Origin of the sequence: Vibrio sp. CDRSL-10 TSBA (assembly GCA_039696685.1) — a bacterium.
Taxonomy (GTDB): Bacteria; Pseudomonadota; Gammaproteobacteria; order Enterobacterales; family Vibrionaceae; genus Vibrio.
On the sequence record CP155566.1, the window covers coordinates 2,941,248 to 3,056,590 of the forward strand.

The 115,343-nt window shown below is 51.2% G+C and carries 70 protein-coding genes, 4 tRNA genes, 4 rRNA genes, 1 other RNA gene and 38 pseudogenes (1 of these 117 only partly in view); 57 read left to right on the top strand and 60 right to left on the bottom strand.

Features of this window, described 5'->3' with window-relative positions; translation table 11 throughout:
• Positions 1-441: 441 nt before the first annotated feature.
• A pseudogene (gene nadB / locus ABDK09_21315) lies at positions 442-2,056 on the top strand (L-aspartate oxidase).
• A gap of 22 nt (positions 2,057-2,078) precedes the next feature.
• Here the strand turns inward: nadB and ABDK09_21320 are convergent.
• Complete coding sequence (locus tag ABDK09_21320) at positions 2,079-2,471, bottom strand: hypothetical protein (protein XAW89287.1); 393 nt, start codon at positions 2,469-2,471, stop codon at positions 2,079-2,081.
• Complete coding sequence (locus ABDK09_21325) at positions 2,440-2,700, bottom strand: succinate dehydrogenase assembly factor 2 (protein ID XAW89288.1); 261 nt, start codon at positions 2,698-2,700, stop codon at positions 2,440-2,442. Before ABDK09_21325 ends, ABDK09_21320 begins: the two co-directional genes overlap by 32 nt.
• 251 nt (positions 2,701-2,951) lie before the next feature.
• Here ABDK09_21325 and ygfZ point away from each other — a divergent pair, with 251 nt between their 5' ends.
• From ygfZ to ABDK09_21340, 3 genes are all read left to right on the top strand, one after another.
• A complete protein-coding gene (gene ygfZ / locus ABDK09_21330) occupies positions 2,952-3,923 on the top strand; it encodes a tRNA-modifying protein YgfZ (protein ID XAW89289.1) in 972 nt (323 codons plus the stop codon).
• Positions 3,916-4,392, top strand: a complete 477-nt coding sequence (locus ABDK09_21335; protein ID XAW90796.1) for a YbaK/EbsC family protein — start codon at positions 3,916-3,918, stop codon at positions 4,390-4,392. Before ygfZ ends, ABDK09_21335 begins: the two co-directional genes overlap by 8 nt.
• Positions 4,393-4,955: 563 nt before the next feature.
• Positions 4,956-5,162, top strand: coding sequence for a DUF1107 domain-containing protein (locus tag ABDK09_21340; protein XAW89290.1), 207 nt, complete (start codon positions 4,956-4,958; stop codon positions 5,160-5,162).
• Positions 5,163-5,230: 68 nt separating this feature from the next.
• On the opposite strand, the pseudogene ABDK09_21345 reads toward ABDK09_21340, so the two are convergent.
• From ABDK09_21345 to ABDK09_21355, 3 genes and pseudogenes are all read right to left on the bottom strand, one after another.
• Positions 5,231-6,458: pseudogene (locus ABDK09_21345) on the bottom strand (FAD-dependent 2-octaprenylphenol hydroxylase).
• A 15-nt stretch (positions 6,459-6,473) separates the two neighbouring features.
• On the bottom strand, positions 6,474-7,664 hold the full coding sequence (gene ubiH / locus ABDK09_21350) for a 2-octaprenyl-6-methoxyphenyl hydroxylase (protein XAW89291.1): 1,191 nt from the start codon (positions 7,662-7,664) through the stop codon (positions 6,474-6,476).
• A 5-nt stretch (positions 7,665-7,669) separates the two neighbouring features.
• A pseudogene (locus ABDK09_21355) lies at positions 7,670-8,246 on the bottom strand (YecA family protein).
• A gap of 240 nt (positions 8,247-8,486) precedes the next feature.
• On the opposite strand from ABDK09_21355, the gene ABDK09_21360 reads away from it, so the two are divergent.
• The 5 genes and pseudogenes from ABDK09_21360 (at position 8,487) to serA (ending at position 11,975) form a co-directional block, all read left to right on the top strand.
• The gene (locus ABDK09_21360; GenBank protein XAW89292.1) at positions 8,487-8,795 is read left to right on the top strand and encodes a cell division protein ZapA; all 309 of its coding nucleotides are present in this window, start codon (positions 8,487-8,489) and stop codon (positions 8,793-8,795) included.
• 18 nt (positions 8,796-8,813) lie between these two features.
• Positions 8,814-8,997, top strand: a non-coding RNA gene (ssrS, locus tag ABDK09_21365) — 6S RNA.
• Positions 8,998-9,000: 3 nt separating this feature from the next.
• A pseudogene (locus ABDK09_21370) lies at positions 9,001-9,592 on the top strand (5-formyltetrahydrofolate cyclo-ligase).
• Positions 9,593-9,711: 119 nt separating this feature from the next.
• A complete protein-coding gene (gene rpiA / locus ABDK09_21375; protein XAW89293.1) occupies positions 9,712-10,368 on the top strand; it encodes a ribose-5-phosphate isomerase RpiA in 657 nt (218 codons plus the stop codon).
• Positions 10,369-10,744: 376 nt separating this feature from the next.
• Positions 10,745-11,975, top strand: a pseudogene (serA, locus tag ABDK09_21380) (phosphoglycerate dehydrogenase).
• Between the two features lie 128 nt (positions 11,976-12,103).
• Here the strand turns inward: serA and ilvN are convergent.
• From ilvN to ABDK09_21410, 6 genes and pseudogenes are all read right to left on the bottom strand, one after another.
• Positions 12,104-12,598 (bottom strand): acetolactate synthase small subunit, encoded by a 495-nt coding sequence (gene ilvN, locus ABDK09_21385; GenBank protein XAW89294.1) that lies wholly within the window; start codon positions 12,596-12,598, stop codon positions 12,104-12,106.
• A 1-nt stretch (position 12,599) separates the two neighbouring features.
• Positions 12,600-14,322: pseudogene (locus ABDK09_21390) on the bottom strand (acetolactate synthase 3 large subunit).
• 422 nt (positions 14,323-14,744) lie between these two features.
• Positions 14,745-16,553, bottom strand: a complete 1,809-nt coding sequence (locus ABDK09_21395; protein ID XAW89295.1) for a long-chain fatty acid--CoA ligase — start codon at positions 16,551-16,553, stop codon at positions 14,745-14,747.
• Between the two features lie 175 nt (positions 16,554-16,728).
• Positions 16,729-17,686: pseudogene (leuO, locus tag ABDK09_21400) on the bottom strand (transcriptional regulator LeuO).
• A 360-nt stretch (positions 17,687-18,046) separates the two neighbouring features.
• Positions 18,047-19,094: pseudogene (locus ABDK09_21405) on the bottom strand (MJ1255/VC2487 family glycosyltransferase).
• Positions 19,091-19,624, bottom strand: coding sequence for a phosphatase PAP2 family protein (locus tag ABDK09_21410; protein XAW89296.1), 534 nt, complete (start codon positions 19,622-19,624; stop codon positions 19,091-19,093). The pseudogene ABDK09_21405 and the gene ABDK09_21410 overlap by 4 nt, the downstream one beginning before the upstream one ends.
• A gap of 534 nt (positions 19,625-20,158) precedes the next feature.
• Here ABDK09_21410 and leuA point away from each other — a divergent pair.
• The 6 genes and pseudogenes from leuA (at position 20,159) to ABDK09_21440 (ending at position 27,266) form a co-directional block, all read left to right on the top strand.
• Positions 20,159-21,710, top strand: a pseudogene (leuA, locus tag ABDK09_21415) (2-isopropylmalate synthase).
• 60 nt (positions 21,711-21,770) lie between these two features.
• Positions 21,771-22,862 (top strand): 3-isopropylmalate dehydrogenase, encoded by a 1,092-nt coding sequence (gene leuB / locus ABDK09_21420; protein XAW89297.1) that lies wholly within the window; start codon positions 21,771-21,773, stop codon positions 22,860-22,862.
• A 74-nt stretch (positions 22,863-22,936) separates the two neighbouring features.
• Positions 22,937-24,344, top strand: a pseudogene (gene leuC, locus ABDK09_21425) (3-isopropylmalate dehydratase large subunit).
• Positions 24,345-24,362: 18 nt separating this feature from the next.
• Positions 24,363-24,966, top strand: a pseudogene (gene leuD / locus ABDK09_21430) (3-isopropylmalate dehydratase small subunit).
• Positions 24,967-25,116: 150 nt separating this feature from the next.
• The gene (locus ABDK09_21435) at positions 25,117-25,905 is read left to right on the top strand and encodes a DUF547 domain-containing protein (protein ID XAW89298.1); all 789 of its coding nucleotides are present in this window, start codon (positions 25,117-25,119) and stop codon (positions 25,903-25,905) included.
• Positions 25,906-26,238: 333 nt separating this feature from the next.
• Positions 26,239-27,266, top strand: a pseudogene (locus ABDK09_21440) (IS630 family transposase).
• A 312-nt stretch (positions 27,267-27,578) separates the two neighbouring features.
• Here the strand turns inward: ABDK09_21440 and rrf (ABDK09_21445) are convergent.
• The 10 genes and pseudogenes from rrf (ABDK09_21445) to ABDK09_21490 all read right to left on the bottom strand — a co-directional run bounded on the left by rrf (ABDK09_21445) (position 27,579) and on the right by ABDK09_21490 (position 37,123).
• Positions 27,579-27,694 (bottom strand): 5S ribosomal RNA (rrf, locus tag ABDK09_21445).
• 34 nt (positions 27,695-27,728) lie between these two features.
• Positions 27,729-27,804 (bottom strand) — tRNA-Thr (locus tag ABDK09_21450).
• A gap of 60 nt (positions 27,805-27,864) precedes the next feature.
• Positions 27,865-27,980: ribosomal RNA gene (gene rrf / locus ABDK09_21455) — 5S ribosomal RNA — on the bottom strand.
• 125 nt (positions 27,981-28,105) lie between these two features.
• Positions 28,106-30,995: ribosomal RNA gene (locus ABDK09_21460) — 23S ribosomal RNA — on the bottom strand.
• A gap of 301 nt (positions 30,996-31,296) precedes the next feature.
• A tRNA-Ala gene (locus ABDK09_21465) sits at positions 31,297-31,372 on the bottom strand.
• 42 nt (positions 31,373-31,414) lie between these two features.
• Positions 31,415-31,491 (bottom strand) — tRNA-Ile (locus ABDK09_21470).
• Positions 31,492-31,557: 66 nt separating this feature from the next.
• Positions 31,558-33,110: ribosomal RNA gene (locus ABDK09_21475) — 16S ribosomal RNA — on the bottom strand.
• Together the 16S, 23S and 5S rRNA genes with 3 tRNA genes alongside form the textbook arrangement of a ribosomal RNA operon.
• A gap of 516 nt (positions 33,111-33,626) precedes the next feature.
• Complete coding sequence (locus tag ABDK09_21480; protein ID XAW89299.1) at positions 33,627-34,886, bottom strand: HD-GYP domain-containing protein; 1,260 nt, start codon at positions 34,884-34,886, stop codon at positions 33,627-33,629.
• A gap of 131 nt (positions 34,887-35,017) precedes the next feature.
• Positions 35,018-35,423: pseudogene (locus ABDK09_21485) on the bottom strand (VOC family protein).
• A gap of 131 nt (positions 35,424-35,554) precedes the next feature.
• Positions 35,555-37,123, bottom strand: coding sequence for a sensor domain-containing diguanylate cyclase (locus ABDK09_21490; GenBank protein XAW89300.1), 1,569 nt, complete (start codon positions 37,121-37,123; stop codon positions 35,555-35,557).
• A gap of 242 nt (positions 37,124-37,365) precedes the next feature.
• On the opposite strand from ABDK09_21490, the gene ABDK09_21495 reads away from it, so the two are divergent.
• From ABDK09_21495 to ABDK09_21505, 3 genes are all read left to right on the top strand, one after another.
• The gene (locus ABDK09_21495) at positions 37,366-38,286 is read left to right on the top strand and encodes a homocysteine S-methyltransferase family protein (protein ID XAW89301.1); all 921 of its coding nucleotides are present in this window, start codon (positions 37,366-37,368) and stop codon (positions 38,284-38,286) included.
• Between the two features lie 394 nt (positions 38,287-38,680).
• A complete protein-coding gene (locus ABDK09_21500) occupies positions 38,681-38,875 on the top strand; it encodes a hypothetical protein (GenBank protein ID XAW89302.1) in 195 nt (64 codons plus the stop codon).
• A gap of 4 nt (positions 38,876-38,879) precedes the next feature.
• Positions 38,880-39,110, top strand: coding sequence for a hypothetical protein (locus tag ABDK09_21505; protein ID XAW89303.1), 231 nt, complete (start codon positions 38,880-38,882; stop codon positions 39,108-39,110).
• A gap of 632 nt (positions 39,111-39,742) precedes the next feature.
• Here the strand turns inward: ABDK09_21505 and ABDK09_21510 are convergent.
• The 3 genes from ABDK09_21510 to ABDK09_21520 all read right to left on the bottom strand — a co-directional run bounded on the left by ABDK09_21510 (position 39,743) and on the right by ABDK09_21520 (position 41,347).
• A tRNA-Leu gene (locus ABDK09_21510) sits at positions 39,743-39,827 on the bottom strand.
• A 148-nt stretch (positions 39,828-39,975) separates the two neighbouring features.
• Entirely contained in the window at positions 39,976-40,527 is a 552-nt protein-coding gene (locus ABDK09_21515; GenBank protein ID XAW90797.1) for a GGDEF domain-containing protein, read from the bottom strand.
• Positions 40,528-40,540: 13 nt separating this feature from the next.
• On the bottom strand, positions 40,541-41,347 hold the full coding sequence (locus ABDK09_21520) for a hypothetical protein (protein ID XAW89304.1): 807 nt from the start codon (positions 41,345-41,347) through the stop codon (positions 40,541-40,543).
• Between the two features lie 267 nt (positions 41,348-41,614).
• Here ABDK09_21520 and ABDK09_21525 point away from each other — a divergent pair, with 267 nt between their 5' ends.
• On the top strand, positions 41,615-42,088 hold the full coding sequence (locus tag ABDK09_21525) for an RDD family protein (protein ID XAW89305.1): 474 nt from the start codon (positions 41,615-41,617) through the stop codon (positions 42,086-42,088).
• 81 nt (positions 42,089-42,169) lie between these two features.
• Here the strand turns inward: ABDK09_21525 and lptG are convergent.
• Positions 42,170-43,241: pseudogene (lptG, locus tag ABDK09_21530) on the bottom strand (LPS export ABC transporter permease LptG).
• Positions 43,242-43,244: 3 nt separating this feature from the next.
• A complete protein-coding gene (lptF, locus tag ABDK09_21535) occupies positions 43,245-44,351 on the bottom strand; it encodes an LPS export ABC transporter permease LptF (protein XAW89306.1) in 1,107 nt (368 codons plus the stop codon).
• Between the two features lie 191 nt (positions 44,352-44,542).
• On the opposite strand from lptF, the gene pepA reads away from it, so the two are divergent.
• The 3 genes and pseudogenes from pepA (at position 44,543) to ABDK09_21550 (ending at position 49,588) form a co-directional block, all read left to right on the top strand.
• Complete coding sequence (gene pepA / locus ABDK09_21540) at positions 44,543-46,051, top strand: leucyl aminopeptidase (protein ID XAW89307.1); 1,509 nt, start codon at positions 44,543-44,545, stop codon at positions 46,049-46,051.
• Positions 46,052-46,183: 132 nt separating this feature from the next.
• Entirely contained in the window at positions 46,184-46,633 is a 450-nt protein-coding gene (locus ABDK09_21545; protein XAW89308.1) for a DNA polymerase III subunit chi, read from the top strand.
• A 92-nt stretch (positions 46,634-46,725) separates the two neighbouring features.
• Positions 46,726-49,588: pseudogene (locus ABDK09_21550) on the top strand (valine--tRNA ligase).
• Between the two features lie 106 nt (positions 49,589-49,694).
• Here ABDK09_21550 and ABDK09_21555 read toward each other — a convergent pair.
• Together ABDK09_21555 and rluA are read right to left on the bottom strand one after the other, a co-directional pair.
• Positions 49,695-50,657 (bottom strand): D-2-hydroxyacid dehydrogenase, encoded by a 963-nt coding sequence (locus ABDK09_21555; GenBank protein ID XAW89309.1) that lies wholly within the window; start codon positions 50,655-50,657, stop codon positions 49,695-49,697.
• A 31-nt stretch (positions 50,658-50,688) separates the two neighbouring features.
• Positions 50,689-51,427: pseudogene (gene rluA / locus ABDK09_21560) on the bottom strand (bifunctional tRNA pseudouridine(32) synthase/23S rRNA pseudouridine(746) synthase RluA).
• Positions 51,428-51,723: 296 nt separating this feature from the next.
• On the opposite strand from rluA, the gene ABDK09_21565 reads away from it, so the two are divergent.
• Complete coding sequence (locus ABDK09_21565; GenBank protein ID XAW89310.1) at positions 51,724-52,998, top strand: Nramp family divalent metal transporter; 1,275 nt, start codon at positions 51,724-51,726, stop codon at positions 52,996-52,998.
• 93 nt (positions 52,999-53,091) lie between these two features.
• Here the strand turns inward: ABDK09_21565 and rapA are convergent.
• Positions 53,092-56,002, bottom strand: a pseudogene (rapA, locus tag ABDK09_21570) (RNA polymerase-associated protein RapA).
• 466 nt (positions 56,003-56,468) lie between these two features.
• Between rapA and ABDK09_21575 the strand changes: the two are divergent.
• From ABDK09_21575 to ABDK09_21595, 5 genes and pseudogenes are all read left to right on the top strand, one after another.
• Positions 56,469-57,846: pseudogene (locus tag ABDK09_21575) on the top strand (PhoH family protein).
• A gap of 116 nt (positions 57,847-57,962) precedes the next feature.
• Positions 57,963-58,968, top strand: a pseudogene (locus ABDK09_21580) (ornithine carbamoyltransferase).
• A gap of 698 nt (positions 58,969-59,666) precedes the next feature.
• Complete coding sequence (gene pyrB / locus ABDK09_21585; protein XAW89311.1) at positions 59,667-60,587, top strand: aspartate carbamoyltransferase; 921 nt, start codon at positions 59,667-59,669, stop codon at positions 60,585-60,587.
• 22 nt (positions 60,588-60,609) lie between these two features.
• Positions 60,610-61,077, top strand: coding sequence for an aspartate carbamoyltransferase regulatory subunit (gene pyrI, locus ABDK09_21590; protein XAW89312.1), 468 nt, complete (start codon positions 60,610-60,612; stop codon positions 61,075-61,077).
• A 128-nt stretch (positions 61,078-61,205) separates the two neighbouring features.
• Positions 61,206-61,595: a RidA family protein gene (locus tag ABDK09_21595; protein XAW89313.1), complete on the top strand. Its 390-nt coding sequence runs from the start codon at positions 61,206-61,208 to the stop codon at positions 61,593-61,595.
• A 204-nt stretch (positions 61,596-61,799) separates the two neighbouring features.
• Here ABDK09_21595 and ABDK09_21600 read toward each other — a convergent pair whose 3' ends face one another.
• The 8 genes and pseudogenes from ABDK09_21600 to mlaF all read right to left on the bottom strand — a co-directional run bounded on the left by ABDK09_21600 (position 61,800) and on the right by mlaF (position 67,203).
• Positions 61,800-62,543: a 1-acylglycerol-3-phosphate O-acyltransferase gene (locus ABDK09_21600; protein XAW89314.1), complete on the bottom strand. Its 744-nt coding sequence runs from the start codon at positions 62,541-62,543 to the stop codon at positions 61,800-61,802.
• 72 nt (positions 62,544-62,615) lie between these two features.
• The gene (gene murA / locus ABDK09_21605; protein ID XAW89315.1) at positions 62,616-63,881 is read right to left on the bottom strand and encodes a UDP-N-acetylglucosamine 1-carboxyvinyltransferase; all 1,266 of its coding nucleotides are present in this window, start codon (positions 63,879-63,881) and stop codon (positions 62,616-62,618) included.
• Between the two features lie 9 nt (positions 63,882-63,890).
• Positions 63,891-64,145: a BolA family iron metabolism protein IbaG gene (ibaG, locus tag ABDK09_21610; GenBank protein XAW89316.1), complete on the bottom strand. Its 255-nt coding sequence runs from the start codon at positions 64,143-64,145 to the stop codon at positions 63,891-63,893.
• Positions 64,138-64,467: a lipid asymmetry maintenance protein MlaB gene (locus tag ABDK09_21615; protein XAW89317.1), complete on the bottom strand. Its 330-nt coding sequence runs from the start codon at positions 64,465-64,467 to the stop codon at positions 64,138-64,140. Before ABDK09_21615 ends, ibaG begins: the two co-directional genes overlap by 8 nt.
• Positions 64,464-65,105: a phospholipid-binding protein MlaC gene (gene mlaC, locus ABDK09_21620; GenBank protein XAW90798.1), complete on the bottom strand. Its 642-nt coding sequence runs from the start codon at positions 65,103-65,105 to the stop codon at positions 64,464-64,466. The genes ABDK09_21615 and mlaC overlap by 4 nt, the downstream gene beginning before the upstream one ends.
• A gap of 21 nt (positions 65,106-65,126) precedes the next feature.
• On the bottom strand, positions 65,127-65,615 hold the full coding sequence (gene mlaD / locus ABDK09_21625; protein XAW89318.1) for an outer membrane lipid asymmetry maintenance protein MlaD: 489 nt from the start codon (positions 65,613-65,615) through the stop codon (positions 65,127-65,129).
• A gap of 2 nt (positions 65,616-65,617) precedes the next feature.
• A pseudogene (gene mlaE, locus ABDK09_21630) lies at positions 65,618-66,410 on the bottom strand (lipid asymmetry maintenance ABC transporter permease subunit MlaE).
• Positions 66,400-67,203, bottom strand: a complete 804-nt coding sequence (gene mlaF, locus ABDK09_21635; protein XAW89319.1) for a phospholipid ABC transporter ATP-binding protein MlaF — start codon at positions 67,201-67,203, stop codon at positions 66,400-66,402. The pseudogene mlaE and the gene mlaF overlap by 11 nt, the downstream one beginning before the upstream one ends.
• Positions 67,204-67,546: 343 nt before the next feature.
• Here mlaF and ABDK09_21640 point away from each other — a divergent pair, with 343 nt between their 5' ends.
• The 12 genes and pseudogenes from ABDK09_21640 to mgtE all read left to right on the top strand — a co-directional run bounded on the left by ABDK09_21640 (position 67,547) and on the right by mgtE (position 76,856).
• Positions 67,547-68,512 carry a calcium/sodium antiporter gene (locus ABDK09_21640; GenBank protein XAW89320.1) on the top strand — a complete coding sequence of 322 codons (966 nt, stop codon included), beginning with the start codon at positions 67,547-67,549 and terminating at the stop codon, positions 68,510-68,512.
• Positions 68,513-68,524: 12 nt separating this feature from the next.
• Positions 68,525-69,500, top strand: a pseudogene (kdsD, locus tag ABDK09_21645) (arabinose-5-phosphate isomerase KdsD).
• On the top strand, positions 69,500-70,057 hold the full coding sequence (kdsC, locus tag ABDK09_21650; protein ID XAW89321.1) for a 3-deoxy-manno-octulosonate-8-phosphatase KdsC: 558 nt from the start codon (positions 69,500-69,502) through the stop codon (positions 70,055-70,057). The pseudogene kdsD and the gene kdsC overlap by 1 nt, the downstream one beginning before the upstream one ends.
• Positions 70,054-70,618, top strand: a pseudogene (gene lptC / locus ABDK09_21655) (LPS export ABC transporter periplasmic protein LptC). Before kdsC ends, lptC begins: the two are co-directional and overlap by 4 nt.
• Complete coding sequence (gene lptA / locus ABDK09_21660; protein ID XAW89322.1) at positions 70,599-71,090, top strand: lipopolysaccharide transport periplasmic protein LptA; 492 nt, start codon at positions 70,599-70,601, stop codon at positions 71,088-71,090. Before lptC ends, lptA begins: the two are co-directional and overlap by 20 nt.
• An 8-nt stretch (positions 71,091-71,098) precedes the next feature.
• Complete coding sequence (lptB, locus tag ABDK09_21665) at positions 71,099-71,824, top strand: LPS export ABC transporter ATP-binding protein (protein XAW89323.1); 726 nt, start codon at positions 71,099-71,101, stop codon at positions 71,822-71,824.
• Between the two features lie 50 nt (positions 71,825-71,874).
• On the top strand, positions 71,875-73,353 hold the full coding sequence (locus ABDK09_21670; protein XAW89324.1) for an RNA polymerase factor sigma-54: 1,479 nt from the start codon (positions 71,875-71,877) through the stop codon (positions 73,351-73,353).
• Between the two features lie 23 nt (positions 73,354-73,376).
• Positions 73,377-73,664: a ribosome hibernation promoting factor gene (hpf, locus tag ABDK09_21675; protein XAW89325.1), complete on the top strand. Its 288-nt coding sequence runs from the start codon at positions 73,377-73,379 to the stop codon at positions 73,662-73,664.
• A 1-nt stretch (position 73,665) separates the two neighbouring features.
• On the top strand, positions 73,666-74,118 hold the full coding sequence (gene ptsN, locus ABDK09_21680) for a PTS IIA-like nitrogen regulatory protein PtsN (GenBank protein XAW89326.1): 453 nt from the start codon (positions 73,666-73,668) through the stop codon (positions 74,116-74,118).
• An 8-nt stretch (positions 74,119-74,126) separates the two neighbouring features.
• Complete coding sequence (gene rapZ, locus ABDK09_21685) at positions 74,127-74,987, top strand: RNase adapter RapZ (protein XAW89327.1); 861 nt, start codon at positions 74,127-74,129, stop codon at positions 74,985-74,987.
• Positions 74,988-74,996: 9 nt separating this feature from the next.
• Complete coding sequence (locus ABDK09_21690) at positions 74,997-75,275, top strand: HPr family phosphocarrier protein (GenBank protein XAW89328.1); 279 nt, start codon at positions 74,997-74,999, stop codon at positions 75,273-75,275.
• Between the two features lie 221 nt (positions 75,276-75,496).
• Positions 75,497-76,856, top strand: a pseudogene (gene mgtE, locus ABDK09_21695) (magnesium transporter).
• 106 nt (positions 76,857-76,962) lie between these two features.
• Here mgtE and pmbA read toward each other — a convergent pair.
• On the bottom strand, positions 76,963-78,306 hold the full coding sequence (gene pmbA / locus ABDK09_21700; GenBank protein ID XAW89329.1) for a metalloprotease PmbA: 1,344 nt from the start codon (positions 78,304-78,306) through the stop codon (positions 76,963-76,965).
• Between the two features lie 109 nt (positions 78,307-78,415).
• Between pmbA and yjgA the strand changes: the two genes are divergently transcribed.
• Positions 78,416-78,943, top strand: coding sequence for a ribosome biogenesis factor YjgA (gene yjgA / locus ABDK09_21705; protein XAW89330.1), 528 nt, complete (start codon positions 78,416-78,418; stop codon positions 78,941-78,943).
• A gap of 71 nt (positions 78,944-79,014) precedes the next feature.
• On the opposite strand, the pseudogene thiQ reads toward yjgA, so the two are convergent.
• From thiQ to mpl, 5 genes and pseudogenes are all read right to left on the bottom strand, one after another.
• Positions 79,015-79,729 (bottom strand): annotated as a pseudogene (gene thiQ / locus ABDK09_21710) (thiamine ABC transporter ATP-binding protein).
• The gene (gene thiP, locus ABDK09_21715) at positions 79,713-81,332 is read right to left on the bottom strand and encodes a thiamine/thiamine pyrophosphate ABC transporter permease ThiP (protein ID XAW89331.1); all 1,620 of its coding nucleotides are present in this window, start codon (positions 81,330-81,332) and stop codon (positions 79,713-79,715) included. The pseudogene thiQ and the gene thiP overlap by 17 nt, the downstream one beginning before the upstream one ends.
• A 4-nt stretch (positions 81,333-81,336) precedes the next feature.
• Entirely contained in the window at positions 81,337-82,329 is a 993-nt protein-coding gene (gene thiB, locus ABDK09_21720; protein ID XAW89332.1) for a thiamine ABC transporter substrate binding subunit, read from the bottom strand.
• Positions 82,330-82,626: 297 nt separating this feature from the next.
• A pseudogene (locus ABDK09_21725) lies at positions 82,627-83,254 on the bottom strand (flavin prenyltransferase UbiX).
• 41 nt (positions 83,255-83,295) lie between these two features.
• Positions 83,296-84,667 (bottom strand): annotated as a pseudogene (gene mpl, locus ABDK09_21730) (UDP-N-acetylmuramate:L-alanyl-gamma-D-glutamyl-meso-diaminopimelate ligase).
• A 254-nt stretch (positions 84,668-84,921) separates the two neighbouring features.
• Between mpl and fbp the strand changes: the two are divergent.
• Both fbp and ppa read left to right on the top strand, forming a co-directional pair.
• Positions 84,922-85,933 (top strand): annotated as a pseudogene (gene fbp, locus ABDK09_21735) (class 1 fructose-bisphosphatase).
• 241 nt (positions 85,934-86,174) lie between these two features.
• Positions 86,175-86,705, top strand: coding sequence for an inorganic diphosphatase (gene ppa / locus ABDK09_21740; GenBank protein XAW89333.1), 531 nt, complete (start codon positions 86,175-86,177; stop codon positions 86,703-86,705).
• Between the two features lie 52 nt (positions 86,706-86,757).
• Here the strand turns inward: ppa and ABDK09_21745 are convergent, their stop codons facing one another.
• The 3 genes and pseudogenes from ABDK09_21745 to ABDK09_21755 all read right to left on the bottom strand — a co-directional run bounded on the left by ABDK09_21745 (position 86,758) and on the right by ABDK09_21755 (position 92,617).
• Complete coding sequence (locus tag ABDK09_21745) at positions 86,758-87,105, bottom strand: gamma-glutamylcyclotransferase (protein XAW89334.1); 348 nt, start codon at positions 87,103-87,105, stop codon at positions 86,758-86,760.
• Positions 87,106-87,144: 39 nt separating this feature from the next.
• Positions 87,145-90,905, bottom strand: a pseudogene (locus ABDK09_21750) (translocation/assembly module TamB domain-containing protein).
• Complete coding sequence (locus tag ABDK09_21755) at positions 90,902-92,617, bottom strand: autotransporter assembly complex family protein (GenBank protein ID XAW89335.1); 1,716 nt, start codon at positions 92,615-92,617, stop codon at positions 90,902-90,904. The pseudogene ABDK09_21750 and the gene ABDK09_21755 overlap by 4 nt, the downstream one beginning before the upstream one ends.
• Before the next feature lie 176 nt (positions 92,618-92,793).
• On the opposite strand from ABDK09_21755, the gene msrA reads away from it, so the two are divergent.
• From msrA to ABDK09_21795, 8 genes and pseudogenes are all read left to right on the top strand, one after another.
• Positions 92,794-93,432: a peptide-methionine (S)-S-oxide reductase MsrA gene (gene msrA, locus ABDK09_21760; protein XAW89336.1), complete on the top strand. Its 639-nt coding sequence runs from the start codon at positions 92,794-92,796 to the stop codon at positions 93,430-93,432.
• A 115-nt stretch (positions 93,433-93,547) separates the two neighbouring features.
• Positions 93,548-94,100: pseudogene (locus tag ABDK09_21765) on the top strand (YtfJ family protein).
• Between the two features lie 72 nt (positions 94,101-94,172).
• The gene (locus ABDK09_21770) at positions 94,173-94,487 is read left to right on the top strand and encodes a DUF2607 family protein (GenBank protein ID XAW89337.1); all 315 of its coding nucleotides are present in this window, start codon (positions 94,173-94,175) and stop codon (positions 94,485-94,487) included.
• An 88-nt stretch (positions 94,488-94,575) separates the two neighbouring features.
• Positions 94,576-95,196: a DUF2796 domain-containing protein gene (locus ABDK09_21775; protein ID XAW89338.1), complete on the top strand. Its 621-nt coding sequence runs from the start codon at positions 94,576-94,578 to the stop codon at positions 95,194-95,196.
• 51 nt (positions 95,197-95,247) lie between these two features.
• Positions 95,248-95,965 (top strand): annotated as a pseudogene (locus ABDK09_21780) (ABC transporter ATP-binding protein).
• The gene (locus ABDK09_21785; protein ID XAW89339.1) at positions 95,962-97,221 is read left to right on the top strand and encodes an ABC transporter permease; all 1,260 of its coding nucleotides are present in this window, start codon (positions 95,962-95,964) and stop codon (positions 97,219-97,221) included. The pseudogene ABDK09_21780 and the gene ABDK09_21785 overlap by 4 nt, the downstream one beginning before the upstream one ends.
• 156 nt (positions 97,222-97,377) lie before the next feature.
• Positions 97,378-97,806 (top strand): annotated as a pseudogene (locus tag ABDK09_21790) (DUF3299 domain-containing protein).
• A 444-nt stretch (positions 97,807-98,250) separates the two neighbouring features.
• Positions 98,251-99,148, top strand: a pseudogene (locus ABDK09_21795) (TIGR03899 family protein).
• A gap of 112 nt (positions 99,149-99,260) precedes the next feature.
• Here ABDK09_21795 and cysC read toward each other — a convergent pair.
• The 5 genes and pseudogenes from cysC to cobA form a co-directional block, all read right to left on the bottom strand.
• Positions 99,261-99,881 carry an adenylyl-sulfate kinase gene (cysC, locus tag ABDK09_21800; protein ID XAW89340.1) on the bottom strand — a complete coding sequence of 207 codons (621 nt, stop codon included), beginning with the start codon at positions 99,879-99,881 and terminating at the stop codon, positions 99,261-99,263.
• Between the two features lie 33 nt (positions 99,882-99,914).
• Positions 99,915-101,640 (bottom strand): annotated as a pseudogene (locus ABDK09_21805) (SLC13 family permease).
• 46 nt (positions 101,641-101,686) lie between these two features.
• Positions 101,687-103,114 (bottom strand): sulfate adenylyltransferase subunit CysN, encoded by a 1,428-nt coding sequence (gene cysN, locus ABDK09_21810; GenBank protein ID XAW89341.1) that lies wholly within the window; start codon positions 103,112-103,114, stop codon positions 101,687-101,689.
• Positions 103,115-103,131: 17 nt separating this feature from the next.
• Positions 103,132-104,041: pseudogene (gene cysD, locus ABDK09_21815) on the bottom strand (sulfate adenylyltransferase subunit CysD).
• 71 nt (positions 104,042-104,112) lie between these two features.
• A pseudogene (cobA, locus tag ABDK09_21820) lies at positions 104,113-104,892 on the bottom strand (uroporphyrinogen-III C-methyltransferase).
• Between the two features lie 545 nt (positions 104,893-105,437).
• Between cobA and ABDK09_21825 the strand changes: the two are divergent.
• Together ABDK09_21825 and ABDK09_21830 are read left to right on the top strand one after the other, a co-directional pair.
• A complete protein-coding gene (locus ABDK09_21825; protein ID XAW89342.1) occupies positions 105,438-105,575 on the top strand; it encodes a hypothetical protein in 138 nt (45 codons plus the stop codon).
• A complete protein-coding gene (locus tag ABDK09_21830) occupies positions 105,532-106,038 on the top strand; it encodes a Crp/Fnr family transcriptional regulator (GenBank protein ID XAW89343.1) in 507 nt (168 codons plus the stop codon). Before ABDK09_21825 ends, ABDK09_21830 begins: the two co-directional genes overlap by 44 nt.
• Here ABDK09_21830 and dbpA read toward each other — a convergent pair.
• Complete coding sequence (gene dbpA / locus ABDK09_21835; protein XAW89344.1) at positions 106,031-107,413, bottom strand: ATP-dependent RNA helicase DbpA; 1,383 nt, start codon at positions 107,411-107,413, stop codon at positions 106,031-106,033. The two genes, ABDK09_21830 and dbpA, sit on opposite strands and share 8 nt — an antisense overlap.
• A gap of 170 nt (positions 107,414-107,583) precedes the next feature.
• On the opposite strand from dbpA, the gene ABDK09_21840 reads away from it, so the two are divergent.
• Both ABDK09_21840 and ABDK09_21845 read left to right on the top strand, forming a co-directional pair.
• Entirely contained in the window at positions 107,584-108,036 is a 453-nt protein-coding gene (locus ABDK09_21840; GenBank protein ID XAW89345.1) for a GNAT family N-acetyltransferase, read from the top strand.
• A pseudogene (locus ABDK09_21845) lies at positions 108,033-108,959 on the top strand (DMT family transporter). Before ABDK09_21840 ends, ABDK09_21845 begins: the two are co-directional and overlap by 4 nt.
• On the opposite strand, the gene ABDK09_21850 reads toward ABDK09_21845, so the two are convergent.
• A complete protein-coding gene (locus ABDK09_21850) occupies positions 108,885-109,487 on the bottom strand; it encodes a LysM-like peptidoglycan-binding domain-containing protein (GenBank protein XAW90799.1) in 603 nt (200 codons plus the stop codon). The pseudogene ABDK09_21845 and the gene ABDK09_21850 sit on opposite strands and share 75 nt — an antisense overlap.
• 231 nt (positions 109,488-109,718) lie before the next feature.
• Between ABDK09_21850 and ABDK09_21855 the strand changes: the two genes are divergently transcribed.
• Both ABDK09_21855 and ABDK09_21860 read left to right on the top strand, forming a co-directional pair.
• Positions 109,719-110,339, top strand: a complete 621-nt coding sequence (locus tag ABDK09_21855) for an FKBP-type peptidyl-prolyl cis-trans isomerase (protein ID XAW89346.1) — start codon at positions 109,719-109,721, stop codon at positions 110,337-110,339.
• A gap of 104 nt (positions 110,340-110,443) precedes the next feature.
• Positions 110,444-110,950 (top strand): DUF2780 domain-containing protein, encoded by a 507-nt coding sequence (locus ABDK09_21860; protein ID XAW89347.1) that lies wholly within the window; start codon positions 110,444-110,446, stop codon positions 110,948-110,950.
• Positions 110,951-111,047: 97 nt separating this feature from the next.
• On the opposite strand, the gene rplQ is transcribed toward ABDK09_21860, so the two are convergent.
• From rplQ to secY, 7 genes and pseudogenes are all read right to left on the bottom strand, one after another.
• On the bottom strand, positions 111,048-111,434 hold the full coding sequence (gene rplQ, locus ABDK09_21865; protein XAW89348.1) for a 50S ribosomal protein L17: 387 nt from the start codon (positions 111,432-111,434) through the stop codon (positions 111,048-111,050).
• A 26-nt stretch (positions 111,435-111,460) separates the two neighbouring features.
• Positions 111,461-112,454, bottom strand: a pseudogene (gene rpoA, locus ABDK09_21870) (DNA-directed RNA polymerase subunit alpha).
• A gap of 24 nt (positions 112,455-112,478) precedes the next feature.
• Positions 112,479-113,099, bottom strand: a complete 621-nt coding sequence (gene rpsD, locus ABDK09_21875; protein XAW89349.1) for a 30S ribosomal protein S4 — start codon at positions 113,097-113,099, stop codon at positions 112,479-112,481.
• A gap of 27 nt (positions 113,100-113,126) precedes the next feature.
• Positions 113,127-113,517: pseudogene (rpsK, locus tag ABDK09_21880) on the bottom strand (30S ribosomal protein S11).
• 19 nt (positions 113,518-113,536) lie between these two features.
• Positions 113,537-113,893 carry a 30S ribosomal protein S13 gene (gene rpsM, locus ABDK09_21885; protein XAW89350.1) on the bottom strand — a complete coding sequence of 119 codons (357 nt, stop codon included), beginning with the start codon at positions 113,891-113,893 and terminating at the stop codon, positions 113,537-113,539.
• 149 nt (positions 113,894-114,042) lie between these two features.
• Positions 114,043-114,156 carry a 50S ribosomal protein L36 gene (gene rpmJ / locus ABDK09_21890; protein XAW89351.1) on the bottom strand — a complete coding sequence of 38 codons (114 nt, stop codon included), beginning with the start codon at positions 114,154-114,156 and terminating at the stop codon, positions 114,043-114,045.
• Positions 114,157-114,192: 36 nt separating this feature from the next.
• Positions 114,193-115,343, bottom strand: the 3' portion of a protein-coding gene (gene secY / locus ABDK09_21895; GenBank protein XAW89352.1) for a preprotein translocase subunit SecY. It continues 184 nt past the right edge of the window; 1,151 of the gene's 1,335 nt are visible here — the last part of the coding sequence; its start codon lies off the right edge, out of view — the gene reads right to left on this strand; its stop codon occupies positions 114,193-114,195.

Consider the following 115,343-nt stretch of genomic DNA (forward strand, 5'->3'; position numbering starts at 1 on the left):
GAGCGGTTACTCCTATTGTTATCTCCCCTACCTTCTCAGATATGGGCACTAATTATGCAGAATGCTGTCTTGACACCACTGCTTACATGAGCACTATTGTGACTCAATCGCGCAGGGAAAGTTCAACACCCGGTGAAAAATTTTACCTTTTTCCCGGTGCAATGTGATGTAATCTAAATTGTTGGGATTCTCCCCTGATATTGGGGACAGCAATCACAAAAGACAATAGTATTTATAAAGTATTGCTTTTGGCGCGATGATGATACCCTCATGACTCATGCGGGTATGTCAGGGTCAGCGCACATTATTTGATGCGCGCAGCGCTTATCCATTCTTGGTCACATGCGGCACATGCACCTGACCAAGAATGAAAGGACAGACATAGTTAATTTTGCAGCAGAGCAGGACAGCTCTACTCTAGTTCGGGAATATAAACATTTTATGAACGCCAACCGAGAACATCAGTGTGATGTATTAGTTGTGGGCAGCGGAGCAGCAGGTTTGTCGTTAGCGCTGCGTGTCGCCAAACACTGTAAAGTCATCGTTTTGAGTAAAGGCCCGCGCAGTGAAGGGTCAACGTATTATGCTCAGGGCGGCATTGCCGCGGTTTTTGACGAATCGGACAGCATCGACTCACATGTCGAAGATACCTTGATTGCCGGTGCCGGAATTTGTGAACAAGACACAGTGCGTTTTATCGCTGAGCATGCCAAAGAGTGCGTGCAATGGCTGATTGACGGTGGTGTCCCGTTCGATAAAGAGGAAGACAGCAGCGATGATGAAGAAACCCCGTTATCACCTGACCCGCGAGGGCGGACACAGCCACCGCCGCATTCTGCATGCTGCTGATGCCACAGGCATGGCGGTGCAAACATCCCTGCAAGATAACGTTCATAATCACCCTAACATTACTCTGTTCGAACGTTACAACGCTCTGGATTTGATCACCGAAGACAAAGTCGGTGGTGACGAGAAAAAAGTGATTGGCGCTTATGTCTGGAACCGCAATGACGAACACGTTGAAGTGATTCGCTCTAAGTTTGTTGTCCTGGCCACCGGCGGCGCATCAAAAGTGTATCAGTACACTTCCAACCCGGATGTCTCTTCCGGTGACGGCATTGCGATCGCCTGGCGCGCCGGCTGTCGGGTAGCGAACCTGGAATTCAACCAGTTCCATCCGACCTGTCTGTACCATCCGGATGCACGTAACTTCCTGCTCACCGAAGCCCTGCGCGGCGAAGGTGCTTATCTGCGCCGTCCTGATGGCTCGCGCTTTATGCCGGACTTTGATGAGCGTGGCGAACTGGCACCGCGTGATGTCGTGGCCCGGGCCATCGACTACGAGATGAAACGTCTTGGCGCCGACTGCATGTATCTCGACATCAGCCATAAACCGGCCGATTTTATCGAAAAACATTTCCCGATGATTTACAGCCGTCTGATGGATCTCGGCATCGATATGACCAAAGAACCGATTCCGATTGTACCGGCTGCGCACTACACCTGTGGCGGGGTCATGGTCAATCAGCAGGGCCAGACCGATCTCCGCCAGCTGTATGCGATTGGTGAAGTGAGCTATACCGGACTGCATGGTGCCAACCGTATGGCCTCAAACTCACTGCTTGAGTGCGTGGTCTACGCCTGGGCGGCAGCGAAAGATATCCTCAGTAAAGTGAAAGAGGCGACTTTAGCGCCGCAAGTGCCAAGCTGGGATGAAAGCCAGGTTACCTGTTCCGATGAGGAAGTGGTCATCCAGCATAACTGGCACGAGCTGCGCCTGTTTATGTGGGACTACATGGGGATCGTCCGCACCGACAAACGCCTCGAACGTGCCCTGCGCCGCATTCAGCTGCTGCAGCAGGAAACCCACGAGTATTACAGTAACTTCCGGGTATCCAATAACCTGCTCGAACTGCGTAACCTGCTCCAGGTCGCAGAGCTGATGGTACGCTGCGCGATGCAACGCAAAGAGAGCCGCGGCCTGCATTACACCCTGGACTATCCGGAACTGCAGCCTGACAGCGGTCCGACCATACTGACCCCGGACCAGCAATAACCTCATCTTGGCAACGGGAGCGTCACAGCTCCCGTTTCAGTCTCACCAAGAGCTGACGATAGTCGCTGTCGCGACAGCTGTCACGCCACAACAGCCAGCGCCGTTGCGGCGTAACGATAACAACAAAAGCACACGCAAACTTCAGGCCTACCGAGCGAATAGGTTCATCGTTATCCTGCGTCCGCAAGCGGCCGGAAAAATCGATGTCCACCGCTCCGCTCAGGGTCGGCGTCAGCCAGCCACACAGCGCCACACGCAGCCATATCGCAATAATGACCAAACTAACAACAACAGGGATGGCGGAGATAAGCAACGCCCATATCAGCATGTTAAGTTGTAACAGCGCAACGATGTGGGCGTAGAAAGAGGGAGAGAGGTAGAGCTTAACGGACTTTGCCGAGGTTATGAGCGACAATCTTGTCCACCATCGACGCATGGCCGAGATTCTCAGAGCGTCCATGACCCATGACCCAGGTAAACAAGTCCGGATCATCACACTCCAGCAGGGAAACAAAGTCTTGTTGTTCTGATTCAGTCAGAGAATCAAAACACTCTTCGAAGAATGGCATGATGACTACGTCAAGCTCCAGCATTCCGCGACGGCATGCCCATTTGATTCGCGCTTTTTCTTCCGGGGTGTACATCGGTTATCCTCACCTTATGATTATTTGCGCCAAGTCTATCAACAGACAAGGCGCCCAACTAGTAACTCAGTCACAGTCCCTGTTGATGCTGACAAAAAACTTGAACCAGATTACCATATTGTTAAAACCAACATCGTTGCAGCCGGGATTCCATCCGGCCAACCTGCCTTAACATCAGGTCGTGGCTTTTAACGCGCTGCAATAACCGACAGAAGTATGAAGTGAAACGAGATTTCACCCAGGTGAAGGATATGAACTGGAAAAACACATTTGCTCCGCTGCGCGTCAAACCAACTGATGCTCTGCCAGACCTGATGCTGACCCATCTGGATAACTGGGGGGCGATTACTGCCGTTGGTGCGGATAAAAAAAGCTACCTGCAAGGTCAGGTGACCTGCGATGTGGTATCGCTGCAAACCCAACAATCTACCTTCGGCGCACATTGCGATGCCAAAGGCAAGGTGTGGTCGGTATTTCGTCTGTTCCATCACCATGATGGTTACGCGATGTTTCAACCTGTATCGGCCATTGAAGCGGAACTGCGCGAACTGAAAAAATACGCGATTTTCTCCAAGATCGAACTGACGCAAAGCCAGGACGTGGCTCTGGGCGTCATGGGCAACGGCGCTGACGCCTACATTAATACCCTGAGTGACAGCGAAGGTGACGTCCGTGCCATCGAAGGCGGAACGGCGGTTCGGGTCAGCGCCCTGCGCTGGTTACTGCTGCTGAGCGAAGATCACGCAGCACAACTGGTCAGCCAAAGTGAAGCGGTCAAAACAGATGCAACCCTGTGGACCCGTTTTGATATCGAAGAAGCGATTCCGGTCATTGAACGCTCTGAGCAGAGCGAACATATTCCGCAGGCAGTCAATGTGCAGGCATTAGGCGGCATCAGTTTCAGTAAAGGCTGCTATACCGGCCAGGAAACCGTTGCCCGGGCAAAATATCGTGGCATCAACAAACGGGCGATGTACATAGTGCGCGGTGATGTGAATGAGCCGCTGTCTACTGATGAAGCACAGCAGATGGAACGCTCGGTGGGTGACAACTGGCGCAGTGCCGGCCACCTGATGACGCATTACACCTTCTCGGATAACAGCGCCATCGGCCTGATTGTCCTGCCCAATAATCTTGAGGACGGTACTGAGTTACGCCTGACCGCTCAACCGAATACGCGCTGGGTCATTGAAGCCCTGCCTTATTCTTTAGATGATGAATAACTCACAGCGCACCCCGCTCACTGAGTATCTCGACCAGCAGCAGGTGGCCTATCGCCTGCTGCCTCACCACAGCGAAGCTCAGACAATCGAAGATGCCGCGCATCAGCGTGGTATCACCCCTGCCCAAATGGTGAAATGCATCCTGCTGCGCGATATGAGTGATCGATTTGCCCTGGCCTGTACACCAGGCGATCGCAGCGTGGATCCGAAAAAGGTCCGGGCTCTGCTCAACTGGCGCCGTATGACCTGTGTTGATCTCAGTCAGGTGGAAGCGATCACCGGTTACCGGATCGGAACCGTGACCCCGCTCTTGCTGCGCACCGCGATGCCGATCATTTTTGATCATGCCATCTGTGCGCACCACATGGTCACGATCAGCAGCGGATCGTTAATGGTCGGGATCGGCCTGGCACCCAACGATCTGATTCAACTTTGCCAGCCACAGTTTGCACATATTCAACGTGATTAAGTGATGCAAATCCGTGTAATGCATTACATGTGATCGTGATCCACCTCCAATTTAACATCATTGAATCGTGAATTTTTATCCAACGTTAAAACATAAATAGTCATATGAAAGATTTTCGTTTACTCTCTCGACGTTGGTAAAGTTCAATCAGAGGTACGACTCGGTTGATATCCTTCTCCAACAAAAAAGTGAATCCACTGATTGTTTCAGGACATCCACTTTTTGTGTAATGCATCTGTGACTATTTGGCCCGCATCTGACTGCGGGCTTTTTTTTATGCAAATAATGACATGTTTCTTACACCTTTTAATTCAGGACAACTATTCTTAAAAGTGTCACATTACTTTGGCTAAATAGCGGCGGTCTGACTGAAGAAACCGAATTAACTGCTATTTCGCTGGGTTAAAGTCACATAAAAATGGATACTCATCGGCAAATTTGCACGTAGCAGCACAAATATCCATGTAACTTGATATTCGCTGCAGGTATCCCCGGGCCATCACACTATTTCAACGGGTTTATTCGTATACTATGCAGCGCAGCAACAAAGAAAGGATCGAGAAATGAGACTGTTTAAGCGCTATACACCAGGTATGATAGCTAAACATGTTAGTCGTCTTTTTAAAGGTCGAATCTATATCTACGGTGTAGGTAAGTTCGAATTTGATAACGGTAAGCTTATCTTGCCGGAGCGTGCTGAGCCGCGCCACTACCAGACCGTGAAAGAGGTCAACCAGGAAATTATGCGCTTGCGCTGCGCCTATGCATAACCTGAGCTCCCAGATCTAAAAAGGGTTGGCTTTTACGCCAACCCTTTTAACTTTCCGGCTTATCCAGACTAAACCATGCTTTTACGCGCGGCTTTGGCCAGTTGCGGCAGATCGCCTTTCAGTCCCAGCGCATGTTTCATAATTTCATCTTTCGCACCAGGCAACTGACCCGCCAGGCGCATGCCAATGCCACGAATCAGTTTCTTGGCCGGATTATCACCGGCAAACAGATCTTTAAAACCCTGCATGGCTGCAATCATTTTTGCTGCCTCTGCTTTACGCCAGCGTTCATAGCCGCGTAAGTTACGCTTGGTGCCAATATCCTGTCCCTGCTCCCAAAGTGTCATCACTTCCTGAGCCAGACTGGCGGCATCCAGCAGTCCGAGGTTGACCCCCTGACCGGCCAGCGGATGAATGGTATGCGCAGCATCCCCGACCAGAGCAACCCGCTCAACGGCAAAATCACGCGCGTAACGCATTTTAAGCGGGAAGGCATAACGTTTCCCCAACCACTTCACACAAACCGAGTTTGACATCAAATTCCGTTGTCAGCGCCTTATTGAATGACGCGTCATCCATCGCGACCAGGCGCTCTGCGTGCGAGGTTTCGGTTGACCAGACAATGGAACTCATCAGCGGATGCCCCATCGGTAAAAATGCCAGCGGGCCCTGCGGAGTAAAAATCTGACGAGCCACGGACTGATGCGGCTCTGCGGTGCGCACATTCGCCACGACCGCACTGTGGCCATAGTCCCAGTGAGTAAGCGGAATATCGAGCTGTTTACGCACCCAGGAGTTCGCGCCGTCAGCGCCGACCACCAGCTTGGCCGTCAGAGCCTGACCATTACTCAGTGTCAGCCACGCTTCGCTTTCGCCAACCGCCAGATTCTGGCAGGTAGCCGGCATAAACAGAGAGACATTGGATTGCTGTTTGACCTGATCGAGCAGCGCCAGTTGAATCACACGGTTTTCGACAATATGGCCCAGATTTGGCTGAGTCAGATGGTTAGCGCTGAATTCAATCCGCGCAAAACTGTCCTGTTCCCACACTTCCATCGCATGATAAGGCGCCGCACGGCGACTCATGATGCCACGCCAGGCACCCAGATTACTGAGGATGATCTCACTGGAGCGGCTGAGCGCAGAAACGCGTACATCCGGCAGTTCATTCAACCCTTCGTGGGGAATTTTGCCTTCAATTACCGCGATTCGCAGGTCAGTATCTTTAAATGCCGCAGCCAGAGCCAGTCCGACCATACCGCCGCCAACAATCGCAATATCCACGCTTTGCATCATAATTTTTTATACCCTTTATCGATTCACTACGCCCAGAGTGCGGCGCAGTAACGGAGATTTCAGCAGCGGCAGATTATCCATCGCTGCCAGGCCAAGATTACGGCCGATACGCAGTGCCAGTAAATCATTTGAGAACAGGTGCACCAGAGCCGAGGTCAGCGTAATGGTGTGCTGACGATCCGCGGCACGGCGCTGACTAAAACGGTGCAACTGCGCGTAACTGCCCAGTTCATCACCTCGGGTCAGCTCTTCGGCCAGAGAGGCTACATCGCGGATACCAAGATTAAATCCCTGCCCCGCGATGGGATGCAGTGTCTGCGCGGCATTACCGACAATCGCAAACCGGTGAGAGACATTCTGCTCACGGTGGCGCAGCAGCAGCGGATAAGCGCTGCGTTTACCCGCTTTGACAAACGCGCCCAGCCGCCAGCCAAACGCCTGCTGCAATTGCGCCATGAAAGCGGCATCATCGAGCGCCATCACCTGTTCGGCCAGTTGTGGCGGCAGACACCATACCAGAGACAGACGATTATCACGCATCGGCAGCAAAGCCACCGGACCGTGCTCGGTGAAGCGCTCAAAGGCACGTCCCTGATGCGCTTCACTGGCAACCACGTTGGCAATCACGGCCACCTGGCCGAAATCATGCTCGGCCAGTGCCATGCCGACCTGTTCGCAACAGGTTGAAACCGCACCGTCGGCTGCCACCAGCATTTTAGCCTGCAGGTGTTCACCGCTGTTCAGCGTCACCTCAACCTGATTGTGCTGACGCACCACCGAAGTGACGCTGGACGGGCAAAACAGCCGGATCGCGGCGCTTTGTTCGATTAACCCGGCATACAAACGGCCCACATCCGCCAGTTCAACCACATACCCGAGGGCATCAATAGCGAGCTTATCCTTGCTGATGTCGGTCATACCGGCATGACCACGATCCGACACATGAATATGTGAAATCGGTGAGGCGACCGGGGCAATGGTCTGCCACAGGCCCAACGAGGTTAAAATCTGTACCGTACCATGTGACAGCGCAATCGAACGGGCGTCAAACCCGGGATGCTGGTCATGATCTGGCTGATATGCTTCTACCACCGCCACGGATAAGCGGCCATGACTGAGCTTGTCCAGGGCCAGAGCCAGGGTTGCGCCCGCCATCGCACCACCGGCGATAATCACATCAAAACAGTGCGCCTCGTTCACTGACACCTCACTTAGTGAATGGTTGGTTGAGAATCTTTTTGTGGTTTAACACCGAACTCGGCGTGCAGAGTCAGTACGCAGGCTTTTACATGCTCGATCACCTGCTCCAGCAGTTGCGCCTGCTCTTCCAGATCATCCTCTTCATCAATACCCAGCTTGGCGATCTCTTCCAGATCTTCCAGTGCCTCTTTGGCTACCGCTGAAGCGTTTTGTACTTTAGCGCCAACCAGGCCAAGCCCAGAGATAAAGTGATTGACCCACTCCGCAACAGCATCAGCAAACAGCATCAGTGCGTGTTCACCCTGCTCTGTCGGCAGCAGCAGCGTCAGTTCCAGATCCGTTGCCGTCAGTTCCGCACTGCTGGCTTTCAACGTCTGCTCAGCCAGTGTCAGCGCCTGGACCGGCCAGCCCATTCCGTCGTTGGTGTAATCGAAAATCAGCGCTTGCCAGCTTTTATCATGCAGACTCAGGCCACCAGACAGCATGCCGGTCAGCAGACCGTGCAGTTTCTGCCGGTGTCACGCCAACGGCGGCCGACTGCAGTTCAGAAGCTAGAGTTGCGTAATCAGGGAAGGTGTTGTCGCTCATAATGGGCTCGTATTCAGGCAAATAACTGCCATCGTACCACTTCAGCGATCCGGCGAAAACGCTCACATCATCAATTGTGACCAGCTTTTATGCAAATTGCCCAATAACTGTGTTTTTGTCCTGACAATTTTTGATTCCGAGTGTGAAAAGCTTGAATCTTACTATCGCTTTACCTATAGTTTGACCCTCGATGGTCACGTAAGCGATATCATCCTAGTACGCGAATAGAGTTCATTTATCATGAGTAATCAAGCGGTTGACGTTGAAATTTTAGGCAAAGTAACTCGGGTTAACTGTCCACCGGGACAAGAAGAATCATTGTTAACTGCCGCCCAAGACCTCGACCGACGATTGAAAGAGATGGCCGATCGTACTAAGGTAACCAATGAGGTTAAGCTACTGACAATCGCCGCGCTGAACATCTGTTATGAGCTGCAAACCAAGCAGCAGGAAAAAGATGGTCAGCAGTCGGAAATAAACGGGCGAATGGAAAAGCTCGCCGCTTCTCTTGAAGAAGCACTACGTAAAGTCAAGCCAGGAGAGCTGTAGCCTTTACCATACAACGAATTTTCCCTGGGGTGTTCGTCAGCGGATGTAAGTCCCTGAGCCGATAAGCAACACCAAAGGGTTAGTATTTGGTAGCTATTGAGCAAGCTCGGCTCGTATCGAGAAGCCTACGGTTATCCTTGCTGACCCGCCTTGAACCAGCTGGTTCAAGGGCCACAATCCTCAACGGCACCCTGGGGTCCCTCTTATGCAATACTCTCGTCCTGAGCTGCGTAAGCTCATCCGTCAACGACGCAATGAACTGACCAGCGATATTCACTATCAGGCCAGTCAGGATCTGATCCGACGTTTCGCCGCACTGCCAGAAATGCACACCTGTCAGCACATCGCTCTCTATCTGTCGACTGACGGAGAACTCGATACCCAGCCGCTGATCGAATGGCTGTGGTCGCAGGGTAAATCGGTGTATCTGCCTGTCCTGCACCCGTTTCTCCGCCGGTAACCTGCTGTTCTTGCATTATGATACTGATACGGCGATGACCTTTAACAAGTACGGCATCCTCGAGCCTAAGCTCAATCAGACCTTAGTGAAGCCTGTGCGAGAGCTGGACCTTATCTGTACTCCGCTGGTCGCATTTGACTCACACGGACACCGGCTTGGCATGGGTGGCGGCTATTACGATCGCACACTGGAAAGCTGGTTTAAAACCGGTCAGGGAGCGATGCCGATTGGCCTGGCTCATGACTGTCAGCATGTTGAACAACTGCCGACCGAAGCCTGGGATGTTCCGTTACCCAAAATTCTTACGCCCAGCCGTTTGTGGCAATGGAAAGCGTGATCAAGAACCGCTTCACAAGGCGCATTATCGCTCTGTTTGAGTACATATCACCTTAGTTTGCGGGTATAATCGCGCCGCGCAAACCTGCGTCCTCACACAATCGAAATCAGGAGATGGGCATGACTCAAGATGAAATGAAAAAAGCCGCCGGTTGGGCTGCGCTGAAATACGTAGAGAAAGGCAGCATTGTCGGTGTCGGTACCGGCTCGACCGTGAATCACTTCATCGATGCTCTGGGTTCCATCAAAGATGATATTAAAGGTGCCGTCTCCAGCTCTGTTGCATCAACCGAAAAACTGAAAGGCTTAGGCATTGAAGTATTTGACTGCAACGACGTCATCAGCCTGGATATCTATGTCGATGGTGCGGACGAAATCAACCCGCAACGTGAGATGATCAAAGGCGGCGGTGCCGCGCTGACTCGTGAGAAGATCGTGGCAGCGATTGCCGATAAATTTGTCTGTATCGTCGATGGCAGCAAAGCCGTCGATGTGCTGGGCGAATTCCCGCTGCCGGTAGAAGTAATCCCGATGGCGCGCTCTTACGTGGCACGTCAGCTGGTCAAACTGGGCGGTGATCCTGTGTACCGTGAAGGCGTGGTAACGGACAACGGCAATATCATTCTGGATGTATACAACATGCGTATCACCAACCCGAAAGTACTGGAAGCAGACATCAATGCGATCGCCGGTGTGGTCACCAATGGCCTGTTTGCCCACCGTGGTGCCGATGTCGTGATCACCGGTACTCCGGAAGGCGCGAAAATCGCAGAATAAGATTGAAACAATCGTATTTTTTCAGTCATTTGACTACAAACGGCACCCGGGGTGCCGTTTTTTATTTCTTTTCTCCAATAAAATTATGCCTTATTCCGTAATTTTCTTACCCAAAGCAAAAATTTTTTGTTAACTTATTGCATAGAAGATACACAATGCAAACGTTTGCTTCGTTGTAAAAGCCTCTATAATGACGCGTTTCGTTGGGTGATATACCCAAAACAACTTGGAGTTGCAGTTAGTCAGCAGGCAAACTAGCCCGTTGAGCTTAGCTGATTGTGTGGCCCGGCCGTTCTGTACGGCACACACCGCTGCAATTTCAGGGAGAAAAGGGATAGCTTCTTTTGCCCACTTCCCATATTTAAGGACGAGAACAATGGCCAAAGTTTCACTGGAAAAAGACAAAATTAAAATCCTGCTCCTTGAAGGACTTCACCCATCTTCAGTTGAAGTTCTGCAAGCTTCCGGCTATACCAACATCGAATACCACAAAGGTTCAATGGACGAATCTGAATTGCTTGAAGCAATCAAAGACGTTCACTTTATTGGTATTCGCTCCCGCACTAACCTGACAGAGAAAGTGATCGACGCTGCAGAAAAGCTGGTCGCGATCGGTTGTTTCTGTATCGGTACTAACCAGGTGAACCTGAACGCGGCTGCCAAACGTGGTATTCCGGTATTTAACGCCCCATTCTCTAACACACGTAGTGTGGCAGAACTGGTACTGGGCGAAATCCTGTTGCTGCTGCGCGGTATTCCTGAGAAAAACGCCCTGGCACACCGCGGTGTATGGAAAAAGAGTGCGGACAACTCTTACGAAGCACGTGGCAAGAAACTTGGTATCATCGGTTACGGCCATATCGGTACTCAGTTGGGCATTATTGCTGAAAACCTCGGCATGCACGTTTACTACTATGACATCGAGAACAAACTGTCATTAGGTAACGCCACTCAGGTTCACACCATGAGCGAGCTGCTGAACAAATGTGACGTGATCTCGCTGCACGTTCCTGAAACGGCAGGCACCAAAGACATGATGGGCAAAGAAGAATTCGCCCGCATGAAACCGGGTTCGATTTTTATCAACGCGGCACGCGGTACTGTGGTAGATATTCCGGCCCTGTGTGATGCGATGGAATCAGGCCACCTGTCTGGTGCAGCCATCGACGTATTCCCGACCGAACCTGGCTCAAACAAAGAAGCATTCGAATCTCCGCTGATGAAATTCGACAACGTGCTGCTGACTCCGCACGTTGGTGGTTCAACTCAGGAAGCCCAGGAAAACATCGGTATCGAAGTTGCGGGCAAACTGGCGAAATACTCAGACAATGGTTCAACCCTGTCGAGCGTGAACTTCCCAGAAGTTTCACTGCCAGAGCAGCGTAACACCTCACGTCTGCTGCACATCCACCAGAACCGTCCGGGTATCCTGACTCAAATCAACACCATCTTTGCTCAGGATGGCATCAACATCGCAGCCCAGTACCTGCAAACCTCTCCGGAGATCGGCTACGTGGTGATTGACGTTGAAGCAGAAACGTTCAGAAGAAGCGCTGGACAAACTGAAGAACATCGAAGGCACGATTCGCGCGCGTATCCTGCACTAAGCCTCACCGGGCGGGGCCTGCCGCTTCGCCCGCTGTTGCCGCTTAAATTTCAAAGTGGCTTGTAGATAAAGTTGCTTGAACATAAAAAAACCAGCCATCAGGCTGGTTTTTTGTATTTGACGGCTGCGTTAACCGCGCAGCGCACGCTCACCGCGGGCAATGCCCACCACACCACTACGCGCCACTTCTATTACATCGGTCACTTCCGCAATCGCGTCGATGAACGCATCAAGCTTATCACTGCTGCCGGCCAACTGGACGGTGTATTGTGAAGCGGTCACATCAACAATCTGACCACGGAAAATATCAGCGGTTCGTTTCACTTCGGCGCGGGCAAAGCCACTGGCTTTGACCTTAACCAGCATCAGTTCACGTTCGATATGTTCAAACTCGGTCACTTCCTGCACTTTCAGCACATCAATCAGCTTGTGCAGCTGCTTCTGAATCTGCTCAAGCTGCATCTCATTGGAAGTGGTGGTGATGTTAAGACGCGATAAGGTCTCATCATCCGTTGGCGACACATTGAGGGTTTCAATGTTGTAACCACGCTGCGAGAACAAGCCAACAACACGAGACAAAGCACCCGGCTGGTTTTCTAGTAGTAGTGAAATAATATGTCTCATCTTAAGTTCGCTCCGTTTTGCTTAACCACATTTTGTCCATACCCTCGCCTTTGATTTGCATTGGGTAGACGTGCTCCGTTTCATCCACATTGATATCGACAAACACCAGACGATCTTTCATATCCAGCGCTTTTTTCAGTCCCGCCTCCAGTTCATCCGGAGTGGAAATTCGAATACCAACATGGCCGTAAGCTTCTGCGATTGCCGCAAAGTCCGGCACAGAACTCATGTATGAGTTTGAGTGACGCCCCTGGTAAATAATGTCCTGCCACTGCTTGACCATACCCAGGAAGCGGTTGTTAAGGTTAATGATTTTGACCGGAATATCGTACTGCAGTGCCGTAGACAGTTCCTGAATATTCATCTGGATACTGCCATCACCGGTCACCACCACCACTTCTTCTTCCGGCATGGCGAACTTGACCCCAATCCCGGCTGGCAGGCCAAAGCCCATCGTGCCAAGACCACCGGAGTTGATCCAGCGACGTGGTTTATTGAACGGATAGTATAAGGCTGCAAACATCTGGTGCTGACCCACATCAGACGCCACATAAGCATCACCATTAGTCAGCTTGTGCAGCGTTTCAATCACTTGCTGTGGTTTGATGCGTTCCGGATTGGTTTCATAAGCCAGGCACTGACGTGAGCGCCAGACATCGATCTCACTCCACCACTCTGCCAGCGCTTCGCTGTCATTACGCTCTGACTGCTCTGCCAGCAGTTTAAGCATGGTTTCCAGTACCTGCTCAGCCGAGCCGACAATCGGCAGGTCAACTTTGACGTTTTTCGAGATCGATGATGGATCAATATCGATGTGCATGATCTTGGCATCCGGACAGTATTTTTCCAGATTGTTGGTCGTGCGGTCATCAAAACGTACACCGACCCCGAAGATCAAATCGGCATTGTGCATCGCCATGTTGGCTTCATACACACCGTGCATGCCCAACATACCGAGAGAATTCTTGTGAGTACCCGGAAACGCGCCCAGCCCCATCAGGGTGCTGACCACAGGAAGGTTAAGCTCTTCCGCCAGTTTGATCACCTGTTCATGCGCTTCGGAAATGACCGCGCCACCACCGATGTACAGCACCGGTTTTTTCGCTTCCAACAACGCTTTAAGTGCTTTCTTTATCTGACCTTTATGCCCGGAAGTGGTCGGGTTGTAAGAGCGCATTTTCACGCTTTCAGGGTACTGATAAGGCAATTTGATCTGCGGATTCATCACATCTTTTGGTACGTCGATAACCACAGGGCCGGGACGTCCGGTTGATGCAATATAAAATGCTTTTTTGATCGTCTCAGGAATGTCTTCGGCTTTTTTCACCAGGAAGCTGTGTTTTACGATCGGACGGGAGACGCCGACAATATCACACTCCTGGAACGCGTCATTACCAATCAGATTGGTCGCCACGTTGCCGGAAATAACGATCATTGGGATGGAGTCCATGTATGCGGTCGCAATACCAGTCACGGTATTGGTCGCACCCGGACCAGAACAGACCAGAACCACACCCGGTTTACCGGTTGCACGCGCATAACCATCGGCCATATGCGTGGCAGCCTGTTCATGACGAACCAAAACGTGTTTGATGCTGTCAGTTTTTTCGTGCAGGGCGTCGTAGATATCGAGAAACGGAGCCACCTGGGTAGCCAAAGATTTGCTCTACACCTTCTTCGATCAGAGACTGAACCACCATCTCTGCGCCGGATAACATTGCCATATTTTCTCCTTACCCAACACCAGTTACCAGGTCAGTAAACGGGATGGGTTATACATAGTTAGGGCTTATTCGTAGCCTAATTCGAAAACTTTCCGCTTTCGGCTATGTCCCGTACTTGTCATAACAAGTACTAAGGTAACGCAACAACTTTAACGCTTTATTTCCATCAGGTCTAACCGGTCAAAACACGCATTTCTGACAAGATATGGCAAATAGTGCAATCTCAAGTGTTCAATTCTGAACCAGGTTACATATTCAGCCAGTAACGCAACCATACATATAAAAAAAAGTGGAATATTTTGCTGCAGCCGGATTAAAACCACACAAAATGCCTATCAGACCACCAGCGCAGTCTGCAGATAGAAAAATCCCCGCAGACCAGTGGCAGCGGGGATTGAAGGTAAAATTAGTGCCTGACCGCCTTAACGGCGCTCAGGTTTATCCTGATACATTTCTTCGATTTCATCCTGATAACGGTCATTAATCACCTTTCTGCGCAATTTTTGCGTCGGGGTTAATTCTCCGTCATGCATCGAAAAGGCTTTAGGAAGCAATTTGAATTTTTTGACCTGCTCAAATTTTGCCAGACCATGCTGAAGATCGTTGATACGCTGCTCAAACATCTCAATGATCTGACTGTGCTTGATGAGATCAAGGCGATCCTGGTACTTAATGTTCAGCTGTTTGGCATAGAGTTCCAAAGTATCAAAACAGGGCACGATCAGCGCCGACACGAATTTACGCGTGTCCGCGATCACGGCGATCTGCTCAATAAAATGATCCTTACCCAGCGTGCCTTCAATCATCTGCGGCGCTATGTATTTACCCCCTGATGTTTTCATCAGCTCCTTAATCCGATCGGTAATAAACAGGTTACCCTCTTCATCCAGATACCCCGCATCACCGGTCTTCAGGAATCCTTGCTCATCAAAGGCACTCGCTGTCTCTTGCGGCATGTTGTAGTAACCGCGCATCACCATAGGACCACGGACCAGGATTTCGTCGTTGGCACCAATTTTCACCTCAGCGCCCGGCATCATGGTACCGATCGAGTCGGGATGAAACGTATCATCATCCCAGCATGAAACCGTGGCCGTGGTTTCTGTCATGCCGTAACCCAGTTTAATGTTGATCCCCAGCGCATGAAAAAAACGACCGATGGTGGCATCAAGTTTGGCCCCGCCGCACGGCATAAAGCGCACTCTGCCGCCGAGCAGTGCGCGCAGCTTATTCAGCACCAGGCGGTCAGCCAGCCGATAAGCCTGACTCAATAGCCAGGCTGGCTTAACCTGCCTCGCCCGGCATTGGGCCATTTTCGCGCCCATGTTAACCGCCCATGTAAACAGCCACTTTTTATGCCAGGGTGCGCTGGCGACTTTGTCATGAATGGCTGAGAAAATTTTCTCGTAGAAACGCGGCACTGCGCACATCACTGTCGGCCGCACCTGAGTCAGGGCATCACGCACTTCTGAGACATCCTGCAGATAACAGTTAGTGGCTCCCTTATAGAGCACAAAACAGGTCCAGGCCCGTTCAAACACATGTGATAAAGGCAGGAAACAGAGTGATACATCCTGCTCTGTCATGGTCAGGCGCTGATCATGACCACTAAGCTGTGCCGCCACATTGCGATAGTCCAGCATCACCCCTTTCGGACTGCCGGTTGTGCCGGAGGTATAAATCAGGGTAAACAGATCGTCGTCGCTCGCCTGCTGCAGACGCTCAGATAGCTGTGATTGCCGTTCGGGCTGAGCTGAAGCAACAAACTGCTGCCAGTGAACAACCTGCGGCTCATCGCGGACTGCAACTTCATCACTCATCACCACGACAAGTTGCAGCGACGGACACAGGGCCAGCAACTGGCGCGCCGCGTCATATTGTGCCAGCTCACCGACAAACAGAACTTTCACCTGCGCATCCCGGACAATATAAGCAGCCTGCTCGAGAGTATTAGTCGGGTAAATAGGGACAGAAACCGCGCGAACCTGTAACGCGGCAAAATCAGCAATAGTCCAGCGCGGACTGTTATTGGCAAAGATGCCGACTTTGTCCTGCACATCAAGGCCAAAACTCAGTAGTGCCAGGGACAATTCGTCCATTTGCGAGCCGAACTGCGTCCAGCTGATACCTTGCCATTGCCCGCCAACTTTATGTTGCAGTGCGATTCGATTCTTGCCGGCAGCGACCTGCTCCCGGATGCGTTTAACGATATGAAAAGTCAACTTCGTCATCTCTATTTACCTTTGGCTTACACCTGTAAGCTATTTCGCGCGCAAGTCTACCTTTCGCGGGGTAAAAGACAACGATGGATATCAAAGTTATCAGTAATAGTGGTGTGCTACACAGATAAAAAAACCTCAGACTGGATCACTCCAATCTGAGGTTACTTCTGGCCTGAGAGGCTGATTATCCGGCGACGACGTCACCACAAATCATCATTAACTGATCTCGTAACCAAATGTGTCCTTTGTCTTTTTCACTCGATTCATGCCAGCTCAGATAACCACTGATACGGCCGTGATCAAACGGGAAACTCCAGCATTTGCAGCTCTTGCTTGTTGGCGGCATTTTCCACCATCCAGCGTGGAGCAATGGTCACCAGCTCAGACTGGCCAACCACATACAGTACGTTGCTCAGACCGGTACCTTCATAGCTTGGCTGACAATCCAGTTCACGATAAGCCTGCTCAGAAAAACTGCGCTGGCCATGGACTTTGGACAGCTTAGCGTGCTGCTCGCGCGCCAGCTCTTCACGACTGACCGAACCCTGGATACGCGGGTGATTTTTTGAAGTGACCACCACCAGCTCATCCTGGAAGATTTCTGTACTGGAGAAACCCTGCTCATCAAAGTGAGCGTAATCGATGACGAAATCGATCTCCTGATAACGCATACGCTCAGCCAGTTGACGATCAAATTCCGCATCTAAGTGCAGTTGAACGTTCGGAGCCTGCTGGTGAATTCCGGTCATGATTTGCGGTGCGAAGCGAATATCACACGGACTGCAAATCGCCAGTTTAAACAGGCGGGTGGAAGACTCAGGGGCAAACACCGCGCTTGGCAGTTCATTGCGAATTAATTGCAGAGCCTGACGGATAGGAGCAAACAACTGACGCGCACGCTGGGTTGGCTGGATACCACGCCCCTGGCGCATAAACAGCTCATCATTAAACATCACTTTCAGACGGGCAACGGCGTTACTCACCGCCGGTTGAGACATGCCCAGATTGTGTGCGGCTCGGGTAATGTTCTGCTCTTGCATGACAGCATCAAACACCGTCAGCAAATTGAGGTCTACACCACGTAATGTACTTTCCATTCGATAGCTGGCTATGGCGCTCATCGTATCTTTTCTATCTAGCATTTGGTACGCCTCTTCGTAGTTGTCTGCTCACAGTCGCGAAAAATTCGACGACTTATTGATGTCCGGAGGGGCAAGTGAATAGCCATTATTGGTGGTATTTATCCACCGGATACATCCATCGGGAAATCTAATATCAACATTCCCTAATCGATTGGCAATACGATTGATAAAAAGTCAGTATTTTTTACCCGAAGACAAAAAAAGCCAATACAATTCAATGCATTGGCTTTTTATAAAAAAATATAAAAATCGATATCAATGACATAACCACACTCATTGACTGGATTAATGAATAAAAGTTTTATCGTTAACCGTCATTCGTCGGGTTAATACAAGCATCAAATCCAATCATGAGAGCAATTAATTTATTGAGACATAGCTCGGAAAATCGACCTGTTGCCATAAACTGTTGCATAGCTCAGAGTGATCATTCCAGTGGCCTTTCAGTACCCAATCAACGATTGCATTCGCCACATTAGGGTAAACCACTTTCTCAGCCTGTTTCTCATCCAGCCAGCGGCTCACTGCGGAAGGATCGAGAAAATCCATCACTGAAGCCAACCCGAGAATATCTAATGTCGCGACATTACTTTGCTGTTCAAACTGACCATTCAGCGGCTTGAGCAAAAGTTTCTTACCCAGCGACATCGCCTCTGACGGCAGCTCAAAACCACCATTGGCCATCACACCGGCACAATGATGTAAATGTTGTTGAAAGCGACTGTGACAAAGCGAACGCAACTCAACGTTCTCGATCACTTCATCTTCCACAATATTGGGGTGATAAAACACAAACTGATGATTGGCAAAACGGAACAGCAGCTCACATACATGTTCAACATTTTCAAACGGCAGATAGACCAGGATGTAATCCTGACAGCTGCTCGGTTGCAGTGAAGTGTGCACAATAGGCGGCAGAATCGGCTGTTCAAAATGATACCAGTGCAGGCCGAGGTGGTGATCGGCCGGAGCGAAACGGCGCATGATCACTTTATCGAGCCAGCTCGCACCTTTCAGAGGCACCGAGTAACGAAAAGCGTTTCTGATGGCTGATACCGATGCAAGGAACCTTTTGCTGCTTTGCCGCCCAGGCGGACACCGGCTCAAAGTCGTTCAGCACCAGATCATAAGCAGAGAGATCCAACTGCTTAATTTCGCGCAGCAGTTGCAGCGGACTATTATTGAGTGCGGTTTTGCAATAATTCACCCGCCCCTTATCGGTGGCAAACGTCATTCCACGCCGGGTCTGATAATCCCCAAAACACTCCATCGAGAAATATTGTCCCTGCGCCCGGCCGGAAAACAGAAAGTCAATTTGCGCACCGCGCAGGGCAAATGCGTCACACATGGCTCGCGCACGGGTTATGTGCCCGTTGCCCGTGCCTTGCACACCGTAAAGGATCTTCACAGGAAGCTCTCCAGCAATAACAGCGACAGAGTCGCACTGCCGATGCCCAGACAGGCACCAATCAGTACATCACTTAAAAAATGCACCCCGAGCAAAATACGGGCACTGCCAATCAATGCCGCCCATAACAGGGCCAGTGCATAAATCTCAGGATAGAAATGCCCAATCAGGGTAGCCATGACAAAGGCTGCTGCGGTGTGGCCGGATGGCAGGCTGTAGCGATCAGACGGAGTAATAAAAGCGGTCAGATGAGGCGACAACTCTGCCGGTCGACGGCGTTGAAAACTGTTTTTTAACCCCCAGTACACCGGTAACTCAAACGCGAACGCCAGCAGACCGGCATACAAAAAAAGATGTCCGTTGTGCCCATCCAACGCCCACGCCAATAACCCGAACAAAACGTACAAGTGGCCGTCACCAGTATGGGATACGGCCCTGCTCACCCGGGCTATCGGCTGATTGAATTTGTGTTGTAAACACAGTAGTGAAAAGGCCAAGTCAAGCTTAGCGATAGGTTCGATGGTACGCATAAGCACTCTTCTCCCTGTTGAGATACCCTATCTAGGCCAAAGATAAGAGCAGCAGATGACAAATCGGTGATGCTTTGTTTGTAAATGAATGACAAAGTCAGCGAGCAGAAGATAATGCACGCGCTTAACGTCAAATAAGCACCCTGTTGCTATAAAACACAACAAAAGACAAAGAGAGAAAACTTCGGTGACACTGTATTTAGAGTGGGGTCGCAGCACAAGCAGCAGCATATAATGCTACCCATAGGTTTGATTACAATTTAAAACTCCAGACCACGAATAAAAAATCAACTTATGGTTGACGTGCTCAAGTGAGTGCGGTACTAATCTGTTATCTTAATTTTGGTGGTCAGCTTGTCATGACAATGCGCTTTTCTCTACTCCTCAGCCTGCTCCTTATCGTGATTCCATCGCGCGGGTAGTCTGTGGCAGAAAAACACCACAACAGATTTACAAAAACCCGCATCCAATGCGGGTTTTTTTATAATTAAATTCAGGAAGTAAACGATTAACTCTCGGAAAGAGGAAGCAAACATGAACGATCAGGTGATTATATTCGACACAACGTTGCGCGATGGTGAACAAGCATTATCTGCCAGCCTAACTGTAAAGGAGAAGCTGCAAATCGCATTCGCACTGGAACGCCTGGGTGTTGACGTGATCGAAGCGGGCTTTCCGGTTTCATCACCTGGTGATTTTGAATCGGTGCAAACCATCGCTAAAAACATCAAAAACAGTCGTATTTGTGCCCTTTCCCGCGCCGTTGCAAAAGATATCGATGTCGCAGCAGAAGCACTGAAAGTCGCTGAAGCTTTCCGAATCCACACCTTCCTGGCTACTTCCACCATTCACGTTCAAGACAAATTACGCCGCACTTATGATGATGTGGTAGAAATGGCAGTAAATGCCGTTAAACATGCGCGTAACTACACCGATGATGTCGAGTTCTCATGTGAAGATGCAGGCCGTACTCCTATCGATAATCTGTGCCGTATGGTTGAAGCGGCGATTAATGCGGGCGCGACCACAATTAACATTCCGGATACCGTGGGTTACACCCTGCCTAGCGAATTCGGTGGTATTATTGAGCAGTTGTTTAACCGCGTACCAAACATCGATAAAGCCGTTATCTCTGTGCACTGTCACGATGACTTAGGCTTATCGGTTGCCAACTCAATTGCAGCAGTTCAAGCAGGTGCACGTCAGGTAGAAGGGACTATCAACGGTATCGGTGAACGCGCCGGTAATACCGCTCTGGAAGAAGTGGCCATGATCATCAAAACGCGTGGCGAAACTGATGGGCGTAAAAACCGGCTTCAAGCATGAAGAAATCAGCCGTACCAGTAAACTGGTCAGCCAGTTGTGTAACATGCCGATTCAAAGTAACAAAGCAATCGTTGGTGCCAATGCCTTCAGCCACTCTTCCGGTATCCACCAGGACGGCATGCTGAAGAATAAGAATACCTACGAAATCATGACACCGGAGTCAATTGGCCTGAAAAACCAGGCTCTGAACCTGACCAGCCGCAGCGGCCGTGCTGCAGTGAAGAGCCACATGGATAGCATGGGTTACAACGAGGCTGAGTACAATCTGGATGCCTTGTACGCCGACTTCCTGAAACTGGCTGACCGTAAAGGCCAGGTGTTTGACTACGATCTGGAAGCGCTGATGCACTTCTCTAATCTGCGCGAAGAAGATGACTTCTACAAGCTGAACTACCTGAGCGTCCAATCCGGCAGTGTGATGGCGACAACATCCATCAAACTGCAATGCGGTGACGAAGAGAAATGCGAAGCGGCAGTCGGCAACGGCCCGGTAGATGCACTATACCAGTGTATCTACCGCATCACCGGTTACGATATCGTACTGGACAAGTTTGACCTGACCGCGAAAGGCGAAGGCGAAGACGGCTTAGGCCAGGCAGATATCATTGCTAACTACAAAGGCCGTAAATATCACGGTACCGGCATCTCGACCGATATCGTAGAGGCATCCGGCCAGGCACTGCTGCACGTGATTAACAGCATTCACCGTGCCGACCAGATTGCCGAAATTAAACAGAAAAAGAAAATAGCGACGGTTTAACACCGTCACTATCGCAAACACAACTTTGAACGAAAAATATCAGATACGTAAAGGACTCGCATGACAGACAAAACTTACAAGATTGCCGTACTTCCAGGTGACGGCATCGGCCCAGAAGTAATGCAACAGGCACATAAGGTGCTGGATGCAGTAGAAAAGAAACACCAGTTAACTTTCGTGCGTGAAGAACATGACATTGGCGGTATCGCAATCGACAATCACGGTTGTCCGCTGCCAGAGAGCACTCTGCAGGCTTGTGAAGAGTCGGATGCTGTGCTGTTCGGTTCAGTCGGTGGTCCCAAGTGGGAACACCTGCCACCAAACGATCAGCCGGAACGTGGTGCCCTGCTGCCACTGCGTAAGCATTTCCAGTTGTTCTGTAACCTGCGCCCTGCGCAGATCCATAAAGGTCTGGAAGCCTTTTCTCCTTTACGTGCTGATATTTCTGAGCGTGGTTTTGATATTGTGGTGGTACGCGAGCTGACCGGCGGTATCTATTTTGGTCAGCCAAAAGGCCGTGAAGGTGAAGGCGCAAATGAAAAAGCGTTTGATACCGAGGTCTACCACCGTTACGAGATTGAACGTATTGCCAAGATTGCGTTTGAGTCCGCGCGCCTGCGTCGTAAAAAAGTCTGCTCAATTGATAAAGCCAACGTACTGCAAAGCTCAATTTTGTGGCGCGAAGTGGTGACTGAAATCGCCAAAGACTACCCGGACGTTGAACTGTCGCACATGTACATCGACAACGCGACCATGCAGCTGATCAAAGATCCGTCTCAGTTCGATGTCATGCTGTGCTCAAACATCTTCGGTGACATCATTTCTGACGAATGTGCAATGATCACCGGTTCAATGGGTATGCTGCCATCAGCCAGCATGAACGAGAGCCAGTTTGGCCTGTTTGAGCCTGCGGGCGGCAGTGCGCCGGATATCGCAGGTAAGAACATCGCCAACCCGGTCGCGCAGATCCTGTCTGCGGCACTGATGCTGCGTTACAGCCTGGGTGAAGAAAATGCCGCTCAGGATATCGAAGCAGCCGTCAGCAAGGCGCTGTCTGCAGGCCAGCTGACCGGAGACCTGGCTGGTGACAAACCAGCGCTGTCGACCAGCGAAATGGGTGATGTGATTGCCGGATATATTCTGAACGCATAATCGTCTCAAGCATAACTAAAAGAGCCGGTTTAAACCGGCTCCACTCTGGCTCTCTTGAGCTCAAGGAAGTAGCAATGTCCCAAGCAAAAACCTTATACGAAAAAGTTTACGATGCGCACGTTGTCGTTGCGGCGCAAGGTGAAAACCCGATTCTGTATATCGACCGTCACCTGGTACATGAAGTCACCTCACCACAGGCATTTGACGGCCTGCGCGAAAAAGGCCGCCAAGTGCGTCAGGTCGGTAAGACCTTCGCCACCATGGATCACAACGTATCGACCACCACCAAAGACATCAATGCGTCTGGCGAGATGGCCCGCATTCAGATGGAAACGCTGTCCAAGAAACTGTGAAGAGTTTGGTGTTACCCTGTATGACCTCAACCATAAATATCAGGGTATCGTGCACGTTATGGGGCCGGAGCTGGGTATTACCCTGCCGGGCATGACGATTGTATGTGGTGACTCACATACCGCGACTCACGGCGCATTCGGTTCATTGGCGTTTGGTATTGGTACGTCGGAAGTTGAACACGTTCTGGCGACTCAGACGCTGAAACAAGCACGCGCCAAAACCATGAAAATCGAAGTGAAAGGCAAAGTGGCAGCGGGTATTACCGCGAAAGATATCGTGCTGGCTATCATTGGTGAAACCACTGCTGCCGGCGGTACCGGCTACGTGGTTGAATTCTGCGGCGAAGCTATCCGTGATCTATCGATGGAAGGCCGTATGACCGTGTGTAACATGGCCATTGAGTTAGGTGCAAAAGCCGGCTTGATCGCACCAGATGAGACCACATTCAACTACATCAAAGGTCGTAAGTTTGCACCAAGCGGTGCTGACTGGGATGCCGCCGTCGAGTACTGGAAAACCTTTAAAACAGACGAAGATGCGCAGTTCGATGCTGTCGTGACTCTGAACGGTGCTGACATCAAACCTCAGGTGACCTGGGGAACAAACCCGGGTCAGGTGATCGCAGTCGATCAACCGATTCCGGCTCCGGCTTCATTTGCCGATCCGGTGGAGCGTGCTTCAGCAGAAAAAGCACTGGCTTACATGGGCCTGGAAGCAGGCAAAATGCTGTCTGACTACCCGGTTGATAAAGTCTTCGTCGGTTCTTGTACTAACTCACGTATTGAAGATATGCGTGCAGCAGCCGCAGTTGCCAAAGGCAAAAAGGTTGCTTCTCACGTACAGGCCCTGATCGTCCCTGGCTCTGAACAGGTGAAAGCTCAGGCCGAACAAGAAGGTCTGGATAAGATCTTTATCGAAGCAGGTTTTGAATGGCGCCTGCCAGGTTGCTCAATGTGTCTGGCGATGAACAATGACCGCTTAGGTCCTGGGGAGCGTTGTGCATCAACCTCCAACCGTAACTTTGAAGGCCGTCAGGGCCGTGATGGTCGTACCCATCTGGTCAGCCCGGCAATGGCAGCAGCAGCAGCGATCGCTGGCCACTTCGTCGATATCCGCGAAATTAACTAAGGACAGAGGACATAAACAATGGCAGGTTTTCAACAACATACAGGCTTAGTGGTTCCTCTGGACGCAGCAAACGTCGATACAGATGCCATCATCCCGAAACAGTTTCTGCAGAAAGTAAACCGCATCGGTTTTGGTAAGCACCTGTTCCACGACTGGCGCTTCCTGGATGATGCCGGTCTTGAAGCCAACCCGGAATTTGTGATGAACAAGGCCCGCTATCAGGGAGCAAGTATTCTGCTGGCGCGCGAGAAACTTCGGCTGTGGCTCATCTCGTGAGCACGCCCCATGGGCACTGGCGGATTACGGTATCCGTGTGATGATCGCACCAAGCTTTGCGGACATTTTCTACGGTAACTCAATCAACAACCAGATGGTTCCGGTACGCCTGACCGAGCAGGAAGTCGATGAACTGTTCACTTACGTTGAAGCTAACGAAGGTGCACAAATCACGGTTGATCTGGAAAGCATGACAGTTTCTGCGAATGGCAAAAGCTACTCATTCGAAATCGATGAGTTCCGTCGTCACTGCCTGCTCAACGGTTTAGACAACATCGGCCTGACTCTTCAGCATGAAGCGAAGATCGCCGAATACGAAGCGAAAATCCCGGCGTTTCTGAAATAACGGCGCGATTGAGATTATTTACCAGGGCTGCATACTGCAGCCCTTTTTTGTACCTGACGTATTAGCGGCTAGTATTTACTTCTGTAAGTAACTGTCACCTTATCCGGTCTGAATGACCTCAGCTCAGCAACAGTAAGGAAAGTTAAGCCGATGAAATATATACTGAGTTTATTATTCTGCTTACCTGTCAGCGTATTCGCTGCGCCAAAAGCGGATTTGTGGCTTTTCTGGGCGACCAGTAACCAAGAAAACCAGCAAAAAGTAGCGCATGACACCTGGCAACAACTGCTTGATCGCTATCTCTCCCACAATGGTGAATATACCTTGTTTGACTACGCCGCCGTCAGTCAGACAGATCAGCACAAACTCAGTCGTTACCTTTCCTCTCTGGCTGCTGTCGACCCAAGAAAGCTTAACCGCCCAGAACAATATGCCTACTGGATAAATCTCTACAACGCACAAACCGTACAACTCATCCTGCAACACTATCCACTGGACTCCATTACCCAATTAGGCGGCCTGTTCAGCTTTGGGCCCTGGGATGACAAAGTACTTACCATTGCCGGTCAAAGGCTAACCCTGAATGACATTGAGCATCGTATACTGCGCCCGATTTGGCTCGACCCCAGAACTCACTATGCACTCAACTGTGCCAGCCTGGGCTGTCCTAACCTGCAGCCTCAAGCCTTTACCGCTGATAATCTCGAACAGTTACTCGATAGTGCCGCACAAGAGTTTATCAACAGTGAAAAAGGCGCACACATGAAAGACGAAAAGCTGGTTCTCTCCAGTATTTATGACTGGTATCAGGCCGATTTTGGCTCCCGTCAGCAACTTATCCGGCACCTGGCAACCTATCGTGCAGACCTGTCCGGTTTTCAGGGCAACATCCGCTATCAGTACAACTGGGCATTAAATGAGGCGGGAGCAGGAATATAGAGGGTCTAGGGTCTAGGGTCTAGGGTCTAGGGTCTAGGGTCTAGGGTCTAGGGTCTAGGGTCTAGGGTCTAGGGTCTAGGGTCTAGGGTCTAGGGTCTAGGGTCTAGGGTCTAGGGTCTAGGGTCTAGGGTCTAGGGTCTAGGGTCTAGGGTCTAGGGTCTAGAAAATATGTCGCATAGGGACATGGTAAGCAACACCCATGTGAGAACATTTATTGATAAAAACAGGGAGAAGGAAGGGACAAGTTATCACTCTAGGAACTAGAAACCTAGGTTCCTATAATACCAATCGCACTAATTTTATGATCTAATATCAGCTTCAATAGGAGCTGATATGACGACCCCTGACTTCCCAAAACTTATTCGTGAAACATCCGATGCTAGGATGCGTACGAGACTTCTTGCTATATCTCATTTCGTGGATGGAAAAAGCCGCACTCAGATCGCCAAATATTTAAAAGCCAGCCGTACCAGTATCAATAACTGGGTCGCGGCTTATTTAAAGAATGGTGTTGAAGGCTTGGTAGAAAAGCAGCATACAGGCCGTCCTCCACGACTGACTGAAGACCAGCTATCTCAGTTAAAGCTGTACATCACTTCCAATGCGATTAAGCCTGAAGGTGGCAGACTACAGGGGACAGATATTATTGAATTCATCCATGAAGAATTTGGCCTATCGTACAGCTTATCAGGCATCTATAAGATATTGAGAAAGCTTGATTTAGTTTGGATAACAACGCGTTCAAAGCACCCAAAGCAATCTGTAGAAGCACAAGAAGCTTTTAAAAAAATTCCCAATAGAAACGATCCTTAAGATCCCAGGACATGTTGCTTTAAAAGATGTTCAAATCTGGTTTCAAGATGAAGCCAGATTTGGCCAGCGCAACACAACAACCCGAATATGGGCAGAAAAAGGGACTCGTCCCAGAGCGGTACAACAACAGCAATTTGAGTATGCGTACCTATTTGGAGCGGTGTGCGTTAATACCGGAGAAACTGAAGCTATTGTTGTTCCGATGAGCAACATGGAAGCAATGAAAGAGCAACTCAGGCTCATTTCTCAATCCACACCCGCAGACAAACATGCTGTCGTCATCATGGATCAAGCCAGTTGGCATCAAAGTTATCTTGCTGATTCATTCAAGAAACCTGACTGTCATTCATATACCGCCCTATTCACCGGAACTCAACCCAATAGAGCAGGTATGGAGTTGGTTGCGTCAGAACGAAATAGCCAATAGGTGTTTTGAATGTTACGACGATATTGTCGACAAGCTGTGTAGTGCTTGGAATCGTTTTTGTGCAGACAAAAGCAGAGTCATTTCGCTCTGCTTTAGAGATTGGACTATATTGACCAGTTAATTAGTGTGATTGGTATAACCTTAAAACGAGAAAACCCCGACCTTATGGTCAGGGTTTTGAAATCAAGCCTGGCGATGTCCTACTCTCACAGGGGCGGTGCGACGACTCGCAAGCACACACTCCCTTTTCCAAATTCTACCGGCCTGAAACGAGAAAACCCCGACCTTATGGTCAGGGTTTTGAAATCAAGCCTGGCGATGTCCTACTCTCACAGGGGCGGTGCGACGACTCGCAAGCACACACTCCCTTTTCCAAATTCTACTGGCCTAAAACGAGAAAACCCCGACCTTATGGTCAGGGTTTTGAAATCAAGCCTGGCGATGTCCTACTCTCACATGGGGAAACCCCACACTACCATCGGCGCTACTTCGTTTCACTTCTGAGTTCGGAATGGAATCAGGTGGGTCCAAAGTGCTATGGTCGCCAAACAAATTTTTTGACAGCTTATGCGTGTCGAATAAATGGTGCTGATACCCAGAATCGAACTGGGGACCTCATCCTTACCAAGGATGCGCTCTACCGACTGAGCCATATCAGCACACTAAATCTTGTCACTGAGGACGGGAAACCTGTTAAAAACAAGTCTCTGAAATTTAAAGCCTGGCGATGTTCTACTCTCACATGGGGAAGCCCCACACTACCATCGACGCTGTTTCGTTTCACTTCTGAGTTCGGAATGGGATCAGGTGGGTCCAAAACGCTATGGTCGCCAAGCAAATTCTGTTTTTATTTTCACTTTTTCTAAAAAAGTGAAGACAAAAAATCTGGAAAGCTGTTTATGTTCTCACACACATTCAATGTACTTGCATTGAGTCCAATCAAAACCCCTTGGGTGTTGTATGGTTAAGCCTCACGGGCAATTAGTACAGGTTAGCTCAACGCCTCACAACGCTTACACACCCTGCCTATCAACGTTCTAGTCTCGAACAACCCTTTAGGACACTTAAAGTGTCAGGGAAGACTCATCTCAGGGCTCGCTTCCCGCTTAGATGCTTTCAGCGGTTATCGATTCCGAACTTAGCTACCGGGCAATGCGTCTGGCGACACAACCCGAACACCAGAGGTTCGTCCACTCCGGTCCTCTCGTACTAGGAGCAGCCCCCTTCAATCTTCCAACGCCCACGGCAGATAGGGACCGAACTGTCTCACGACGTTCTAAACCCAGCTCGCGTACCACTTTAAATGGCGAACAGCCATACCCTTGGGACCGACTTCAGCCCCAGGATGTGATGAGCCGACATCGAGGTGCCAAACACCGCCGTCGATATGAACTCTTGGGCGGTATCAGCCTGTTATCCCCGGAGTACCTTTTATCCGTTGAGCGATGGCCCTTCCATTCAGAACCACCGGATCACTATGACCTGCTTTCGCACCTGCTCGAATTGTCATTCTCGCAGTCAAGCGGGCTTATGCCATTGCACTAACCTCACGATGTCCAACCGTGATTAGCCCACCTTCGTGCTCCTCCGTTACTCTTTGGGAGGAGACCGCCCCAGTCAAACTACCCACCAGGCACTGTCCTCGAACCGGATAACGGTCCAGAGTTAGAACATCAAACATACAAGGGTGGTATTTCAAGGACGGCTCCAACGCAACTGGCGTCACGTCTTCAAAGCCTCCCACCTATCCTACACATGTAGGTTCAATGTTCAGTGCCAAGCTGTAGTAAAGGTTCACGGGGTCTTTCCGTCTAGCCGCGGGTACACTGCATCTTCACAGCGATTTCAATTTCACTGAGTCTCGGGTGGAGACAGCGTGGCCATCATTACGCCATTCGTGCAGGTCGGAACTTACCCGACAAGGAATTTCGCTACCTTAGGACCGTTATAGTTACGGCCGCCGTTTACCGGGGCTTCGATCAAGAGCTTCGACCGAAGTCTAACCCCATCAATTAACCTTCCGGCACCGGGCAGGCGTCACACCGTATACGTCATCTTACGATTTTGCACAGTGCTGTGTTTTTAATAAACAGTTGCAGCCACCTGGTATCTGCGACTCTCAATAGCTCCATCCGCGAGGGACTTCACCGTCAAGAGCGTACCTTCTCCCGAAGTTACGGTACCATTTTGCCTAGTTCCTTCACCCGAGTTCTCTCAAGCGCCTTGGTATTCTCTACCCGACCACCTGTGTCGGTTTGGGGTACGATTCCTTACAATCTGAAGCTTAGAGGCTTTTCCTGGAAGCATGGCATCAATGACTTCATCACCGTAGTGACTCGACATCGTGTCTCAGCCTTAAAGAGAGCCGGATTTACCTAACCCTCAAGCCTACGCACTTGAACCTGGACAACCGTCGCCAGGCCCACCTAGCCTTCTCCGTCCCCCCATCGCAATTGTAAGAAGTACGGGAATATTAACCCGTTTCCCATCGACTACGCCTTTCGGCCTCGCCTTAGGGGTCGACTTACCCTGCCCCGATTAACGTTGGACAGGAACCCTTGGTCTTCCGGCGAGGAGGTTTTTCACCCCCTTTATCGTTACTCATGTCAGCATTCGCACTTCTGATACCTCCAGCAAACCTTACAGTTCACCTTCAACGGCTTACAGAACGCTCCCCTACCCAATACGATAAATCGCATTGCCGCAGCTTCGGTTTACAGCTTAGCCCCGTTACATCTTCCGCGCAGGCCGACTCGACTAGTGAGCTATTACGCTTTCTTTAAATGATGGCTGCTTCTAAGCCAACATCCTAGCTGTCTGAGCCTTCCCACATCGTTTCCCACTTAGCTGTAATTTGGGACCTTAGCTGGCGGTCTGGGTTGTTTCCCTCTCCACGACGGACGTTAGCACCCGCCGTGTGTCTCCCGGATAGTACTTACTGGTATTCGGAGTTTGCAAAGGGTTGGTAAGTCGGGATGACCCCCTAGCCTTAACAGTGCTCTACCCCCAGTAGTATTCGTCCGAGGCGCTACCTAAATAGCTTTCGGGGAGAACCAGCTATCTCCGAGTTTGATTGGCCTTTCACCCCTAGCCACAAGTCATCCGCTAATTTTTCAACATTAGTCGGTTCGGTCCTCCAATTGATGTTACTCAATCTTCAACCTGCCCATGGCTAGATCACCCGGTTTCGGGTCTATATCCAGAGACTGAACGCCCAGTTAAGACTCGGTTTCCCTACGGCTCCCCTAATTGGTTAACCTTGCCACTGAATATAAGTCGCTGACCCATTATACAAAAGGTACGCAGTCACACCACGAAGGTGCTCCTACTGCTTGTACGTACACGGTTTCAGGTTCTATTTCACTCCCCTCACAGGGGTTCTTTTCGCCTTTCCCTCACGGTACTGGTTCACTATCGGTCAGTCAGGAGTATTTAGCCTTGGAGGATGGTCCCCCCATGTTCAGACAGGATAACACGTGTCCCGCCCTACTCGATTTCACTGAACATGCGCTGCCGGTTACGGGGCTATCACCCTGTTTCGCGGTCCTTTCCAGAACCTTCACCTGACGCATATAAAGCTTAAGGGCTAATCCAATTTCGCTCGCCGCTACTTTCGGAATCTCAATTGATTTCTTTTCCTCGGGGTACTTAGATGTTTCAGTTCCCCCGGTTCGCTTCATTAACCTATGTATTCAGTTAATGATACGTGCTTATGCACGTGGGTTTCCCCATTCGGAAATCCCAGACTCAAATGACTCTTACTGTCTCATCTGGGCTTATCGCAAGTTAGTACGTCCTTCATCGCCTCTGACTGCCAAGGCATCCACCGTGTACGCTTAGTCACTTAACCATACAACCCGAAGGAGTTTCGAGTTGATGAACAAGTCACCAAGTTTGTCTGCAATTATTTAAACATGATGCAGACTTGATTTTGCCGGACTCAATTTTGAAACTTGAAAACAAGTTTCTACCAAGCACACTTGAATGTGTTGTTGGTGTATTCCGCTAAGGAATACATTGAGAACTTTACAAATAATCTAAAAGATTATTTTGTCAGCTTTCCAAATTGTTAAAGAGCAAGATTTTCTAATGAAAACCATTTTTAAGAACACTTTTCTTCATAACAAAGAAATCGCAAATGCGCTTAAAGATGGTGGAGCTAAGCAGGATCGAACTGCTGACCTCCTGCGTGCAAGGCAGGCGCTCTCCCAGCTGAGCTATAGCCCCATCAGGTGTTGATACTGTGTGCCAATCTCCTGGGAGGAAGATTGGTGGGTCTGAGTGGACTCGAACCACCGACCTCTCGCTTATCAGGCGAACGCTCTAACCACCTGAGCTACAGACCCAGTATCGTCTCTTAAACGTTATAAACCATCAATCTGTGTGAACACTCATCGCAATAATCATTCGTATAAGGAGGTGATCCAGCGCCAGGTTCCCCTAGCGCTACCTTGTTACGACTTCACCCCAGTCATGAACCACAAAGTGGCAAGCGTCCTCCCGAAGGTTAAACTACCTGCTTCTTTTGCAGCCCACTCCCATGGTGTGACGGGCGGTGTGTACAAGGCCCGGGAACGTATTCACCGTGGCATTCTGATCCACGATTACTAGCGATTCCGACTTCATGGAGTCGAGTTGCAGACTCCAATCCGGACTACGACGCACTTTTTGGGATTCGCTCACTTTCGCAAGTTGGCCGCCCTCTGTATGCGCCATTGTAGCACGTGTGTAGCCCTACTCGTAAGGGCCATGATGACTTGACGTCGTCCCCACCTTCCTCCGGTTTATCACCGGCAGTCTCCCTGGAGTTCCCGACATTACTCGCTGGCAAACAAGGATAAGGGTTGCGCTCGTTGCGGGACTTAACCCAACATTTCACAACACGAGCTGACGACAGCCATGCAGCACCTGTCTCTCAGTTCCCGAAGGCACTAAAGCATCTCTGCTAAATTCTGAGGATGTCAAGAGTAGGTAAGGTTCTTCGCGTTGCATCGAATTAAACCACATGCTCCACCGCTTGTGCGGGCCCCCGTCAATTCATTTGAGTTTTAATCTTGCGACCGTACTCCCCAGGCGGTCTACTTAACGCGTTAGCTCCGAAAGCCACGGCTCAAGGCCACAACCTCCAAGTAGACATCGTTGACGGCGTGGACTACCAGGGTATCTAATCCTGTTTGCTCCCCACGCTTTCGCATCTGAGTGTCAGTATCTGTCCAGGGGGCCGCCTTCGCCACCGGTATTCCTTCAGATCTCTACGCATTTCACCGCTACACCTGAAATTCTACCCCCCTCTACAGTACTCTAGCCTGCCAGTTTCAAATGCAATTCCGAGGTTGAGCCCCGGGCTTTCACATCTGACTTAACAAACCACCTGCATGCGCTTTACGCCCAGTAATTCCGATTAACGCTCGCACCCTCCGTATTACCGCGGCTGCTGGCACGGAGTTAGCCGGTGCTTCTTCTGCAGCTAACGTCAAACGAATGTGCTATTAACACACCCGCCTTCCTCACTGCTGAAAGTACTTTACAACCCGAAGGCCTTCTTCATACACGCGGCATGGCTGCATCAGGCTTGCGCCCATTGTGCAATATTCCCCACTGCTGCCTCCCGTAGGAGTCTGGACCGTGTCTCAGTTCCAGTGTGGCTGATCATCCTCTCAGACCAGCTAGGGATCGTCGCCTTGGTGAGCCCTTACCTCACCAACTAGCTAATCCCACCTGGGCATATCCTGACGCGAGAGGCCCGAAGGTCCCCCTCTTTGAGCCGAAGCTATTATGCGGTATTAGCCATCGTTTCCAATGGTTATCCCCCACATCAGGGCAATTTCCCAGGCATTACTCACCCGTCCGCCGCTCGCCGCCCTTAACGTTCCCCGAAGGTTCAGTTAAGTCGCTGCCGCTCGACTTGCATGTGTTAGGCCTGCCGCCAGCGTTCAATCTGAGCCATGATCAAACTCTTCAATTTAAGATTTTGTGGCTCAATGAATACTGACTTCAAATTACCTTAGTAATTCAAAGCTATTATCATTCCAACAGAATGATAATGAATTGACTGTGCCGATACCGAAGTATCGATTGGTCACTCAGTTCATTGATACCTAAGTTGATTCTTTAGAATCATCTTTGATTATCATCAACGAGTGCCCACACAGATTGATAGGTTTATATTGTTAAAGAGCGTGCTTTTCGAGAAGCTTTTCTCTCAAAGCGGAGGTGCATTCTAGCGAGTTAATTTGAAGAGTCAAACACTTTTTCAAATTTATTTCTCAGAAGCTTTTCACCTCGCTGACTAGCCCTGAAGCCTTGTGGCGTCTGCCGTGTCAGTGAGGCGGCATTATAGAGAGTTGCTTCAACTTGGCAATACTAAAAATCACTTTTTTTATAAAAAAACGTTTGTTTGATTATTAAACAAACGAACGCCTTTTTATGCAGACTTTATTCTCAACACACCCACAATTTACTCACAAAAAGCTGTGGATAACTAATCATCACTATCAAAAAAGTAGGAAATCCGTGAACGAGGATTGAGGTAATCCCGAATTTTGTCCGGTAACTTATTCGGTAATATCGCACTGACTATTTTTATGTCTTTATTTGCTAGGTCGATAATCGGAGCCTGAGTACGTGGTACTGAAGGGTCATAGATGAGGACGTTAGGAAACAGCAGATGCTTAGCATTCACCGAGATGACCAAACCCACCATGTCATTAGAAAGCTGAACCACTGTTCCGGGCGGAAACACCCCCATGAATTTGACCATGATATTGAGGTTTTCATGGTTATACAGATGGCGGCAATTCTTATAAAGGTGAGATAACGCGATATAAGGGATTTTTTGCTCAGCCACTACATTGGGGTGGCAAAGGTTATCAAACGCATTGGCGACTGCGACTACCTGCGCCAATTCATCAATTTCTTCTTCTTTATAACCCTGCGGATAGCCAGAGCCATCATTCAATTCATGATGCTGCTCTATCACTCGCATCGCACTGGCCGGAAAGTCCTCTATATTAGCAGCTAGCTCCTGGCCATACTTGGTATGCAGTTTGAGGTAGTTTTTTTCCGGTTCACTGAGCGGAGTCGGCTTTCTGACAATGGCACTCGGCACGCGAATTTTACCAATATCATGAAACAGACAGGCGAAAGCGAGCTCTTTCAATTTATCAGCAGGAAATCCTTTGTTCTTACCTATCATCATGGCAATCACTGAAACATTAAGTGAATGGAAATAGATGTCTTCAAATTCACTTTTGCTGTTCATCAGATGCAGGGTAACGCTGTCCTCACTGAGTAGCTTGTCGACGACATCATCGACCAGCTGCTTAGCCTCATCGACCGCATCCTGCGGACGATTACGAATTTTATTCATAACCGCACGCATCCGCGCCAGTGAGCGTTCAAATTCTTTCTCACAATGCAAAACCCGGCGCCGATAAGCATTCAGTTTTTCGATTCGTTTCTGCTTTTCCTGCCATAGCTTGTCAGCTTCATCGTCAATAGCAGGATCACTGCCCTCTTCAGCTTCTGGCTGCCCTTGGGTCTGTGGAGGTAAAGGTGAGGTATCACTTTGAGCCGGATTCAAAAAAACGTGCTGAATACCCAGATGCCGAATCAGACGGATTTGTTCCTGAGTCGAAATCTTAAAGCTGTTAAACAGAAAAGGATGCTCATTCCATTTGACCGGCAAACGGATATGTAAACCAGGTTGCAGCCTATCTACCGTAATTTTGATACTCGCCACTCTATCACTCTGTCCATGGTGTGCAGGATCCTGCTTATCAGGGGCCTTAATGTTAGGTGTTCATATATTAGAAGAACTCAATAATAAGATCATCAATACAATCCTCAGAGTCAGTTCATGAAGCGAGATCTTCAACAAACTTCGCAATTAATGATCCAGCGAACACCGAACTGATCCTCAACTTTTCCGCACCGGGTGCCCCAGAAACGTGTCTTCTAATGGCATCATCACTTTACCCTGTTCCGCTAACTGCTCGAATAATACGAGTTGACGATCAATGTCATCCATGACTACAGACAGTGCAATCTGATTATCTTTGAGCTCCTGAGTGGCAATGCCATCAGACAGCATTAACTTCATATGCTGCGTAACCAGTTCAGCATGCATGATCCAGTTCGGATCAACGCCTTTAATCAACTGCGGCGCTTCATGAAAATAGCGTTTAGTTAATACATGGCCGTCAAAACACTGGCAATAGAAGTCGAGCGCCTGTTCACAGCGACCGGAAAAAAATATATACGGTGTGAGGATAAACATAGTCACCTCCTGCTTTTATAAAAAGCATAGTCGATCCCTCTCACCAAATCTTAATACTGGAATGTCACTTTACAGATAGGGACTCAAGCAGCGCCAAAGTTCTGCCTGCTTGTCTGCTACATCTTTAGCTATCAATCACTCATCTCAGTACGGTTACGACCATTATGCTTGGCCTGATACAGCGCCATATCCGCCTTTTTCATCACTGATTCAATGGTTTCATCATCAGCGGCCCAATGCGCCACACCAATTGAAATAGTAATAGACGGCACCATAGTGAAACTATGATTGGCCACTGAGGCCCGGATACGTTCCGCCACCTCATAAGCCCGGGCGATATTGGTATTACTGAGAAACAGGATAAATTCTTCTCCGCCTGCACGACACACAATATCTTGCTCTCGTGCCTGCTGTTTCATCAAACTCGATACTTCGCGTAGCAGCTCATCACCCGCATCATGCCCATAGGTATCATTGACCTTCTTGAAATAATCCAAATCCAGTGCAAGCACAGAAAATGGTATCTGGCGGACAGTAAAACTCTCAATACTTTGTTCTAACCCACGTCGGTTCAACAATCCGGTCATAGCATCAGTTAAGCTGTCGGACTGCAGTCGATCGATCGTGTTAGACACAACCCCGAATGCACGTAGAAAACTCTGTTTGAGGTGAGCGGCCTCAAAATACCAGGGTTTGACGAGTTTCATCTCATCCATGACTAAACTGTCACTTTCTAGTTTCTTGACCGCGCTGGCCAATTGCCAAAGTGGTTTTGAGATAAAAATCGCCGATATCCAGATAATAATCAGCGTGACGATACCTATCGGGATCGATTGCCACACCACTTTAAGCAACTGTTCATCAAGCACCATCAATGCCTCTGCACGTGGTTTCTGCGCCACAATACCCCAACCGGATTGTTTAACCGGAGCATAACCGGCCAGCATTTCAGTACCGAGAAAATTGAACGTATCGATGTGGCCGGTTTCACCACGTGTGACTGCGTTTATCGCCGCATTTTTTGTGATCACCTGGCCGATGCGTCGATGGTCCGGGTGATAAATCAGAGTACGATTATGATCAACCACATACAGATATGAACCGTCACGGTAACTGTGTTTACCCAGTAGCGTGGCCAGCATATTTTTCTGTTCCAGATAAATCGTGCCGCTGACAAATCCCTGATACTGGCCGGAAGTTGAAAAGATCGGATAAGAGATACTGGTAATATAGTTGCCCGCCGGGGAGACGAAAGGATCAGTAATCAGCGGCTTTTTTGCCGTGAGAGACTGGAGCGAGTTGACGCCGGTCAGCGTCATGCCAGTCACTGGCAGCGTTTGCGGCGCGATCGCCTGAATCACACCATCGGCATCGACCACGACCACAGAATTAAATGAGTCAGTCTGCTTTTTTAGCCGCTCAGTCTCAGCCAACAACAATTCAGGATCCGCGATTTTATCACTCAGCACCGCTGCACTAAACGCGAGCTGATTGAGTGCCGAAGTCAAAAATGCATCTGTCATTTCGGCCATCTTCTCGGCATACACCTGATTAGAAGCCAAAGTATTGTCGACGATTAACTCTCGCTGCACCCGATACATGGAGTAGAATGCATTGATTAGGGTGATAAATGCAGTGAATATGCACAACAGTAAAATGAGTCTTCTTAAATTTAGTTTATCTCCGGACACTTCTATCATTCCATTAACCGTTGCCTATTGGTTTTCTTCCGCTACTTTTCCGTGCACAATCATAGCGACAATTTACTTACCATTACATGCAATAAATCAGAGTATTAATATTGTTCACGTCTAAAAAATGACACTGAGTCGAGATTAAAGCGTGAATTTAATTCATAGTAATATTGAACAGAATTCAATTTGATAAAAATCACAATATGGTTCAATAACCGCCATCATCCCACGTACTTCAGGCGCTTAAGATGAAAAAATTAACCATCATAGACGGTGGTATGGGCAGAGAATTAGAACGAATCGGTGCCCCGTTTTCACAAACGATGTGGAGTGCACAAGCGCTGTTGGAAACACCAGGCTATGTGCGCCAAGCTCATCAAAATTTTATTGATGCCGGAGCACAAGTCATCATTGCAAACAGCTCCGCTTGCGTACCCTTTTATCTCGGTCAAGAGTGCTATCAGACGAAAGGTGAATTACTGGCACGCGAGGCAGCTATTATCGCTCAGTCCGTCGTACAGCACGAAAAAGTGAAGCACCAGAATAAAGTTCTGGCTGCGGGTGCGTTATCTCCACCTTATGGCAATGACAACCCAGACTTGTTTGATCCTGAGTCTGCACAGAGTATCTATCACGCTCTGTTTACAGCTCAAAACCGCTACGTTGATCTGTGGTTCGCAGAAGAGATATCCAGTATAACTGAACTCAAATTAGTGCAATCGGTTCTGAAACAAGCTCAGCAACCCTGTTACTACATTTTATCGCTGAGCAAGGAAATAACCCCCGAACTTAAGCTGCGCTCCGGAGAGTCCGCTATTGATGCCATTGATTTTATCGTCCAGCACGGTGGCCAGGGTATTCTGTTTGAGAGTGAAACAACCGGCGTCATTTCCCAAGCGATTACTCATGCCGCGGAACACATCAAGCATGCAGATATCGAACTGGGCGGATACATCAATTTTTCCGCCACCACAGACTCTGCCCTTACAGCACAAAACACGAGTACACCAATCTTGGAACTCTCACCACAAAGTTACTTAGTATTGGCGCAACATTGGTATCAGCTCGGAGCCACTCTTTTCGGAGGATGTTGCGGTATCAGGCCGGAACATATCCAAGTACTGGCTCAATGGCGAGATAGCCAAAAACCCTTGATTGCTGCTCAATAATCTCAGGCCGTGAGCTGCACAAATAATAAACCCCGAAATTTTCGGGGTTTATTTCTATCACCGAACATATTGCTCGACGACCTGTGAGCTCACTAAGCCAAATGAGCCAGACTGAATATCAGGGTCAGTTCATCACGATTTCGGTACACACCCCAACCCCATTCCAATTCAACATCACACCATGCGGTTATCTACCAAAAAAGCCATGTTTATCAATAATATATTACATTATCAGTCAGAATAATGGTCAGACTTAGCTATCAGGACACATAAATAGATCCCCCTTTTTACGTCCATGGTTGAACTGCAATCGATTTTGCTACGTATGAGAGAAAGTTGGCAGAAGTAGCGCTGACAAATCGTGTTTAAGATTACGCTGCAACAGGAAAATATTATGAAAAACCGTTTTACAGCTTCAGCAAAAACCTTTTGTCTTTTAACTGCACTGACCACTGCCTCTTCTATGGCGTGGGCCGGACATCACCTTGGCGTCAAAGCGACTGATCAAGATGTTTCCGGTGGAACAGTGTCTGCCAACATGATTATGGCCGGTGACAATGGCTGGATGGTCGTGCACCGAAACCGATAAAGAAATGAAACCCGGCCCGGTGGTTGGTTACTCGCCGGTTAAAAAAGGCAACAACAGTGATGTTACTGCGATCCTAACTGAACCAGTCAAATCTGGTGAGATGCTGATGTTAATGTTACACGGCGAAGCCGGCGGCATGAAAACCGGTATTTTTGAGTACACGTTAGGTGCCAAAGAAGATGGCCCGGTACGCGAAGACGGCAAGCTGGTTATGAGTGTGATTACGGCCAAATAATCTGCAAGCAAATCATAGTGACAAAGGGGACCGTGTTGTCCCCTTATGTTTTCCCGTCCCTGTTTTTCACTAACCCAAAACGACAAAAGGCCGCTTCAACAAGCGACCTTTCTAATCATGGTACCGATGGGCGGGCTGACCGGGCTTGCGCTCAAGCCGACACTCCGGAAAACGCCATTTTCCCGTCCCTGTATTTCACTGCCCCCAAAACGACGAAAGGCCGCTTCAACAAGCGACCTTTCTAATCATGGTACCGACGGGCTGACCGGACTTGCGCTCAAGCCGACACTCCGGAAAACGCCGTTTTCCCGTCCCTGTTTTTCACTGCTCCCAAACGACGAAAGGCCGCTTTAATAAGCGACCTTTCTAATCATGGTACCGATGGGCGGACTGACCGGGCTTGCGCTCAAGCCGACACTCCGGAAAACGCTGTTTTCCCGTCCCTGTATTTCACTGCTCCCAAAACGACGAAAGGCCGCTTTAATAAGCGACCTTTCTAATCATGGTACCGATGGGCGGGCTGACCGGGCTTGCGCTCAAGCCGACACTCCGGAAAACGCCGTTTTCCCGCCCTGTATTTCACTGCTCCCAAAACGACGAAAGGCCGCTTCAATAAGCGACCTTTCTAATCATGGTACCGATGGGCGGACTTGAACCGCCACTCCCGAAGGAAACGGATTTTGAATCCGTCGTGTCTACCAATTTCACCACACCGGCATCTTAGGGGAATCCCCTGCAATGGATGGTCATTATACGTAAGAACGAAGAGGGTGCAATAACAATATATTGAAAACTAAATTGTTTGCTGAATATTTCGCCCCCCCCCCCCCCCTGACTCTCCTAATTCAGGCTCACTCTCTCGTTATTACTCGTTATGCGCCAATAAGATAACCTGATTACGCCCCTGTGCTTTGGCCTGATACAACGCCATATCCGCCCGCTTGAACAAAGAGGCTTCACTGTCCTGCGCTCTATAACTGGTGACACCGGCGCTGATGGTAAACCCGGGTAAACCCTTCTCGCGCAAATCCTCCACCAGCTGTCTCAGATCTTGTGCCAGTTGATAGCTGCTGTCGCCATTTTGCATCGGTAATACAATCGCGAACTCCTCACCGCCGAGGCGAAACAGCATATCCGTAGAGCGAATACGCTGCTTGAGCTGAGCAACTAACAGTTGTAGTAGCTGGTCCCCCACCTGGTGACCATAACGATCATTGACCCGTTTAAAATAATCCACATCCAGCAATACCAGACCAAAGTCATAACCACCACGCGCGGCCAGATCCAGCTGTAGTTGAATCTGCTCTTCCCATTTATGGCGATTGAATGCACCGGTCAGTTTGTCCTGGGTCGCGAGCGCCAGTAACTGCTTTTCTACCCTTGCACGGCTGGTCATCTCAACGCTGAGACGTGACATCACAATATTGATTTCATATTCCAGTTTCCGCCAGCTCGTCGCGGGTCTGGATAGGGGCCACATCAAGCTCTGATGCTCCGTTGCCCTGATCAAGCGTCGAGGTCATGGTATGAATTTCACCCTGAATCCGGCGGATACGATGCAGAATGATCTGCACAATATAAACGGTCAGAAATAATCCTAATCCCAGCGCGCCAACACCAAGCAGTATACTGACCAGCAGGAAATCTTTCTCGTGCCGCTCTGTGTAATAAGCATCCTGACGAGTGACGTCCTCGAGATGGCCAATAATGCTTGTACCGGCTGCTTCCAGTTCATCGGCCAGGGTTTCCATCCTATTCTGCTCCGCAGCAGAAATAACATCTCGTCCAGCCACCATTTCCAGGTGTTGTTCAAACGCAGCGCTCTGCTGCGCATAGCGACTGATCTCGTGCAATACCTGCTGATGCTTGGCAGGCATCAGGATTACTTTGTGCTGACTCAGACTCTGCTCAATCAACTGTACCGCTTTATCGAGCAGGCTCTTCATTTTGTGCTTTTGAAATGCCAGCTGCTGATGGCGTTTGAGCTCATCATATGACTTCCCCGCTAACAGTGAGCGCTCAAACTGCTGGTGTTGTTCCAGTTCAATAAACTCTATCTGGCGCATAATCTGGCTGAGAGGGATATCCAGATAGGCGAGCTCACGCATCTCATGGTCTATCTGCTTAATTTTGTAACCTGAATAGACAATCGCAAACAGCAAAAACGTCAGCAGTAAAACGAACAGCCCGCCGATTTTGTGTTTGATTGAAGCGTGATACCAATTAAAAAGCGCCATGAATTTTCCTAACCAGAAAATGAAACCAGACCAAGAGTCGTCACCAATACCGCCGGCTGCACCGAGCCCAGCTCTGCCATAATGGCCGAATTTTACCTGCAGACTCAGCACAGGCAAGTTTGGGTACGCTTTTGTGAACCGATTCGATCGCTCTGCTTCCTCAGGGTAACAAATTGCGGCGAATCCCTAAGCTGTGCGGCAGCTCTCTTTTCACCTGACCAACCAGGCTATATCCTGACGACCGGTTGATTAGATACAAAGGTTGTTATGAACGAGTCCACTCTGCCTCCTGCCGGGCTGCTACGCCGTGTCGGAGCACTGATTTACGATACACTGGTGGTAATGGCGATCCTGATGATTGCCGGTGGCGTTGTCGTTGCTGTACTGGAAGCGTGTGTCGCCGCCGGGATACTCAGTTATGCCCCTTATCAGGACGCGGGTGACCTGCTTAGCCACCACCCGCTCTGGAGCCCGGTTTATACCCTGTATCTGGCCTGCGCCTGGATCTACTTTTTCGTGTTCTTCTGGACCCGCGGCGGCCAAACCCTCGGAATGCGGGCCTGGAAACTGGTAGTCTGTAATCCGGACGGTACGCGCATTTCAGCGACACAGGCACTGATCCGCCTGGCAACATCGGTCTTCGGACTGGGAAACCTGACCGTACCTTTTGACCCGAAGAAACGTGCTTTTCAGGACATGTGGGCCAAGACCTGTGTGGTGGTGCTGCCTAAAGTAAAATAGCGCAGTCCCCCGGTTAAAGAATAAAAAGTTAAGGAATAAAAAAGGAAAGCTTCTGCTTTCCTTTTCTGTTCATAGCGCCGGTTACAGTTTGCGTCGCAGTAGCACGATAGCAATACTGAGGAACACCAGACTCGGCGCGACAGCGCCAAACACCGGCGGAATGCCATACACCAGACTGAGCGGACCAAAAAACTCACTGGAGATATAGAAGGTGAAACCTGCGATGACTCCGGACAAGATCCGGGCGCCCATAGTAACACTGCGCAGCGGACCAAAGATAAACGACAGGGCCATCAGCATCATTACCGCAATCGAAAACGGCTGAGTAATCTTACGCCAGAAACGCCAGTTCATAACGGGTGGCATCCTGTTCCGACTCTTTGAGATAATGGACATAATCATACAAACCACTCAGTGCCAGCTCTTCCGGCTTGACGGTGACCACCGCCAGCTTGTCCGGGGCCAGAGAGGTCTGCCAGCGATATTCCGGCAGTGACTGTTTCGTGATGACGACGTCATCTTTCATGTCAGTTACCTCAACGCCTTTCATCATCCATAGATTGTCGCCGAGATAATCGGCCTGTTTGGCAAAAACCACGTTGGTCAGATGTTTATTGTCATCGAAACGCCACATATTGAGGCCGTGCAGACGGTTATCGTCTATTTTCGCGATGAAGATAAAATCATTGACATCGCGCGCCCATACCCCGGTACGCACCGATAAAATCTGGCCGCCTGAGGTTGCGAATGCGCGCAAATCACGCGCCGCTTTCTGTGCCTGCGGCGCGCCCCACTCACCAAGCAGAGTGACCATAATCATCAGCGGCACCGCGGTTTTCAGCACCGACAAACCAATATCAATTTTCGAAAAACCCGCCGCCTGCATGACCACTAACTCTGAACTTGCGGCCAGGGCACCAAGACCAATCAGTGCACCCAGCAATGCAGCCATCGGGAAAAACATTTCAATATCACGCGGAATGCTCAGCACCACAAACAGCAGGGCCTGCAGCAGATCGTAGGTACCGTCTCCCACTTTGCGCAGCTGTTCAACATATTTGATGATACCGGACAACCCGACAAAGGTGGCCAGTACCAGCATGGTGGTGGCAATAATGGTGCGGCCAATGTACCAGTCAAGAATCTTAAACACGACTTAGGCTACCTTTTTCTTCTTTTGTCTTAACTTATCTTTGAATTTTCTCACTGGCACGCTATCCATGGTATTGGCAATAATAGCGGTCAGCAGCAGCGCTGCATTTATCGGCCACATCCCCACCAGCGCCGGGATGGAACCATCTTCCAGTGCTGACTTAGTCGCACTGATGGCCAGAAAGTAAGTCAGGTAAATCAGGATTGCCGGGCCCATTTTGGCAAACCGTCCCTGACGCGGATTGACCGCAGACAGCGGCACCACCAGCATGGTCAACAGCGGAATACAGACCACCAGTGAAATACGCCATTGCAACTCCGCCTGCGCGCGGCGATCGGAGTTATGCATGAGTTCAAGAGTCGGAATGGCTTCCCAGTCGCGGCCTTTTTCTTCCACCTCACGCTGACCAATCAAGCCTTCATATTCATCAAACTTGGAGATCATGTAATCAACGCGGGTCGGTACACCTTCATAACGGGTGCCGTTATACATGGTGATGATCTGGCGTCCGTCACTCAGTTCTTTCACATCACCGGAATCGGAGAACATCACACTCGGCAGGATCGATTCACGCGGCGTCAGTTGCGCCACGAACACGTTGTTCAGGGTTTTGTTGTCGATATTATCGATAAACACCACCGACGAACCATCCGGCGAACGCTGGAACTGACCGGTTTGCAACAGATCAACACTGTTTTCCGCCGCCAGCTGCTCCATCAGCGATTCGACTTTATCCTGACTCCAGGGTGACAGCCACAGCGCGTTAAAGCCGGCGACACACGAAGTGATAATGCCAAGATACAACGCGGCGCGCACCAGGAACTTATTACCGATCCCGGTGGCATTCATCACTGTAATTTCACTTTCCGCGTACAGGCGACCGAAGGTGAGCAAAATCCCGATGTACAGGCTCAGTGGCAGCATTAACAACCCCATTGCCGGCATGTTCAGACCAACAATGGATAAAATCAAACGAGCCGGGATTTCACCATCAGACGCATCGGCTAAAACGCGAATAAATTTTTGGCTCAGAAACACTAAAAACAGCACGAAAAAGATCGCTAATTGGCTTTTTAGTGTCTCGCGGATCAAATATCTAACAATAATCACGCTGAAATAACCTATGCAAAACTTGTTTTTTTGATTGAATCACTATAATTTCCCGTTGAACCTTTTATTTTTTAAAATTTCACTATGTGTTAGAGCGCTTAACCAAAGGGTAGATCCAAGTGAGGATTCAACAAGTAAGAACGCATTATCTAACATTTAGTTCTATTTGTCTTTAGGATGTAGGAGTACGCATGGAGTTCAGTGTTAAAAGTGGTAGCCCTGAAAAACAACGTAGCGCATGTATCGTTGTCGGTGTCTTCGAACCACGCCGCCTTTCTCCAGTCGCAGAACAGCTAGATAAAATCAGCGACGGCTATATCAGTTCACTGCTGCGTCGCGGTGATCTGGAAGGTAAACCGGGGCAGATGCTACTGCTGCATCAGGTACCAGGTGTTCTGTCTGAGCGCGTATTGCTGGTTGGCTGCGGTAAAGAGCGCGAACTGGGCGAACGTCAGTACAAAGAAATCATTCAGAAAACCATCAGCACACTTAACGAAACCGGCTCAATGGAAGCGGTCTGCTTCCTGACTGAACTGCATGTTAAGGGTCGCGATACTTACTGGAAAGTTCGTCAGGCAGTCGAAGCAACCAAAGATGGCCTGTACACTTTCGACCAGTTCAAAACCGTGAAGCCGGAGACTCGTCGTCCGCTGCGTAAACTGGTGTTCAACGTCCCTACCCGCCGTGAACTGAGCCTGGGCGAGCGTGCTATCACGCACGGTCTGGCTATCGCTTCCGGTGTGAAAGCCTGTAAAGATCTCGGCAATATGCCACCCAACGTCGCTAACCCGGCGTACCTGGCTTCCCAGGCTCGTCGTCTGGCTGACGACTACGAAACCATCAGCACCAAGATCATTGGTGAAGAAGAGATGGAAAAACTGGGCATGACCTCTTACCTGGCAGTTGGCCGTGGTTCCAAAAACGAATCCATGATGTCAGTCATCGAGTACAAGGGTAACCCGGATCCGAATGCCAAGCCGATTGTTCTGGTTGGTAAAGGTCTGACTTTCGATTCAGGCGGTATTTCACTCAAACCAGGCGAAGCTATGGATGAGATGAAGTACGACATGTGTGGTGCCGCTTCAGTATTTGGCACCATGAAAGCGATTGCCAAACTGAACCTGCCACTTAACGTGACAGGCATTCTGGCTGGCTGTGAAAACATGCCTGGCAGCAACGCTTACCGTCCGGGTGACATCCTGACGACCATGTCAGGTCAGACCGTTGAAGTGCTCAACACTGACGCAGAAGGCCGCCTGGTCCTGTGTGATGCCCTGACCTACGTTGAGCGCTTCGAACCGGATTGTGTGGTCGATGTGGCAACGCTGACCGGTGCCTGTGTGATTGCGCTGGGTCACCACATCAGTGGCGTGATGGCCAACCATAACCCGCTGGCACATGAACTGGTGAATGCTTCTGAGCAGGCCAGCGACCGCGCATGGCGTCTGCCGATGGCGGATGAATTCCACGAACAGCTGAAAAGCCCGTTTGCGGATATGCAGAACATCGGTGGCCGTCCGGGTGGCGCTATCACCGCCGGTTGCTTCCTGTCGAAGTTCACCAAGAAGTACAACTGGGCACACCTTGATATCGCGGGTACCGCGTGGCGCTCTGGCGCAGCGAAAGGTTCAACCGGTCGTCCGGTCTCTATGCTGGTCCAATTCCTGCTGAATCGCAGTGGCCAGGATAGCGAGGAGTAATACTCCCGAAAATAAAAGGGCCGTCAGGCCCTTTTTTGTTTATGGCGAATCCAGGTTTATCGCTAACTATGTTTACCGCTAATTATGTTTAATAACGGCGAATGTTGGTCGTGAACCGAATGAGGCACAAGTATGGCAACCGCAACGTTTTATATCGTCAAACCCGATTCCCCGCAGGCGACGGAATCCGGTCTGGCTGACTATGCGCTGTTCCTCAGTCAGCATTTTGCCCGTCAGGGTGCCAAAGTGTATCTGCAATGCAATGATAAAACCCATGCCGAGCAGATGGCTGAGCGCTTCTGGCAGGTCGACGCGACGGACTTTATTGCCCATAATCTGGTTGGAGAAGGTCCGCGCTACGGCACGGCGATCGAAATCGGTCACTGCGGGGTCAAACCCACCTGGAACCGGCAACTGGCAATAAATTTGGCCGATAATCATACAACCTTTGCGAAGGCCTTCGCAGAGGTGGTAGACTTCGTCCCCAACGAAGAAAATGCGAAACAACGGGCTCGTGAACGTTATAAGTTGTACCGCCAGGCGGGCTATCAGCTGCAAACCATCGAGATCCAATATCCATAATGGTTCATCGTTATAGTTAAGCTCTCTTGTTGAGAGACCTCACTTATAAAGATTGCCAGTATTAACCATCAAAGTATCCATTTAAGAGCGCTATGGAAAAGACATATAACCCAACATCAATCGAACAAGATCTGTATCAGACTTGGGAAGAAAAAGGCTACTTCAAGCCTCACGGTGACACATCAAAAGACGCCTACAGCATCATGATTCCGCCGCCGAACGTCACTGGTAGCCTTCATATGGGTCACGCATTCCAAGACACCATTATGGATACCCTGATTCGTTGCCAGCGCATGAAGGGTAAGAACACCCTGTGGCAAGTCGGTACTGACCACGCAGGTATCGCGACTCAGATGGTTGTTGAGCGTAAGATCGCGGCAGAAGAGAACAAAACTAAACACGATTACGGTCGTGATGCCTTCATCGACAAAATCTGGGAATGGAAAAACGAATCCGGCGGCACCATCACTAAACAGCTGCGCCGCCTGGGTGCATCGGTTGACTGGGACCGTGAACGTTTCACTATGGATGACGGCTTCTACAAAGCGGTCCAGGAAGTGTTTGTCCGTCTGTACAAAGACGACCTGATTTACCGTGGTAAGCGCCTGGTTAACTGGGATCCAAAACTGCACACCGCGATTTCTGATCTGGAAGTGGAAAACAAAGACGTTAAAGGCAACATGTGGCATTTCCGCTACCCGTTAGCCGATGGCGCAAAAACCGCAGAAGGTAAAGATTACATCGTTGTCGCAACTACGCGTCCGGAAACCATGCTGGGTGATACCGGTGTGGCCGTTAACCCGGAAGATCCACGCTACAAAGATCTGATCGGCAAAGATGTCCTGCTGCCTATCGTTGGCCGTCGTATTCCGATTGTAGGCGATGAACACGCTGACATGGAGAAAGGTACCGGCTGTGTGAAAATCACCCCGGCACACGACTTCAACGACTATGAAGTGGGTAAACGTCATCAGCTGCCGATGATCAACATCTTCACCTTTGATGCTAACGTGCGTGCTGCGGCGGAAGTGTTCAATTCAAATGGTGAAGCGAGCGACGCTTACAGCACCGATATTCCGGCGCAATACCAAGGCCTGGAACGTTTTGCGGCGCGTAAAGCCATCGTGGCAGAATTTGAGCAGCTTGGCCTGCTGGAAGAAATTAAAGATCACGACCTGACTGTCCCTTACGGTGACCGTGGCGGCGTGGTAATCGAACCTATGCTGACCGACCAATGGTACGTGCGTGCCGGTATTCTGGCTCAGCCTGCGGTTGAAGCGGTTGAGAATGGCGACATTCAGTTTGTTCCTAAGCAGTACGAAAACATGTACTTCTCCTGGATGCGTGATATTCAGGACTGGTGTATCTCTCGTCAGCTGTGGTGGGGTCACCGCATTCCGGCTTGGTACGATGCCAACGGCAACGTCTACGTTGGTCGCAACGAAGACGAAGTACGTGCTGACAACAACATCCCGGCTGATGTTGCTCTGAGCCAGGACGAAGACGTGCTGGATACCTGGTTCTCTTCTGCGCTGTGGACCTTCGGTACACTGGGCTGGCCGGAAAACACTGACGCCCTGAAAGTCTTCCATCCGTCAGAAGTTTCTGGTGACCGGTTTTGACATCATCTTCTTCTGGGTGGCGCGCATGATCATGATGACCATGCACTTCATCAAAGATGAAAACGGCAAGCCGCAAGTCCCATTCAAGACGGTTTACGTCACCGGTCTTATCCGTGATGAAAACGGCGACAAGATGTCGAAGTCAAAAGGTAACGTACTGGATCCGATCGACATGATCGACGGTATCGATCTGGAGTCGCTGGTCACCAAACGTACCGGTAACATGATGCAGCCACAACTGGCCGCCAAGATCGAGAAAAACACGCGTAAAACGTTCGAAAACGGAATTGAACCTTACGGTACCGATGCACTGCGCTTTACCCTGGCGGCAATGGCATCGACCGGTCGCGATATCAACTGGGATATGAAGCGTCTGGAAGGTTACCGTAACTTCTGCAACAAACTGTGGAACGCGAGCCGTTATGTACTGATGAACACCGAAGAGCAGGATTGTGGCTTTGCTGTAGGCGCTGCACTTGAGTATTCACAGGCCGACAAATGGATCGAATCTCAGTTTGAACTGGCGGCGAAAGCGTTCAACGAACATATCGACAACTACCGCCTCGATATGGCAGCGAACACCCTGTACGAGTTCATCTGGAACCAGTTCTGTGACTGGTACCTGGAGCTGACCAAGCCGGTGCTGTGGAAAGGTAACGAAGCACAGCAACGTGCGACACGCCGTACCCTGATCACTGTGCTGGAAAAGACCCTGCGTCTGGCTCATCCGGTGCTGCCGTACATCACTGAGACTATCTGGCAAAGCGTTAAACCACTGGTTGAAGGTGTGGAAGGCGACACCATTATGCTGCAGGCACTACCTCAGTACGATGCTGACAACTTCCATCAGGAAGCGCTGGATGACATCGAATGGGTAAAAGCCTTCATCACCAGCATCCGTAACCTGCGTGCAGAATACGACATCAACCCGGGTAAACCACTCGAAGTGATGCTCAAAGCAGCCAACGAGACCGACGCTCAGCGTCTGCAGGCGAACCAGCAAGTACTGATGTCGCTGGCGAAACTGGAAAGCGTACGTATCCTGGCATCAGGTGAAGAAACGCCGGCCTGTGCAACCGCACTGGTTGGTAAATCTGAGCTGATGATCCCGATGGCGGGCCTGATCGACAAAGATGCCGAGCTGGATCGTCTGGCAAAAGAGATCGCGAAAACTCAAGGCGAAATCAAACGCATTGAAGGCAAACTGGGTAACGAAGGTTTCGTCGCCAAAGCGCCGGAAGCTGTGGTTGCCAAAGAGCGTGAGAAGCTGGACGGCTACAAAGAGACCCTGACTAAACTGGAAGAGCAGAAAGCGACCATCGCCGCTCTGTAAGTGATCAGGATGAAGAAAAGGCAGCGAATTCGCTGCCTTTTTTGTATCTGTCCCTTCCGGGAATAGGTTGCCGGCCGGATTAACGCTTTACCAGCCCGGCTCACGCTTACACAATCCGGTTTTGCTGTTTACCGGCGGCGTATGCCTCAATATTGTCGATTAAGATGTTCGCCAGTTGCTGAATGGCAGAATCACTGCCCCACGCGACGTGCGGTGTTAACAGCAAATTCGGCAAATCCATATTGGCAATCAGCGGATTATTAATATCAGCCGGCTCCTGGGTAAACACATCGACCCCGGCACCAGCAATTGTGCGCTGCTTGAGCGCATCCACCAGCGCGGTTTCATCCACCAAACCACCACGGCCGGTATTAATCAGGATTGCGGTCGGCTTCATACAGGTAAGCTCAGGCTGAGCAATCAGATTACGTGTCTGCTCGGTGAGCGGGCAATGCAGCGATAACACATCCGCTTCGCGCAGCACCTGTTCAAACGGGGTATAACCGGCGCGGCATTCAGCCTGACCTTTATGCTCAGCAAACAGCACCTGCATTCCCAAAGCGCGAGCCAGAGCAGCGGTTGCCTGCCCGAGCGCACCGCCACCAATCAGACCAAGCGTACTGCCGGCAATATCGCCGATCGAGTGGGTAAAGAAACAAAACTGCTTGTTACGCTGCCATTCACCGGCGGCGATATCATGGTGATAGCCCATCAGATTACGGCGCAGAGCAAACATCATCGCCACCACATGTTCCGGCACCGAACGGGTTGCATAACCCTGCACATTACACACCGCAATATTATGCACCCGGCAGTAATCAACATCGACATTATTCACGCCGGTGGCAGATACCGCGACCAGTCGCAAGTTCGGCAATTGAGCCAGGATTTCGGCACTGAGCACGACTTTGTTGGTAATGACGATTTCCGCATCCTGCAAGCGTTCAACCACTTGCTCGGGCGCTGTGGTATCGAACTCCTGCCAACGATGAGAAAAGGTCAGCGCCGGCAGGTGGATATGGCGCGGTATGGTTGCGCGGTCAAGGAATACAACAGTGGGTAACGACATAACTTCTCCTCGGTCTGCCCACTGTCAGCAGTTAAGGACGGGGCAGAGTTTTATAATCGGGTAATTTTCGCTCAGGATCGAAATGCTGCAATATCTGTTCTTGCGCTTCGGGATAGAAATCACACGCAACAAACAGCGAGCGTAGCCAATGACTACGAGGATGATAAAAGCTCAACTCGGCTGCATGCAACTCTAAACGATCGGTAAAGTCGATCGCTTCCTGCGGCGCATAGAATTCGTCACCGACAATCGGGTGGCCGATGGCCATCATATGGACGCGTAACTGGTGGGAAACGGCCGGTAACCGGAAACAGGCGCACCACCGAGGTCTGCTCTTCACGTTTGACCACCTGATACAAGGTTTTGGACGGCTTGCCCGTCTCATGACAAACCATCTGTTTGGGCCGGTTAGGCCAGTCACAAATTAGGGGCAGATCAATCTCGCCCTCATCCTGTTGCACCTTGCCCCACACCCGTGCGTAGTAAATTTTATGGGTCAGACGATACTGAAACTGCTTTTTCAGTGCCGCTTCCATGTATTTGTCTTTGGCGAACAGCATCAGGCCAGAGGTCGACATATCAAGACGATGCACCACCTGAATCTGTGGATACTGCTCCTGCAGGCGGCTCCACATACTGTCGTGATGCTCGGCCAGCCGACCCGGGACGGAAAGCAGACCGGAAGGCTTGTTCACCGCCAGGATGTAATCATCTTCGAAAACCACATCAATCCACGGATCGGTCGGTGGGTGGTACTCAGTCATCGCCATGTGCTATCTCGTTCCAACAGGTCAGTAAAAAATCGGCGCATTATAACCCTAACTGCCTGCGGGATGCAGCAGGCAAACCCACTCTGCGCTGTTGACATATGCCGCTTAAAACAACAATCGACAAAGGTCAAACAACAGCTTGCAAAAAAGTTTGCTCTAAATTGTAACTAAAAATTGACACGAATATTAACTGTGATATTGATGGTGAATATTGATAAAAAAATGAGCGCCGGTCCACGCAGGCAGGTGCCGCTTTTACTCGCACAACACAACATCAAAATTTGTAAGGAACAAGAATGGAAAACGCCGTCCCTTATCCATCGCAACAACGGCTATCGTTATCCCAGCTGATGCGCTCACTGGGCCCGGGCATCATGATGGCTGCCGCTGCCGTGGGTGGCTCTCATCTGGTCGCCTCGACCAAAGCCGGTGCTATTTACGGTTGGCAACTGGCTATCCTGATTCTGCTGGTTAACCTGTTGAAATACCCATTTTTTCGTGCCGGCGTTCAGTACACCATGGGCACAGGTCAAAGCCTGGTCGAAGGCTATGCCAAACTGGGTAAACCGTATCTGTGGATTTTTTCCGTGCTGGCGGTGTTCTCCGGCATCGTCAATACCGCAGCCCTGCTGCTGTTCAGCGCCAGTCTGCTGAGTATTTTTGTTCCGTTTGAGCTACCGCTGGCGGTATTGAGCGCGATCATTCTAGCCACCTGCCTGATTATTCTGTTTGCGGGGCATTACCGTGCTCTGGATACCTTGTCGAAAGTCATCATGGCGGTGCTGACCATCGCAACCCTGCTGGCTGTGGCTATCGCCGCGTTCAACCCGGCCCCGGTGACCGCGGCGGTCACCGATGGTCCGTCTCCCTGGACGCTGGCTGCGATCGGCTTTCTGGTGGTGACCATGGGCTGGATGCCGGCTCCGATCGAAATCTCCTCACTGACTTCCGTGTGGCTTAAGAGTCAGTGCCGTCAGCAAAAAGTGACGGCGCAATCTGCGCTGTTTGACTTCAACGTCGGCTACATTGGTACTGCCCTGCTGGCCATCGTATTCCTGGCGCTGGGGGCTTTGGTTATCCACGGCACCGGCGTTGAGCTGTCCAAATCCGGTATGGGCTTTTCGCACCAGCTGGTTGGCATGTACGCCTCAACAATTGGTGAATGGTCCCGTTACCTGATTGCTGTGATTGCCTTCTTCTGTATTTTTGGCAGCACGATTACCGTGATTGATGGCTATTCGCGTGTGATTGCCGAATCTCAGCGCCTGCTGAAAGAGCAACAGCAGCAAAGCCCGAAAGTACTGCAAGGCTGGATTGTACTGGTCTCTGCGGCAGCACTGGCGATTGTCAGCTTCTTTACTTCCGCGCTGATGCCGATGCTCAATTTTGCCATGATCATGGCGTTTATGACCACGCCGGTGTTTGCCCTGCTCAACTACATTCTGGTGACCCGCACTGAGTTGCCGGACGAACTCAAAGTCGGTCCGAAACTGAAAGCCCTGTCAATTATTGGCCTGGTTTACCTGTTCGGCTTCCTGGCACTGTTTGTATGGTGGAAGTGGCTGATGTAAGCCGCTGCAGCACATACGCTGGTTTGGTACCAGATAACAGCGATAAAAAAGGCTTTCCCGCGGGAAAGCCTTTTTCGTTGCCGGCAGCAAACCTTAGTTGTGTGCCACCACAATCAGACGCAGCGAGTCGAGCTGATACTGCGCTTCGCTGATGTAGCCGTTCAGCGCAGCAATCTGCTGATCCAGAGCTGCAATCTCTTCATCACGAATGTTCGGGTTGACCGCTTTCAGAGCCTGCAGACGTTCCAGTTTCGCCGTTCAGGCTGTGCTGCATCTCCTGCTGGGCCTGAGTACGAATCGCCTCTACATGTTTAACCACCGGAGTTTCACTGGCGCTGATCAGACGGTGGATGTCATTCTGCACCGAGCTGACCAGTTTACTCGCCAGATGGCGGTTAACCGGGCTGAGCTGGCGGTTGAACGATTCAAAATCCACCTGAGCCGATAAATCATTACCGCGCGAGTCCATCAGCATACGAATCGGTGTTTTCGGCAGAAAACGGCTGATCCCGCTGCGTTTCGGCGCCTGGGCATCGACCACGTACACCAGCTCAATCAGAATGGTACCGACCGGCAGGGCTTTGTTTTTCAGCAGTGATACCGCGGAAACCCCGACCCCTTCGCTCATCAGCAGATCCATACCGCCCTGGATCATCGGGTGCTCCCAGCTGATCAGGTGCATATCTTCACGCGACAGCGCCGTGTCACGATCAAACGTGATCGTCGCCCCTTCGTATGGCAGGCCCGGGTAGCTTGGTACCATCATGTGCTCAGACGGCGTCACGACCAGCGCGTTTTCACCGCGATCTTCCTGATTAAGGCCCACGGTATCAAACAGGCTCAGCGCAAAGGTCACCAGATTAGTATCGCCATCGGTCGCGGCGATCTGCTCGGCAATTTTCTGCGCCCGTTCACCACCGTTGGAGTGCATTTCCAGCAGACGGTCACGGCCCTGCTCGAGCTGGGCTTTGAGCGTTTTGTTCATCTGCGCGGATTCAGCCACGATCTCATCCAGGCCAGTCTCCTCACCGGACGCCAGCAAGCTAATCAGACGCTCAGCAAACTCATCGTACACCGCACGGCCGGTCGGACAGGTTTCAGCAAAGGCATTGAGACCTTCGTGATACCAGCGCGCCAGGATCGCCTGCGAGGTCCCTTTCAGATAAGGTACGTGGATATCAATATCCTGTTTCTGACCAATCCGATCGAGACGACCAATACGCTGCTCAAGCAGGTCCGGATTAAACGGCAAATCAAACATCACCAACTGGCTGGCAAACTGGAAGTTACGTCCTTCCGAGCCGATTTCGCTACAGATCAGCACTTGAGCGCCGCCCTCTTCCTGGGCAAAGTAAGCCGCGGCTTTATCACGCTCCAGAATCGACATGCCTTCATGGAATACCGTGGCACGGATACCTTCGCGCTCGCGCAGTGCCTGCTCAAGTTGCAATGCGGTGCTGGCGCGCGATGCGATGACCAGAATTTTATCGCTGCGCTTGGCTTTGATTTTCTCCAGCAGCCAGTTAACCCGTGAGTCAAACTGCCACCAGCTCGCATCATCGCCTTCAAATTCCTGGAAGATCTCTTCCGGGTAAAGCATTTTCATTGCCCGCGCTTCCGGGCTCATCTTGCCGCCAATCATGCCCGCTACTCGCATCGAAGTGGTGTACTGCTGCGGGATCTCCATCGGCATCAGATGGACATTACGTACCGGGAAACCTTTAATAGCGGCACGGGTGTTACGGAACAGCACGCGGCCGGTACCGTGACGGTCCATCAGGTTATCAATCAGCTCCTGACGTGCGGCCGCCTGTTGTGCCTGGTCACTGTCACTCTCCAGAATACGGAACAGCGGCTCGACATCCTGCTCGGACAGCAGATCGGCGATCTGATTTTTGGCCTCGTCCGCCAGCACATGACCGCTGAACAGCGCGCTGACCGCATCCGCGACCGGCTCGTACTGCGCTTCTTCCTGCACGAATGCTTCATAGTCGTAGAAACGGTCCGAATCGAGCAGACGCAAACGGGCAAAGTGGCTTTCTCGTCCCAGCTGTTCCGGTGTTGCCGTCAGCAGCAAGACACCCGGTGTGCTTTCCGACAGCGCTTCAATCACCTGATATTCGCGGCTTGGATTATCGACACTCCACTCCAGGTGGTGTGCTTCGTCCACTACCAGCAGATCCCATTCAGCATCCAGCGCCTGTTCAAAACGCTTGCGGCTTTTGCGCAGAAAATCGAGCGAACACAACACGAACTGCTGGGTCTCAAACGGGTTATCGGCTTCAGCAAAGGCTTCCACGCAGCGCTCTTCGTCAAACACCGAAAAGTGCAGGTTAAAGCGGCGCAGCATCTCAACCAGCCACTGATGCTGCAGGGTTTCCGGCACCACGATAAGAATACGTTCCGCACGACCGGACAGCACCTGCTGGTGAATGATCATACCGGCTTCGATGGTTTTACCCAGGCCCACTTCGTCCGCCAGCAGAACACGCGGCGCATGACGACGGCCCACTTCATGGGCAATGTAGAGCTGATGCGGAATCAGACCCGCGCGCATGCCACACAAGCCACGCATCGGGCTTTTATGTTGTTGGTACTGGTTATTCAGAGCGCGGTAACGCAGCACGAAATTGTCCATCCGGTCGATTTGGCCGGCAAACAATTTGTCCTGTGGTTTATTAAAGCGAATCTGGTTGCTAAGGAAGATCTCACGCAGCGCGACACCCTCCTCGTCGCTGTCTTCGCGGGTACCGATATAAGTGAACACACTGTTCTCTTCCAGCACCTGGTCCACTTTCAGCGACCAGCCTTCCTGACAGTCGATGACATCACCCACGTTAAATGTCACTCGGGTGACCGGGGCATCATTACGCGCGTAAACACGGTTTTCTTCCGATGCTGCGAACATCAAAGTCACAGTACGGGCATCGAGAGCCACCACTGTACCTAAACCTAAATCGCTTTCCGTATCGCTAATCCAGCGTTGCCCCAAAGCAAAAGTCATGTATCGACTACCTCATCAATTTGGAATGGAATATATCTACTGACACTGCACCCACAGAAGGGAAATCCGACCACAAACCAGCGCAGACACTGAGTTTAAAATCGTTTGGATAACATTATGGTGGTTCAAAAAGAGTGGTGCAGAAAAAGGTCGCTAATCTTACTTGATGGCGTGATAGAGGTCACGCGCAAACCCGGCTTTTTTTCGTCAAGATCCGGCTGACATCAAACTGTAAGAAACAAGTGGCATTTCTATTCAGGAAGGGTTGCTATACTCAGCGAGAAGGCGCACGACAGCCAGTAAAAACTGGCACAAAGTCTGCAAGTTCAAACAGAGAGTATCAACACGGGTTTGCAGTCAGCCGTCAGGTGATCGAACACATACCCTTAAGCGTACGATCCCCTGACAGGCCGATGGATGCAAACATCCATTGCTTAGCAAGCTACATAGTAGCAAGGAGACGCTTATGGGCGATACCGACCGGAAACTGTTTGTCCTGGATACCAATATCCTGCTTCATGAACCACTAGCCATTTACTCCTTCCAAGAACATGATGTGGTCATCCCGATGACCGTGCTCGAAGAAACTCGACCGAATCAAAGACAGCAAACGCGATGTAGCGCGCGACGCACGCGTCGCCATCCGGGCGCTGGAAAACCTGTTCCACGACGCCACCCCGGATGAAATTACCGAAGGCATCCCGTTCACCACTCATACCAACGCGTCCGGCTCAATCGCCATTCTGGCCGATTATGACGTACCGGAAACCGTGAAAGCCTTCACCGATAAAGAAGGCGACAACCGCATTCTTAACGCTGTACTGCATCTGCAAAACAAACGTGCGCCGCGGGAAGTGGTGCTGGTCACTAAAGACATCAACATGCGCCTGCGCGCCAAAGGTGCCGGGGTTCGCTTCGTCGATGATTACCGCAGCGACCAGTTGATCGACGACGTACAGTACCTGACCAAAGGCTTCCAGACTCGTCCGGGTAATTTCTGGGATCAGGTCAGCAGTGTCGACAGCTACACCCTGGAAGGCAAGACCTACCATAAGCTGGACCGTGAACCGTTTGAACCTACCTACATTAACCAGTACGTGCTGGATGAAGAGAGTGACTTTGCTGCCCGGGTTGAAGTCATCAATGAAGACAAAATTACCCTGCGTGATTTAAGCCGTGAGCGTATGCTGCACCGCAAAGCGTGGGACATTACCCCGAAAAATATTTATCAGGGTATGGCGATGGACGCCCTGCTTGACCGCGATATCGACCTTGTGATCCTGACCGGCGCGGCGGGGAGCGGTAAAACCCTGCTGGCAATGGCCGCAGCGCTGGAGCAGACCATTGAGAAGAAAATGTTCGATAAGATCATCGTAACCCGCAACACGCCAGACATCGGCGAGTCCATCGGCTTTCTGCCCGGCAGTGAAGAAGAGAAAATGATGCCGTGGCTGGCCTCGGTCACCGATACGCTGGAAGCGCTGCACAAACATGACCACTGTACCGAGAGCTCACTCAAGTACATTGTCGACAAAGCCAATATCCAGTTTAAATCGATTAACTTTATGCGCGGCCGCTCAATTCAGAATGCGTTCGTGCTGCTTGATGAATGTCAGAACCTGACTGCCTCGCAAATCAAAACCATCATCACCCGCTGTGGCGAAGGCACTAAGATCGTCTGCTCCGGTAACCTGGCGCAGATTGACTCCCCTTACCTGACTCCGGTGACCTCCGGACTGACTTACATGGTAGAGCGCTTCAAAAACTTTGAAGGCAGCGCTAACATCCACCTCAATGGCGTGGTTCGCAGCCGTCTGGCCGAATTCGCCGAAGAGAATTTATAATCACATCTGGCGAGATATCTCCAATATCTCGCCATTTATTTAAAATAATTATTCACTTTAACCGCATTAGTATGTTTTACTAGCCAGACTCAATTGTTATTGCTAAGGACTGAGATATGGCTTTCAATTTACGTAACCGCAATTTTCTCAAACTGCTCGACTTCACGCCGAAGGAAATTCAATTTTTACTCGACCTGGCGGCGGATCTGAAACGTGCTAAATACACAGGTTCAGAACAAAAAAAGCTGGTGGGAAAAAACATCGCGCTTATCTTTGAAAAGTCGTCAACCCGTACCCGTTGCGCGTTTGAAGTAGCCGCATTTGATCAGGGTGCGCAAGTCAGCTATCTCGGCCCGTCCGGTTCACAAATCGGCCACAAAGAATCAATGAAAGACACCGCCCGTGTGTTGGGTCGCATGTATGACGGCATTGAATACCGTGGTTATGGTCAGGCGATCGTAGAAGAGCTGGCACAATACGCCGGTGTTCCGGTCTGGAACGGCCTGACGGACGAGTTCCATCCGACCCAGATCCTGGCCGATTTTCTCACCATGCAGGAAACACGGTGGCGGCAAACCGCTCCATCAGCTGAGCTTTGCTTACCTGGGTGACGCGCGTAATAACATGGGTAATTCCCTGATGGTCGGCGCAGCGAAAATGGGCATGGATATTCGTCTGGTTGCACCAAAAGCGTACTGGCCGGAAGCCGAACTGGTGCAAACCTGCCAGCAAATCGCACAACAAACCGGTGCCAGCATCACGCTGACCGAAGATGTCAATGAAGGTGTCAACGGGGTGGATTTCCTCTACACCGATGTATGGGTATCAATGGGCGAAGCCCCGGAAGCCTGGGATGAGCGGGTTGCACTGATGAAACCGTACCAGGTGAACATGGCCGTGATCGAAGCCACCGGCAATCCGCAGGTCAAATTCATGCACTGCCTGCCAGCTTTCCACAACGACGAAACCACCGTCGGCAAAGAAGTGGCAGAAAAATACGGCATGAAAGGACTGGAAGTGACTGAAGAGGTGTTTGAGTCTGACCACTCGATCGTATTCGATGAAGCGGAAAACCGCATGCACACCATCAAAGCGATTATGGTTGCAACCCTAGGCAGCTGATTGCTTGAAACCCGATGAGCATACATCAGCATGTGATTCGGGTGAACGAAATCCGCTAACGCCGCTCCAAAGCCTGGCTTAACAAGACATCTTCAAAATCATTGGGGCTGTCGCAAGGCAGCAATTGAGCGACCCCCTATGAGCATACATCAGTATGTGATTCGGGTGAGCAAAAGCCGCTAACGCCGCGCCAGTGCCTAGCTTAACAAGACATATTCAAAATCATTGGTGCTGTCGCAAGGCAGCAATTGAGCGAAGCCCGATGAGCATACATCAGTATGTGATTCGGGTGAGCGAAAGCCGCTAACGCCGCGCCAAAGCCTAGCTTAATAAGACATCTTCAAAATCATTGGGGCTGTCGCAAGGCAGCAATTGAGCGAAGCCCGATGAGCATACATCAGTATGTGATTCGGGTGAGCGAAAGCCGCTAACGCCGCGCCAGTGCCAAGGATGCAGAAGATTGTGAGGTAATCGCTTGCGCTCACACAAACTAGGCGTATAATTCCGAGCAATTTGTCTGAGGGGTAGCCAGTGAAACTGAACCAGGTTGTACATACTGCGAGCACGTTTGGTAAGCGACTATGCTTACAGGGCCTGCTATTTTTTGCTCCTCACCAATGATTTTAAAGCCTCCCAGATCGGGGGGCTTTTTTATGGCTAAAAGCTTTGTATTGCTACATATTAAAGGGAAGAAGATCATGGCGAATTCGCTTTATCAAAAGCACATCATCTCCATTTCTGAGCTGTCTCGTGAAGAGCTGGAACTGATTGTCAAAACCGCAGGCCAGCTGAAAGCGCAGCCAAATCCGGAATTGATTAAGAACAAAGTGGTCGCGAGCTGTTTCTTTGAGCCATCGACGCGTACCCGCCTGTCGTTTGAAACTGCGATTCAGCGTATCGGCGGCAGTGTGATCGGTTTTGATAACGGCGGTAACACTTCTCTGGCTAAAAAAGGCGAAACCCTGGCTGACTCGGTGCAGGTTATCTCTTCTTACGTGGATGCGTTTGTGATGCGCCATCCGCAGGAAGGCGCGGCACGTCTGGCGTCTGAATTCTCCAACGGTGTGCCGGTCATCAATGCCGGAGACGGCTCTAACCAGCATCCGAGCCAGACCTTACTCGATCTGTTCTCGCTGTATGAAACCCAGGGCCGCCTTGATAACCTCAACGTAGCATTTGTCGGTGACCTCAAATATGGCCGTACTGTGCACTCGCTGACTCAGGCGCTGGCTAAGTTCAATAACAACCGCTTCTTCTTCATCGCGCCGGAAGCACTGGCGATGCCGGACTACATCTGTGAAGATCTTGACGACGCCGGAATTGAATACAGCCTGCACAATGATATGGAAAGCGTGATTGCTGAACTTGATATTCTGTATATGACCCGGGTGCAAAAAGAGCGTTTTGACGAATCGGAATACGCGCATATCAAATCGGCTTATGTACTGACGGCCGACCACCTGAAGGACGCACGTCCGAATATGAAAGTGCTGCACCCGCTGCCACGCGTGGACGAGATCACCACAGATGTCGATAAGACTCCACACGCGTACTTCTTCCAGCAGGCAGAAAACGGTGTGTACGCACGTGAAGCCCTGCTTGCCCTCGTTTCTGAATGAATCACTGTAACCGGAGTCTGTCATGAATAAAGAAACCAAACTGCAAGTCGAAGCCATCAAAAACGGCACAGTGATCGACCACATTCCGGCCAAAGTCGGCATCAAGGTGCTGCGTCTGTTTGATATGCACAACTCCAGCCAGCGCGTCACGATCGGCCTGAATCTGCCCTCTTCGGCTCTGGGCCACAAAGATCTGCTCAAAATCGAGAACGTGTTCATCAGTGAAGAGCAGGCCAACAAACTGGCGCTGTACGCACCGCACGCGACCGTGAACCAGATTGAAGATTATCAGGTGGTGAAGAAGCTGGAGCTGGTGTTGCCTGAGCGTATAAACGATGTTTTCGCTTGTCCGAACAGCAACTGCATTTCACACAATGAACCGGTGGAAAGCAGCTTCCGCATTTTCGAAAAGAACCACGATATCCGCCTCAAGTGTAAGTACTGCGAAAAAGTATTCTCGCGCGAAATCGTCACTGAACGCGAAGCCTGATTACGTCATTTTCAGTTATCGGATACGACGGCCAGTCGCACGGAATGGGTGACTGGCTCTTTACCTCTCAGGCAAGAACAGGCACACTAATCTTCCCGCTTTTTGCTTAAACAATGGAATAAACAAGCATGACTAAAGTTCTGCATACTGAGTCTGCACCAGCAGCAATCGGCCCGTACATTCAGGGCGTAGACCTAGGTAACATGGTTCTGACTTCGGGTCAGATCCCGGTAAACCCGGCAACAGGTGAAGTTCCGGCTGATATCGCCGCGCAAGCTCGCCAGTCACTGGAAAACGTGAAAGCTGTCGTTGAGTCTTCAGGGCTGACTGTTAGCGACATCGTGAAACTGACAGTGTTTGTCAAAGACCTCAACGATTTTGGCACAGTGAACGAAGTGTACGGCAAGTTCTTTGATGAGCACCAGGTTGCTCACTACCCTGCTCGTTCTTGTGTGGAAGTGGCTCGTCTGCCAAAAGATGTAGGCATCGAAATCGAAGCGATTGCAGTACGTAAATAAATTCCCGTACGCGAATAGATTGCAGTACGCAAATAAACTGCAGTACGCAGATAGATTGCAGTACGCAGATAGATTGCAGTACGCAGATAGATTGCAGTGCGCCAATCATCCGTGACCGGATCAAAAAAGGTTGCTCTCTGAGCAACCTTTTTTATCGCTGACGATCCGCTCCTGCCGCTATTCAGGCAGTTCTGCGCTTGAACCTTAGCTGTTGGATGTCACCTTGTTACTGTTCAGCAGCGCGACTTCTTCATCCAGCTCCTGCAGCTTAACTTTCATGTCGTGGTAACACTGTTTAGTCAGTTCACGCACGTGCTCCTTGCCCAGGCCTTCAGTACTGACCGGTGGCAGCATTTCAACAATGATATGACCATTGTTCCAGCGGTTAATACGCAGTTTATCGGTTGAGCTGCACACGATAGGAATAATCGGCACACCAGCGCCAATCGCCGCGTGGAATGCACCGGCTTTAAACGGCAGCAAGCCACGACCGCGCGAACGGGTCCCTTCCGGGAACATCCATACCGACACATCGCTGTTTTTCATGCTGTCGACAACCTGATCGATAGTACCTTTCGCCTTGGCTTTATTAGCACGGTCAATCAGAATATTACCGGTCAGCCAGTAAAGCTGACCAAACAACGGCATCCACGCCAGGCTCTTTTTACCGACCGTCACCACTTTGGGTGTCACTGCCGAAGAAACCGTAAACAAGTCCCAGTTGTTCTGGTGGTTGGCAATGTAAATCGCCTGGCCGCGGTTATAAGCATTGTCCGGAATGCGCAGCTCCAGTTTAATGCCGAACACTTTCGACATCGCACCGAACATACGTCCAAACGTGAACACGTGCTTCGGGTTACGCGGACTGAGCAGACAGTAGCCACAACCAAACACAAACATTACGACGGCAAACACCACCACCGCAATAATACGCAATAAAGCAATCATCCAGATTCTCCAAAGGAGCTCGAATAAAAAAGCCGAAACCCACGGATTTCGGCCCATAAACAAAACAGCAGTTTAACTCGACTCGCTGAAGCGCTCAATGTTGGCGCCCAGTGCCGATAGCTTGTCTTCAATCTTTTCGTAACCGCGATCGATATGATAAATCCGATCAACGATGGTTTCACCCTTGGCAATGCAGCCGGCAATCACCAGACTGGCCGATGCACGCAGGTCGGTCGCCATCACCTGAGCGCCGCTCAGAGAGGTGACATCACCACAGATCACAGTGTTACCTTCGATCTCCGCTTTAGCGCCCATACGCATCAGTTCAGGCACATGCATAAAACGGTTTTCAAAGATGGTTTCAGTAATAACACCGCCACCTTTAGCCATCATATTAAGCAGAGTGAACTGAGCCTGCATGTCGGTCGGAAAACCCGGATGCGGAGCAGTACGAATAGTCACCGCTTTCAGATCGCGGCCGGTCATATCCAGACTGATCCAGTCATCACCGGTTTCAATCAGTGCGCCGGCATCTTCCAGCTTAGCCAGTACCGCTTCCAGCAATTTTGCATTGGTGTTACGACACACAATCTTGCCATGTGATACGGCTGCGGCAACCAGGAAAGTACCGGTTTCAATGCGGTCTGCTACCACCGAGTGTTTACCGCCACCCAGACGTTCCACGCCTTCAATTGTGATGGTATCGCTGCCGGCACCACTGATTTTGGCACCCAGTTGATTCAGGAACATCGCGGTATCGACGATTTCCGGCTCACGCGCGGCGTTATCCAGCACGGTTTTACCTTCTGCCAGTGTCGCGGCACACATAATCGTAATGGTGGCACCGACGCTGACTTTATCCATCACGATGTGCGCGCCTTGCAGGCGGCCATCGACACTGGCTTTGACGTAACCGTCTTCCAGAGCAATGGTCGCACCCAGCTGCTCCAGACCATGGATGTGCAGGTCGACCGGACGTGCGCCAATCGCACAACCGCCTGGCAGAGACACCTGACCCTGACCAAAACGTGCCACCAGCGGACCCAGAGCCCAGATAGAAGCGCGCATGGTTTTCACCAGGTCATACGGCGCGCAGTACTGATCAATCTGGCTTGGATCGACATGCACTGAACCGTTGCGTTCAACTTTGGCACCCAGGCGCTTAAGCAGCTCCATCGTGGTGTCAATATCACGCAGATGCGGAACGTTGGCGACCTCGACCGGCTCAGAAGCCAGAATCGAAGCAAATAAAATAGGCAGTGCAGCATTCTTTGCACCAGAGATGGTCACTTCGCCCTGCAGGGGCTTATCTGACCCGATAACTCGAAACTTATCCATTCACAAACCTTAAAGCGACATCAACTTCTTATCGCGAGCCCACTCATCTGGCGTGAACGCTTTAATCGAAACGGCGTGAATGTCGTTGCGCTGGATGTACTCCATTAGCGGAGCGTAAATCATCTGCTGTTTCTTCACACGGCTCATACCTTCAAATGCAGCATCCACAGCCAGCACTTCATAGTGGCTGCCTTCACCTTTGACGTGAATCTCTTGAAGTTCGAGTGCTTGTTCTAATATCTGTTGTACTTGTGCGCTATCCACAATTCACCCCGGCTGGTTGTTCTAAGTGCTGAGCCATCATGGTTTCGATGTTACTCAGTTGAAACAGTGTGCGCAGTTGTTCTGGCACGAAACTGAGCATTATATGACAGTTTTGTTTTTTTGCATGCTCTATTAAATGAATTAACATTACCATCCCTGCAGAATCGACTCGTGATACATCACGCAAAGAGATGGTACAACGCGCACTTTGTGGCTGCCATTGCTGTAAAATCACCCACAAAGATGGGACTTTGTCCCGGTCCAGCGCGCCATTCAGAGCACCCTGCTCGGGGCTGAGGACTTGCCATTGCGGATGGCTCATTCGGATTTACTCTCAAAACGGATCGGTTGCTGAGCCTGTTTTTCCAGCTCTTTGGCCACCGCCAGAATACCTTCCTGACGAATTTTCGTGTTCCACTCTGATTGCTTGCTCGACAGCAGACTAATGCCTTCCGCGACCATATCAAAGGCACGCCATTCACCGGATTTCTCTTTGCGCAGTTTGAACTCAAGATTGATGTTCGGACGCGGCGCATCGATGATGTCAACTTTCACACTGGTGATACGGCGATCATCTTCGACCGGCAGTTCCGGCGCAAATTCAAGGGTCTGATCGGTGTACTGGGTCAGTACCTGAGCATAGTTAGTGATCAGATAAGCCCGGAATGCCTCAATAAACTCACCCACATCTTCACGCTTCGCGCCGCGCAGGTTAGAGCCCAGCAACTTAAGTGCCGCATACTGATCATTAACATAAGGCATCAGCTCTTCTTCAACGATCACTTTCAGGTAGTTCGGATCCTGATGGATTTTTGGCTGCTCAGCCTTAAGGCGACCAAAAGCCTGCTGAGCGACCTGTTTCATCATCTGATACGGGTTGGTCTGATCCACTTCCTGCGCCGCACTTGCCGACCAAGAGACCAGAACACTGAGCAGCAGGACAAAATAACGCTTCCACAGCATAGATTTAGTCATCATAGATTACTCACTTTTCTCATCGTCAGATCCACCTACGCTGTAGAGGAACTGACCAATCAAATCTTCCAGAACCAGGGCTGATTTGGTGTCTTCAATGCGATCACCATCTTTCAGCATCTGTTCATCTTCAAATACAAAGCCCGGGATCAGGCTGATGTACTGCTCGCCAATCAGACCTGAGGTCAGAATTTGCAGACTGGACGTATCCGGGAACTGACTGTAACGGCTGTCGATAGACAGGGTCACGGTTGGCAGCAGACGCTCTTTATCGAGCGAAATGTCTTCCACCCGGCCGACCACTACACCGCCGACTTTAACTGGCGAGCGCACTTTCAGACTGCCGATATTGTCAAATTCCGCTTTGAGCGTGTAAGTATCCCCAGAGCCCAGACTTTTCACGTCAGCGACTTGAAAAATCATTACCAGAATTGCGCAAATTCCTGCCAGCACAAAACTGCCTACCCAAAATTCTAGTTTACGTGTTTGTTGCATGATTAATTCCCAAACATCAGTGCGGTCAGTACAAAGTCGAGGCCTAATACAGCCAGTGACGAATGCACTACGGTTCGTGTTGTTGCACGGCTGATGCCTTCAGAAGTCGGAATCGCATCATAGCCATTAAAAAGAGCAATCCAGGTGACAGTAATGGCAAACACCACACATTTAATCACACTGTTGCCAATATCCTGTCCCAGTTTCTACCGAGGCCTGCATGGCGGACCAGAAACTGCCGTTGTCGATGCCTTTCCAGTCAACACCCACCAACTGACCGCCCCAGATACCGACCGCCATAAAGATCATCGCCAGCAGCGGCATAGAAATGAGTCCGGCCCACAGGCGTGGCGCAATGACACGTTTAAGCGGGTCAACCGCCATCATTTCCAGACTGGACAGCTGCTCGGTGGCTTTCATCAGGCCAATCTCGGCGGTCAGCGCCGAACCGGCACGACCCGCAAACAGCAAGGCCGTCACCACAGGCCCCAGTTCACGCAGCAGCGAAAGCGCCACCATTTGCCCCAGGCTGGTTTCCGCGCCGTAATCGACCAGGATGACGTACCCCTGCAAGCTGAGCACCATGCCGATAAACAGGCCGGAAACGATGATGATGGCCAGCGACTGAACACCGACGCTGTATAGTTGCTTTATCAGCAGCGGCAGGTTTTTCAGCGGCCGCGGACGACCGGCTAAGGCGCCGAATAACATCAGACTGGCTCGGCCAAACGCTTCGCACATCGCGAAATAGCGTCGCCCTAAGCCACTGATGCTCTGTTTCAAATTATCCAACATGGAACAGATCCTTTTCTATCGGCTGCGCCGGGAAGCGAAACGGCACCGGACCATCAGCATTACCCTGCAAAAACTGCTGCACGCGTGGGTCCTCGTTACGACGCAATTCCTGCGGCGAACCATAGGCAATCACTTTACCGTCAGCCAGCAAATATACCCAGTCAGCGATGCTCATCACTTCCGGCACATCGTGCGACACCACGACGGAAGTGACGCCCAGTGCCTGATTGAGATTACGAATCAGCTCGACCAGCACGCCCATGGTAATCGGATCCTGCCCGACAAACGGTTCATCAAACATGATCAGTTCAGGATCGAGCGCAATAGAGCGCGCCAGTGCAGCACGGCGTGCCATACCACCGGACAGTTCACTCGGCATCAGCTGAGCAGCGCCACGCAGACCGACCGCTTCCAGTTTAAGCAGCACCAGAGTTTTGATCAGAGATTCATCAAGCTGAGTATGCTCGCGCAGCGGAAACGCTACGTTGTCGAACACATTAAGGTCGGTGAACAAGGCTCCGGACTGGAACAACATGCTCATTTTTTTGCGGATTTTGTATAACTTACTGCGGCTTAGGGCGGGAATGTTCTGGCCGTCAAACCATATCTCGCCTTTTTCAGGCAGTAGCTGTCCGCCAATCAAACGTAACAGGGTGGTTTTACCGATACCAGAAGGCCCCATAATAGCGGTCACTTTCCCCTTCGGAACCTGCAAGCTGATGTCATCAAAAATCACGCGCTCCGCACGGGAGAAGGTCAGATTTTTGATGGTGATTAATTCGGTTTCAGACATACTCACAATTCGCTGTTGTCGGATTTCCTGCAAAGAATGGGCAATCATAAGCACATTACTGCGAAATTAAAAGCACCGTTCAATTACATTTAACCGACAATTAGCAATTCGCGCCCCATTCGGCCTCCGGTTCTGGTTTGCTGATAATATCATCAAATCAATCGCAACTGACATCCGCTTGTGATGATGAAAACAGCAAAAAATGCGGCCAGTGGCTGCGAATAATCACCACACAGAACCACGAAAATGCGACAATAAATTGTATCTTCGACTTCCCTTTTAATGACCAACACGTCAAAATTAGCGGTTACTCGTTCAGTTATTCATAAAGTTAGGAATTGTCATGCTCGAAGCCATTGCGTTTCTTATTGTAGGTCTCATTTTGCTCGTCTGGAGTGCCGATAAACTGGTTTTCGGTTCTGCCGCCCTGGCGCGCAACGTAGGCATTTCACCACTGGTGATCGGGATGACAATTCTGGCCATGGGCTCTTCAGCTCCGGAAATGATGGTGTCCGCCACGGCCGCCCTGGAAGGAAAGACCGATACCGCAGTCGGTAACGTGCTGGGTTCGAACATCGCCAACATCGCGCTGATTCTTGGTATTACCGCCCTGATCAAACCACTGTCGATCAGTTCAACCGTCATTCGTCGTGAACTGCCGCTGATGATTGGTGTCACTTTATTAGCCGGCGCACTGTTGTGGGATAACCAACTGGGCTTTTACGAAGGCGTACTGCTGTTCGTGCTGTTTGCGCTGTTTATTCTGGCGATGCTGAAAATCAGCCGCAGTGAACAGAAGAACGGTGATGCCCTGCTGGAAGAGCATGAATCTGAGATCCCGCAAGGGGTCAGCAACCTCAAAGCCGGCATGTGGGTGGTGATTGGTCTGATTTTACTGCCGATTGCCGCTGGTATGCTGGTCGATAATTCGGTAGTGATTGCGAAGTACTTCGGCATGAGCGACCTGGTGATCGGACTGACCATTATTGCGATTGGTACCAGCCTGCCGGAGTTGGCGGCTTCTCTGGCCGGTGTACTGAAAGGTGAAGATGACATGGCAGTCGGTAATATTATCGGCTCCAACGTATTCAATATTCTGGCGGTCATGGGCCTGCCGGGCATTCTCAACCCTTCCGTGCTGAGTGAGCACGCAATGGGGCGTGATTTCTGGGTGATGCTGGCGGTATCTGTCCTGCTGGTGCTGATGGCGCTGGGTAAATCCCGCAGCGTGAACCGTATTGAAGGTGCCATCCTGTTTGTCGCCTTCCTGGCTTATCAGATTTACCTGTTCATGAATATGACCGCTTAACGGGAGCGTAGGATGTCGGATAACTTTGACTACCGCAGTGTTGCCAACCAGGTGTTGGCAACGGAGATCGAAGCACTACAACAACTGGACCAATATTTTAACCATGACTTCTGCCGTGCCTGTGAAATGATTCTGGCCAATAAAAGCGGTAAAGTCGTGGTGATGGGCATCGGCAAGTCCGGCCACATCGGCCGCAAAATGGCGGCCACTTTTGCCAGCACAGGCACCTCATCCTTCTTTGTTCATCCCGGCGAAGCCTCTCATGGCGACCTGGGCATGATTGAAAGCGGTGATATTGTCCTGGCCATCTCCAACTCCGGTGAATCGTCCGAAATTCTCGCCCTGTTCCCGGTGTTAAAACGCCTCAATAACCGTATCATCAGTATGACGGGCAATCCGCAATCGAATATGGCCAAACTGGCCGATATTCACCTGCAGATGACGGTCCCCAAAGAAGCGTGCCCACTCGGCCTCGCGCCGACCTCCAGCACTACTGCTACGCTGGTGATGGGAGATGCAATGGCAGTCGCTCTGCTGCAGGCGCGCGGCTTTACCGCCGAAGATTTTGCCTTGTCGCACCCGGGTGGCGCTCTGGGGCGTAAACTGCTGATGAAGCTGAGCGATATCATGCATTCGGGTGACGCTTTACCTAAGGTTCAGCCGAATGCGCTGGTACGTGATGCCCTGCTTGAGATCAGTCACAAAGGGCTGGGGATGACCGCAGTGGTCGAGGGCGATGATCAACTGGTCGGTATTTTCACTGACGGAGACCTGCGCCGTATCCTGGATAAACGCATCGATATTCACAGCGCGACAATCAGCGAAGTGATGACCCGTCACCCGACCGTCGCCTCACCGAACCTTCTGGCAGTAGAAGGACTCAACCTGATGCAGGAAAAACGCATTAACGGCCTGATGCTGGTCGAGAAACGGCCAGGTGGTCGGCGCTTTGAATATGCACGATCTATTAAAAGCAGGAGTAATGTAATGAGCCAGATGGTCGAAACGCTGTACGGTGAGGTCGCTGCTAATATTCTGGCCACAGCTAAGCAAATAAAACTGCTGATTTGTGATGTCGATGGCGTGTTCTCTGACGGGCTCATCTACATGGGCAATCAGGGCGAAGAGCTGAAAACATTTCATACCCGCGACGGATATGGCGTAAAATCACTGATGAATGCCGGCATTGAGATTGCCATTATCACCGGACGACGTTCGCAAATCGTCGAAAACCGGATGCAGGCGCTGGGCATTTCTTTGATCTATCAAGGTCAGGACGACAAGGTCAAAGCCTATCAGGATATTTGCGAAAAATTGGCGATCGACCCAGAGCATACCGGTTACATTGGTGATGATTTGATCGACTGGCCGGTGATGGAAAAAGTCGCCCTCAAAGTGTGTGTGGCTGACGGCCATCCTCTGCTGGCCAAGCGGGCCAATTACGTTACCCGTATCAAAGGCGGACACGGCGCAGTACGCGAAGTGTGTGATTTAATTTTACAAGCACGGAATGAGCTCGACGTACATAAAGGCCTGAGTATATGAGTTTTTCTCGTATCCTTTACGCGATACTTCTCTTTATTGCTTCCTGGTCAGCCTATTACCTGCTGGACAAAGAGCAAAACAGCGCTATTCAGGTGGCTCCTAATTATGAGTTGCCGATGTTTAGTGGTAAAAATCTGGATAACGTCTCGTATAATCAGCAAGGCGTGCGGAACTATGTTATTACTTCACAGCATCTGGATTATTACGCGAAAAGTGGCAACACCACTTTCGAATATCCGGTACTGAAAGTCTATCAGCAAGGGGTTACCCAGGAGTGGCAGGTCACCGCCAATCGCGGCATTCTGACCAAAGACCACGTGCTGATTTTGTATGACAACGTGATGGCAAACAACTTACTGGCGGGCTCAGCCTTTGACGAAACTGTCAACGGCCAAGCTGAGTATTCAGCTCGATAACCGCGATTTTTGGGCCGACAGCGAAGTAAAAATGAACGGCCCGCAGTTTGAAACTCGCGGACAGGCGATGAGAGGAAACTTCTCCGAACACTCGGCTGTTCTGTATAACCATGTGCAAGGTAGATATGAAATTCTCACACCTTAGTTTGATTGCTTGCCTGCTGGCGTCCGGCCAGGCACTGGCTCTGACCACCGATTCTAAGCAACCGGTATACATCGATTCAGACAGTCAGCAACTGGACATGAAAAGCAACCGCGTGACCTTTTTGGGTGATGTAAAACTCAAGCAGGGCAGCATCAACATTAACGCCGATAAACTGGTTGTGGTACGTGATGCCAAATCCGGCCAGATTGAAACCATCGAAGGTTATGGCAACCTGGCGACTTTTTCGCAGTTGACGGATGAGGGTAAGACTCTGTACGGTGAAGCGAAAGAGCTGCATTACAAGATGTCCGAAGACGAACTGACCATGATTGAAAAAGCGATGCTGGCTCAGGATGACAGTGAAATCCGCGGTAAGAAAATCCGCTACAAAATTTCGTCGCAGAAGTTGATTGCAGATGGTGAAGGCAACGGACGTGTCTCGACCGTACTGCAGCCTCAAGCGGCCCAATAAGAACGACTATGGCAACACTTAAAGCAGAACATTTAGCTAAGAGCTATAAAAAGCGTAAAGTGGTCTCCGACGTCAGCCTCAAGGTTGAATCCGGTCAGATCGTCGGACTGCTCGGTCCGAACGGTGCGGGTAAAACCACCTCTTTCTACATGATTGTAGGTCTGGTTGCGCGTGACGAAGGAACCATCAGCATCGATGAACAAGACATCAGCGTGCTGCCTATGCACAGCCGTTCACGGCTCGGTATCGGTTACCTGCCACAGGAAGCTTCCATCTTCCGCAAGCTGTCGGTGGAAGATAACATCATGGCCGTGCTGCAAACGCGGGAAGAGATGACCCGTGAAGAGCGCCAGGATAAGCTGGAGGATCTGCTGGAAGAATTTCATATCCAGCACATTCGCCACAGTGCCGGTATGGCATTGTCCGGTGGTGAACGCCGCCGGGTGGAAATCGCCCGCGCGCTGGCCGCCAACCCGCAATTTATTTTGCTCGACGAACCGTTTGCCGGGGTTGACCCGATTTCGGTTATCGACATCAAAAAAATCATCGAACATCTGCGTGATCGCGGTTTAGGCGTGCTGATCACCGACCACAATGTCCGGGAAACCTTGGATGTGTGTGAAAAAGCTTATATTGTGAGTCAGGGCCGCTTAATTGCGGAAGGCACACCACAGGAAGTGCTCGACAACGAGCAAGTGAAACAGGTTTATCTCGGCGAACAATTCCGTCTATGATTAACATAGATTGAGATCAATCCTAACAAAAACAAGGCAGTCAATACTGAATGAAACCCTCATTACAGCTCAAGCTAGGTCAGCAGTTAGCCATGACACCCCAGTTGCAACAGGCGATTCGTCTGCTGCAACTATCGACGTTGGATCTGCAACAGGAAATTCAGGAAGCGCTGGAATCGAACCCGCTGCTGGATGTTGAAGAGTCGATGGAAGAGTTCGCGGCACCGTCTGAACCCGAGGCCCATCGTGAGGAAAAAGAAGCCAGTGCTGATGTTGCCGAACCTGAACCTCAGGACAGCTCAGAGCTGATCGAAAAATCGGAAATCAGCTCAGAACTGGAAATCGATACCACCTGGGAAGATGTCTACAGTGCCAATACCGGCAGCACCGGTATCTCTGTCGATGACGACGCGCCTGTTTATCAGGGCGAAACCACCCAGTCACTGCAGGACTACCTGTTGTGGCAACTGGATCTGACCCCGTTCAGTGAAACCGACCGTACGATTGCGATGGCGCTGATCGATGCTGTCGACGACTACGGCTACCTGACCCAGTCGCTGGAAGAAATTCTGGAAAACTTTACCGGCGAAGAGATTGCCGGTGAAGCGATTGAGCTGGATGAAATTGAAGCGGTCAGAAAGCGGGTTCAGCAGTTTGACCCGCTGGGTGTGGCGTCCGTCAACCTGCAGGACTGCCTGCTGCTGCAACTGGCCACCTTTCCGGCAGATACCCCTTGGCTGGACGAAGCCAAACTCCTCCTGTCTCAGTACATCGACCAACTTGGCAACCGCGATTACAAACTCATTCTGAAAGAGACTAAACTCAAAGAGGAAGAGTTACGTGAAGTGCTGCAACTGATCCAACAACTGGATCCGCGTCCGGGCAGCCGGATTGCGACAGAGCATGCGGAGTACGTCATTCCTGATGTGTCGGTGTTTAAAGAACATGGTAAATGGATTGTGACCATCAATCCGGACAGCGTGCCAAGACTCAAGATCAACCAGCAGTACGCCGATATGGTGCGCGGTAACAATGCCGACAGCAACTATATCCGGAGCAATTTGCAAGAAGCAAAATGGCTAATTAAGAGTCTGGAAAGCCGAAACGAGACGCTGCTCAAAGTTGCCAAGTGCATAGTTGAACATCAGCGTGATTTCTTCGAGTATGGTGAAGAAGCCATGAAGCCGATGGTTCTTAATGACGTCGCGCTGGCGGTGGACATGCATGAATCAACCATTTCTCGTGTTACCACACAGAAATACATGCATACCCCGCGTGGTATATTCGAATTGAAGTACTTTTTCTCCAGCCACGTCAGTACCGACAACGGCGGAGAATGTTCATCTACCGCGATTCGAGCTCTGATCAAAAAACTGGTCGCTGCGGAAAATCCAGCCAAACCATTAAGCGACAGTAAGATCGCGGCCCTACTTGCTGATCAAGGAATTCAGGTTGCAAGACGTACTATTGCTAAATACCGGGAATCCTTGGGTATTTCCCCGTCGAGTCAGCGCAAACGCCTGCTATAAGGCCTAACTGAGAAGGAAAGTCTATGCAAATCAATATTCAAGGCCATCACATTGAACTTACCGATTCAATGCAAGACTATGTTCACTCTAAATTTCAAAAGCTTGAGCGATTTTTCGACCATATTAATAACTGTCAGGTGATTTTACGTGTTGAAAAAACGCGCCAAATCGCTGAAGCTACGCTTCATATTAACCAAGGAGAAGTCCACGCCACTGCGGAAGAAGATGTTATGTACGCAGCGATTGATGGTCTGGTGGACAAACTCTCTCGTCAACTCAACAAGCATAAAGAAAAGCTAAGTAGCCACTAACATGCAATTAAGCGAAGTACTTTCACTGGACTGCACCAAGAGTGCAGTCCAGTGTTCTAGCAAAAAAAGAGCGCTGGAAATCATCAGTGAGATAGCCGCCCTGCACACAGGTCTGAACGCCACCGAGTTGTTCGAATGTATGCTGAGCCGCGAGAAAATGGGCAGTACCGGTATCGGTAACGGCATTGCCATCCCTCATGCCCGTATGACTGCCAGCGACGAAGCGGTTGCAGTGCTGCTGCAGTGCGAAGAGCCGATTGAGTTTGACTCTATCGATAACCGTCCGGTCGATCTGCTGTTCGCTCTGCTGGTGCCGGAAGAACAGTGTAAGCAACACCTGAAAACGCTGTCATCTATGGCTGAACGCCTGAATGACAAGCAAACTCTTAAACAGCTGCGTGGCGCAAAAAGCGATCAGGAGCTGTACAGTATCATGGTCAACCAACCTCAATAGGTCCCACCATGCGTTTAATTGTTGTGAGTGGTCAATCCGGAGCCGGTAAAAGTGTCGCGCTGCGGGTATTGGAAGATCTCGGCTACTACTGTGTGGATAATCTGCCGGTCAGCTTACTGGACGCGTTTATTCACTCGGTACAAGGCAGCCAGCAGAATGTTGCGGTCAGCATTGATATCCGCAACCTGCCGAAAGAGCCAGACCTGGTTGATGATGTTCTCGACCAGCTCAAACAAAACAATGACGTTAGCGTACTGTTTCTCGATGCCAGTAAAGAGACGCTGCTGAAACGCTACAGTGAAACCCGCCGCATTCATCCATTGTCGCTGAGTGAAAGCAAGCCCACCCTGGATCAGGCGATTGAGATGGAAATCCAGTTACTGGCGCCGCTTAAAGAGCGCGCCGATCTGGTACTTAACAGCAGTGACCTGTCACTGCATGAACTGAGTGAAACGGTCAGACGCCGTATCGAAGGACGCGAACGCAAAGACCTGGTTATGGTGTTTGAATCCTTCGGTTTTAAATACGGCCTGCCGAGCGACGCCGATTACGTATTCGACGTGCGCTTTTTGCCTAACCCGCACTGGCAGCCGGACTTAAGACCATTGACCGGTCTTGATGCACAAATCAAAGCGTTTCTGGAAAGTCACAGCGATGTGATGGAGATGAAATATCAGATCCAGAAGTTTGTCGAACACTGGTTACCCCTGCTGGAAAAAAACAACCGCAGCTATCTGACCATAGCGATCGGCTGTACCGGCGGCAAACACCGCTCGGTCTACCTGACCCAGCAACTGGGCGAATATTTTGCCGAAATGGGGCATCAGGTTCAGATCCGCCACACCTCATTAGAAAAAAATCGCTCATAAGGAGCAGATATGCCACAAGCTTGCCGTACTGTTCTTATCCAGAACCGCCTTGGTCTTCACGCCCGTGCCGCCATCAAACTGGTGGAACTGGCGCAATCTTTTGATGCCGTGCTCACCATTCAGAGCCAGGATGGCAAAGAAGCCACCGCCGACAGCGTGATGGGGCTGCTGATGCTGGAGTCCGCTCAGGGCCAGAATGTCACCATCTGTGCAGAAGGCTCGCAAGCTGAGCAGGCACTGGATGCCGTCTGCCATCTGATCGAAGACAAATTTGAAGAAGATGACTGAATGTCTGGTGCAGATACCACATCGGTGACCAAGTACGTATCTGTTACCAAGTAAGTGTCTGTTACCAGGAAAACCGCTGTCACATTACAACTTTGGGCCACAAAGAAAGACGTTTCATTAACGAAACTATTGGCTGACGATTAATAACTTCTTATTAAATAAGACATAAAAGTACGATATTATTCAAAATATTGTCACCATTCACAGATTAGGGGGAAGCTATGGCAGAGCAGATTGAATTTGACCAAGCTCACCTCACCCTCCAAGAGATCACCGAAGCGCTGGAAAACGGCCGCTTTGTCCATGTTCGCCGCCAACTGCAGGACATGGAACCCGAAGATATCGCCAACCTGTTAGAAGCCTCGCCACGTAAAGCACGTGACGTCCTGTGGCAACTGACCGACCCGGAAGATTATGGTGAGATCCTCGACGAGCTGAGCGAAGACGTCAAAGATGCGCTGGTGTCCAAAATGGCACCGGAAAAACTGGCTGAAGCCACTGAAGGCATGGACACCGACGATGTGGCCTACGTGCTGCGTAGTCTGCCGGACGGACTGTCACGGGAAGTTCTGGCCCAGATGGATGCCGCCGACCGCTTACGGGTCGAAACGGCGCTCTCCTATCCGGAAGATACCGCCGGCGGCCTGATGAACACCGACGTTATCACCATTCGCGGTGATGTCGACGTCGACGTGGTATTGCGTTATCTGCGTATTCGCGGCGAACTGCCGGCGGCCACAGATGCGCTGTACGTCATTGATGATGAAAGCCGCCTGATTGGCCATTTGTCGCTGACCACACTGATCACCACCCAGCCGGATGTTCCGGTCAGTGAAGTGATGGATGACGCAGACGAGGCGATTCGGGTCGATACCAAAGACTCTGACATCGCCAGCCTGTTTGAGCGACGTAACTGGGTTTCGGCGCCGGTGGTGGATGAGAATCAGCACCTGGTCGGCCGGATCACCATCGATGACGTGGTGGACGTGATTCGTGAAGATGCCGAACACTCGATGATGAGCATGGCGGGTATGGACGATGACGAAGATACCTTTGCGCCGGTGTTTAAATCTGCCCGCAAGCGCAGCATCTGGCTGGGTGCCAACGTGCTGGCCGCCCTGGCCGCCGCTTCCGTATCTAACATGTTTGAAGCCACGCTGGAACAGATGGCGGCAATCGCGATTCTGATGACCATCGTCCCTTCAATGGGCGGAGTGGCTGGTAACCAGACCGTTGCGCTGGTGATCCGCGGCCTGGCGCTGGGGCATATCGGTGACAGTAACCGGCGTGAAACTGTTACTTAAAGAAGCAGCGATCGGCCTGCTGAACGGCATCACCTGGGCATTGATCATCGGGGCTATCGTGGTGGTGTGGAAAGGCGAATGGCTGTTAGGCGCAATCATTTCGGCCGCCATGCTGACCAACCTGCTGGTGGCTGGCATCGCCGGGGTGACCATTCCGGTGGTGCTGAAAAAAATGAAGATCGACCCGGCCCTGGCGGGCGGGATGGCACTGACCACCGTCACTGATGTGGTCGGCCTGTCGGTCTTCCTCGGTCTGGCGACACTGTTCATTACCTGATGTTCATTATACCTGCTAGTGATCACCGGATAACCGGCCACAAGGTTATCAACCAAGCAACAAAAAAGCGCTGACCTCAGGTCAGCGCTTTTTGCTTCGGGCCGGTTTATTCACCCGCCACCTTCATGCTTTCGATCAGCATCGAACCGGTCTGAATCTGTGAGCGGGTTTCAGTATCACTGCCCACCGCCACAATCTGCTGGAACATGGTTTTCAGGTTACCGGCAATGGTAATACCGGAAACCGGATGCTGAATCTGGCCGTTTTCAACCCAGAATCCCGCAGCACCACGCGAGTAATCGCCGGTGACCACATTGACACCCTGCCCCATCACTTCTGTGACTAACAGGCCGGTACCCAGCTCTTTCAGCATCTGCTCAAAATCCTGGCCGGTGTGCTTCACAAACCAGTTGTGGATACCCCCGGCATGGCCGGTCGGCGTCATCTTCATCTTGCGTGCCGCGTAGCTGGTCAGCAGATAGCTGGCCAGAACACCATCGGTAATGATTTCACGGTCTTCGGTCTTCACACCTTCGCTGTCAAACGGGCTCGAAGCCAGTCCACGCAGTACATGCGGACGCTCAGCAATATTGAACCACGACGGCAGGATTTGCTCACCCAGATGATCAAGCAGGAATGACGATTTGCGGTATAGGTTTCCGCCGCTGATCGCCATCACCAGATGGCCCATCAAACCTGTCGCCACATCAGCAGCGAACATCACCGGATAGTGGCCGGTTTTCATCTTACGCGCATCAAGACGCGATACCGTCTTCTTGGCCGCTTCCAGACCCACCGCTTGCGGTGACCACAGATCATCAATATGGCGCGCCACGGTGTAGCTGTAATCACGCTCCATCTCACCGTTTTCACCGACACCAATCACGCAGCAACTGATACTCTGGCGGCTGGACGCATAACTGGCCAGCAGACCATGGCTGTTACCATATACTTTAACGCCGTAGTGGCTGTCGTAGCTGCCGCCGTCACTCTGTTTGATTTTCTTGCTGTAGGCCAGCGCAGCCTGCTCAGCTTCAATCGCAATACGCGCCGCTTTGTCCGGATTCGGCTCATCCGGATGGAACAGATCCAGATCCGGCACATCCTGTACCATCAACTCTTTCGGGGCCGGGCCGGCAAACGGGTCTTCCGAAGTGAACTGTGCAATATCGAGCGCCGCCAGCACTGTCTGCTGGATAGCCTTCTCACTTAAATCCGACGTTGACGCGCTGCCTTTGCGCTGCCCGCGGTAAACGGTAATGCCCAGAGCACCGTCACTGTTGAATTCCACGTTTTCCACTTCGCACATGCGAGTCGAAACGCTTAAACCTGTGCTTTTGGTAATGGCGACTTCAGCGGCGTCAGCCTGAGCTGAAGCCATGTCGAGCGCTTTTGCAACGGCAGCTTCAAGCTCGGCTCGTTGCGCAGCGACTTGCTGTTTTACATCCATATCTCATCCAACTGTTGCGCTTTAATCTGGTTAGGATAACAAGAATTTCGCTTTCTCCCCACGATTCTTGCTAAAATAGCAGACATAAATAACTCATTAGTGAATGAAGATGGCGCGTAAGAATCAAAAAGCCCCTTGGGAAGATGAAGAAGAAATCATCTTGGTCAGTAAGACCGAGTTGAAAAACGATATGATTGAACTGCAAAAGCTCGGTGAAGAGCTGGTAGATCTCAAACCTTCTGCTCTGGCAAAATTCCCGTTACCTGACGATCTGGCCGAGGCAATTAAAGACGCACAGCGCTTTAAAAATGAAGCTCGCCGTCGTCAACTGCAATACATCGGTCGCCTGATGCGTAATATCGATCCTGAGCCACTGCAAGCGGCACTGGATAAACTGCGCAACAAGCATTCTCAGTCCAGTGCCGTACTGCACAAACTGGAACAGCTGCGCGATCGCGTGGTGGAAGAAGGCGACAGTGCAATTGAAGACGTGATGGAAATGTACCCGGACGCGGATCGTCAGCGTCTGCGCCAACTGGCACGTCAGGCGAAAAAAGAGAAGCAAGCTAATAAAGCACCGAAAGCGTCGCGTGAGATTTTCCAGGTTCTGAAAGTGCTTAACGATCAACCGTATTAAACGCTCGACCGCATTATCAGCGGCTTGTGAGGTAATCCATTTAAAGAGGTTGGCTGATGCCAACCTCTTTTTTATTCGCCGGCGCGGACAAATGCCGCCAAAGGCGGATACGGATGGCTGGCGGTGAGCTCAGTAATCGGAGCCATACATTGCACCTGCCCCTCCGCCATGAAGGCAAAATGCGAGGCGATCGCACGCGCATCACTAAGATGGTGAGTCACCATCAGCACGGTAATATTACGCTCAGCGGCCAGGCTCCGGACCAGCTTGAGCATCTCTTCGCGCAGCACAGGGTCGAGAGCAGAAAATGGCTCATCCAGCAGCCAGACCGGATTGGGCTGTACAAAGCAGCGCGCCAGCGCCACCCGTTGCCGTTGCCCGCCGGACAACTGCTCCGGCAGACGCTCGAGCAGATGACCAACCCCGACCATCTGCGCCGCCTGAGCAACTTGCTGCTGTTGTGCCTGGCTCAGTTTCAGCCCCGGATGTAACCCCAGACCGATATTTTCCCGCACCGTCAGATGCGCAAACAGATTGTGCTCCTGAAACAACATCGAAAACGGGCGCTGAAATGGCGCCAGCCCCACCACAGAGGTCATCTGCTCGGCTCCGGCGCGAATATCGCCCAAGTCGGGGTCGATAAATCCTGCCACCAGACTGAGCAAGGTCGATTTTCCGGCCCCGCTTGGTCCCATCAGGGCGACGATGCTGCCCTGTTTCGACCGTCATATCAAAGCGAAACCATTCGTTCTGGTATTCATAACGTACATCATCCAGCACTAACATGCTTCTCTCCGTTTCTGGCCGTCTTCACACGGCTGTGGAACAAGCGTTCAATTAAATAAAACAATCCGATACTCAGCAGCAGCATCACCACAGAGACCACGCCAGCCGCTTGCATCTGGTAGCTGCCCAGCAGCTGATATAAATAGAGCGGCAAAGTACGAAAATCCTGGCTGCCAAACAGGGCAATCGCACTTAAATCGCCCATCGACAACAGAAAACTGAGGGTAAAAGCGTAAGCCAGCGGCTTGCGCAGCGCGCGCAGTTCGACCAGACGCAGACGCTGCCAGCCCTGCATACCGAGACTGGCACACAAAAACTGGTATTGCTGCGCGACCTGCAGCATCGGCTGACTGAGGTTTTTCACCACATAGGGCAGCGCCATCAGAGCATTGACCGCCACCACAATCCAGTATGCCAGGCTGAATACATCGGTCAGATTGCGCAGCAGCAGAAACAGTCCGGTACTGATTACCAGCCCCGGCGTGACCAGAATAATGGTTCCGACCAGTTCAATCGAATTCGCGCGACGTGGCTGGTAGTGCAAACGCCAGTGGCGACTGGTCAGTACGATACTGATCCCGGCCAGCAGCGCCAGTGAACTCGCCAGTGTCGCCACCTGCAACGATGCGCCGAGTGCAGACCAGAATGCCCCGCTGCTCAGCACCGGCCACAGTTTGCTGTTGAGCCCGCTCACCACAACCATCAGCAGCGGCGGCACCACCAGTAACAGCGCCAAACCAATCCACAACGCATCCCAGCCACGCGCCAGGCGTGAATCCGTCAGCCACTGCCGGGCAGACAAAGCCCCCGCACTGACAGGTAACGGACGCGATAAACGTTGCAGTGCCAGCGCCAGTACGCCACACAACAGCATTTGCCACAGCGCCAGCAGTGCACCGGTCTGTAAATCAAAATCAAACTTAATCGCCTGATAAATCGCCAGCTCAATCGTGGTCGACTTTGGTCCGCCGCCCAGCGCCATGACAGTGGCAAAACTGGTGAAACAGAGCATGAAGACCATGCCGCCGACATTCGCCAGTTGCTGGCGCATACGCGGCCACTCCACCCATCTGAATTTATCCCAGCCGCTCATGCCCAGATGAGCACATAACTTATGCTGCTCGGCCGGTATACTTTCCAGGCTCTGCAGCAACAACCGGCACGCATACGGCAGATTAAAAAATACGTGCGCAAGCAGAATGCCGTTCAGACCATAAATCGAAAACGGCATTTTTATCTGCCATTGCTGCAGCCAGTCGGCAATCCAGCCACTTTTGCCGTATATCGCCAGCAGGCCAAACACGCCAACCAGCACCGGCAGCACCAGAGTGCTGGCAAACAGACGCAGCAGCAGCGCCCGGCCGCGAAAGTGACGCCGGCTCAGCGCATGCGCAACCGGAATAGCCAGGCCGACACTGAGCAGGGTTGACAGCAGCGCCTGGTAAAAGCTGAACCAGGTGACATGGCGATAATAAGCATCGCCCCAGATTTGGCTGAGCTGTAATTGCGGGGCTTGCCACAACAAAGCGGCCAGCGCGCAAAACACAAAGGTCGCGACCAGCGCCGCGACCCAAAGACCGGTTTTAGGAACAGTGACTTGCATCAGATCAGAACGTCAGCGCGTTTTGCCACTCACGAATCCAGCTTCTGCGCTGGGCGGCAACCTGCTCCGGCGTGAAGGCCAGCGCCTTGTCCGGCACGGTCAGCGTTGCAAAACCGTCCGGCAGCGTGACCGCAGTGGCCGGATACATCCAGTTATGGGTCGGGATCACTTCCTGGAACTCATCGCTGAGCATAAATTGCAAAAACTCAGCGGCCAGTTTCGCCTGCGGTGAGTTTTTGACTTTCGCCGCCACCTCAACCTGCATGTAATGGCCTTCAGTGAAGTTCGCCGCCGCATAATGATCATCTTGTTCAGCGATCAGGTGATAAGCAGGCGAAGTGGTGTACGACAGCACCATATCGGCTTCACCCTCTAAAAACATCGAATACGCTTCCGACCAGCCCTTGGTCACTGTCACCGTTTTGTGGACCAGCTTCTGCCACGCAGCCCCGGCCTGATCACCATAGACCGACTTCATCCACAGCAGTAAACCCTGTCCCGGTGTCGAGGTGCGCGGATCCTGATAAATCACGCTCAGGTCATCGCGCTGTTCAACCAGCTCTTTCAGGCTGGATGGCGGATGAGCCAGCTTCTGTTTGTTATACACAAACGCAAAGTAACCGTAGTCATAAGGGACAAAGGTATCGTCATGCCAGCCGTTTGGCAGGGTAAGCGCCGAAGTATCCACCGCATGTCTGGCCAGCAGACCGGTCTGCTTGGCTTCCGCCATCAGGTTGTCATCCAGCCCGAGTACCACATCCGCTTTGGTGTTACTGCCTTCCAGGCGCAGACGGTTAAGAATAGAGACACCATCTTCCAGCGTGACGAAATTGAGATCGCAGCCGCAGCGGGCTTCAAAGGCTTTTTCCACCGCCGGACCCGGTCCCCATTCAGAGGCAAACGAATCGTAGGTGTAGACGGTCAGCGTGGGTGTGGCGGCCAGCAAGGCGCCGGAGTATAAGGTTGCCACAGCAACCGCAGTATGAGTGATGTTCAAGGCTCGCTCTCCTCATTGAGCGGCACAGGCTTGAGGGGAGGATGAGGTCAGTCCGGAGTCCGGTATCGCAAACCCTGCTCAATTCCTACGCCAGCATTATCTGGTTCAGGTGTCTAACCACATCCCCGGCCTGCGGGTACGAGTGACGCACAGGCAGCGGAGTTTGTGACTAATGCGGGTCCCAAGCCTGGCTTGATCTCAGCGCCACAACGGTGCAAATAATTCTATTCACGCCGACAATGGTAAGCTCCCCGATGAGTGGTTGCGATTGTATGTCGAATTGAGTTAAAAAGCGACTCACACGCGCTGATCGTAGCCCCAGCGCGCGACCAGTTTCTGCTCAATCCCGAGATGGTCCAGAATGCGCGCTACCATAAAGTCGATCAGATCCTCAATCGACTGCGGCTGATGGTAAAAGCCGGGCGCCGCCGGCATGATGGTGACACCCATTTGCGACAGTTTATGCATGTTTTCCAGATGCAGGGTTGAGAAACGGTGTCTCGCGCACCACCAGCAATAACTGGCCGCGCTCTTTGAGTACCACATCAGCCGCCCGCTCGATCAGGTTATCCGACATGCCATGCGCGATAGCAGCAACACTACCGGCGGAACACGGACACACCACCATCTGTTTCGGTGCCGCTGAACCCGATGCCACCGGAGAAAACCAGTCTTCCTTGCCGCAAACCACCAGTTTATCCGCATTGCAGCCAAGGTGTTCGACCAGCACCTGCTTGGCCGCATCCGGGCCGGCCGGTAACTTGAGACCGTGCTCGGTGGCCAGCACCACCCGCGCCGCAGAAGAGATCAGCAGGTAAACGGTGTAGTCGGCAGCCAGCAGGCACTGCAGCAGGCGCAGTCCGTATGGTGCGCCCGATGCACCGGTCCAGGCTAAGGTGATGGCTTTATTATCTGTTGTCATCATACTTTATTTCGTCTGTTGTTCTTGATGCATGGCCGGTGCGATTAACCGGCCGCACACTCGCGCAGCTCCAGAGCCGCCAGCAATTTGGTATGAATGCCATCAAAGCCACCGTTACTCATGACCAGAATCTGATCGCCCGGCTGCGCTTCTGCAGCAATCTTGGCGACAAACTGCGCCATATCGCTGCCGACATGCGCCGCTTGACGGCACTGCTCGGCGACCTCTTGCACCGACCAGGAGAGATTATCCGGCTGGAACAGATAGACTGAATCGGCCGCGTCCAGCGCAGCCGCCAGCGTCTGCTTATGCACGCCCAGTTTCATGGTCGCAGAGCGTGGCTCCAGCACCGCAATGATTTTAGCTGCTCCGACTTTATTACGCAGCCCGCCCAACGTCAGCTTAATCGCGGTCGGATGATGGGCAAAATCATCATACACCGTCACACCGTTTCTGTTCGCCTTTCAGCTCGAGTCGACGTTTGGTATTGATAAAGCGCCCCAGCGCTTCACAGGCCAGATCAGCCGTGACGCCGACATGACGCGCCGCAGCAATCGCCATCAGGGCATTACTGACGTTGTGATCGCCAACCAGATCCCACTGCACAGTGCCCACCAGCTGCCCCTGGAACAGAACCTCAAACTGGCTGCCATCCGGTTGCAGTTTATGCGCCTGCCAGTCACTCTGCTCGCCGCTGAATTCGGTTTCACTCCAGCAGCCACGCCCAAGCACATCCTGCAGCGCTGGATCCTGACGCGGGGCCAGAATACGGCCATTGCCTGGCACAGTACGGACTAAATGGTGAAATTGCCGCTTGATCGCTTCCAGATCATCAAAGATATCCGCATGATCAAACTCAAGGTTATTCAGGATCAGAGTGCGGGGATGGTAGTGAACAAACTTAGAACGCTTATCGAAAAAAGCACTGTCATATTCGTCTGCTTCGACCACAAAAAACATGCTTTCGCCCAGCCGGGCAGAAATTCCGAAGTTGCCGAGCACACCGCCAACCAAAAATCCGGGCTGATAACCACAATCTTCCAGAATCCAGGCCAGCATACTGGAAGTGGTGGTTTTGCCATGCGTACCGGATACCGCCAGCACCCAGCGATCATGCAAGAGAAAATCCTGCAGCCATTGCGGGCCGGAGGTGTAGCGCAAATTGTGGTTCAGCACATATTCAACACACGGATTACCACGACTCATGGCGTTACCCACCACCACCAGATCCGGTCTTGGCTCAAGTTGCGAAGGGTCAAAACCTTCAATAATTTCAATACCCTGAGCTTCAAGCATGGTACTCATTGGTGGATAAACATTGGCATCACTGCCGGTAACTTTATGTCCCAGCTGACGCGCCAGCATAGCGACGCCGCCCATAAAAGTACCGCAGATCCCCAAAATATGAATGTGCATAAACCTGCCTCATGACGATTGGTTACTGCGCTCCATTATCCTGATTCGCATCAATAAAGCGAGCCTCCCACATCAGGGCAATGTTATTTTCAAAAAAGTTAAGTAAATTGAGATCTGCGTCTGTTACTTCATTACCCAAAAAAAATCCCACCCCGTACACTCCATGCTAGCGCCAGTGTAAATAAAGGTCCCCCATAAGAGCCTCGCCACTGTGCAGCGATAACTCCCCCAAAAATTAGTGTTAAGGAAACAACATGTCTGAAATGCAGACCCTTGGTGAGTTCATTGTTGAGAAGCAACATGACTTCCCCCACGCAAGAGGTGAACTCTCTTCCCTGCTGGCCTCAATTCGCCTGGCGGCGAAAATCGTCAACCGCGAAATCAATAAAGCCGGTCTGGCCGATATTACCGGTGCATCCGGTCAGGCCAACATTCAGGGCGAAGAGCAACAAAAGCTGGATGTGTACGCTAACGAAAAATTTAAAGCCGCACTGGAAGCGCGCGATCAGGTGTGTGGTGTCGCCAGTGAAGAAGAAGATGAAGCGGTAGCGTTTAACAAAGAACTGAACAAAAACGCCAAATACGTGGTGCTGATGGATCCACTGGATGGTTCATCCAACATCGATGTGAACGTGTCAGTCGGCACCATTTTCTCAATTTACCGCCGTATTTCACCGGTGGGCGGACCGCCAAGCGCAGAAGACTTCCTGCAACCGGGCCATAAGCAAGTAGCGGCTGGCTATGTTATCTACGGTTCATCCACCATGCTGGTGTACACCACAGGTAATGGTGTCAACGGCTTTACTTACGATCCGTCGATTGGTTCGTTCTGCCTATCGCACGAAAACATGCGCATTCCGCAGGATGGCAACATCTATTCTATCAACGAAGGTAACTACATTCGTTTCCCGACCGGCGTGAAAAAGTACATCAAGTACTGCCAGGAAAATGAGCCGGCAGACGGCCGCCCGTACACCTCACGCTACATCGGTTTCTCTGGTGGCGGATTTCCACCGCAACCTGCTCAAAGGCGGTATCTACCTCTACCCGAGCACCCAGAGTCACCCGACCGGTAAACTGCGCCTGCTGTATGAATGCAACCCGATGGCATTCCTGATTGAACAGGCCGGCGGCACCGCATCTGACGGCGTTAACCGTATTATGGATCTGAAACCGACCGAGCTGCACCAGCGTGTGCCTTTCTTCGTCGGCTCGAAAAATATGGTCAGCAAGGTCGAAGAATTCCTTGCCGCGAATCCGGATTAATCACCACTCAGCGTGATCGTGAGCGCCGCACCTGCGGCGCTCTTTTTTTGCCAGCCAGAAAATTCAGACAGTTAATAAAATATCGCCTTGATTTAGCATGCTTAGACTTAGGTTTACTTGGGTCTGAGCCCATTTCCGAGTAAACTCTCGGGTTTGCGGTGCGGATTTTTGCACCTTGGCGAATCTTGACTAATAATAAGTTTCGAATTTTGAAGTCCGGCTAATTGATAAGGAAACCTTAATGAGCTTAAACAATGTGCCAGCAGGCAAATCGCTTCCTGATGATATCTACGTAGTAATCGAGATCCCAGCGAACGCGGATCCAATCAAATACGAAGTAGACAAAGATTCTGGCGCTGTGTTCGTCGATCGTTTCATGTCTGCTCCTATGTTCTACCCATGTAACTACGGTTACGTGAACCACACCCTGTCTCTGGACGGTGACCCGGTAGACGTTCTGGTTCCGACTCCATACCCGCTGATCCCAGGTTCAGTTATCCGCTGCCGTCCGGTTGGCGTACTGAAAATGACTGACGAGTCTGGTGAAGACGCGAAAGTGGTTGCGGTTCCGCACACTAAACTGTCAAAAGAATACGACCACATCCAGGACGTAAACGATCTGCCAGAACTGCTGAAAGCTCAAATCACTCATTTCTTCGAGCGTTACAAAGAGCTTGAATCAGGTAAATGGGTTAAAGTTGACGGTTGGGAAGATGCTGCATCTGCACGTCAAGAAATCCTGACTTCATACGAGCGTGCACAGCAAAAATAATTTGCGCCGTGCATGAAAAAAGCCAGCAAATCATTGCTGGCTTTTTTTGTGGTCAAATCCGCTGACACCAGTCACCGGATTCAATCAGCGAGTCGAGACCGCCGGTATCCTGATAGATATAAATCCACGCAGTGCCAAAAGGAGTGTCCAGACTCTCGCGCCGATATTCAACCGGCACATCTTCCAGAATGTCCAGCTTAGCCAGTGTCTCATCATCGACCCGGTACACTTCGCCCAGAATCGACTGATGACCCGCGATGAGACCGGGATACGGTCCCAGATCATGCAAGGCAAATACCGGCTGGGTTTCAAAACGTCCCAACAATTCACTCTCGCTCAGGAAATGATGATTGCTCTCTCCCTGACGCAACGTCCCATATACAAACACCAGATGCTGCACAGCCTTCTCCTCATTGACAGCCAACGCCGTCCTACTGCATTAGTCAAACTCAAAGCGATACAGTATGTCGACAGCACTGTCGAGTCCGGATACCGCCTCGAGATAGAGATCCTTCAATAACCGGTAGCGGACAGTAAATTCCCCTACTGAGTTAAAAATACCCACACCATACTTCACTTGCAAGCCCGGCAGAATGTAACCACTGACCGTGACCTGCGAATCATCACCGCTGCCGGCCGTATCCAGTTGCAGATTCTGCACGCCCAGTTTCCTCACCCAACTGGCCAACTACCTTACCGCTCTTGGCCAGACTGAGCCCGATCAAGGTCGTGGTCATCGCGTTACCGCCGGTTTCAGAATCAATATCCTGGCCACGCAGCAGATACGACAGCGCGTTCGCCTGCGGCATCGCCGGATCAGAGAAAATCGACACATTCGGCTCATCGGCCGGACCGGTCACCTGTACTCCGGCAGTCACATCATCCTGAGTATTGTCCGGGTTACGGATTGCCTTGATCGACAGATAGGGCTGATCGACCGGGCCATTCATCAGAATTTTACCTTCCTGAATGATCAGATCCTGACCAAACGAACGGTACTGACCATCGGTTATGTTCACCTCACCGGTCACAAACGGGCCCTGATCTTTCTGACTGACATTAAGCTGTCCCACCAGACCGGCTTCAAGGCCAAAGGCGCTCAGTTTGAAATCATCGCCAATCGAAATACTGACATTGGTTTCCACATTAAACGGTACCGCTGTCTCATCACTGATTGGCTGCTGATTTTCATCCACCAGCACCTGATCTTTCGATACCCCGATAGCACTCGGCGGCAGCTCTTCGACCACAATCCGTCCCCATGGCAGAGCGATATGACCGCTGATCTGTGCCAGTTGTGGCTGCATGGCCAGATTGAGGTCCGGTACTACTTTCATCTTCACCATCGGCGGCATATCGACCGTTAACGACTCAGCACCAACGTGCGCGTTGACCCGCCAGTCCTGCATCTGCTCCCAGTCGGCATCCCCCTTGATATCCAGACGTCCGTCAGGGGTCTGAATCGCGGCATTCAAGTCGGCCTGATAACCGTTGAAGTCAATGCTGACATCACCGGACTGCACTTCCACCGGTGAAATGTCGCCGCGAACCAGAATATCGCTGACCCCAAAGTTACCGTAGACTTTGGGGTGCAGCAGTGGGCCGTTAAAGGTCAGTTGTGATTGCAGGGTCGACTGTACCTGACTGTATTCGCCAATCAAGGGCGCGAGAAAATCAAGATTAAAGCGGGTCAGAGTTAATGCCCCCTCCATCTGTCGTTCCTGACTGGTCACATCACCAATCGATAACTTACCGCTGATGTCACCGTTATCGGTCACATCCAGTTGCCAGTCAGCCCGGAGCTGATTTCCTTGCAGCTTGGCATTGAGCGCAACCTGATCCCAGCCCAGATGCAGGGTTTCCCCCGCCTGTTGTTCGACATAACCCGCCGGCATACGTAACGATGCATCGACCTGCGGCGCTTTATTGGGGGCCCAGCTCACTTTGGCATTCGCATCCAGTGCCCCCTTGACCTTAGTTTCTTCCGGCAGCAGAGCCTTAATCTGCTCGAACTCGAAACCAGTCAGTGACACTTGCGCACTGCCTTTTTCACCCACTTCAGCCGGTTTATCGAGACACAGTGAAGCTCCGGCCTGCTGCCAACAATGGGCCGCAATGGTCGCCCGCTGAGTATCAATATTGGCTTTGACTGCCGTCGCCTGATTGAGGCGCCAGCGGCCTTGCTGCGACTCAATCCACATCCGTTGCAACTCGCCGTTCCACACCATTTGCGGGTCCTGCTGCAACGATCCGCGAATCGCCAGGCTGGTCGCCGCCACATCCGAATCGACATCCAACGTAAGCTGATGCTCAGCTTGCGAGCCACTCGCCACCAGACGGGCGGAGCGAATATGCTGCTGCTCAACATCAATATCGCTGATCTGCAGGGTCAGATCGGCGTTAGGCTGCGGCAGTGGTGTGACATTACCGCTCAGCGTCAAATGGCCAATCGTTGCCATCTGCTGCCAGGCCAGCTTGTCACCATCGAGAGCCAGTTTGATGTCCGGCTGTTGCAGCGCTCCACGCAGCAATACATCACCAATCACTTTGCCTTTCAGGTCCGGGATCGATTTAGACAGATCCGGTAAATTAATCGACACCCCCATGCGCCACTGCTGGTCGAGTTCACCTTTGGCAACAATACGGTTAGCGCCATGCGCCACCGTCAGGCCTGGCGTCGAAGCCTTGAACTCACCTTTTCCGCTGGCATCCGCTGCACGCAGGCTACCGTTAATATCGAGCGGGTAGCCGGCGATGTCACCTTTGATGGCCAGTAACGGCAGCTCGGCCCGCCAGCCGCCCTGCGCGGTCAGTTGCCCCGACGTGGTCAGTTCGCCGTTAATGACACCTTGCGCTTCTGGCCATTGCAGACCGGGCTGAATGTTGTCGAGTCGCAGACTGGCTTGCCAGTTAACCGGCGCATCCCAGTTGGCCGTGGCCTGACCGGCAATCTCACCGCCCAGAGTGGCAATCTTGAGCGTATCAAGACTAACCTGATGCAAGTCACCTTTGCCGGTGAGTGACAGTGTGGTATCCGGCACGTCTTGCCCTTGCAGCTCACTCTGCACATCAAACTGATAGCCCTGCAGTGAGCCGTGCGCCTCAATACTCGGCGCCTGAACACGGTATTGCCCCTGACCGACCAGCGGCCACTGCGCCGCCAGATCGTGAATTGAGGCAGTGAAAGGTAAATCAGGGTTTAATGGCTGCAGGCTCGCTTCAATCTGCGCCCGGGCACGCTCACCCAGTTCAGCCTGCAGTTTGAGATCCGCCGCGCTGCCACTGGCCTGTAAATTCAGTGTCTGCCCTTTGGCTTCATCCAGTAACAGAGTCGACTCGAGATTTAACGCCAGCGGATAATCGCCCTGCAGGGTTGCTTTAGCATCCAGCCTGGCAGTCGCTTGCGGCATGTCGAGTTCAAGCGTAGTCACGTTGACCTGAGAAACGATAGGCTTCGGCCTGCAAGCCAAGATGATTAATGATAAGCGGCGTTGCCTGATGCAGGGTAAAATCACGCACATCAAAACGGTTCAGCTCGATCCGCAGCGGAATAATCACCTCAGGCAGAGTGATATCTTCACGGGCTTGATCCTCTGCAGCGGCACTATTATTGACCGGCTCATCCGCCGTCTGCGCCAGTGTGACATCAATGCCCTGCCATTCAGTCCGGCCGATTGTCAGCCGGTTACTCTGAAACTGGGCCCGGGTCGAAAACTGCTGCCAGCGGATCTGGTTACCGAGCACATCGAGATCAATATTGTTGAGACTCAAACGTCCGATCCGAATCGGTACCGGCGTGGCAATATGAGTGACCGGCTCAGACTCAGGCGTGGTTTCCTCACTGGCCGGCGGTAATTGCGGCAGCGATAATTTCAGCCCGTCAACCGCCACCTCATTGATACACAACACCGGGTCGAGCAGACAACTGGCCTGCATCGCCAGAGTCAGGTGGTCAACACGGGCATCGATATTGAGCCCGGGATCGTTAAAACGCACATCACTGAGGGTGAAACGCGGCAGCAAAGCCCCCTGACTGGAAGCGATGGTCAACTGAGGCAGCGCCTGCTGCGCGCCCCAAACGATCACATTCAACCCGGGTCCGGTAAATAACAGCGCAGCGATCGATAGTGTCAGCACCATGATCAACACCACCAGCCCAGCGGTCAGCCATTTGGTCCAACGTATGGCTCGTTTGATCATAACTCAGGCCCCAGGGTAAAGTGGATCTTAAAGCGATCGGCCGGATCCAGATCCAGACCCCACGCGAAATCGAGCCGAATCGGACCGACCGGCGAGATCCAGCGGATCCCAAAGCCGGTACCGGTTTTCCAGTCCGGCGTATCGTTGAAGGCATCCCCGTAATCGACAAACAACGCGCCCCACCAGTTACCGGTCAGCCGATACTGGTACTCCAGCGTACTGGTGGCGATGTATTTGGCACCGCTTAACGATCCGGTTTCATCGCGCGGTGAAATTGACTCATAACCGTAACCACGCAGGTTATTATCACCACCCGCGAAAAAACGCATCGATGGCGGCAGCTTATCAAATTCTTCAGCGAAGTTAGCCCCGCCATCGAGCCGGATCAGACCACGGTGGTTACGACCAAAGCTGCGCAGCCAGGAAGTCCCGGCCAGGAGGCGCGTCACCCGGGTTTCAGAAAACAGATCCGGGTCGCCGTACTCCAGCGTAACGGTCTGCTTATCGCCCCAGGTCAGCAGCGATCCGCGCATCCGGGTCCGGCTGCGGGTATAGCTGATGCCGGGCAGAATGTATTGCGCCGCATCATCGAGCACACCCTGTTGGTAATCTTCCACCAGGTAACGCACAAACAGGGTGCGGTGCCAGCCGTTATCCAGGACCCAGTGCCGCTCCAGTGCAAGATTGGATTCAATACTCTGTGTGTCACGGTTATCGACATGCTTCATGCCGTACTGAATGCGATAGTACTGACGTAATACGTCATCGAGCGGAATCTTATAGCTGGCGGTGACGCTCTGCTCCGGGGCAGAAATGGAGAAACTGCTGTCGAAGCTGTGGCCGAGATCGTTAACCCACGGTTTTTTCCACTTCAGTGAGCCCCGCACTCCGACGTCGGTCGAATAGCCGATACCGGTTTCGAGCTGGTTACGCGCCTGTGGGCTTAAGCTGACATTGAGCGGCAGTTGCCGCCCCTGACCAAGCTGAGATAAATCCGGCGCCACTACCACCGATGAGAACCACTCAGTGTTGGACAAATTCTGGTTATACTCACCCACCTGAGAAACCTGATACGGGTCGCCGGCCTTAAACGGACTCAGTGAACGTACCCGGTTTTCATCAATCTGACTGCCTTCAATCACGCTTTCGCCAAACTGATAACGGATACCGCTCTTGTAGTGCAGGCGGACGTAAGCCAGATTGAGAGCAGGCGATACCTCAAGGCGGCTGGTCACGAACTCACCGTCAAAGTAACCCTTTTGCAACGCCAGATTGCGCAAGCCGGATTTAAGGCTGTCGTACTGACTGTGATTGAGCGCTTCACCGACTTTCAGCCCGCTGCGTTCGATCAGACGTTGGAAATCACCATCATCCCGGGCTTCCCCCTCAATCTCAATATCGACCTGTTGCAGGCGCACCACTTCACCTGGCGTGATACGCAGTGTCATCGCCTTATTGGGTTCGGTGACGGTAAAGTCAAACTGAGGATGATAATAGCCGAGCGCATTGAGGGCTTCCGTCAGCGTACTTTCCAGGCGCGACTGAAAGCGCAACTGGGTTGAATAGTCGGCGGGCGGAATCGAAGAGAGGTAAGCATCGGCATTACTTTTCAGCTCACCGTCCAGCCCCTCAATCGTGAGGTCAACATCGGCGAGAGATGCAGCAGAATAAAACAAAGCCGGGATTAGCGCTGGTAATAGATTTCGTCTCATGCTTAAGTTAGTGGCGTTGAACAGCAGTTAAGGTTTCGCTAGTTGAGAATCATACCGACAATATGCAAACACGTCTGTATGAAAAGCGTCAATTATCCGGTCTTACTGTTGAATAGCCAGGATTTAACCCAAATTCTGGCCAGAGTCATACCGTCAGCGAATCAAAAGGATAAATCATGTTAGACAAACAAATGATGGTTAGCGCTGAAACCGCTTTACCCGGCCGCTCTACCCCTTTGAGTGTAGATGATACCCACTTCGTTAACCAAACCAGCCTGAGTGCCGCACCGGTTAACGGCCAGCAGCAAATTCTGCTGGGCATGGGCTGCTTCTGGGGGGCTGAGCGCCTGTTTTGGCAGATTGAAGGGGTCATCTCTACATCGGTCGGCTATGCCGGTGGCTTTACACCCAATCCGACTTATGAAGAAGTGTGTACCGGTCTGACCGGCCATAGTGAAGTGGTACGAGTGGTGTTTGACCCGCAGATCCTGCCGCTGGAGCAATTGCTGCGCGCTTTCTGGGAACGGCATGATCCGACTCAGGGCATGCGTCAGGGCAATGATCTCGGTACTCAGTACCGCTCAGCCATTTATACATACAGTGATGAGCAGCAAGCCATTGCCGAGCAAAGCCAGGCTGATTACCAGTCACTGCTCAGCGAGCAGCAACGTGCTTTGATCACTACAGAAATCGCACCGGCCGGTCCGTACTATTACGCCGAAACTTACCATCAGCAGTATCTGGCCAAAAATCCGCAAGGTTACTGCGGACTGGGTGGCACCGGAGTGTGCTTTCCGCCCCAGCGCGATGCCTGACCGCCATTAAGCCGCTCTTCATTCAGGTTACGTAACCCGCATTCCGGTAACCTGAATGTCTCCCCGAACGATTTTGTATGCTATACCTTTTGGTGCTCAACCAAAGGAAAATATAATGAAAAATAAAACGCTTATCGCCATACTGCTGGCGTGCTCTCCCACCCTTGTCTCTGCTCATAACCTGCATATCGGCCAAACGCTGCCCGACGTGTCGGTACAGCAATATGGTGAAGTCATCCTCAACAATAACGATACCGCTTTTCAGAGCTGGAACAGCCAGCAGATGGTCGGCAAAGTGCGGGTGATCCAGGCCATCGCCGGACGCAGCAGCGCCAAAGAACTTAACCAGGAAACTGATGAGCGCCATCAGCGCGGCTCAGTTCCCGGCCGGGCAGTATCAGACCACGTCCATCATCAACCAGGATGATGCCATCTGGGGCACCGGCTCTTTCGTCAAATCTTCTGCGCAGGACAGCAAAAAAGAGTTTCCGTGGTCATCGATTGTGCTGGATGAAGACGGCAATGTCGCCCGAAGCTGGGCACTGCAACCGGAATCGTCCGCTATCATAGTGCAGGATAAAAGCGGCCAGATCCTGTTTGTACACGAAGGCGCTCTGAATGAGGCGCAGGTAGAGCAGGTTCTGCAGCTGGTGCAAGATAATCTCTGACCGGAATCTCACTTGCCTATCAGGCTGATTGTTATAGTATAACAAGGTTTGGTAACCAGCATCGGGTCAGTCATGCCGAATAGCCTGTACAGCATACGAGTTCACAGCAGGAGCGTGGCCATGGTCGCACTCCTGCTGACGCTATGGCTGAGCATCGCGCAAATCAGCCATCAGCAGGACACGACGCCGTCCCATCACGCTCATCACCAATGCCAGTTGTTCAATGGTCTGCAACATGGTCTGGCCCAGGCTCTGCCTGAACTGCCGCCGGGCCCTGCCGTACCCTATCTTCAGCCTGACACCCGGGTTGTCCGCCTCTGTCAGCCCACGACCGATTCCTGCGCCCGCTCACCCCCGGCTCCAGCTCTGCACTACATCACGGCCTGAGGCCGTTTGCTGTTGTACCGACATGCTCGGTAACAACACTCTCACATGTTAATCAACATACTGTTTTTGCTTATTTTGGAGTCAAACCATGTTTAACCAAACCCTGCTGGTAGCGGGCATTACTGCTGCACTGTGCAGCAATGCTTTTGCACAAAGTGAGTTTCGTCAGCACGAAGCGCACGTTCACGGCCATGTCGAACTGAATATCGCCCAGGATGGCGATGATCTGTTAATCGAAATCACCGCGCCCGGCGCTGATGTCACCGGCTTTGAACATGCGCCGCAATCGGACAGCGAAACTAATCTGCTCAATCAGGCGCTCGAAAATCTCAATCAGGCGGATTCGCTGTTTACCCTGAGTGAAGCAGGCTTGTGCTCGCTGGAACATGCTGACGTCGGCCATAATCTGGGCGGCCACCAGCCGCATCATGATGAAAAACACGATGAACACGATGACCACCATGATCATGCCGGCCAGCACGACCAACACCATGCTGACGATGATGCGGATCATGCTCACCACAGTGAACATGGTGCGTTCACCATTCAATACCAGTATCACTGTGAGCAGATCAGCAACCTTAAACAGATAGAAACCCATTGGTTTGATTTATTTCCGTCAACGCGCGAAATGCAGGTTAATCTGTTGACCGATACGATGCAAACTGCGACGGAACTGACGCCGAAATACACCGTCATTTCACTGTAATAGGCATACGGGTAAGTGAGTACTTACCCGATTTCTCGCCAAGGAGACGTGATGAATCAACCCCATCTCTATTCTGCCGAACAGGTGATCGCCCTGGACCAGGTGCTATTCCGGTGGCCGGACACCGACCAGCCGACCCTGGATATCGCTGAACTCTCTGTCGCGGCCGGGCAACATCTGTTCATAAAAGGGCCAAGCGGCTGTGGTAAATCCACTCTGCTCAGCCTGCTGACCGGTATCAACACCGCCAGCCAAGGCAAGGTCAGCTTGCTGGGGCAGGATTTGGCCCGACTTAAGGCCAGCCAGCGCGATCGTTTCCGCGCTGACCATATCGGCTACATTTTCCAGCAGTTCAACCTGCTGCCCTATTTATCTGTGCTGGATAATGTCATTCTGCCGTGCCAGTTTTCCGCTCTGCGCAAGAGCAAAGTCTCCGGCTCACTGCAGGCTCGTGCCAGCGAAACTGCTTGAACGCCTGCACCTGCCTCACGACCTGCTGCACAAATCGGTGCTGGAGCTGAGTATCGGCCAGCAGCAACGGGTTGCGTCGGCGCGCGCCCTGATCGGCGAACCGCATCTGATTATTGCCGACGAACCGACCTCTGCCCTTGATCATGACAACCGCAGCGCATTTATTGATTTGCTGCTGGAAGAGGTCAATCGCGCCGGATCGACGCTGGTGTTTGTCAGTCACGACCCGACGCTGGAGTCATGCTTTGAACGAAGCATTCACTTACCTGTCATTAACCGCGCACGGGGGATGCAATGAGTGTCATCGCCAAATTAGCCTGGAAAAGTCTGCTCAACCGCAAACTGACCGCACTGCTGACCATACTGACCGTCGCCATTTCAGTGGTGTTACTGACCGGCGTAGAGCGGATTCGGACCCAGGCCAAGAGCAGCTTTGCTAATACCATTTCCGGGACTGACCTGATTGTCGGCGGGCGCTCGGGCTCGGTGAACCTGCTGCTCTATTCGGTGTTTCGGATTGGCAACGCCACCAACAATATCGACTGGCAAAGCTACCGCGAATTCAGTCAGCATCCGGCGGTGAAATGGGCCATCCCTATCTCACTCGGCGATTCACATCGCGGCTTTCGGGTCATGGGTACCAATCACAGTTATTTCGAGCACTATCGTTTCGGAAGTAAGCAATCACTTACTTTCAGCCAGGGCAGAGAATTTAATGGCCTGTTTGAAACCGTGCTCGGTGCCGATGTCGCGAAAAAACTCGGCTACACCATCGGCAGCGAAATCATTATTGCTCACGGCATCAGTGACGTTGCCTTTGCCCGGCATGACAAGCTGCCGTTTAAAGTAGTCGGTATTCTGGCGCCAACCGGCACCCCGGTCGACAAAACCGTACACGTTTCTCTGGCTGCGATTGAAGCCATTCATGTCGGCTGGCAGTCGGGTGCCCATCTGGGCAATACTCCGGATGCCAAGCAACTGGCTGAGCAGCAGTTTGAGCCGCAGCAGATCACTGCCATGTTGCTCGGACTTAAATCGAAAATTCAGACCTTTGACCTGCAACGGGAAATCAACCAATACCGTCAGGAGCCGCTCAGTGCCATCCTACCGGGGGTCGCACTGCATGAGTTATGGGGCATGATGTCAGTGGCAGAACAGGCCTTAATGGCCGTGTCGGTCTTCGTGGTGGTCGCCGGTCTGCTTGGTATGCTGAGCAGCCTGTTGACCAGCCTGCAGGAGCGGCGGCGCGAGATGTCCATCCTGCGTGCGATGGGAGCGCGGCCAAGACATATCTTCAGCCTGCTGATCAGTGAAGCCGCCCTGCTGACTCTGGCCGGCATTGTGCTCGGAGTGCTTGGTCTATATGCCCTGCTCGCGCTGGCAGCGCCGTTGATTGAAAGCCAGTACGGGATTCGTATCGACCTTGGCGCCATCAGTCGCCACGAATGGCAGTTGCTGGGTTATGTGCAATGCGCCGGAATTGTGATAGGAATTGTACCGGCCTTGCGCGCCTATCGGCAGTCGCTCAGTGATGGGATGACCATCCGGCTGTAAGTGGCAGCCACCCGATAACGACACTGACAACATCCATCTTCGTCCCGGTACTCAACCAGCCGGGACCACTACAAGGAAACGACTATGAAAACGTGTTACCAGGCGATGTGCATACTACTGCTGAGCCTCTGTGCACCCGCAGCGTTTGCCAGCGATGATGTGCTCCAACTCGACTGGCTCGATTTGATCCCGCAAAGCGAACGCAACCAGTTTGACCAGCAGGGATTACCGATGCCGGATCACAGCGGCAACGCCCAGGCCAAACAGTCAAAAATCGGCCATGTGCGCCCGGAGCTGAACGGCAGTAAAGTCAAAATTCCCGGTTTTGTTATTCCGCTCGAAGGGGATGAAAATACCGTGACTGAATTTCTGCTGGTGCCCTACTTCGGCGCCTGCATCCATGTGCCACCGCCGCCACCAAATCAGATTATTTATGTGAAGTTTCCGCAAGGTGCGCCCGTGCAGGAGCTGTGGGACATAGTCTATGTGGTGGGTACATTAAAAACAGACTCGGTGAGTCTGGAACTGGCTGAAAGTGGCTACACCCTGCAAGGGGACAACCTTGAGCCTTACGACGACATGTAATACGAAGCTAACCAGCCGGTTTAATCAAAAGATTGGGCTTAATAAAACGCTTTGATTGAATAAAAGTTTTGGTTCTATAAACATTTGGGGTTAACAAAAAATGTTCCGTGAGCCAACGTTGTTAAGTCAGCCAATATTGTTAATGTTAGCACAAGCCATAAATGGTTATGAAAACCACCTGTTGATTGTGATGCTAAATCAGATATTTGGACAGATACGTCAGTACGCCCAGATAAACGACAAACAGTAAAACAATCGACAGGTGCTTGCGCATTCTGTTATCCCGGCACTCTTTCATACTCACCCCCAGCGCTAATGATTAACAATTTTAACAAAATATTATCATTCGTGGTAGCGCAAATTTGTCGATCGTAACTCTGGCTATCACCGCACATACAGGGTAGATTTTAACCTATGTGTGTATCTGTATAAGTGCCCGAAAACATGGCCGATCCTAAACAATCCGTGGTGATCGAACACGAAGCAACAACCGGCTCCGGCCAGGAAAAACGCTCCCATTATGTCAAAGACAGTGCTAACCGCATTATCGCGATTGCCCAGCAGCATGGCCTGGATGCTTTACTAAGCAGCGAGCCGGCTAAAAAGACACCCTTTGAACGGGCATTAAAACGCGAACGCGATCGTAAAGAGCAGCGCCAGAAGAATCTCGAGCAAATCGTACGTCTGGCGCATGTTTCCTGTCGTAATGAAACAGCTGGAGAACCCGATCAGGACTGGCTGTATCGTTTTTTTGATATGGCCCAGGATATCCATAATTCATCGATGCAGCGCCTGTGGGCACAAGTGCTGAAGCGCGAAGTGACTAATCCGGGTTTTACTTCGATGAAAGCACTGCAGCTCCTGCAGGGTATGACCCCCAAAGAAGCGCAGATTTTGCAGCGTGCAGCCGCTCTGGCCTGCAGCTTCGGCGCAGATAGCAGCCTGAAACTGCTATTTGGCCTCAAAGTTCAGCACAGTCTGTTCCGGCTGGGAAAACGGGAAAGCACCAATACACTCAATATCGGTAACCATCAACTGCCCTACGCCAGCCTGCTGGTATTGATCGAAACTCGGCCTGTTGCACGCCAGCGAGCTGGAGTCGGGGGAAATTGAAATCGATCCGCCCCTCAGTCTCAGTTATCAGGGTAAGCAGCTGTCGTTAAATGCCAACTCACGCGGTGTGCGCCTGCTTTATTACCGTTTTTCACCGACCGGTAACGAGCTGTGCCGTCTGCTTGGTAATAAACCGAACATGAGTTATTACGATCAGCTGGTCGCACTGCTGAGTCAGAAATTTACCGTGCACAGCGACGCCAGCAGCAGTATTCACCATACGGTGTAAGCCAGCCGGAGCGCTTAACCTACATCAGAAACACAAAAATCAGGCCGGGGCCTGATTTTTATTTCACTCTGACTGAGTATTTGATGTCGATATTTCGTGTTTGATCGCGCGCTTAGCGTTTAATGATCGCACGTTGCGTCAACGCTGCCACACACTGCTCCACCAGCTCATCAATATTTTTGTCACCGGCCGGTAGATCGATCTCCGGATTCAGCGGCGCTTCGTACGCTGAATCAATGCCGGTGAAATTCGGGATTTCGCCAGCGCGTGCTTTCTTATACAGCCCTTTCGGGTCACGCTGCTCACACACTTCCAGCGAGGTGTTGACAAACACTTCGATGAACTCGCCTTCCGGCAGCAGGTCACGCACCAGCTGACGCTCAGCACGGTGCGGAGAGATAAACGCTGTCAGTACAATCAGACCCGCATCGGCCATCAGCTTTGCCAGCTCACCGATACGACGGATATTCTCGCGGCGATCCTGTTCAGAAAAACCTAAATCGCTGCACAGACCGTGACGCACATTGTCACCATCCAGCAGGTACGTGTGGAAACCCAGCTCAGCAAGGCGGTTTTCTAACGCGCCGGCTACCGTTGATTTGCCTGCACCAGACAAACCGGTGAACCAGAGTACGGCCGGTTTTTGCTGTTTCAGCTCGGCACGAAAGTGCTTATCAACCGCATGTTGATGCCACACGATGTTTTCGTCTTTCACATTAGATGCGGTGCTCATAAGTCATCCTTCTGCACATTATTGATTGTAAAATTAAAATGGGAAAAATACCGGGATCAGGGTCAGGACCAGAATGGAGTAGACCAACGAAATCGGGATACCGATACGCACATAATCCGACATTTTGTAATTACCTACGCTATAAACCAGCAGATTGGTCTGATAACCGTAAGGCGAAATAAAACTGGCGCTGGCGCCAAACAGCACGGCCATGATAAAGGGCATCGGATCGACGCCGTAGCCGACAGCCATACTGTAGCCAATCGGGAATGCCAGTGCCGCAGCGGCGTTATTGGTAATCAGTTCCGTCAGCACCAGGGTCACCAGATAGGTTGCCACCAGGGCACCAAATACCCCCCAGCCGTTAAACGCCTGGATAAACATCTCGCCCATTTCCTGCGATAAGCCGGACGAGATCATCAGTTGGGCAATGGAGAGCGCTGAACCGACAATCACCACGATATCGAGCGGGAAGCGGCGGCGCAGTTCACTGACCTGTACGATGCCGCACACAAACAGCACTAATAAATACGCCAGCAGCCCTTTGATAATCGGCAAAACACCAAGCAGGGACGCACCGATGACGGCCGCAAATCCTAGCAGTACCAGGCTGGATTTGGTGGTGTCGAGTTTGGCGCTCGAATCAAGATCGTTGATCAGCACAAATTCACGGCTGTTGGAACGACGCTGGGCATCAAAACCTTTGCCCGGAACCAGAACCAGAGTATCACCTGCGGTGAGGGTAATATTGCCCAGACCACCTTCCAGACGCTCATGACCACGGCGAATGGCGACGACAACGGCATCAAAACGATCCCGGAAGCGGCTCGATTTCAACGTGGTATTACAAAAACTGGCCGATGAGCTGACCACAACTTCAACAAAGTTCTGGCCATTGAGATGATGCTGGCCAAACAGGGTCAGCCCCTGAATCTCCTGCAGCGTGGAGACGCTCTCAACATCGCCACAGAAACAGCAGACGATCACGCGCCTGCAGAATAAAATCCGGTCCGACCGAGCGGACGCTTTCGTCGTCACGAATCACTTCAGCCAGAAACAGTTTGCGCAGCTCACGCAGATTATTTTCTGCGATGCTGTGCCCGACCAGAGGAGAGCCCGGCTCAACAATGGCCTCAAGAAAATAGGGTAAATCATCCTGACTCTGTTCATCATAACTCGGCAGCAGATAGCTGAGCGGGATCAAGATGATCACGCAGCCCACCAGCACGGCTAGGCCGATCAAAGACGGTGCGAAAAAGTCGAGACTGGGTAGCCCGGCATCTTCCACAAAGCTATTGATGATCAGGTTGGTCGAGGTGCCGATCAAGGTCAGGGTGCCGCCAAAAATTGCGGTATAAGAAAGCGGGATCAACAAACGCGAAGGCGCGTGTTGCTGGTTGCGTTTGATCGCACCGATCAACGACACCACCACCGCAGTGTTATTGGTAAACGAGGATAAAAACGCGGTTGAGAACCCCAGCTTGGCGACGACCATGCCGAGATTACCTTCAGAAATATTACGGCTTACCCAACTGACCAGGCGTGTTTTTTCCAACGCCGTGGAAGCCAGAATAAGTAACACTAAAGTCAGTAAAGAAGCGTTAGTGAAATTCGCCGCCAGCTCGGTGACATCCATCATGCCAGTCATAAAAGCAGCAAATGCTGCGCCGGCAAAGATAAAGCTCGGCTTAATTCTTGTCACTAACAGACAGGTCACAATGCCCAGCAGAATCGCCAGTACCAGCCCTTGTTCCCACATAACGCTTCCCTCGATATAGGGGCAGTCACCTGCCCCTCATCACTGATCACTTAAGCAATTGACTCAGATCTTTGGCATCCCAGTGTGGGAAGTGCTTACGGATCAGCGCGTTGAGTTCCACTTCAAACGCAGAGAATTGGCCTTCGGCTTGCGCCACATTCTGCAGACTGTCACGCACCAGACCGGCACCGACTGTGACGTTAGTCAGACGGTCAATGATGATGAAACCACCGGTGTCAGCACAATCCAGGTACTTGTCCAGCGCAACAGACTGGTTAAAGGTCCATTCACACAAACCGATACCGTTCAGTGGCAGCTCTTCAGACTGGAAAGTTTCCAGATTGTTGATGTCGTACTGGTGACGAACCGCAACGACCTGACCAACCGTCTTCATGCCTGCGATCTTCACATCGTATTCACGACCTGGTTTCAGAGGTTGCTCAGTCATCCACACCACATCCGCCAGCAGATGGTTAGTGCTGTCGACATGATCCTGCTCCAGCACAATCAGATCGCCACGGCTGATATCAATTTCATCAGCCAGAGTCAGCGTGACCGCCAGACCAGCGCTTGCTTGTGGCAGATCGCCATCGAACGTCACAATGCGGGCAACTGTTGAAGTTTTGCCTGATGGCAGCACTTTAATTTTATCGCCAACGCTGACGGCACCGGATGAGATGGTGCCGGCAAAGCCACGGAAATCCAGGTTAGGACGGTTCACGTACTGTACCGGGAAGCGGAATTCACCAGTGCCTTTTTCCTGATCAACATCGACGGTTTCCAGCAGATCCAGCAGTGACGGACCTTGGTACCAAGCCATGTTCTCGCTCTTATCCACCACGTTATCGCCTTCCAGCGCAGACAGTGGAATGATCTCGATGTTGGTTTCACCCTGCAGGTGCTTAGAGAACTCCAGGTACTGAGCACGAATCTCTTCAAAACGCTCCTGAGAGTAATCAACCAGGTCCATTTTGTTCACCGCAACGATGAAGTGCTTCAGACCCAGCAGGTTCGAAATGAACGAGTGACGACAAGTTTGATCCAGCACGCCTTTACGCGCATCGATCAGAATCACCGCCAGATCACAGGTCGACGCACCAGTCGCCATGTTACGGGTGTACTGCTCGTGTCCCGGAGTATCAGAAATGATGAATTTACGTTTCTGAGTCGAGAAGTAACGGTACGCCACATCAATGGTGATGCCCTGCTCACGCTCGGCCTGCAGGCCGTCAACCAGCAGCGCCAGATCCGGACGCTCACCGGTAGTACCGACACGTTGGCTGTCGGAATGCACAGCAGCCAGCTGATCTTCATAAATTTGTTTTGAGTCGTGAAGCAGACGACCAATCAGTGTACTTTTACCATCGTCTACCGAACCACAAGTCAGGAATCTAAGTAGCGATTTATGTTGGTGTTGATTGAGGTAACCTTCAATACCTAGCTCAGCAAGTTGAGCTTGAACTGCACTATTCATTTTCTTTCCTTAGACCCTTAGAAGTAACCTTGACGTTTTTTCATTTCCATCGATCCTGACGAATCGTGGTCGATCGCACGGCCCTGACGCTCACTTGATGTAGCTACCAGCATCTCTTCGATGATTTCCGGCAACGTTTTCGCTTCAGATTCCACTGCACCAGTCAGCGGGTAACAGCCCAGAGTACGGAAACGTATGCTCTTATGCTGGATCTCTTCACCCGGCTTCAGTTTCATACGGTCGTCATCCACCATGATCAGCATGCCATCACGCTCAACCACAGGACGGACGTCCGACAGGTACAGAGGAACGATTTCAATGTTTTCCAGGTAGATGTATTGCCAGATATCCAGCTCGGTCCAGTTCGACAGAGGGAAAACACGGATGCTCTCGCCTTTGTTGATCTGACCGTTGTAAGTTTTCCACAGCTCCGGACGCTGGTTTTTTGGATCCCAGGTATGGTTCTTGTCACGGAATGAGTAAACGCGCTCTTTGGCACGTGATTTCTCTTCATCACGACGGGCACCACCGAACGCAGCATCAAAACCGTATTTGTTCAGCGCCTGCTTCAGACCCTGAGTTTTCATGATGTCAGTGTGCTTAGAAGAACCGTGGTCAAACGGGTTGATTCCCATCGCCAAACCTTCCGGGTTTTTGTGTACCAACAGCTCGAAACCGTATTTCTTCGCCGTTGCATCACGGAAACGCGATCATGTCGCGGAATTTCCAGTCGGTATCAACGTGTAACAGAGGGAATGGAATCTTGCCCGGATAAAACGCTTTACGCGCCAGATGAAGCATGACCGACGAATCTTTACCGATCGAGTACATCATCACTGGGTTGGCAAATTCGGCAGCCACTTCACGAATGATGTGGATACTTTCTGCCTCAAGCTGTTTTAAATGGGTTAAGCGTTGTTGATCCATTTTGCGTGCTTCCTTTTAGCTGCCTGGTGGCTTGAAAGGCCCTGCGGGCCTCGCAATTTGAATTATGTTTGTTATGCAATTTGGGTAGACGGCGCGGTATTGTCGCCAAACCACGTCAGTTTGTTGGCCAGAGTCACCACTTCACCAATCACAATCAGTGACGGTGATTCGGCGTGAGCGGCCAACTGCGGCAGTTCACTGAGCTGACCGCGAAACACTTTCTGGGTCGACTGCGTACCACGCTCGATAATCGCTATCGGGGTGCCCGCACTGCGGCCGTTTTCAATCAGTTGCTGTGCAATGGTGCTGGACTTCATCAGCCCCATATAAATCACCAGCGTTTGCTGGCTGCGAGCCAGGGTTGACCAGTCCATTTCAGCCGCGGCTTCCGCTTTGAGATGACCAGTAATAAACAACGCCGACTGCGCATAATCTCGGTGGGTAAGCGGAATGCCCGCATAGGCTGTTGCGCCGGCAGCGGCCGTAATGCCGGGAATTACCTGAAAGGACACACCTGCATCGAACAACACTTCCAGCTCTTCACCGCCACGGCCGAACATAAACGGATCGCCGCCTTTGATACGCACCACGCGATGACCTTGTTTGGCAAACTCAACCAGCAACTGGTTAGTTTTCTCCTGCGGAACACTGTGGTGACCGGCACGTTTACCCACACACACCAGAATGGTCTCATCCGGGATCAATGCCATGATGTCGTCAGAAACCAGATAGTCGTACAACACCACATCCGCCTGTTGCAGATAGCTCAGCGCTTTAACCGTCAGCAGTTCAGGATCGCCAGGGCCGGCACCAACCAGAGCGACTTCACCGGCTTGCAGCTGGCTGCGAGCAATACGTTTAAACGCATCCGGCTGTTTGCCTGATTCAATTGCCACTAAACGTGGTGTTTTATTTTGCAGTGTTGGCACCGTTTCTGAGCCCGCCATGTTAGTCATCCTTACCCGATTGATGGTTGCATTATGGGCAGTTCTTGTTATTACCTGAAATTCTAAAATTTCATTTTTTATTCTAAAAGCTGATATAGGAATTACATATTTAAAGAATTGGCTTTGAATTGAACATTCTTGCGTTCCACACCAATAACACAACGGAAGTGAGCAGTACGTCACATAATTCCGTAAGTGACTGGAACACCAAGATTACGTGATATCAGAAGCTAATTTAGTCGAGAGCGGTTAGTCTTATATTGTTCGATGTGATGGCTGGAAATGAGTCGAAACCAGGCCTGACGTTAGGCTAGAATAAGTCAAAATTTCATGCTGCCCGAACTGTGACCGGCGGACAAAACGTTAGCCAGTCAAACCAGAACCTGGCCCAAACGGCATAAATAGCCCTGCTTCACCGCCGGCATATAACCGCTTAACAAGGACACCAGATGGCATTGCCTCACGACACAATTTCGCAGCAGTTTTACCAACAGATGCTGCAACATGGCTTTAGTGCCACGCAAATAGAACAGCTGCTGACCGGTGCGTTTCCCGCTCGAACTGCCAACCCGGCACATACTGGTTAATCAGGGCGAAGTGCCAAGTCACTTTTATTTTGTCAGTCAGGGGATCTGCCATGCCAGTTACCTGACCGAGCAGGGCAAAGAATTCAGTAAAGAGTTTTACTGGGAAGAGGACTGGATTATCGGTTTTGAAAACCTGATTCAGAATACGCCATCACCCTACTTACTGGAGACGCTGACGCCGGTGGTTTTGTTATGTCTGCCGCTGCAGCACCTGCATCAATGGCGCAGCGAAGCTCATCCGTTATACATCAAACTGCTGGAAACCCAGTTGATGCATAAAGAGAATAAAGAGAGAGTGATGTTGCTGTTGCGCCCGGAGCAGAGATATCAGGCGATGTGCGAACAGTTTCCTGACTTAATTCCGCGCATCAGCGATACTCTGATCGCCGCCTATCTGGGGATAACCCCCATCAGTCTCAGCCGGATCAAAGCCCGGCTGAGAGCTGAGTCGCGTCTTATTTGACTAAACGGGCGCGAAACTGACGGCCTTTGATCTTACCGTTGGCGAGGATCTGCAGTGCCTGTTTCGCCACCTTCTTATGCACCGCCACATACGCACGCATCGGCATCAGATTGATCTTACCGATCTGATCCGCTGTCAGCGCACCACCCGCCGTCAGCGCACCGAGAATATCGCCCGGACGCACTTTCTGCTTTTTACCGCCGTCGATCTGAATCGTCACCATGCTGGCCTGATAGGGCTCGGCCCCCGCTTTCACTGCCGGAAGCGCGGCCGGGCTGATTGCGATGTCCATGTATTCATCAATCTGCGCCACACGGTACATTTCATTGTCGCTGAAAAAGCTGAACGCCAGGCCTTTACTGCCCGCGCGGCCGGTACGGCCGATACGGTGTACGTGCACTTCAGGGTCGCGTGACAGTTCAAAGTTAAAGACTGCATCCAGGTTATCCACGTCGAGACCACGTGCTGCCACATCAGTCGCCACCAGGATAGAAATGCTCTTATTAGCAAACTGCACCAGCGCCTGATCGCGCTCACGCTGCTCCATGTCACCATGCAGCTCTACCACGCTGAATCCTTTATGATGCAGCTCATCCGCCACATTCTGCACTTCACGCTTGGTATTACAGAACACCACGGCGGACTCCGGCTGGTGATTCAGCAGCAATGTCTCCAGCGCCGCATCACGAGCCTCAGTTCCTTCCAGTTTGTAGAACAGCTGACGGATACTGGAAGTATCGTAGGTTGCTTCGACTTTGATCATCAGCGCATCGCGGGTCACCGACTGGGCAATATTCGCAATCGCTTTCGGATAAGTGGCACTGAACAGCAGAGTCTGGCGCTGTTTTGGTGCCGCACCGATAATGGCATCCAGCGCTTCCTGGAAGCCCATTTCTAACATACGGTCTGCTTCATCCAGCACCAGAGTATTAAGCTCAGACAGATCAATACGCTCTTTACTCAGGTGATCAAGAATACGGCCCGGAGTTCCGACCAGAATATGCGCGCCATGCTCGAGTGAGCCAATCTGCGGCCCCATCGGCATACCGCCGCACAACGTCAGTACTTTGATGTTATGAATCGCGCGGCCTAAGGTACGGATATCACTTGCTACCTGATCAGCCAGTTCACGGGTCGGACACAACACCAGAGCCTGCACACGGAAGCGTTTCACGTTCAGATTAGATAACACACCCAGACCAAACGCCGCGGTTTTACCTGAGCCGGTCTTACCCTGACCAATCACGTCCTGGCCTTGCAAAATAGCAGGCAACGACTGCGCCTGAATCGGCGTCATTTGAGTGAACCCCATGGTATCGAGGTTAGAAAGAAGTTCGGGCTTGAGATTCAAGGCAGAAAAAGAGGTGGAGGTCACGGAGGTGTCCTTAGTCAGACGAAAAAACGAGCGGCTATTATCGTTATTTTGCCCCGGATCACCAGTGAATATTAATTTAATTTTTTATTCCGCTTCGCGCTTAACTTTTGTTAATGCCAGGCGCCGGGTGCGCTGTTAGAGTGAGCGCATCTCAACACAAGGAGTTAACGATGATCACCTGGCAATGCCTCACTTTTGACCAACTCAATCCTTTGCAGCTCTACCGCTTGCTGCAGTTACGGGTCAATGTCTTCGTAGTGGAACAGACCTGTCCTTACCCGGAGCTGGATGATAAAGATCTGGCGGCCGGCGCCTGCCATTTGCTCGGTTACCAGGATGATCAACTGGTAGCCTGCGCCCGCCTACTGCCTCCCGGCGTCAGTTATGACAATGCCAGTATCGGCCGGGTTGCAACCCTCCAATCCGCGCGCGGTAACGGACTCGGGCATGAATTACTCAGCCAAGCATTAACGCATTGCCAACAGCTGTGGCCACAGCAGGCGATTGAGATCAGCGCCCAGGCTCACTTACAGGCATTTTATCGCCAGCATGGTTTTGTGCGTACCACAGAGATCTACCTCGAAGACGACATCGAACATGTCGGCATGCTACGCAGCGCATGAATTCGTATCCGTTAGCGCTCGGCTTACTGGTCCTAGGCAATCTGGCCGCTGCATTATCCGATGTCGCGGTTAAACTACTCGATGGCCAGGTGGCACCGTTTCAGTATATTTTACTGCGTCAGCTGCTCAGCCTGCTGGTCCTGGTGCCGCTTTGGTGGCGTCAGCCAGCGGTACAGCGCCGGCTTTATCAACCGGGCATCACCATCATCAGAGCGCATCTGGTGTTGTTTGGCAGCGCCTGTACTCTGGTCGCCCTGAGCTACCTGCCACTGGCCAGCGCTAACGCTTTATTCTACGCTGCGCCGCTGCTGATGTTGCCACTCTCGGTCTTTCTGCTCGGCGAAACGACCGGGCAAAACCAAAACGGCCGCGACCATGCTGGGTTTTATCGGAGTCGTGATCGTGCTGCGTCCGTCCCAGTTCCACTGGGCGGCATGGTTCGGACTGGGTACCGCGTTAACGGTGGCACTGTTTAATATTCTGGCGCGTAAACTGCCGCTGCAACAAACCGTGCTGACGACGCTGATGTGGACCTGTCTGTTTTCTTTGCCGCTGGCGATAGTGCTGTCCGCCTGGCAATGGCAGCCACTCGAGGCACAAGAGATGAGATGGATAGCAGTGAGTGCGCTGCTCATACTGCTCTACAACGCTTTGGCTGTAGCAGCTTATCGTCAGGCTCCGGCCAGTCAGATAGCCGTGGCAGAGTATTCCGGACTGATCTTTGTCGCCCTGTTCGGGCTGTACTGGTTTAACGAACAGCCGGATCAACTGACCTGGCTTGGCATAGGGATGATCATTCTGCCGCTGGCCCCCAAAGTAGCCCAGCGACAGGTTAAGCGCATCGCAAGCTATTTACTACGGCCAAATCCGCCGTCAGACAAACGGAAAAACATCACCGACTGATTGTTTTTCTCCAGCTGTAAAATGTCGAGTTTGCCGTCTTTAGACAATTTAAAACGGATCAGCTGGCCTGCACGGATCTGACTCAGCGGCTTATCACTGCCTTCGATTTTAACCAGATCATTGAGATCAGCCATCGACAGGTCATTATTGCGAAATACTTGGGACAGGGTATCACCGCTTTGCACTATGTACTCACGCCAGGCGGTACTCTGTACCTGACCCGAAGCCTGAACCGGGCGCGTATTCTGTTGCTGCTCTTCACTCAGACCGCGGGTATTCACGTTGACCGCAACGCGCTGAATTTGGCCCGAAAGCGGCTCTGCTGCTGTATCTTGCACTGCATCATCCGAACCGCCAGGCAACGGGATCACCATCAGAATCAATACGACCGGCACCAAAACCATCAGTGCGCGCTGGTGCAGCTTAGGTAAGCGCTGCCACAACTGCACGATACGTTGCTGATATTCACGCCAGTCAATTGAGTCCCACTGGTTCTGTACCAAGGCAAGATAATCGGTCTGCTGCTTCTTCTTGTGTCGACGATTCATTTTCATCCGTCCATAAATTCCTTGTCACAGTATAAAAACTCACGTGCCGAGAGTATAGGGGCTTGCCGCTGATCTGCTAAAGGTTGACATAATCCTGATGTTTTTTGGCTGGTATTCTGCGCTCAATCACACCTTAAAGCTCAATTGTAACGAATTCAGCCTGAACGTTTCATCCCCCGGACGAAACTGTTATCCTGTGGGCTTTATTTGACACGACAAAGAGTGACTTTTATGTCTGAAGTAAAATTTGAAACTGTAGAGCAAAAAGCTAGCTACGGTATCGGTCTGCAAATGGGCCAACAACTGGCAGGTAGCGGTCTGGAAGGACTGAGTGTTGACGCGATCGCAGCGGGTATTGCCACTGCACTGGTTGGCGACATGCCAGCTATCGAAATCGACGAGATCAACCAAGCTCTGCAAGCTCTTCACATGCGCGCTGAAGAAACTCGCCAAGAAGCAGCAAAAGCTGCAGCGGCAGAAGGCGAATCTTTCCTGAAAGACAATGCTCTGCGCCCTGAAGTAACCGTACTGGAATCTGGTCTGCAATACGAAGTGATCAGCCAGGGTGAAGGCGAAATCCCATCAGCAGACAAAGCGGTACGTGTACACTACCACGGTCAACTGGTTGACGGCACTGTATTTGACAGCTCAGTCACTCGTGGCCAGCCTGCTGAATTCCCGGTTACCGGCGTAATCAAAGGCTGGGTAGAAGCTCTGCAACTGATGCCTGTAGGCTCAAAATGGAAACTGTACGTTCCTCAAGATCTTGCTTACGGTGAACGTGGCGCAGGCGCGGCAATCCCTCCATTTGCTGCGCTGGTATTCGAAGTGGAACTGCTGGATATCCTGTAATCCTGCGAATTCGCAAAAAATTGACATCAAGCGGCGCTCAGCGCCGCTTTTTTTTGGCTAGAATGAAGATCACTGAGCCTAAAGTTAAGGAATGGCACTCATCTATGAAACGCTCCATTGTCTCCGCGCTGGTGCTCAGCACCGTTTTCAGCGCACCCAGCTTTGCATTTCTCAATTTCGGCAGCAAAGATCAAAGCAACGATCTGGCCAGCATGGTCAGTAGCACACTTAATCAAGCCGAAAGTAATTCCAGTTTAATTACCAAGGTAACCAACCAGTTACCTGTATCTCCGCAACAAGCCACCGGCGGTGTCGGAGCAATGTTATCCCTGGCACAGAATCAGCTCTCAGAAAGCAACAGCGAAGAGTTGGGCCAACTGTTACCCGGTATGGATCAGTTAACCAATCTGAATTTGTCTGGCAGCAAGGATACGTTATCCGGCCTGAATAGCCTCAGTGCCGTCAATGATGTGTTTAAAGGATTGGGCCTTGACCCAAGCATGATTAGCCAGTTTGCACCACTGGTGCTGCAATACCTGACCAGCCAGGGTGCCAGCAATGGTCTGCTCGGCTCGTTGAGCCAATTGTGGGGAACGTCATCAGCGAATTGATGAGGTTGCACACCAAACAGAAATGTTTAGTGTGAATATCAGAAACAGCAGATACAAAAAAGCCGAGCTTGCGCTCGGCTTTTTAATCGCGAACCGATTACTCAGCAGCAGCTTCTTCAGCAGCTTCTGGGCGGTCTACAAGCTCAATGTATGCCATTGGAGCTTTATCGCCTGCACGGAAACCACACTTCAGAATACGAGTGTAGCCGCCTTGACGTGCAGCGAAACGTGGACCAAGTTCGTTAAATAGTTTAGCAACGACTTCGTTGTCACGAGTACGTGCAAATGCCAGACGACGGTTAGCAACACTGTCAGTCTTAGCTAGTGTAATCAAAGGCTCAACTACGCGACGTAGCTCTTTAGCTTTTGGCAAAGTAGTCTTGATAACTTCATGACGTACTAGAGAGCTAGCCATGTTGCTGAACATCGCTTTGCGATGACTGCTGTTGCGGTTGAGTTGACGACCACTCTTACGATGGCGCATGACCAAATCCTTCTAACTAGTATCGATTAATCTTCAGCGATGGACGCTGGCGGCCAGTTTTCCAGGCGCATGCCCAGAGAAAGACCACGTGATGCAAGCACGTCTTTAATCTCTGTAAGAGATTTCTTACCAAGGTTAGGCGTTTTAAGTAGCTCAACCTCAGTGCGCTGTACTAGATCACCGATGTAGTGAATCGCTTCTGCTTTCAGACAGTTAGCAGAGCGAACTGTTAGTTCAAGATCGTCTACAGGACGCAGTAGGATCGGATCGAATTCAGGCTTCTCTTCTTTCTCCTCAGGAAACTCGTACATCACGAAGATCTACGAATGCATCCAGTTGTTCAGCAAGAATAGTTGCTGCACGACGGATAGCTTCCTCAGGTTCAAGAGTACCGTTTGTTTCCATATCGATAACAAGCTTGTCCAGGTCAGTACGCTGCTCAACACGTGCTGCATCAACAGAGTAGGCAATTTTGTCTACTGGGCTGAATGTAGCATCGACAAGCAGACGACCAATTGGACGCTCATCTTCTTCAGTATGGATACGCGCAGAAGCTGGAACATAACCACGACCACGTTCTACTTTGATACGCATTGCGATCTCAGCGTTGTCATCAGTAAGGTGACAAATAACGTGTTCAGGGTTTACGATCTCTACATCACCATCATGGGTGATGTCACCTGCAACCACAGGGCCCGAGCCTGATTTGTTCAGTGTAATGAACACTTCATCTTTGCCTTCGGCAACGCGAACTGCCAGACCTTTCAGGTTCAGTAGAATCTCAAGGATATCTTCCTGAACACCTTCTTTGGTGCTGTATTCGTGAAGTACGCCTTCAATCTCTACTTCTGTTACGGCACAACCCGGCATAGAAGATAGAAGAATACGGCGAAGTGCATTACCAAGAGTATGGCCGAAACCACGCTCTAATGGCTCAAGAGTTACTTTTGCGTGTGTCGTGCTGATTTGTTCGATATCAACAAGACGTGGCTTAAGAAATTCTGTTACAGAACCCTGCATTGTGTCCTCTCTTTAGTTTAAACCTTACTTAGAGTAAAGCTCGACGATCAATTGTTCGTTGATGTCAGCTGATAGATCAGAACGTTCAGGCAAACGCTTGAAAGTACCTTCCATCTTGCTTGCATCTACTTCAATCCAAGTTGGTTTTTCGCGTTGTTCAGCAACTTCTAGAGCCGCTTTTACGCGAGATTGCGCTTTCGCTTTCTCACGGATTGCAACAACGTCGTTGGCCGCAACATTGAAAGAAGGAACGTTTACAACTTTACCGTTAACCAGGATAGCTTTGTGGCTAACCAGCTGACGTGCTTCTGCGCGAGTTGCGCCAAAGCCCATACGGTAAACTACGTTGTCCAGACGACCTTCAAGAAGCTGAAGTAGGTTCTCACCAGTGTTACCTTTAAGGCGAGCTGCTTCTTTGTAGTAGTTACGGAATTGTTTTTCTAGAACGCCGTACATACGACGAACTTTTTGCTTCTCGCGAAGCTGAACGCCATACTCAGATAGACGACCGCGACGTGCGCCGTGTACACCTGGTGCGTTATCGATTTTACACTTGGTATCAATCGCACGAACGCCTGACTTAAGGAACAAGTCAGTACCTTCGCGGCGGCTAAGCTTCAGCTTAGGACCCAAATATCTTGCCATGATCTTTCTCCAATGTTCCCAGAAACGTTAAACGCGACGTTTCTTAGGTGGACGACAACCGTTATGAGGGATAGGAGTCGCATCTACAATGTTTGTAATGCGGAAACCAGCTGCGTTCAGTGCACGAACAGTAGATTCGCGACCTGGACCAGGACCCTTAACCATAACTTCCAGATTCTTCAGACCGTATTCTTTGGCCATTTCAGCACAACGTTCAGCAGCAACCTGTGCAGCGAACGGAGTTGACTTACGAGAAACCACGGAAACCAGAACCACCTGCAGTAGCCCATGCTAGAGCATTACCTTGACGGTCAGTAATGGTTACGATTGTGTTGTTGAAAGATGCGTGGATATGCGCTACGCCATCAGCAACTTGCTTGCGTACACGCTTACGTGCGCGAGTTGGTTGTTTAGCCATTGTACTCTACCCTTCCCGATTACTTTTTGATCGGCTTACGCGGACCCTTACGGGTGCGAGCATTGGTTTTAGTACGCTGTCCACGTAGTGGTAGACTGCGACGGTGACGAAGACCACGGTAGCAGCCAAGGTCCATAAGACGCTTGATGTTCATGGATACTTCACGACGTAGATCACCCTCTACAGTGTATTTAGCTACACCATCACGCAGTAGATTGATCTGATCTTCTGTTAGTTCACTGATCTTAACATTTTCAGCGATACCCACTTCAGCTAGGATAGCTTGAGAGCGAGTCTTACCGATGCCGTAAATCGCAGTTAGTGCGATTACCGCATGTTTTTGATCAGGAATGTTAATGCCTGCTATACGGGCCACTATTCACTCCTAGTACTTTCTATAAAAGAATTATCCGCAGCAAAGCCCGTAGAGGATACGCTGCGGGATACTACTTCTTTTGCACGCAAAAGGTAGGCCGAGGAATATACTCGACCAACCCTTACTTTTCAAGTAAAAATTTCTGCTTATTAGCCTTGGCGTTGCTTGTGCTTTGGCTCACTGCAAATCACGCGAACGACACCGTTACGCTTGATAACTTTACAGTTACGGCAGATTTTTTTAACGGAAGCACGAACTTTCATTGCTAAACTCCGTAAATCTCTCTGAATGGCGACCTGTTAACGGCCATAGCCTTTCAGATTTGCCTTTTTCAACACAGAATCATATTGATTTGACATCATATGAGTCTGTACCTGTGCCATAAAGTCCATGATTACGACAACTACAATCAGTAGTGATGTGCCGCCGAAGTAGAAACGTACGTTCCAAGCGACCATCATGAACTCAGGGATCAGACAGATGAAAGTAATGTATAGCGCACCGGCTAAGGTTAAGCGAGTCATTACTTTATCAATGTACTTAGCTGTCTGTTCGCCTGGGCGGATACCGGGTACGAATGCACCAGACTTCTTCAAGTTATCTGCTGTTTCGCGAGGGTTAAACACCAACGCAGTATAGAAGAAACAGAAGAAAATAATCGCTGCTGCATAAAGCATTACATACAGCGGTTGACCCGGGCTCAGAGCCAAAGACACATCAGTTAGCCAACCGAATGTGCTGCTCTCGCCGTTCTGACCAAACCACTGAGCCAGTGTTCCTGGGAACAGGATAATGCTCGATGCGAAAATCGCAGGGATAACACCCGCCATATTAATTTTCAATGGCAAGTGAGTGCTTTGCGCTGCAAAAACTTTACGACCTTGTTGACGCTTCGCGTAGTTAACGACGATTCGACGCTGACCACGTTCCATGAACACAACGAAGTAAATAACAGCAAAAGCGACCACTGCAATTAACAGTAGAAGAAGTACATGCAGTTCACCTTGACGCGCTTGCTCGATTGTCTGACCGATTGCTTGTGGCAATCCAGCAACGATACCTGCAAAGATTAGTAATGAAATACCATTACCAATTCCACGCTCTGTAATTTGTTCACCTAACCACATCAGGAACATGGTGCCGGTTACTAAACTCACGGTAGCAATTAGCGTAAACATGGTTTGGTTGATAACAACCAGATTGTCGACCATGTTTGGTAAGCCAGTTGCAATACCAATAGCCTGGAAACATGCAAGTACAAGCGTGCCGTAACGCGTATATTGGCTAATCTTACGACGGCCTGCCTCACCCTCTTTCTTGAGTTCGGCTAACGCTGGATGAACTACAGTCAGCAACTGGACAACAATAGATGCCGAAATATACGGCATGATGCCCAGCGCGAATATAGATGCACGCGAAAGTGCACCACCAGAGAACATGTTAAACATCT

Coding starts and splice junctions, on each gene's coding strand:
- ABDK09_21325 (XAW89288.1), bottom strand. CDS start 2,700: ATGTACACCCCGGAAGAAAAAGCGCGAATCAAATGGGCATGCCGTCGC.
- ygfZ (XAW89289.1), top strand. CDS start 2,952: ATGAACTGGAAAAACACATTTGCTCCGCTGCGCGTCAAACCAACTGAT.
- ABDK09_21335 (XAW90796.1), top strand. CDS start 3,916: ATGAATAACTCACAGCGCACCCCGCTCACTGAGTATCTCGACCAGCAG.
- ABDK09_21340 (XAW89290.1), top strand. CDS start 4,956: ATGAGACTGTTTAAGCGCTATACACCAGGTATGATAGCTAAACATGTT.
- ABDK09_21360 (XAW89292.1), top strand. CDS start 8,487: ATGAGTAATCAAGCGGTTGACGTTGAAATTTTAGGCAAAGTAACTCGG.
- rpiA (XAW89293.1), top strand. CDS start 9,712: ATGACTCAAGATGAAATGAAAAAAGCCGCCGGTTGGGCTGCGCTGAAA.
- ilvN (XAW89294.1), bottom strand. CDS start 12,598: ATGAGACATATTATTTCACTACTACTAGAAAACCAGCCGGGTGCTTTG.
- ABDK09_21395 (XAW89295.1), bottom strand. CDS start 16,553: ATGACGAAGTTGACTTTTCATATCGTTAAACGCATCCGGGAGCAGGTC.
- ABDK09_21410 (XAW89296.1), bottom strand. CDS start 19,624: ATGCGTACCATCGAACCTATCGCTAAGCTTGACTTGGCCTTTTCACTA.
- leuB (XAW89297.1), top strand. CDS start 21,771: ATGACAGACAAAACTTACAAGATTGCCGTACTTCCAGGTGACGGCATC.
- ABDK09_21435 (XAW89298.1), top strand. CDS start 25,117: ATGAAATATATACTGAGTTTATTATTCTGCTTACCTGTCAGCGTATTC.
- ABDK09_21490 (XAW89300.1), bottom strand. CDS start 37,123: ATGATAGAAGTGTCCGGAGATAAACTAAATTTAAGAAGACTCATTTTA.
- ABDK09_21495 (XAW89301.1), top strand. CDS start 37,366: ATGAAAAAATTAACCATCATAGACGGTGGTATGGGCAGAGAATTAGAA.
- ABDK09_21500 (XAW89302.1), top strand. CDS start 38,681: ATGAAAAACCGTTTTACAGCTTCAGCAAAAACCTTTTGTCTTTTAACT.
- ABDK09_21505 (XAW89303.1), top strand. CDS start 38,880: ATGAAACCCGGCCCGGTGGTTGGTTACTCGCCGGTTAAAAAAGGCAAC.
- ABDK09_21515 (XAW90797.1), bottom strand. CDS start 40,527: ATGTCACGTCTCAGCGTTGAGATGACCAGCCGTGCAAGGGTAGAAAAG.
- ABDK09_21520 (XAW89304.1), bottom strand. CDS start 41,347: ATGGCGCTTTTTAATTGGTATCACGCTTCAATCAAACACAAAATCGGC.
- ABDK09_21525 (XAW89305.1), top strand. CDS start 41,615: ATGAACGAGTCCACTCTGCCTCCTGCCGGGCTGCTACGCCGTGTCGGA.
- pepA (XAW89307.1), top strand. CDS start 44,543: ATGGAGTTCAGTGTTAAAAGTGGTAGCCCTGAAAAACAACGTAGCGCA.
- ABDK09_21545 (XAW89308.1), top strand. CDS start 46,184: ATGGCAACCGCAACGTTTTATATCGTCAAACCCGATTCCCCGCAGGCG.
- ABDK09_21555 (XAW89309.1), bottom strand. CDS start 50,657: ATGTCGTTACCCACTGTTGTATTCCTTGACCGCGCAACCATACCGCGC.
- ABDK09_21565 (XAW89310.1), top strand. CDS start 51,724: ATGGAAAACGCCGTCCCTTATCCATCGCAACAACGGCTATCGTTATCC.
- pyrB (XAW89311.1), top strand. CDS start 59,667: ATGGCGAATTCGCTTTATCAAAAGCACATCATCTCCATTTCTGAGCTG.
- pyrI (XAW89312.1), top strand. CDS start 60,610: ATGAATAAAGAAACCAAACTGCAAGTCGAAGCCATCAAAAACGGCACA.
- ABDK09_21595 (XAW89313.1), top strand. CDS start 61,206: ATGACTAAAGTTCTGCATACTGAGTCTGCACCAGCAGCAATCGGCCCG.
- ABDK09_21600 (XAW89314.1), bottom strand. CDS start 62,543: ATGATTGCTTTATTGCGTATTATTGCGGTGGTGGTGTTTGCCGTCGTA.
- murA (XAW89315.1), bottom strand. CDS start 63,881: ATGGATAAGTTTCGAGTTATCGGGTCAGATAAGCCCCTGCAGGGCGAA.
- ABDK09_21615 (XAW89317.1), bottom strand. CDS start 64,467: ATGAGCCATCCGCAATGGCAAGTCCTCAGCCCCGAGCAGGGTGCTCTG.
- mlaD (XAW89318.1), bottom strand. CDS start 65,615: ATGCAACAAACACGTAAACTAGAATTTTGGGTAGGCAGTTTTGTGCTG.
- mlaF (XAW89319.1), bottom strand. CDS start 67,203: ATGTCTGAAACCGAATTAATCACCATCAAAAATCTGACCTTCTCCCGT.
- ABDK09_21640 (XAW89320.1), top strand. CDS start 67,547: ATGCTCGAAGCCATTGCGTTTCTTATTGTAGGTCTCATTTTGCTCGTC.
- kdsC (XAW89321.1), top strand. CDS start 69,500: ATGAGCCAGATGGTCGAAACGCTGTACGGTGAGGTCGCTGCTAATATT.
- lptA (XAW89322.1), top strand. CDS start 70,599: ATGAAATTCTCACACCTTAGTTTGATTGCTTGCCTGCTGGCGTCCGGC.
- lptB (XAW89323.1), top strand. CDS start 71,099: ATGGCAACACTTAAAGCAGAACATTTAGCTAAGAGCTATAAAAAGCGT.
- ABDK09_21670 (XAW89324.1), top strand. CDS start 71,875: ATGAAACCCTCATTACAGCTCAAGCTAGGTCAGCAGTTAGCCATGACA.
- hpf (XAW89325.1), top strand. CDS start 73,377: ATGCAAATCAATATTCAAGGCCATCACATTGAACTTACCGATTCAATG.
- ptsN (XAW89326.1), top strand. CDS start 73,666: ATGCAATTAAGCGAAGTACTTTCACTGGACTGCACCAAGAGTGCAGTC.
- rapZ (XAW89327.1), top strand. CDS start 74,127: ATGCGTTTAATTGTTGTGAGTGGTCAATCCGGAGCCGGTAAAAGTGTC.
- ABDK09_21690 (XAW89328.1), top strand. CDS start 74,997: ATGCCACAAGCTTGCCGTACTGTTCTTATCCAGAACCGCCTTGGTCTT.
- pmbA (XAW89329.1), bottom strand. CDS start 78,306: ATGGATGTAAAACAGCAAGTCGCTGCGCAACGAGCCGAGCTTGAAGCT.
- yjgA (XAW89330.1), top strand. CDS start 78,416: ATGGCGCGTAAGAATCAAAAAGCCCCTTGGGAAGATGAAGAAGAAATC.
- thiP (XAW89331.1), bottom strand. CDS start 81,332: ATGCAAGTCACTGTTCCTAAAACCGGTCTTTGGGTCGCGGCGCTGGTC.
- ppa (XAW89333.1), top strand. CDS start 86,175: ATGAGCTTAAACAATGTGCCAGCAGGCAAATCGCTTCCTGATGATATC.
- ABDK09_21755 (XAW89335.1), bottom strand. CDS start 92,617: ATGAGACGAAATCTATTACCAGCGCTAATCCCGGCTTTGTTTTATTCT.
- msrA (XAW89336.1), top strand. CDS start 92,794: ATGTTAGACAAACAAATGATGGTTAGCGCTGAAACCGCTTTACCCGGC.
- ABDK09_21770 (XAW89337.1), top strand. CDS start 94,173: ATGCCGAATAGCCTGTACAGCATACGAGTTCACAGCAGGAGCGTGGCC.
- ABDK09_21775 (XAW89338.1), top strand. CDS start 94,576: ATGTTTAACCAAACCCTGCTGGTAGCGGGCATTACTGCTGCACTGTGC.
- ABDK09_21785 (XAW89339.1), top strand. CDS start 95,962: ATGAGTGTCATCGCCAAATTAGCCTGGAAAAGTCTGCTCAACCGCAAA.
- cysC (XAW89340.1), bottom strand. CDS start 99,881: ATGAGCACCGCATCTAATGTGAAAGACGAAAACATCGTGTGGCATCAA.
- cysN (XAW89341.1), bottom strand. CDS start 103,114: ATGAATAGTGCAGTTCAAGCTCAACTTGCTGAGCTAGGTATTGAAGGT.
- ABDK09_21825 (XAW89342.1), top strand. CDS start 105,438: ATGGCATTGCCTCACGACACAATTTCGCAGCAGTTTTACCAACAGATG.
- ABDK09_21840 (XAW89345.1), top strand. CDS start 107,584: ATGATCACCTGGCAATGCCTCACTTTTGACCAACTCAATCCTTTGCAG.
- ABDK09_21850 (XAW90799.1), bottom strand. CDS start 109,487: ATGAATCGTCGACACAAGAAGAAGCAGCAGACCGATTATCTTGCCTTG.
- ABDK09_21855 (XAW89346.1), top strand. CDS start 109,719: ATGTCTGAAGTAAAATTTGAAACTGTAGAGCAAAAAGCTAGCTACGGT.
- ABDK09_21860 (XAW89347.1), top strand. CDS start 110,444: ATGAAACGCTCCATTGTCTCCGCGCTGGTGCTCAGCACCGTTTTCAGC.
- rplQ (XAW89348.1), bottom strand. CDS start 111,434: ATGCGCCATCGTAAGAGTGGTCGTCAACTCAACCGCAACAGCAGTCAT.
- rpsD (XAW89349.1), bottom strand. CDS start 113,099: ATGGCAAGATATTTGGGTCCTAAGCTGAAGCTTAGCCGCCGCGAAGGT.
- rpmJ (XAW89351.1), bottom strand. CDS start 114,156: ATGAAAGTTCGTGCTTCCGTTAAAAAAATCTGCCGTAACTGTAAAGTT.